Here is a 108,411-nt window from a genome sequence, read left to right as displayed (position 1 = left end):
TTACACCGCCATTCGCCTGTCTCGAGGGCTGATCCCGATGGCTTTTACCCGCCCGCAATCCCCGCCCCGTCAGGGCGGGCCATCCTCTCTCAGTTCACCCTCCCGCCCCAGATAACGCCGCGACAGACGCACCATCTGGTGGCGCACACGCTGCTGGACATGTCTCATCTGCTGGGCAATCTGCTTTCCGTGAGCGGGAATTTTCACTGACGGGGCGCTCCGCTACACCACCGGTCGTTACGCGCCAGGCGTCATGCGGTTGTGGGTGCCTCAACCCACCCAGGGGAACATCGTCAGCACCTGAAGAATGGCTTCGTCGAACGGCGTCCGGCGACCGATGCCCAGCGCTTCGAGCCGGCCGGCGTCCAGATGGCAGTTATGCGGGCGCGGCGTCGCGTCGGTCGGCGTATGTTGGGGCTTGAATTGCGCGTCGAGCCGCAACGCGCCGGCCAGATGGCGCGCGATGTCGTACTTCGTCATCGGCTCATCGCCGGACCACTGGACGATGCCGTTCACTGTCTCGCCATGCATGTGGCATTCCAGCATCTGCCGGATGACAACCGCGACATCGGGCGTGAACGTCGGATAGCGGATTGCCCAGGCATCCATGATCGCGGGCGTTGCACCAGCCGCGCCTCGCACCGACGCGGCGATGGCAGGCACAAGGCTCGTCACCGCCGATTCCTGCCAGTCGACGATTGGCCCGTACAGCAACGGCAGACGCAACACGCAACCGCGCTCCGCCGTCTCGAGCAGCGCCCGCTCACCGTCCAGCTTGCTGCGCCCGTAGGCGTTGAGCGGCGTGGGTGGATCGTCGTGCCGGTAGGGCGGCCGGCTACCGTTGAACACGTAATCGGTGGAGATCGAAAGCACCCAGGTGCGATGCCGGCTGGCAGCCGAGGCGAGCGCGCGCACCGCGTCGACATTCAGCGCGCGGGCGAGCGCAGGATCGTTTTCGCAGATATCCGGCCGCCGCTCAGCGGCCGCGATGACCAGCGCATCGGGTTTTTCGCGCGCGATGAACGCGTCGACGGCCTGCGGATCGCGGGCGTCGAGCACGGTCATGTGCGAGTCCGCGCGCCGGAAGGCCGTCGGAACGACCTGCCAGCTGGCCTGCTGACCGAGTTCTCCGGCAATCGCCCGGCCGAGCAACCCGGATGCGCCGACAACGGCAACCTTGAACATGCGTTGCCTCTCAGGCGCCGCTGACCGGCGCGCCGACGACCGTATAACCGGCTTCGTCGATCGCGGCCCGCAGCACATCCGCCGGCTGCTTCGACTCGACCAATACCTGTCCGGCTGCCAGATCGACCTTGACCTGCGCCGACGCGTCCTGCTCGCGGATTGCCTGGGTGACGGCTGCAACGCAATGCTGGCAGCTCATGCCTTCTACCTTGAATTCCAACATGAATCTGTTTCCTTTTGGCGATGCGGCAATTGAACGATCTGAATTATGCCTGCCGTGTGAGCATGTATTCGATGGTAGAGCTTCCCACGGTAGGAAGGTGTAGCATCGAATCAGATTTTCGGAGGTGCATATGAATATCGGTGAAGCGTCGAAGGCGTCTGGCGTCACGGCGAAGATGATCCGTTATTACGAGAGCGTGGGTTTGCTGAGCGCAAAAGCACGCACGACCGCTGGTTACCGCGTGTACGGCGAGGGGGAAGTGCATTCGCTGCGGTTTATCCGCCAGGCACGGCGGCTGGGATTTCTGGTGGAGGACATCCGCCGGTTACTGGCGCTGTGGCACGACCGCTCGCGCGCGAGCGCCGAAGTGAAGTCGATCGCGCTCGAACACGTCGCGGATCTCGACCGGCGCATCGAAGAGTTGACCGACATGCGCAATACGTTGGCGCATCTGGCCGCGCACTGCCACGGAGACGACCGCCCGGATTGCCCGATCATCGAACGTCTGGCCGACCCCGAGCCGACATCAGCGGCGCATTGTCATGCCGGGCAATAAGGTTGCGACAACCGTTTGACGGTCTGTTGCTATCAACTTTCGAAGTTTGCACAATGTCGGTGCATAAATGGCGGAGATATCTGGCTGCGCGATGGTAATCCTCTCATTATCATCGAAAAAGCGTGCACCATTCCAAAACGGAATGCACAGTATTCGACCATTTCACTAGCAAGGTTGCACCAGAAGGCTATAATGCGGGTTAACCCTTTTAAGGGAAATCCCTGATGTTAACTTTCACCAGGGACTCAATCTGATCCTTGGAGAAACATCATGTTTGCATACATCGTCGAAACGCTAAGCAACTGGTTCGAAACTGCGGAACGCGACCGTCGTGAAGCCTTCCTGGCTTCGTCGTCGGATATCGTTCAGCTCGAGCAACGTATCCGTTCGCTCGAAACCAACGGCTACTCGTTGTAAGCGTCTGGCCTGTTGCAGCCGCTCCGTGCGGCTGATGTAGTACGAAAAAAGCCCTGTATCGTCGGGGCTTTGTCGCATCTGGAGCAGGGCAGGCGTACGCCGTCGTCACGATCGACTAGCCGGAACGATGCGCTCACGGTAAGGTAAGGCGTTTTTCTGCCGCGTGCCGACGGGTCCGTGGGCATCCCGACACTAACTAAAACCAGTCAGAACCGACCATGCTCCTGCGCCAATCGATTCGTTTCGTGTTCCTGGGTGTTGCCGTGTCGCTGGTGACATCGGCGGCCTTCGCCGCTTCGGGCGGTCAACCGCTCGTTCTGGATACTCAACGCGGCATCAGCGACGGCCATAGCGGGACCGTCCTGCAAACCGCGCCACTATCGCACGCGCCGATCGTGCAGGCGCAGCCGATGGCCACACCCGCCGAACTCTCGAGGAATTCATCGATGCCGATCATCGTCGCGCCTTATGTCGATGTGCAGACCGGCGGCGGTTCAGCCCATCCGCATCCACAACCCCGTCCGCAGCCCCGCCCGATGCCACAACCGCATCCGGTGCTGCCACAATAGGGCCGCACGCTTCGCTTCCGGACGGAGCAGGTCTGCTCGTAGTTCGGATACGTGGTGGGGCGCGCTCGCGGCTTCAAGCCTTCGCCTCATGTGCGCCCTGGCCTTGTACCCGGCTAGAGGCTCAATCGCCGCGATATTCGATTGCGAACTGCGCCGCCTTGTCCTGCCCGAGCGCATCGACGAGCCACGGTAGGGCCTGCTTCAACATCGCCGGCAGTGTGTAAGGCGGATTCAGGATGAACATCCCGCTTCCGAAGAGTCCAAAACCATCCACAGGCGGATTGCTGACCGTCAGTGAGACGTGAAGCCAGTTTTTGTCTTGCAGACGCTTCAACTGGTCGGGAAAACGCTGTGATTCCAGACGAGTGACCTGCGGATACCAGACGGCATACGTGCCGGTCGCAAACCGGGTCAGGCTTTCCTCGACGCATTTGAGCGTGCGCGTGTAGTCGCGTTTGTCCTCATAGGACGGATCGATCAGCACGAGCGCGCGGCGCGGCGGCGGAGGCAGCAATGCCTTGATGCCATCGAAACCATCGCCGGCATACAGCATCGCGCGCCGGCCGGCGTCGCGAAAGTTATGACGCAGCACGTCGATCTCGGTGGTGTGCAGTTCGAAGAGGCGCATGCGGTCCTGCTCACGCATCAGCCGCCAGGCGAGATAGGGCGAACCGGGGTAATAGCGCAACTCGCCGTCGGCGTTCAACGCCGAGACTTCGTCGACATAGTCCGCCAGCATCGGGGGCAGGTCGTTGCGCGCCCACAGCTTGCCAATGCCGCTCTCGAATTCCCCCGTTTTGGTCGCGTAGCCTTCCTTTAACGAATAGACCCCCGCGCCGGCATGCGTATCGATATACCAATAGGCTTTGTCCTTCTGGGCAAGATAGCGCAGCAACTGAATAACGATGGCGTGTTTCAGGACATCGGCGTGATTGCCTGCGTGAAAGGCGTGACGGTAACTGAGCATGGCGAAGCCGGACTGGAAAGGGTGCTGGAAAGAATGCGCGAGCCGACGATGACTTGGGCGCAGCCTGCGCGAATGCCCGAATAGCGAACGCGGAATGTGCCGAACTGGATAAGCGGCCCTGACGCGGCGCCGATGCCGCAAATGTCACTGATGGCGCATGCGCGAGCCGCGTATTGTACGCGACGCCGCGCTGCCTCCGGCCTTGCGGCCATCTACATCTTCACACGCGGCGCTTCGACCCGACGCGCGTCAATCATGCATTCACTCAGCGGCGTCGCCGACAATCTCCTCGATCTTCTGTTTCACCTCAGGCGTGATCTTTTCGACAACGTCCCGCGCCTTCATGTTCTCGGCAATCTGCTCGACACGCGATGCGCCGGTGATCACCGTACTCACATTCGGATTAGTGAGAATCCACGCGATAGCAAGCTGGCCGACCGTGCAGCCGAGTTCGTCCGCGACCCCACCAAGCTTGCCGACGATGCCGTTCTTGCCCGCGTCCGTAACCTGCTTGCGCAGCCAGTCATAACCCTGCAATTGTGCCCGGCTGTCCGACGGCACACCGGAACGATACTTGCCGGTCAGAAGGCCCGAAGCAAGCGGACTCCACGTCGTGAGGCCAAGACCGATGTCTTCGTACAGGCGCGCGTATTCCTGCTCGACACGCTTGCGATGAAACAGGTTGTATTGCGGCTGTTCCATGACAGGTTTGTGAAGATGGTGCCGCTCCGCAATTTCCCAGGCCGCGCGAATCTCGTCGGCGCTCCATTCGGAGGTGCCCCAGTACAGTGCCTTGCCGCGCGTGATCATGTCGCTCATCGCCCAGACAGTTTCCTCGACCGGCGTGTTCGGATCCGGACGATGGCAGAACACCAGATCGACATAGTCGAGCTGCAACCGCTGCAGCGATGCGTCGATGGCGTTCAGCAGGTATTTGCGATTGAGCGTGTGGTACTGATTCGGCGCTTCCTGCAGGCCCCAGAAGAACTTCGTCGACACCACGTAGCTCACACGCGGCCACGCCAGTTCTTTCAGCGCCTGCCCCATGATTTCTTCCGACTGGCCGGCCGCATACACCTCGGCGTTGTCGAAAAAATTGACCCCGGCGTCCCGCGCGGCTGCCAGCGATTCCCGCGCGGCCCGGTGATCGACCTGATTGCCGTACGTCACCCACGAGCCGATAGACAGTTCGCTGACCTGCAGCCCGGAACGTCCGAGTCGTCGATAGTTCATGCATTTCTCCTTCGTGAGTGGTTCAACAGAAGCCGGGCCCGCGCTGAAACCGGGCGACGCCAGAATTGCACAGCTTAAACCGATCTGCATTTGTGCGTGAAACCGGGTGCTTCATGCACAATAGCGGAGTTGGCCGCAGTGCAGCATCCGGCCGAACGGTATATGCCTTTCGGCCAGCTTTCCGCCGCCTGCGCGCTATGGTGTCATTGCTCATCTACTGCATGGAGGTTCTGGATGTCGTCATCGAATACGGTTCTGAATGGGAAAGTCGCGGTCATCACGGGCGCGGCGAGCGGCATCGGAAAGCAGATTGCCCTGACGTTGTCGGCCGCTGGCGCGGCAATCGCCATTGCGGACCTGAATCAGACCGGCGCAGACGCGGTTGCCGAAGAAATCAACAAGGCAGGTGGCAAGGCGATCGGTGTGGCCATGGACGTCACGAACGAAGACGCGGTCAATCAGGGTATCGACAGGGTCGCGGCTGAACTGGGCTCGGTCGATATTCTTGTCTCGAACGCCGGCATCCAGATCGTCAATCCGATCGAGAACTATTCGTTCTCCGACTGGAAGAAGATGCAGGCCATTCACGTCGACGGTGCGTTCCTGACCACGAAGGCGGCGCTCAAGCACATGTACAAGGACGACCGCGGCGGCATCGTGATCTACATGGGCTCGGTGCACTCGCACGAAGCTTCGCCGCTGAAGTCGGCGTATGTCGCGGCAAAGCATGCGTTGCTCGGCCTCTCGCGCGTGCTCGCCAAGGAAGGCGCGAAGCACAACGTCCGTTCGCACGTCGTGTGTCCGGGCTTCGTGCGCACGCCGCTCGTCGACCGGCAGATTCCGGAGCAGGCAAAGGAACTCGGCATCAGCGAAGAAGACGTGATCAAGCGCGTGATGCTTGGCGGCACGGTCGATGGCGTGTTCACCACGGTCGAAGATGTCGCGCAAACGGTGCTGTTCCTGTCGTCGTTCCCGACGGCCGCCCTGACAGGCCAGTCGTTCATCGTCAGTCACGGCTGGTACATGCAATAAGGAGCCTCGCATGGCGCAACGCAATGTGAAGCAGGCTCGCGCGGGCGCCGCGGAAGATGTCGGCGGCGGCCAGGCGGGTTCAGCCGCCGACGCCCGCGTCGGCCGGCGCATCTCGCTATCGCAGTACGAAACGGTTGCCTTGATGCTGCAGGGCGGCGGGGCCCTCGGTGCCTATCAGGCTGGCGTGTATCAGGGGCTCGACGAAGCCGGCATTCATCCGAACTGGGTGGCCGGCATTTCGATCGGCGCACTGAACACCGCGATCATCGCCGGCAACGCGCCGGAGAATCGCGTGGCGCGTCTTCTGGAGTTCTGGGAGACGATCTGCCGGCCGGCGTTCGGGCCGTCGCTACCTGCCTTTGTCGAGCACGCGTTCTTCAACTCCACGGATGCGGTGCGCAAGGCGTTCACGGCCATGCAGGCAGTCGGTGCGCTGGTGGAAGGGCAGAAAGGCTTTTTCGTGCCACGCTTTCCGCCGCCCATGCCCACTATCTCAGGCGCGCCGCAGCAGGCGAGCTACTACGACACCACGCCGCTGAAGGCGACGCTCGAGCGGCTCTGCGATTTCGACCGGATCAATGCGCGCGAGATGCGCGTGTCGGTGGGCGCGGTGAACGTTGGTACCGGCAATTTTGCGTACTTCGACAACACGCATACGAAACTGCGTCCCGAGCATTTCATTGCGTCGGGTGCGTTGCCGCCGGGTTTTGCCGCGGTCGAGATCGATGGTGAGTATTACTGGGACGGCGGGTTGATGTCGAACACGCCGCTTCACGAGGTTGTGCAGACCACGCCTCGCCAGGACACGCTCGCGTTTCAGGTCGATTTATGGAGTGCGCGCGGGCCGGTGCCCGACAACATTACCGATGTCCAGGGCCGCATGAAGGACATCCAGTATTCCAGCCGCACGCGTCTCGTCACCGACATGCTTCAGCGTTCGCAGCGGTTTCGTCACGTGTTGCGTGAAGTGCTGGATCGCGTCGCACCCGAGCATCGGGAGGACGCCTGGTGCCAGCTTGCCGAAGAGCTGTCGTGCTCGAAGCGCTACAACGTGGTTCATCTGATCTACCGGCACAAGGAATACGAAGGCCACTACAAGGACTATCAGTTCGGCCTGTCGACGATGCGAGAGCACTGGGAAAGCGGCCTCGCCGATATTCGCCGGTCGCTCGCGCAACCCGGCTGGCTCGCGATGCCCGATAACGATGCGGGGTTCATCACGCACGATATTCATCGCGACGCGCAATGAACTTGCCCGCGGCGCATTGTCGACGGATGGCCTTCGCGCGGCGAAGCACGTAACGGCGACGCCATAAAAAACGGTGCGCCATGAATTCATGGCGCACCGTTTTTTTAAACATCAGCAAGACTGATCAAAGCATCGGAAGCGGTCTGCACATTGCCATACCGCCTGCCAGCATCGGCTGACGCTCTTACTTCAGCACGTGCGCAACCGCGTTCGCGACGACGTCGAGATTGCGCGTGTTCAGCGCGGCGACACAGATGCGGCCGGTGCTCACGGCGTAGATGCCGAATTCTTCGCGCAGACGGTCCACTTGCGGTGCCGTCAGACCCGAATACGAGAACATGCCGCGTTGCGCGTTCACGAAGCTGAAATCGCGTGCGACGCCCACCGCCTGCAGACGCTCCACGAGGCCGTTACGCATCGCGCGAATACGGTCGCGCATTTCGCCGAGTTCAGCTTCCCACGTTGCGCGCAATTCCGGCGAGCCGAGCACGGCCGCGACGACGGAACCGCCGTGCGTCGGCGGGTTCGAGTAGTTCGTGCGGATCACGCGCTTCAGTTGCGACAGCACGCGGGTGGCTTCTTCCTTGCTTGCCGTGATGATCGACAGCGCGCCGACGCGTTCGCCATACAGCGAGAACGACTTCGAGAACGACGACGACACGAACACGTTCATTTCCGACAGCGCGAAGAGACGCACGGCGGCTGCATCGGATTCGATGTCGTCGCCGAAACCCTGATAGGCGATGTCGAGGAACGGCACCAGGTTGCGCGCCTTCACCACTTCGACGATCTGCAGCCACTGCGCGGACGTCAGGTCCACGCCGGTCGGGTTGTGGCAGCACGCGTGCAGCACCACAACCGTGCCGGCAGCATAGCTGTTCAACGCCGACAGCATCCCTTCGAAGTTCACGCCATGTGTTGCCGCGTCGTAGTACGGGTACGAGACCACTTCGAAACCTGCGCCTTCGAACAGCGCGCGATGGTTTTCCCAGCTGGGGTCGCTGATGGCAACCTTCGCGTTCGGATTCACGCGCTTCAGGAAGTCCGCGCCGATCTTCAGTGCGCCCGTGCCGCCCAGTGCCTGCGCGGTCACGACGCGGCCCGCGGCGATCAGCGGCGAGTCGTTGCCGAGCAGCAGCTTTTGCACGGCTGCGTCATAGGCCGCAATGCCCTCGATCGGCAGGTAGCCGCGCGGCAACGCCGCTTCGATACGCGCTTTTTCTGCGTCGCGCACCGCGCGCAGCAGCGGAATCTTGCCTTCTTCGTTCGTGTAGACGCCCACGCCCAGGTTCACCTTGGTAGTACGGGTGTCGGCGTTGAAGGCTTCGTTCAGGCCCAGAATCGGGTCGCGGGGAGCAAGTTCGACAGCAGAAAAAAGAGACATGATGGTTCGGCAGTAGTGAAAGGAGGGGCGGGCTTCCAGCCTGGCCGGTCGGAGAGACATCGCGGACAAAGGCACAGAGGCGGCGGGCGCGCAACTTGCCATTGTAGCGAATCCCAGGCCGCTTTTCGGCCCGTAGTGCGGGTTTTGACTGCATTTTTGCCGTCGGCGGTGCGTTTGCAGACTGCGCCGCGATCACCGGAACACACCGGGAAGACCGCCAGGATGGCCTTTGCAGACCGCTCACGTTGCGATCCTTTTGCGTCCATGCGGCACCGGAAAGGGAGAACCAGAACCCGCGCCGCCGCCCACTCAGCCCGCGGCCGTTCCAAACCCACACCCGGTCCGCGAATCGACAAGAGGCTAAAATAGTCCTTTGCTTCCGGCTGAGGATGCCGCTCCCATGTCCGAACACCATCTGCGCGAAGTCGATAACACCCTCGACGAATCGAAATTCATCACGTTCGAGGGCTCTCCGTTCCAGCTTTACCAGCCATTCCCGCCCGCCGGCGACCAGCCGACCGCGATCGAGACGCTCGTCGAAGGTGTCAACGACGGCCTGTCGTTCCAGACGCTGCTCGGCGTCACCGGCTCGGGCAAGACGTTCACGATGGCGAACATGATCGCGCGTCTTGGTCGCCCAGCCATTGTCTTCGCGCCGAACAAGACGCTCGCGGCGCAGCTCTATTCGGAGTTTCGCGAGTTTTTTCCACGCAACGCGGTCGAGTATTTCGTCTCGTATTACGACTATTACCAGCCGGAAGCGTACGTTCCGCAGCGCGACCTGTTCATCGAGAAAGATTCGTCGATCAACGAGCACATCGAGCAGATGCGTCTGTCGGCAACCAAGAGCCTGATGGAGCGGCGCGACGTGGTGATCGTCGGGACGGTGTCGGCGATCTACGGTATCGGCAATCCGTCCGAATATCACAAGATGATCCTGACGCTGCGCACGGGCGACAAGCTCGGCCAGCGCGACGTCATCGCGCGCCTGATCGCGATGCAGTACACCCGCAACGAAGCCGATTTCCAGCGCGGCTCGTTCCGCGTGCGCGGCGACACGATCGATATCTTCCCGGCCGAGCACGCCGAGATGGCCGTGCGCGTCGAACTCTTCGACGACGAGGTCGACACGCTGCAGCTTTTCGATCCGTTGACAGGCCGGGTGAAGCAGAAAATCCTGCGTTTCACGGTCTATCCGTCGTCGCATTACGTGACGCCGCGTGAAACCGTGATGCGCGCGGTCGAAACGATCAAGACCGAACTGCGCGACCGGCTCGAGTTTTTCTACAAGGACGGCAAGCTCGTCGAGGCGCAGCGGCTCGAACAGCGCACGCGTTTCGACCTGGAAATGCTGCAGGAGCTCGGTTTCTGCAAGGGCATCGAGAACTACTCGCGGCACTTTTCGGGCGCGGCGCCCGGCGAGCCGCCGCCGACACTCGTCGACTACCTGCCGCCCGATGCGCTGATGCTGCTCGACGAATCGCATGTGCTGATCGGCCAGTTGAACGGCATGTACAACGGCGACCGCGCGCGCAAGGAGAATCTCGTCGACTACGGTTTCCGGCTGCCTTCGGCGCTGGACAACCGGCCGCTCAAATTCAACGAGTTCGAACGCAAGATGCGTCAGGTCGTGTTCGTGTCGGCGACGCCGGCCGATTACGAGAACAGGACGGCAGGGCAGGTCGCCGAGCAGCTGGTACGCCCGACGGGCCTCGTCGATCCGGCGATCGAGGTGCGGCCCGCCACCAGCCAGGTCGACGACGTGCTCGGCGAGATCAACGAGCGCGTGAAGGCGGGCGACCGTGTGCTCGTCACGGTGCTGACCAAGCGCATGGCAGAGCAGCTCACCGAATTCCTGGCGGACCACGGCGTGAAGGTGCGCTATCTGCATAGCGATATCGATACGGTCGAGCGCGTCGAAATCATCCGCGATCTGCGGCTGGGCACGTTCGACGTGCTGGTCGGGATCAACCTGCTGCGCGAGGGGCTGGACATTCCGGAAGTGTCGCTCGTGGCGATTCTGGATGCCGACAAGGAAGGCTTCCTGCGCGCCGAGCGCTCGCTGATCCAGACGATCGGCCGGGCCGCGCGTAACGTGAACGGCAAGGCGATCCTGTACGCGGACCGCGTCACCGATTCGATGAAGCGTGCGATCGGCGAAACGGAGCGGCGGCGCGCGAAGCAGATCGCCTTCAACGAGAAGATGGGCATCGTGCCGCGCGGCGTCGTGAAGCGGATCAAGGACATCATCGACGGCGTCTACAACGTCGACGAAGCGCGCGCCGAACTGAAGGAAGAGCAGGCGCGCGCGAAGTTCGAGGACATGTCCGAGAAGCAGCTGTCGAAGGAAATCCGGCGAATCGAGAAGCAGATGATGGAGCACGCGAAGAATCTCGAATTCGAAAAGGCCGCCCAGGCGCGCGACCAGCTCGCGCTCCTGCGTCAGCGTGTGTTCGGCGCGAACGTCGGCGATCATCTGACGGGCACCGACTGAAGTACTGAAGTACGCCGCCGGTGCCTGCCGGGTCCGCCGCGGCTATGGGGCTTCATGCCGCACAGCACGCGAGCCGGACTACCCGGCATGACCATCTATCCCTTCGACGACCGCGGCGCTCGCCGGCGCATCCCCGCGCGTCTCATCCAGGTGTTCTAAAGCCCTGCGCGGATAAGGCTTTTAGGCGCGCTGAAATTTGTCCTTCACATCGAAGGATGATAAACTCCGCATGTATTGAGAATGGTTCGCATTAACGTTCCTGATTGGCATTGCAGGAATGATCGCGGGACAGCACGCGGAACCTCGCCAGCAAGTCTTTTTGCGTCTTTATTCACTTCAGTTCATAAAAACAAAGGAGTTTCAATGCGGATTTCTTCATTCGCGCGCGGCGCCGCCGCGGTCGTGGCGGCGCTGGCCGCCTTGTCGGTGTCGGCTGCCGAGTATCCGATCGGCAAGCAGCACATCGAAGGCGGCATGGAAATTGGCGCGGTCTATCTGCAGCCGATCACGATGGAACCGGAAGGCATGATGCGCAAAGCCTCGGATTCCGACGTTCACCTCGAGGCGGACATCCACGCCGTCAAGAACAACCCGACCGGTTTCGCCGAAGGCGACTGGATGCCGTATCTGCAAGTGAAGTACGAACTGTCGAAAGTGGGTTCGAACCAGTCGGTGAAGGGCGACATGATGCCGATGGTCGCCAGCGACGGCCCGCACTACGGCGACAACGTCAAGATGTTCGGCCCCGGCAAGTATCACCTGAAGCTGATCGTCGAACCGCCGATGCAGATGGGCCATATGTCGTTCGGCCGTCACGTCGACAAGGAAACCGGCGTGGGTCCGTGGTTCAAGCCGTTCTCGATCGAGTACGACTTCACGTTCGCCGGCATCGGCAAGAAGGGCGGCTACTGACCGGCCGCGGATCGCCCGGCGTGACAGACGCGGCCATGAGCCGCATCTGTCATGAAGGCTAACGCAGGCGTCGAAGGCCCTGAAGACACGCAGCCAGGTCTTCCGGCGCCCGGCAAGGTGCGGGACAGCGCAGGGAAGACTTAATGAGAATCAACAGGAAAATCGCGATCCTGGCCATGACAACGTCGCTCGTCGGCGTGGCGCATGCCGTGGATCTGCCGACGTTCAAGCTCGAAATGAACGACGGCAAGCTGAATCCCGCGCGCATCGAAGTGCCTGCGGGTCAGCGTATCAAGATTGAAGTGCGCAACGTGGGCAAGGGCGCGGCGGAATTCGAAAGCGTGCAGTTGCGCAAGGAAAAGGTGCTCGCGCCGGGCGCCGATTCGTTCGTTGTGATTGCGCCGCTGTCGCCGGGCGAATACAAGTTTTTCGACGATTTTCACCAGGAAGCGCAAGGCGTCATCGTCGCGAAGTAAACATGCTTCGATGCGGGGCGGCGGCGGGGCAGTGTAGCGGCCCGTGGCATGCGCAAACGAGCGGGAGAAATTTCGATGGGTCAGGTGTTGTTCATCGTATGGCGGGAAAGTGTCGAGGCGCTGCTGGTCGTCGGCATCCTGTACGCGTGGCTGAAAAACGGTGATGAAAGCGCGCGGCGCGGGCTGCCCTATCTGTGGGCGGGTGTCGCGGCAGGCGTGCTCGCGGCGGTGGCGCTCGGCGCGGCGCTGGTCGGTTTCACGGAAGTGCTGTCGGGTGACGCGCAGGATTATTTCCAGACGGCGATGGTGCTGGTCGCCTGCGTGCTGATCGTGCAGATGGTGCTGTGGATGAAGCAGCATGGCCGCACGCTCAAGCGCGACATGGAAAAGTCGCTGGAAAAAAGCACCCAGGACGCGAACTGGTGGGGTGTGGCGGTGCTGGTCGCGCTGGCGATCGCGCGTGAAGGCAGCGAGACGGTCATTTTCCTTTACGGCCTTGGGTTCGGTCAGTCGGGGCACGTCGATGCGAGCCAGTATCTGGCGGTCGCGATCGGCCTCGCGCTGGCGTTCCTCACGTTTTATCTGCTTCAGCTCGGCGGCAAGATCTTCTCGTGGCGACTCTTTTTTCGCGTAACGGAAATCATGCTGCTGTTTCTCGGTGCGGGTCTGTTCCAGACGGGCGTCGACAAGCTAATCGACAAGGAAATCCTGCCGACGCTCGTCGACCAGGTGTGGAACACGTCCGCGATACTCGACGATTCGAGCACGTTCGGCTCGCTCGTCGCGACGCTTACCGGCTATCGCGCCCATCCGGCGTTGATGAATCTCGTGGCTTATGCGGTTTACTGGGCGGTCGTCTGGCTGCTGGTGCGCCGCGCGAGTCGCGGCCCGGTGCAACGGCAGGCGGGACGCGCGGCATGAGCAGCCTGGTATCCACGGGCCGTTCCGGCCGGCTTGCGCAGGCCGGCCAGTGGATGCAGCGCCACGGCGCTGCGATCCGCGGCGTCCAGTGGGTCGTCGTTGCGGTCTATGCGTTCCTGATTATGGTGCCGGCCGTGATGCCGCTGCCCGATGATACGGCGCATCTGTGGAACAACCTGACGCTTGCCGCGCAGTTCGTGTTCTGGGGTATCTGGTGGCCGTTCGTGCTGCTTTCGATGGTGATGCTCGGTCGTGTGTGGTGCGGCGTGTTGTGCCCCGAAGGCGCGCTCGCCGAATTCGCCAGCAAATACGGACGCGGCCGGGCGATCCCACGCTGGATGCGATGGGGCGGCTGGCCGTTCGTCGCCTTCGGGATCACGACGATCTACGGCCAGATGGTCAGCGTCTACCAGTATCCGAAGGCTGTGCTGCTGGTGCTCGGCGGCTCGACGTTCGCGGCCATGATCATCGGGTTGCTATACGGGCGCGAAAAACGCGTCTGGTGTAAATATCTGTGCCCCGTCAACGGGGTTTTTGCACTTCTGGCGCGGCTCGCGCCGTTTCACTTCAAGGTCGATGAAGAAGCGTGGCGCCGTTCGTACAAGGAAGGCGAGCACGGTCATCGTGTGGTCCCGATCAACTGCGCGCCGCTTCTGCCATTGCGCAACATGAAGGGTGCCGCGGCGTGCCACATGTGCGGCCGTTGCAGCGGACACCGCGACGCGATCGCGCTCACGTGGCGTTCACCCTCGAGCGAGGTGGTCGATCTCGGCGACAAACAGGCGAGCGCGTGGGACACCGCGCTCATCCTGTACGGCCTGCTCGGCATTGCGATCGGCGCGTTCCACTGGACCGGCTCGCCGTGGTTCGTCGATCTGAAAATGTTCTTCGCGACGTGGCTCGTCGATCACGACATCACGTGGCCGCTCGCAACCAACGCGCCGTGGTTCCTCTTCACGCACTACCCGGAACAGAACGACGTGTTCTCGTGGCTCGACGGCTCGATGGTGATCGGCTACATCGTGGCCACGGGCATGGTGTACGGCACCGTGCTGCTGGCGCTCCTGATGGTCGGCACGCGCGTGCTCGGCCGTTTTAGCTGGGTGCGCCTGCATCACTTCGCGCAGGGGCTCATTCCGATCGCCGGCACGGGCGTCTTCCTTGGCCTGTCGGCCACCACGCTGTCATTGCTGCGCGCGGAACACGTACCGCTGTGGTGGGCGTCGGATGTGCGGATCGGGATTCTCGTCATCGCCAACGTCTGGAGTGCGTGGCTCGCGTGGCTCGTCACGCGCCGCTATAGCGCGCGGCTTTTCCAGCGCAGCCTTGCGATGGTATGGTTCATGGCCGCGCTAGCGGTCGTCGACAGTGCGTGGTGGCTGATGTTCTGGGGCTGGACGCGCTGACGGCATTTACAGTCCAGAACCGAGGTCAGATCGTGAGAACCAAACCCGCATTAACCGACGAAGACGTCAGGAAAATGGCCGCCGCCGCCGAAGCACACGCGGCGGCGAATCAGTGGAACGTGACCGTCGCGATTTTCGACGATGGCGGTCATCTGCTCTATCTGCATCGCGGCGACAACACCGCACCCAGCACGGTCGACATGGCGATCGGCAAGGGCCGCACCTCGGTGCTCGGCCGGCGCGAAACGAAAGTCTACGAAGAGATCATCAAGCAGGGCCGCACGGCGTTCCTGAGCGCGCCGCTTGTCTCGATGGTGGAGGGCGGCGTGCCGATCGTGGTCGACGGCGAAGTGGTGGGCTCGATTGGCGTCTCGGGCGTGAAGTCGGAACAGGATGCCGCGATCGCGCGTGCGGGCATCGCGGCGCTCGGACTGACCGGTTGATCTGCCTTTTCATGGCATCCGCCGTGCCGGATCGATAGCCGTAGACAGCGAAACGCACTCGCAGCAGCCAGAAGAAAAAGCCGTGTGGATGATTTCATCCACACGGCTTTTGCGTTGCGTTTCAATCAGTCGCGATGCGCGTGTTGCGTACTTTGCGCCCGCACTGCGGTGAGAACCAAAAAAGCGGCCTGGCTGGCTGCGACGGCTGGCCTGGTGTCTGCACGAAGGGGTCTAGATCTCGCGTGCAAGCCGTCGATGGCTGGCTACTGCCCAACACCTCCCGGAGAGGTGGTCCCCACAATACCCGGTACGTACTGAATCTGGTTTGCTGCTTACTTCGTCAGGATCAGCTTGCCGAGCCGCGTGGCCCGAAGCTGATACGTTTCGCCGTTATGCATGATGCTGACGTGGCTGCGCCCCTGCAATAACGACTCACTCGATACGCTGCGCCCGGCTGACTCCGGCGCGCTCTGGTCCGGACCTTCGCTCCGGCTGCGACTCCGGTCACCGTCGAGGTCGCACCCCGGCATGGCGGGCTTCGGGCGGCTGGTCAGCATGGCGTTCGGCGAGCGGCGCAGGCTGAGCGTGGAAGAGCGCGTGAAGTCTGTCATTCGTGGCATCGGTTGGTTGATTCGATGGATTGATTCTAAATGATAACAATTCCTATTTACAAGGTTGAGTAATTCATCGGATTCCGGTTTTGATAGGGAGAGCCGTAGGCGTCGCGCAAAATAAAGTTGTCATCGGGGAGACCACCCCAAGTGGGCGCGACAAACGGGTTCGCGGGGAGCAGGTCCTTTCATCGGCGAAGGCTCTCATCCAGTTTTCGCCGGAGCCTGCCCATTGCCGTAGAGCGGCAATATTCTGGATTCGAGCATTGCGATCGCCTGGATTGCCAGTTGTGACAGCGTGTGTTTGCTGCTGGTCGCGATCGCAAGACGGCTGAAGAGCGTCGGCTCGGTAATGCGGGTCACCAGGAAGCGGCGCTTGAGTACGTCACTGGTGGTCGCGTTAAGTGACAGCACCGCGTAGCCGATGCCCTCGTTGACGAGGTCGAGAATCGAGGTCACTGCGTCGACCTCCAGTTCGATCCGCAATCGTACGCCTTGCTCCGCGGCAGCCGCCTCGACCATCCGTCTGATCGCATGCATACGGCCGGGGATGACGAGCGGGTAGCGCGCGATCTCCCGCAGCGCGATCGTCGTGATGGGCTCGTGGTCTGCCTCCGTGAATCTGTCGCCACTGTCCGGGCCGATCAGAAACAGTTCTTCAGTGAAAATGGTTCGCTTGTCGATCAACGGCGTATCGAACGTGTCGTACAGAACTGCTACGTCGATACGGCCCATCATCAGCCATTCGACCAGATAGGTCGACAGGCCTTGCGCCACCGAGATGGTCGCGCCGGGAAACGAAGTGCGAAAACCCCGCACCAGATCATGCGTGGCGACCCTCGCAAAACTCGGCGTGATGCCAATGGCGAAATGGCCGCCCGACGCGCCATGCAACTCGTCCAGATCCTGCGAGGCACGCTGCACCTGCTGCAGGATGCCCTTCGCATGCGCGAGCATCCGCTGACCGGCCGGCGTGAGCGTCACGCCGCGGCCGTTGCGTTCGAGCAGCGTGTGCCGCAACTCGACCTCCAGATGTCGTACGAGCCGGCTCAAGGCAGGCTGGTTGGTGTCGAGCGTAATCGCCGCGCGCGTAAAACTGCCGAGCTCGGCGACGTGAACGAAGGCTTCGAGTTGCTTCAGGTCCATTTTGCATTGCCTATGCGAAATTCACATATCAGCTAGTTGGGTATCGAGATTGTAGCGAGCCATCCATGCGGCCACAATGCGTATCACCAGAGAAAGTCGCGCCTTGTCGCACATGAAATCGAGACAACGTTCCATGAAATCCTGCCTGCCACCCGATCCCCATCCCGTTCGACCCGTTCAGCGCCTGCCCGCCGGCGCCTGCGACGCACACTGCCATGTATTTGGCCCTGCCGACGTGTTTCCGTACGCGCCGGACCGCAGCTATACACCGCCCGACGCGCCTTTCGAGCGCCTTGTCGCGCTGCATGATCATCTCGGCGCGAGCCGCGGCGTGATCGTGCAGGCCAGTTGCCACGGCACCGACAACACCGCGATGCTGGATGCGATTGCACGCGGCAACGGACGCTATCGCGGCGTCGCGATCGTCGACGGCGATGTCACCGACGAGCAGCTGGAAGATCTCGATGCACGCGGCGTGCGCGGCGTGCGTTTCAATTTCGTCGCCCATCTGGGCGGTGCGCCCGATCTCGACGTATTCGACCGCGTGCTCGAACGTATCGAGCGGCTCGGGTGGCACGTCGTACTGCATCTCGACGCGCAGGACATCCTGCAATACGCCGGGCGGATCGCGCGCATCAAGGTGCCGTTCGTCATCGACCACATGGGCCGTGTGCGTGCGGAAGCCGGGGTAGAGCAGCAGCCGTTCAGGCAACTGCTCGAACTGATGCGCAATCCGCTCGCATGGGTCAAGGTGTGCGGCGCCGAGCGCGTGTCCGCGGGCCGCCGTCCGTTCGACGATGCGATTCCCTTCGCGCGCGCGCTGATCGAAGCCGCGCCGGATCGCGTGCTGTGGGGCACCGACTGGCCGCATCCGAACATCAGCAAGGACATGCCGAACGACGGCGAACTGGTCGATTTGCTGTTCCGCTTCTGTCCGGACGCGGCGCTGCGCGAACAACTGCTCGTTACGAACCCGGCACGGCTTTACGGATTCTGAGCGAACTGTTCGTTTCGCTCTCTTTTGAACTGCCACATCAAGAATGGCAGACAGGCGAAAATCCAGGGTTGACCGGCTTTTCGCTCCAACATTCATATCAGGAAACCACGATGACCGACATGCATCTCCACGCGGCCCTTGCGGCCATTCCGGCCGATCAGGGAGCGGCGTCATGAACGACAGTGCCGTGATGGCCTCTCCCGCACGCAGCGCGAAGAAGCCCTTCTATCGCTCGCTGTATTTCCACGTACTCGTCGCGATTCTTCTCGGCGTGATGCTCGGCCATTTCATGCCGACACTCGCCGTGCAGATGAAGCCGCTCGGCGACGCGTTCATCAAGCTCGTCAAGATGGTGATCGGCCCGATCATCTTCTGCACGGTGGTCACCGGCATGGCCGGCATGGGTGACATGAAGAAGGTCGGGCGTGTCGGCGGCAAGGCGCTGCTGTATTTCGAAGTGGTGTCGACGCTGTCACTCGTGATCGGCCTCGTGATGGGGCATCTGTTTCATCCCGGCACCGGCTTCAATCTGGATCCCGCCACGATCGATACCAAGGCGCTCGCCGCCTACACGACCGCCGCGCATCATCAGAACACGGTCGAGTTTCTGATGCATATCATTCCCGACACCGTGTTTAGCGCGTTCTCGACCGGTAACGTACTGCAGATCCTGCTGATCTCGGTGCTGTTCGGCGCCGCGCTCGCGGCGATGGGAGAACACGGGCGGCCGCTGGTTCGCATGCTCGATCAATTTGCGCAGACGTTCTTCGGCATCGTCCACATCATCATGAAGGTTGCGGCGATCGGCGCGTTCGGCTCGATTGCGTTCACGATCGGCACCTATGGTATCGGCGCCGTGGTGCCTCTGCTGAAGCTGATCGGCGCGTTTTACGTGACGCTCGTTTTCTTCGTGCTGGTGGTGCTCGGTGTGATTTCGCGCATGCTCGGCTTCAGCATCCTGCGCTTTCTGGGCTATATCCGCGAGGAAATCCTGATCGTGCTCGGCACGAGTTCGTCCGAGGCCGCGCTGCCGCAGATGCTCGAAAAACTCGAACGGCTAGGCTGTTCGAAATCGGTGGTGGGTCTCGTGATTCCGGCCGGCTATTCGTTCAATCTCGACGGCACCAATATCTATCTGACGATGGCCGTGCTGTTTATCGCGCAGGCCTTCAACATCGAACTCAGCCTGACGCAGCAACTGACGCTGGTGGGCGTCGCGATGCTGACGTCGAAAGGCGCGAGCGGCGTGGCTGGGGCAGCCTTCGTGATGCTGACCTCGACGCTGCTGGTGTTCCCGATTATTCCCGTGTCCGGCATGGTGCTGATTCTCGGCATTCATCGCTTCATGGGAACGGGGCTCGCGATCGCCAACACCATCGGTAATGGTGTCGCCACGCTGGTGGTGTCCGCGTGGGAGAACGAACTCGATCGTTCGAAACTGAACGCAGTCATGTCGCACCGACGCACCGACTGAACGGCCGTCAGGCAAAAAAACGGAGTGTTTGCTGGCTGCGTGCGCTTTTCGCGCACGCAGCGGGAGTCGCTCGCGCAAAAAATTACAAACTGGTTTAGAGACAAAACATGACGACAATAAAAAATAGCCGTACCCGTACGCTTCCGAAACTCAACGCGGCACGCTTTTCCGTGGCATTGCTCGCGGTCAGCGGGCTCGTCGCACGCACCGCATACGCCGACGATTCGAAGGCCGTGGCTGGCACAGCGGCGATCCCATCCTCTTCGGTGCAGATGTATGGATTGATCGGCATGTATATCGACAGTTCGAGACTGAGCACGGCGCGGGCAAGCACGGTACAGCTGGCGGGCGGCGGAATGACAACGTCGTTCTGGGGCCTGCGTGGCCGCGAGGACATTGGCGGCGGCAATGCGGTGATCTTCGCGCTCGAAAGTTTTTTCAGGCCGAACACGGGGCAGATGGGCCGCAACACGACGGATGGCCTGTTTTCGCGCAACGCCTATGTCGGATTGACCGGGGCATACGGCACGTTCAAGTTCGGTGAACAGACCAATCCGACCTATATCAATCAGCAGCTCGTCAATCCGTTTGGCTCGTCAGTGGTGTTCTCGCCGTTGATCGTGCAGTCGTACACCGCGAGCTACAACAATACGGAGATCGGCGACACCGTCTGGGACAACGCCGTCGAGTATGTTTCACCCAGCTATGGCGGACTCAAGGCTACGGCGATCTACGGCGTCAGCAGCACGACTGGGCATCAGGGCCGCGACAACATCGGTTTGCACCTGACCTACGCAAAGGGACCGTTGACAGCTGTGTTCTCCGCGCAGCGCGTACGAACAGCAGCGGTCGCGCCGTCGACCGGACAGGACCTTTACCTCGCGGGCGCGGCCTACGACTTTAACTTGATCAAGCTCTATGGGGCCGCGCAGATGACCAGTAACCACAATGTCGAGACCGGCTCGCATACGTATGAACTGGGTGTTTCCATTCCGTTGACGCCGTCGAACAAGATTATCGCCGAGTGGGCGCGGACCAGACATAGCGCGCCGCTGAACGGTAGCAACGTGCGCAATACCGGATCCATCGCGTACGACTACATCTTGTCCAAACGTACGTATGTGTATGTGGTTTATTCGTACGACAAGCTGACGGCCAATCCATCGGGGAGTACATACGGCGTTGGCATGCAGCATACGTTTTAGGGCGAGGCACCTGTGTAGCAGACGAGTCTCGCTAGCGAAGCCGGCGCATCACACTCAAGTAATCGAGCGGTAATTCAATTAATTATCCAGTTATCCGGAGCGACGATGATCATTGATATCCACGGCCACTACACCACCGCGCCAAAAGCGCTGGAGGCGTGGCGTAACCGCCAGATTGCGGGCATCGGCAATCCGTCAGAGATGCCGAAGGCGTCCGGATTGCAGATCGGCGACGACGAACTGCGCGAGTCGATCGAAAGCAACCAGTTGCGGCTCATGCGCGAACGCGGCCTCGATCTGACGATTTTCAGTCCGCGCGCGAGCTTCATGGCGCATCACATCGGCGATTTTCAGGTCTCCAGCACGTGGGCTGCGATCTGCAATGAACTGTGTTACCGCGTAAGCCAGCTGTTTCCCGATCACTTCGTGCCGGCTGCGATGCTGCCGCAAAGCCCCGGCGTGGACGTCGCCACGTGCATTCCCGAACTCGTCAGGTGCGTCGAGGAGTTCGGCAACGTCGCGATCAATCTCAACCCGGACCCGTCGGGCGGTCACTGGACGAGTCCGCCGCTGTCGGATCGCTACTGGTACCCGATCTACGAGAAGATGGTCGAGTACGACATCCCCGCGATGATCCACGTGAGCACGAGCTGCAACGCGTGCTTTCACACCACCGGCGCACACTATCTGAACGCGGACACGACCGCGTTCATGCAGTGCCTGACATCTGACCTGTTCCGCGATTTTCCGACGCTGCGCTTCGTTATCCCGCACGGCGGCGGTGCGGTGCCCTATCACTGGGGGCGCTTTCGCGGATTGGCGCAGGAGCTGAAAAAGCCGTTGTTGAAGGATCATCTGCTAAACAACGTCTTCTTCGATACGTGCGTCTATCACCAGCCCGGTATCGACCTGCTCACGCGCGTCATTCCCGTCGACAACATCCTGTTCGCGAGCGAGATGATCGGCGCGGTGCGTGGCATCGATCCGGAGACGGGCCACTATTTCGACGACACGAAACGCTACATCGAAGCCGCGCATGTCGATGCGGATGAGCGTTACAGGATCTACGAAGGTAACGCGCGTCGCGTGTATCCACGTCTCGACGCGGCACTGAAAAAGAAGGGGATCTGATCATGTATGAACTTGGCGTGGTGTATCGCAACATCAAACGCGCGGACGGCGACGTCGCTACGAAGCTCGGCGCGCTCGGCTCGGCAACAGTCCACGAGGCGATGGGCCGCGTCGGCCTGCTGAAGCCTTATATGCGCCCGATCCATGCTGGCGCGCGCACGGGCGGCACAGCCGTCACGGTTCTGCTGCAACCGGGCGACAACTGGATGCTGCACGTCGCGGCCGAGCAGATCCAGTCGGGCGACATCGTCGTGGCGGCGGTCACCACGGACTGCACCGACGGCTACTTCGGCGATCTGCTCGCGACGAGCTTCAAGGCGCGCGGCGCGCGCGGGCTCATCATCGACGGTGGCGTGCGCGACATCAGCGAGCTGGCCTCGATGCAGTTCCCGGTGTGGAGCAAGGCGGTGTCCGCGAAGGGCACCGTCAAGGCGACGCTCGGGTCGGTGAATATTCCGGTGGTGTGCGCTGGAGCGCTGGTGAACCCGGGCGACGTCGTCGTCGCGGACGACGATGGCGTGGTCGTGGTGCCGGCAGCGGTGGCGCAGAAGGTGTTCGAGAAAGCGATCGCACGCGAGGCCAACGAAGGCGAGAAGCGCGCGAAGCTGGCCTCGGGCGTGCTTGGTCTGGACATGTACAGCATGCGTGAACCGTTGCGGCAGGCGGGCCTGCGTTACATCGATTGATGAGGGCGGCAAACATGGTCAAGGGTCCCACCACGGGCGAAGCGATCACCGGCATTTCCTCGATGGCCACGCGTCAGATACTCGCCGGGCTGGTCCCGGAATACGAGCGGCTGTCGGGGCAGCGGGTGACGATCGAGTCGATCGGAGGCGTTGCCGCCGCCCGGCGCGTTCAGGAAGGCGAGCCGTTCGACGTCGTCGTGCTGGCGGCCGACGCACTCGACAGGCTGGTCGAAGCCGGCCGGATTGATCCGGCCAGTCGGGTTGACGTGGCCCGTTCAGGCGTCGCGGTCGCGGTGGCGGCCGGTGCGCCGCGGCCCGACATCGGCAGTGAAGCGGCCGTTCGCGACGCGATTCTGGCCGCGCGTAGCATCGGCTATTCGACGGGGCCCAGCGGTGTGCATCTGAGCCGGCTGTTCGAGCGCTGGGGTATCGCGCAGGCCATCGCGCCGCGCATCGTGCAGGCGCCGCCAGGCGTTCCGGTGGGCATGCTCGTCGCGCGCGGGGAGGTCGAACTCGGTTTCCAGCAGTCGAGCGAGTTGATGCACGTGTCGGGCATCGATGTTCTCGGACCGCTGCCGCCTGAAATCCAGATCGTCACCGTTTTCTCGGCGGCCATCTGCATGCTATCCAGACAAAAAGATGCGTCGTGGGCACTGCTCTCATTTCTGGGCTCTCCCGCGGCGGGCCCCGTCAAGCTTCGTCACGGCATGGAGCCGGCATGACAGATGACGTTGCTTGACCCTGCCGTGGACGTGACCGCGGCGTCCCTCGCCGGGCAGGCGTCGCGGCTACATCCGTGTGGGAAGCGTCATCGTGAGAGCGTAGCCGCGAGTGAATCGCCTCGTCGAACGGACACCCGCCCGGTGTATCGCAGGCCATCTGTGCATCGCGTCGGCCTCGCGCGACATATCGAATGTATTTGTTTGCCGTCCCGTCCCGGTAATCCGGCCGGGACGTATCGAGCGGGCTTGCTTAAACACTGTTGCCCCTATCGCGACAGCTCATGGAACAAGGGTTGCATGAAACTCGCCACCAAACTCTGGATTTCAACCGCGCTGCTGCTGATGCTGATTTTCGGCATCGTTGGCTTGTCGATGTGGCGGTTCGCGAGCATGGAGGTGCAACGGGAAACCTCGCTGAAAATGCTGTCGGCGAAAGTGACTGCTGCTTACGCGTGGTCGAAGCTCGCGGACACTGCGGCAGTGCGCACGCAGGCAATGATTATCAGCGCCGATCCCGCGCTATCGGATGTCTTCAGCAAGGACAACGCCGCGACGATTTCCCGGATCGCCGCAGTGCAGAAGACGATAGCCACCCTCGCACACACCGCCGCGGACCGGAAGCAGTTAGACACGATCGCCGGATTGCGCAGGCAGGTGCTGGCAACCCGGGACAAAGTCGTGGCCATGCAATCCAGCGAGGCCGGAAAGCCGGCAGCGCTTGCCATGTTGCACGAGCAATACATGCCGGTTCAGACTGCTTACGGCAACGCGATAAGGACATTTGTCGAACTGCAGGAGCAGCAACTGGCGACGGCCCAGGCAGATTTCGCACGTCAGCGATACATCATCTTTGCGACAACGGCGATATTGATTGCAGTTCTCGCACTGAGCGTACTGACCGGTGCTGCTGCACTGATCCGGTCAATCCGCACGCCTTTGCTCGAAGTCAGTCAACTGGCGGCGAGAATTGCACAAGGCGATCTGAGCGCGAAACTGACGGTGACCCGAGTCGACGAATTCGGCGAACTGATGGAATCCATCCTCGCGATGAGCCGCTCCCTGGAGGGCATCGTTCAGCGCATTCGTGCCGTGGCCGGGAGTATCGGTACGGCGTCGAGCCAGATTGCATCGGGCAATCTCGACCTGTCGCAGCGCACGGAGCAACAGGCGGCCTCGCTCGAAGAGACGGCGGCCAGCATGGAAGAGTTGACCGGCACGGTGCGGCAGAATACCGACAATGCGCGGCACGCCGGTACGCTTGCGTCGAGCGCCGTCGGCACGGCCGAACGGGGCAACGCGGTCGTGAGCCGGGTTGTCGCCACGATGGCCGAAATCAGTCAGAGTTCAACAAAGATCGGCGACATCATCGCGATCATCGAAGGCATTGCATTCCAGACCAACATCCTCGCGCTCAATGCGGCGGTCGAAGCTGCCCGGGCCGGAGAACAAGGCCGCGGCTTCGCTGTGGTCGCGGCAGAAGTGCGCACACTTGCGCAACGCTCGTCGTCTGCCGCAAAGGAAATCAAGGCGCTGATCGAAACGTCCGCTGAACGTGTGCGTGCCGGAAGTTTGCTGGTCGCGGAGGCCGGCCAGCGGATGAATGAGATCGATACGAGCGTGCGGCGCGTGACAGATATCATGGGTGAGATATCCGCTGCTTCGACCGACCAGCAAACCGGTATCGAGCAGGTTGCACTGGCAGTCACGCAGATGGACGAAGTGACCCAGCAGAACGCCGCGCTCGTCGAAGAAGCGGCGGCCGCCGCGCAGTCGCTCGAAGAACAGGGGCGCGACCTGAAGGCGACCGTCGAGGTATTCAGATTGTCGGACTACAAGCTTGCCGCGGGCAATGCGTGAGGCGTGTCTCGCGGTAGCCAGGGTCCGATCAAGCAAGCGGCGCATCGCGACGGCCGCAGCGGGCCGTCGCACAGGCAGGCGCCATGAAATCAGTGCAACTGGCCCGGCGCCTGGCCACCGCCCTGCACGTACTGACGGATGAGGCGGACCGTGTCGATGTCCGACTCGCGATAGGCCGATTTCACGATCTCGCTGGTGGTGCGTTCGTCTTCGGTATCGGCGGCCGGCAGCGTGGTTTCGTACTTGAAGCGCAGGAAGAGCTGCAGGCCGTCGGGCTGCTCGATCGACATCGTGAGCGATCCGCCGACATAGGATTGCGTCGCGAGAATGTCGTAACGCACGCTTTCGTCCGCCGTGAGCGTGACGCGGTCGCGCACGGTCGCCTCGCCGTAATGCAGTTCGCGCTCGAGCGTGCTGTCCGTACGCGAGAGGATCGTGCAACTGTCGAGACCCAGCACGAAGAGCTGCGGCTGTTCGGCGCGTAGCACAAGCCCTTCCCATAACTGCTCGCGGGTCATGATTTCGACGAGCGGGTTCATCGGGTCGTTGATCTGGATCAGATGTTCGAAATTCAAAACGACTGCTTCCTCTTAAGACGCTGCGCAACCGGTATCAACAATCGGCGCCGGTTATGCATGGGTATCAGGCCGCGGTGAGTCCGGTGCGCACCGAGATCGGACGTGTCAGGATCTTGTGCACCGGACATGCATTGGCTATTTGCAGGAGCCGTTCCCGCTGCTCGCCGGAGAGGTCGCCTTCGAGCGTGACCTTGCGATCGATTGTCGTGCCTTCCTCGCCGGTCTCGATCGACAGCGTCACGCGCACGTCGGCGAGCGGCCAGCCCTTGCGCTGTGCGTACATCTTCAGCGTAATCGATGTGCACGCGCCGAGGCTCGACAGCAGCATCGAAACGGGCCCCGGACCGCGATCGCCGCCGCCGAGTGATTCAGGCTCGTCGGCGATCCATGTGTGGGCGCCGTCGTCCAGCAGGACCTGGAAATTCGTCGAACCAATGTGGGCGGTGACTGCGGGCTCTACCATGCGATCTCCTGCGGGAAAACGGTTGGGTGCCGTGCGGAGCACGTCAGGCGCGGCATGAGCCGTTATTGTGAACGAATTTGTGAAGCTTCGGGCCGCGCCCCTTTGCAGGGTGCCGGGGCGCCGTCGCGCCTGCCGGCGGCAGACGGGCAGGACAACACCTGCGAGGTGTGCGGCGTGCGCCGCGATCAATGCGTGATCTGTCCCATCCGGCCGGCCTGGTAGTCGATGACCGCCTGACGGATTTCTTCTTCGGTATTCATCACGAACGGGCCGTAACGCACTACGGGTTCGTTGAGCGGCACGCCGCCCAGCAGCAGGACGTCGAGCGGTTCTTCGCCGGCGGCGAGCGTCACGGTGTCGCCGTCGTCGCCGAATACGACCATCGTGCGTGCATCGACGTCGCGACGCGCTTCGCCGTACAGGCCCTTGCCGGACAGCCCGTAGGCGAACACGCGGAAATCGCGCGGCACCGGATGCACGATGCTCGCACCCGGTTGCAGCGTGAAATGCTGATACAGGATCGGCGTGCGCGTTTCGATCGGCGCCTTCACGCCGAGCGCCTCGCCGGCGATCACCTTCACACGCACGGTGCCGTCCGCCGAAGTCGCGACCGGAATGCCCGCCGACGGCATTTCCTGATAACGCGGCGCGATCATCTTGTCGCGCCGCGGCAGGTTCACCCACACCTGCAGGCCATGCACGCGGCCGCCCGTGGCGACGAACGATGGATCGGGCATCTCGCTATGCACGACGCCGGCGCCCGCCGTCATCCATTGCACGTCGCCCTGGCGCAGCGTGCCCGAGTGGCCGGCGGAATCCTTGTGGCCGAATTCGCCTTCAAGCACATAGGTGACCGTCTCGAAGCCGCGATGCGGATGATCCGGCGCGCCTTTCGCTTCGCCGGGTGCGTAGTCGACGGGACCCATCTCGTCAAGCAGCAGGAACGGATCGAAATCCATCAGCATGCGCGTCGGAAACGGGCGATGGACGATGAAGCCACCACCCTCGGTCGTGCGAAGCGCGGGATACGTGCGTTCGATCGTGCGTGTCGTGCTCATCAAAGTCACCTCGAAAAATGGGGAATAGCATCATTTTTGAAACATAGCGCTATTATAGGGACGCATTTTCGCGGTGCCAGCCGCCGTCTCGCAATGGATTGTTCTATGAGTGGAACGATGAAATGAAGATCGATTCGCATAACCTGAACGACCTGATGTACTTCTCGCAGGTCGTCGAGCACGGGGGATTCTCGGCGGCGGAGCGGGTGCTCGGCATTTCGAAGTCGCGCCTGTCACGCCGTCTGACCGAACTCGAAGCGTCGCTCGGCGTGCGGCTGTTGCAGCGTTCCACGCGCAAGCTCGCGCTCACGGAAGCCGGTCAGCTGTTCTACCAGCATTGCCAGGCGATGCTCACGGAAGCGCAGGCGGCCGTCAACGTGGTCCAGCAGTTGCGTTCGTCGCCGCGCGGCACGGTTCGCGTGAGCGTGCCGGTTACGGTCTCGCAGACGATCCTCTCGGAAATCATGCCCGAGTTCATGCATCGCTATCCCGAAGTGCGTGTCGTGATGCGGGTGACGAATCGCGTCGTCGATCTGTACGAGGATTCGATCGACATCGCGTTGCGCGTGCGCTCGGAGCCGCCGCAAAGCGCCAACATCGTGGTGCGGCCGCTGTGGCGCACACAGCAGATGCTGGTCGGCGCGCCGAGCCTCCTGAACCAGAATGCGCCGCCGCTGGAACCGGCCGACCTCGCGCGCTTCGAAACGCTCGATACGCCGACCACCGACGGGCGTCACGTGTTCACGCTGATCGCGCCCGATGGCACGCGTCACCTGCACGAACACGAGCCGCGTCTCGTGAGCGCCGACCTGATGATGGTGCTCGAAGCGGTGCTGGCGGGCGTGGGTATCGCCGCGTTGCCGGAGATGATGTACGGCGCGGCGTTACGCTCGGGCAAACTTTCGCCGGTGATGCCGGGCTGGACACTGCCGACGCCGCAGCTCTACGCTGTGTTCGTCTCGCGGCAGGGGATGGTGCCGGCCGTGCGCGCGTTCGTCGACTATCTGGTCGAGATGCTCGATGAGCGGAGCGGTGCGTACATGATGAGGGAGTGCCCGGATAGCCGGCCCGAGCCGCGTGCGCTGAAAGCAGCAGACGCGCCGAGAGCGGCAGATATCGCTTTTGGCATTTAAGCGCGGGCAGTGATCGGTACTTTCAATGGCCGTTTGCTTGAATGCGCGCGCTGACGGGCCTATAGTGAAATCCCTTCGCTAAGGAGTCTCTTATGCGAAAACTCATGGCCGCTATCATAGCGAGCCTGATAGGGCTGAGCGCGCTGTCCGTGTCGACCACGGCTGTCGCATGCGGTGACTCCGGCTATTCTCATGGCAAGTGATCCCGCCGCCCGAAGGCGCCGAGTGCGCACAAAAAAAGGCCTTCATCTGACGATGAAGGCCTTTTACTTTATCCGTCGCGTTTAGCCCCTGGTTTTAGCCCTTGAATACAGGGGTTTTCTGCTCCCGGACGCTGCAACGAAGCAGCATATTACTTCTTCGGCTCGGTGACGAAACCGATCTTCGTCAGACCGCCCGCCTGCGCCGCGGACATCACTTCGGCGACCTTTTCATACGCGACCTTGCGATCCGCGTTCAGATGCAGTTCCGGCTGCGGCGTGACCTGCGCGGCGGCTGCGATCTTCGCGCGCAATGCGTCGTCGGTGACGGGCGTGTTGTCCCACAGAACGGTGCCGTCGGCCTCCACGTTGACGGTGACCTGCGCGGGCTTCGTCTCTTCTTTCTGGCTGCTCGCGTGCGGCAGGTCGATCTTCACCGCGTGGCGGATCACCGGAATCGTGACCATGAAAACGATCAGGAGAACCAGCATGACGTCGACGAGCGGTGTCATGTTGATTTCATTCATCAGACCATCTTCATCGTCGCCGGCAAAGGGGCTCATTGCCATGGAAATGCCTCGCTCAGTGGGTGCGCGCGGCAAGACGCAGGCCGTCGCCGCGCTTGCTCGACGACAGGCGCGCGCCCGTCACGAAGAATGCGTGCAGACCATGCGCGAAACGGCTCAGCTTGCTCACGACGGCCTTGTTCGCGCGCGTCAGTGCGTTGTAGCCGAGCACCGCTGGAATCGCGACGAAAAGACCGAACGCCGTCATGATCAGCGCTTCGCCGACCGGCCCCGCGACCTGGTCGATCGATGACTGACCCGACGCGCCGATCGCCAGCAGCGCGTGATAGATGCCCCACACCGTGCCGAAGAGTCCCACGAACGGCGCCGTGCTGCCGATCGATGCCAGCACGGCGAGACCGCTCTGCATGCGCGCGATGCTTTCGTCCATCGTGTCTTTCAGGCAGCGCGTGACCCAGTCGGACACGTCCATGCGGTCGTGCAGATGAGGCTGCGTCTGATGATGGTGATCGGCGGCTTCCTGGCCCGCCAGCGCGAGTGCGAGGAACGGATTGTCCTGCGGCGTCGAGGCGTGCGCGCCGAGCTTCTTCACGCCGTCAGCGAGATCGTCCGAATGCCAGAACGCCTGTTCGGCGTTCTTCGTCAGGCGATTCAGACGCATGACGTTCCAGCTCTTGATGACGATAACCGTCCACGACAACACCGACATGATCACGAGCGTGAGCGCGATCCCACGCGTCACGAAATCCCCTTGCGCCCATACGTGGGCGATACCGTAGTTTTGCATTGCAATTCCTTTGTGAAAATCTGGATCAGTCGGTCAGGCTGAATGAGAAAGGCTGGGTATAGGCCGCGCGGATCGCCTCGCCGTTTTCGACGTACGGCTTGCACGAACTGCTGTGCATCGCGGCGAGCGCGGCGTCGTCGAGGCGGCCGAAACCACTGCTTTTCTTCAACTCGATGTTTTCGATCTTGCCGGTCAGCCCGACGACGAACCTGACCATCGCCGTGCCGGTTTCGTTGCGGCGTTTCGACAGCACCGGGTAATCGGGCTGCGCGATGCTGCAATCGAGATGGGCGACGTTCTTCGGTGCGGAAAGCGCCATCGTCGGTTTGCCGGTTGCGGGCGCGGCTGCTTCGGCCGGCGCCGGTGCCGGTGTGGCAGGCGCGGCGGGTGCCGGCGGCGCGGGTTGTGGCGTGGAGATCTCGTGCTGCGATGGTGCGGCGGCTTCCGGCAGCGGCGTTGGTGTCGGTCTGGACACCGGGCGCGGCTGGACCTTCGGTTTCAGATGCGGCACGGGTGGCGTGGGTTTGGGCGGCGTCGGCGTCGACTGGATCGCGGCCGGCGCGGCGACGGGCGTCGGGCTCAGCAGTTCGGCGGTGATCGTGCGCGACTCGAGCGCGCGTGGCACCGGCTCGTCGCGGGCGATCAGGACGGCCACCAGCAGTGCGGCGTGCAGCGCGACGACAATAGCGGTCGCCGTGACGATGCGGGGACTGAAGCGGGCGGGCTGGGCCGGCGAAAGCCCGGCAGGGAGGTTGTACGAAGCCTGCATGTTAGCGGGGCCAGACGGCATCGGACGTGCCGCCGATGCAATACTGCGGGCGAAACGACGTCATTTTCGGAAGATCAGCAATGAGATGCACAGGGTAGTCAGAAAACCGATCAGCAATTCCATCTCGAACTCCTGTTACAGGGTGAGCGGTAGCTGGCTGTTGTCGTGACTGGCTTGCTGACGGCGGGGTGGATCGGAACAACGGACGACGGCGCGACACGCAAGGCACGCCCGCGATATCAGGCAGCTTTGCGTTCGTAAAACATCAGCGGCACCGGTTGCGCATGATGCTCGACGGCGCAGCGGCTCGCGCAAACGCCGCTTTGCGCCATGACGTCGCGCACGGATTCCTCGCATTTGCCGCAACAGCTCGCGACGCCCAGTTCGAACTGGAGCTCATCGAACGAATCGATGCCTTCCGCGATGGAGGCGCGGATCTTCCGGTCGGAAACAGACTTGCATACGCAGACGATCATGGTGTGGTGCGATAGCTAACGTTAATGCGAATTATTATCATTATGTTTGAGGCGTTTGGCAAGCGTCATATCCGGATTTTTGTAACAAAACCAGTCTGTTAGGAGGGTTTTCCACAGACGCCGGAAGGGGGCGGAGGCGGGGAAAAGCGCGCTGAACCAGCCAGGCGGACGCCTGGCGGAGGCTCAGACGGCTTGCGGGTCAGGCGCGGCGGTGCGGCGCGACGGGATGTGCACGCGGTCGACCGGCGCGGCGAGATGGAGGAGCGTTTCGGCGAGCTGCTGCAGATGAGTGCCGTCGCTGGTCGAGAAGAAACGGGGTGCGACCGCGGGTTCGCCGCCGCTGGCGACACGCAGCCCGTGCTGGTCGAGCACGCGCTCGAGCTGGCGCGCGATGGCGACACTGGTATCGATCAACGTCAACCGGTCGCCGACGATGTCGCGGATCGCGGCGTCGAGGAACGGGTAGTGCGTGCAGCCGAGCACCAGCGTGTCGGCGCCCGCATCGAGCATCGGTTGCAGATAGTTTTGCAGTAGCGCGCGCAGTTCGGCCGAACCGACATCGCAGCGTTCGACCGCCTGCACGAGGCCGTGACCCGGCTGGCACAGAAAGCGGCAGTCGGCGGCGTAGCGTTGCAGCAGAGCCTGGAAACGGGCGCTGCGCAGCGTTACCTGCGTGGCGAGCACGCCCGCGACGCGCGTCTTCGATTGCAGCGCGGCGGGCTTCACGCCGGGTTCGACGCCGATCAGCGGAATCGGGAGCCGCTCGCGGACGAGTGCGATCGATTGCGCAGTAGCCGTGTTGCACGCGACGACCAGCACCTTCGCGCCCTGTTTGACGAGCCATTGTCCGATGGCGAGCGTGCGGTCGGCGATGAAATCGTCGTCGCGTTCACCGTATGGCGCGTACAGCGAATCGGCCACATAGATGAGCGATTCGCCCGGCAACTGCGCGCGCACCGCACGCAGCACGGAAAGGCCGCCGAGCCCAGAATCGAAGATGCCAATGGGCGCGTGCGCTGAAGACAACGGCGTCGGCGTTAAAGGGTCAGCGGAAGCGGAAGCAGTATGTGAACCGGATGCCGTGCCGTCGAATGCCGCAGCGGCGGTCGTGCGCGAAGAAACGTCCTGCGGTGCGGTCATATGCGAACGGGGGAGGCGGGCGGGAAAACGGACGCTAAAGCGAACGAACCGGCAAAAAACGGAGGCCGTTGCCGTTCGCGCCAGCGTCGATGCGTGCCGTGCGAACGGAATTGCGTCACTGTATCAGGATCAGGACTCGAGCGATCCGATGCCGGATTGCTGATAGTTCTGGATACCGACCTTGTCAATGAGATCGATTTGCGTTTCCAGCCAGTCGATGTGTTCTTCGGTGTCGTCGAGAATCGTCGTGAAGATTTCACGCGAGATGAAATCGCGAACGGATTCGCAATACACAATAGCTTCCTTGCATGTGGCTTGCGAGATCTGTTCGAGCTTCAGATCGCATTCGAGAATCTCTTTCGTTTCCTCGCCGATCAGCAGCTTGTGCAGATCCTGCAGATTCGGCAGACCGTCGAGCATGAAGATCCGTTCGATCAGCAGATCGGCGTGCTTCATTTCGCCGATCGACTCGTCGTATTCATGCTTGCCGAGCTTGTCGAGGCCCCAGTGCTTGTACATCCGCGCATGCAGAAAGTACTGGTTGATCGCAGTCAGCTCGTTTTTCAGTTGCGAGTTCAGATATTCGATGACCTTCTTGTCGCCTTGCATGATTTTTTCCTTATGGGGCTCGGGATTCTGATTCTTTCAACAATAAACGCCATGACCGAAAAAGCCAAGGCCGCACCTGTTCGTGCGGGTCTTTCAAGGCGCTATCAGTGCTGGGGTAAATGAAAAAGCCAGGGCGCAGGACCCTGGCCTTTATCAACGCATCATGACGCTTAAACCGTGGCGACCGGGATCTTGCCGATCTTCGCCTGCCATTCCTTCGGGCCCGTCTGGTGCACCGACGTACCCGACGAATCGACCGCAACGGTCACCGGCATGTCTTTTACGTCGAACTCGTAGATGGCTTCCATGCCGAGGTCTTCGAATGCCAGCACCTTCGCGCTGCGAATGGCCTTCGACACCAGATACGCCGCGCCGCCAACCGCCATCAGATAGGCCGCCTTGTGCTTCCGGATCGCCTCGATGGCAACCGGGCCGCGTTCTGCTTTACCGATCATCGAAATGAGGCCTGTTTGCGACAACATGGTCTCGGTGAATTTGTCCATTCGTGTGGACGTCGTCGGGCCTGCCGGACCGACTGCCTCATCGCGCACCGGATCGACCGGGCCGACGTAATAGATCACGCGGTTCGTGAAATCGACCGGCAGCTTTTCGCCCTTCGCGAGCATGTCGGCGATGCGCTTGTGGGCCGCGTCGCGGCCCGTCAACATCTTGCCCGACAAGAGCAACGTCTGGCCCGGTTTCCACGATGCGACTTCTGCCGGCGTCAGCGTGTTCAGGTCGACGCGCTGGCTCTTTTCCGTGTCCGGTTCCCACTGCACTTTCGGCCATGCGTCGAGCGAAGGCGCTTCGAGCTTCGCCACGCCCGAGCCGTCGAGCGTGAAGTGCGCATGACGCGTCGCCGCGCAGTTCGGAATGATCGCGACCGGCTTCGACGCGGCGTGCGTCGGTGCGGCCATGATCTTCACGTCGAGCACGGTGGCGAGACCGCCGAGACCCTGCGCGCCGATGCCGAGCGCGTTGACCTTCTCGTGCAGTTCGATACGCAGTTCCTCGATCCAGTCCTTCGGGCCGCGCGCGATGATGTCCTGGATGTCGACCGGATCCATCAGCGATTCCTTCGCCATCACCATCGCTTTCTCAGCGGTGCCGCCGATGCCGATGCCGAGCATGCCCGGCGGGCACCAGCCTGCGCCCATCGTCGGCACGGTCTTGAGAATCCAGTCGACGATCGAGTCCGACGGGTTCAGCATCGCGAACTTCGACTTGTTTTCCGAGCCGCCGCCTTTCGCCGCGACCTGCACGTCGACCTTGTCGCCCGGCACGATCTCGTAGTGGATCACGGCCGGCGTGTTGTCCTTCGTGTTCTTGCGCGCGCCTTCGGGCGGGCTCACGATCGACGCGCGCAGCACGTTGTCCGGGTTCAGATAACCGCGGCGCACGCCTTCGTTGATCATGTCGGTGACGCCCATCGTCGCGCTGCCGTTTTCACTCGCCCAGCGCACGTCCATGCCGACCTTCACGAACACCGTCACGATGCCGGTGTCCTGGCAGATCGGACGCTTGCCTTCGGCGCACATGCGGCTGTTGGTCAGGATCTGCGCGATCGCGTCCTTCGCGGCCGGGCTCTCTTCGAGTTCATACGCGCGGCCAAGGGCCTGGATGTAATCGAGTGGGTGGTAGTAGCTGATGTACTGAAGCGAATCAGCAATGCTCTGGATCAGGTCTTCCTGTTTGATGACGGTCATGGCTAGCTCAGTGGGGACAAGGGGCGCTTTTTATCGTCGCGGTTCGCACGGACTGGTGCGGATCGCGATCACTCCTGCTGCGCCTGTAAGGGGGAAACCGGTTGTTGGGCATGCGGCTCGTGAAAGTGCCGCGGATGCGTGTGCTTCGAGTTCTGGTGAAAATGACTGCCGGAAGTGGCCGCATGTGGCGGTTGGGCGATATCGTGGCGCGGTGCGGACATGGGCGATGGCAGTGGCCAGGCAGAGGGTTGTATCGGACAGCGGGGACACGGACCGGGCGGCGTGCGGTAACGCGTACGTTACGTGTGCAACAACGTCTACGTATGCGGTCGCTTGCGGTTCCGCGCGACCGTGTCAGGCGCGCTATTGTACAGCGTCCTCCCGGTTTACCCGAACGGCGCGGGCAGTCACGACGCGACGGGCTGCACGCGCTTCATCTTCAGGCTGGCGGGCGCGATGCCCGCTACGACGCATGCCGCGTCGCCTGTAGACGTCGGCACACCAGGTTCAACCCTGGTGTGCCGGCATGCCCAATTGTCTGACTCATTCAGCAAACCCATGCCAACATTGGGCCGCTTCAGTTAGCATTGAAATCCCTGCGCGGATGCAGGTGCGTCTGCCGCGCCGGTCTTCGCGTCAACTCGCGTCAACGTAAGTGCCCGGTAAGTTGCGGCCTTTATGGTGAGAGGCAAATCAGGCAAGTGGCCGGTGATGAATCACGGCACAACAGCATCACGCGGTGCGCCACAGGTGAAGAACATGGCGCACAGGCAGGAGACAATGCGGCACGCGGCAGGGCACGCACGTGTACTTCAGGCGCGTTCGCACGGATTTTCAGATTTCATCTTCACGAAGGGGTAGTCGATGTCTGCGATTGAATCGGTTCTTCAGGAACACCGCGTCTTCCCGCCATCCGCCGATATGTCGGCGCAGGCTTCCATACCCGGCATGGACGCGTACCGTGCGCTCGCCGCCGAAGCGGAGCGCGATTATGAAGGCTTCTGGGCGCGTCTCGCACGTGAAACACTGAGCTGGAAGAAGCCCTTCACGAAGGTGCTCGATGAATCGAACGCGCCGTTCTACACATGGTTCGAGGACGGTGAACTGAACGCGTCGTACAACAGCATCGACCGTCACGTCGAAGCCGGCAACGGTGGGCGTGTCGCGATGATCTTCGAGGCCGACGACGGCACCGTCACCAACGTCACGTATCAGGACCTGCTGCAACGCGTATCGCGCTTTGCCAACGCGCTGAAAAAGCGCGGCGTGAAGAAGGGTGACCGCGTCGTGATCTACATGCCGATGTCGGTCGAGGGCGTCGTCGCGATGCAGGCCTGCGCGCGCATCGGCGCCACCCATTCCGTCGTGTTCGGCGGGTTCTCGTCGAAGTCGCTGAACGAGCGGCTCGTCGACGTGGGCGCGGTAGCGCTCATCACGTCCGACGAACAGATGCGCGGCGGCAAGGCGTTGCCGCTCAAGAACATCGCCGACGAAGCGCTCACGATGGGCGGCTGCGAAGCGGTGAAGAGCGTGATCGTCTACCGGCGTACCGGCGGCAAGGTTGCGTGGACCGAAGGGCGCGACCTGTGGATGCACGAAATCACGCAGGCCGAGTCGGACCAGTGCGCGCCGGAATGGGTGGGCGCGGAACATCCGCTCTTCATTCTCTATACATCGGGTTCGACCGGCAAACCGAAGGGCGTGCAGCACAGCACCGGCGGCTATCTGCTGTGGGTTGCGCAGACCATGAAGTGGACGTTCGACTGGAAGCCCACCGACGTGTTCTGGTGTACTGCCGACATCGGCTGGGTCACGGGTCACAGCTACATCACGTACGGGCCGCTGGCACTCGGCGGCACGCAGGTCGTGTTCGAAGGTGTGCCCACGTATCCGAACGCCGGCCGCTTCTGGGACATGATCGGCAAGCATAAGGTCAGCGTTTTCTATACGGCGCCCACGGCCATCCGTTCGCTGATCAAGGTTTCCGAAGCCGATGCGAAAGTGCATCCGAAGAGCTATGACCTGTCGTCGCTGCGCATCATCGGCACGGTCGGCGAGCCGATCAATCCGGAAGCATGGATGTGGTATCACGAGAACGTCGGCGGCAAGCGCTGCCCGATTGTCGATACGTGGTGGCAGACCGAAACCGGCGGCCACATGATCACACCGCTGCCGGGCGCGACGCCGCTCGTGCCGGGTTCGTGCACGTTGCCGTTGCCGGGCATCATGGCGGCCGTCGTCGACGAAACCGGGCAGGACGTGCCGAACGGGCAGGGCGGCATTCTTGTCGTGAAGCGTCCGTGGCCCGCGATGCTGCGCAACGTGTGGGGCGATCCGGAGCGCTACAGGAAGAGCTATTTCCCCGAGGAACTCGGCGGCAAGCTTTATCTCGCGGGAGACGGCGCGGTGCGCGACAAGGACACCGGCTACTTCACGATCATGGGCCGTATCGACGACGTGCTCAACGTGTCCGGTCACCGCCTCGGCACGATGGAGATCGAGTCGGCGCTGGTCGCGAATCCGCTCGTCGCGGAAGCGGCCGTGGTGGGCCGCCCTGACGATACGACGGGCGAGGCCGTGTGCGCGTTTGTCGTGCTGAAGCGCACGCGTCCAGAAGGCGAGGAAGCCGTGAAGATCGCGAATGAACTGCGTGCGTGGGTCGGCAAGGAAATCGGCCCGATCGCGAAGCCGAAGGACATCCGCTTCGGCGAGAACCTGCCGAAGACGCGCTCCGGCAAGATCATGCGCCGCCTGCTGCGCTCGCTCGCGAAGGGCGAAGCGATCACCCAGGACGTGTCGACGCTGGAGAATCCGGCGATCCTCGACCAGCTCGGCGAATCCCTTTAAGCGTTACGTGTTCGCGGCCGGCGGCGCGGTTTGCCGCTGGTCCGCGCTACAACCTGCATTGAACGAAGCCACTGCGATGACAATCCTTATTGCCTGGGCAGTGGCTTTTTGATACACAGGCGCATGGCCGCGCCAAACCACACCGCCCGTCAAAATATCAATCCACCGCCCGAACCGCCACCGGTCTCGGAAGCGATGGCGCGCGCGCATCAGCGCTACTGGCGTTTCAATCTCTGGCTGATCGCGACGCTCATGGCGATCGGTTTCGTCGTTTCGTTCGTCGTGCCGCTGGCCGCGGGCCCGTTAGCCAGTGTGCGTTTCGCCGGTTTCAGCCTGCCGTTCTATATGGGCGCGCAGGGTGCGATTCTGGTCTACCTCGTGCTGATCGCCGTGTATATCGTGCTGATGCAGCGCGCCGATCGCGTGTTGCAAGCGGCACGCGAAGCCGATATCGCGAGCCGGAAACCCTGAGCCGATGAAGCTGACCCATCGACTCATCCGTTCATACGCGTTCTATACGCTGGGCTTTCTCTTTTTCATCTACGTGCTGTGGTGCATCGAACGCGCGACCGGCGCGGGCACGTGGATCGGCTACGTGTTCCTGTTCATACCGATTGCCGTTTATGCCGTAATCGGACTGCTTTCGCGCACTTCCGATCTCGTCGAATACTACGTCGCGGGGCGGCGCGTGCCGTCTGCGTTCAACGGCATGGCGACGGCCGCGGACTGGCTGTCGGCGGCTTCGTTCATTGGCCTTGCGGGCTCGCTTTACGCAACCGGTTACGACGGCCTCGCCTACATGATGGGGTGGACGGGCGGCTACTGCCTCGTCGCGTTCCTGCTCGCGCCGTATGTGCGCAAGCTCGCGCGCTACACGATTCCCGATTTTCTCGGCACGCGCTTTTCGAGCAACGCCGTGCGCGGCCTCGCCGTGTTCTCCGCGATCCTGTGTTCGTTCGTCTATCTCGTTGCGCAGATTCAGGGCGTCGGGTTGATCGCGACGCGCTTTATCGGCGTCGATTTTTCCATCGGGATTTTCTGCGGGCTGGCGGGCATTCTCGTGTGTTCGTTTCTCGGCGGCATGCGTGCGGTCACCTGGACGCAGGTCGCGCAGTACATCATCCTGATCGTTGCGATCCTGATTCCGGTGTCGATGATCGCGCACAAGGATGGACTCGGCTGGGTGCCGCAATTCAACTACGGCCGGTTGATGGAGCGGGTCGAGACGCTCGAGCGGCAGGTGCGCGACGCGCCACCCGAGCAGAGGGTCCGCGACAACTTCCGGCAGCGCGCGGCTACCATGCAGGCGCGGCTCGACGCACTGCCTCAATCTTTCGTCGACGAGAAGAGCCGGCTGACACAGGAAATCGCCGATCTGCGCCGGCACAACGGACCGCTGCGCGACATCAACGAGCGCGAGCGCACGCTGGCGGCGTTTCCGCGCGACGCCGTGGCCGCGCACAGCATATGGACGCAGCAGCGCGACGAGATGCTGCTGCGCGCGTCGGCACCTGTGCCGATGTCCGAGGCGTTTCCTGCCGTGAGCGGAGAAGACAGCAACCTTCACCGACGCAATTTTCTCTCTCTGCTGCTGTGTCTTTCGCTGGGGACGGCGAGTCTGCCGCATATTCTGACGCGCTATAACACGACGACATCGGTGGCGTCGGCGCGCAGGTCGGTGGGGTGGACGCTGTTTTTCGTCGCGCTGTTCTATCTGACGGTGCCGGTGCTTGCGGTGCTGATCAAGTACGAGATCCTGTCGAGTCTCGTCGGGCATCGATTTGCCGATCTGCCGCAATGGGTGATGCAGTGGCGGCGGATCGAGCCGTATCTGATCGGTATTTCGGACATGAACGGCGACGGCATTGTGCGCTGGAGCGAGATCCAGATGCAGCCCGACATGGTCGTGCTCGCGGCGCCGGAAATCGCGAGGCTGCCGTACGTGATGTCGGGGCTGATCGCAGCGGGCGCGCTGGCCGCTGCGCTTTCCACCGCCGATGGTCTGCTGCTGACGATCGCGAACGCGTTATCGCACGATGTCTACTATCACATGGTCGATCCATCGGCATCGAGCCAGCGGCGGGTGACCATCTCGAAGATCCTGCTGCTTGGGGTTGCGCTGTTTGCTTCGTACGTGGCTTCGCTGAATACAGGGAATATCCTGTTTCTGGTGGGCGCCGCTTTTTCGATCGCGGCTTCGAGTCTGTTTCCGGTGCTGGTGCTGGGCGTGTTCTGGAAGCGCACGACGCGTCGTGGTGCGGTGGCGGGAATGGTGGCGGGGCTCGTGGTGTGCATCTACTACATCGTGTCGACGTATCCGTTTTTCACGCAGCTGACGGGTTTCACGGGCGCGCGCTGGTTCGGCATCGAGCCGATCAGTTCGGGCGTGTTCGGCGTGCCGGCGGGGTTTCTCGTGGCGATCGGCGTGAGTCTCGTGGACCGCAAACCGGACGCATGGACGCGGGCGCTCGTGGACTATATCCGGCATCCCTGAGTACGTTGCCTCGCGATGCTTTTTGCGGGTGTTTCACGCGCCGCGCAAGAGGGTGTGGCGCGGGCCCCAGAGTTTGCTATAATCTGCCTCCCGCCGGAGAGATGGATGAGCGGTTTAAGTCGCACGCCTGGAAAGCGTGTATAGGTTAATACCTATCCGGGGTTCGAATCCCCGTCTCTCCGCCAGATATGAATGATAAGCCGTTGAATCTAAAAGGATTCAACGGCTTTTTGTTTTTTCAACTCACGATTTGACTATCAAATGATAAGGGCGCCGCAACATTTGAGGTCACGTCGAAAAGGTCGCGAAGAAGCGGACGTCCGATGAGTGCGCAGGCGCCGAACTTCCGGATGCGGCCGATACAGTTGAAAAATCCGGTCGTGATGTTCGATGGGTCCAAGCTCCCGTATCAAACTTGATCGACCTGACCGGCGATCGCTCGCCAGGCGGCAAAACTGGAGTCTCCACGTACTCTGGGTCGTCCAGTGACATCCGTCTTCGGTGGCCGTCCGACGTATCAAAGCGGATCGTTCAATCGCGTGAGACACCATAGTAGTAGTGGCGCAATTAAAGCGGGCACCCCCGCAACCACCTTGGGCTGGCACAGTTCATGGCGATAGAGGGGCTACGTCACAATTCTGACCCGGCCGGCCAGCAACACAAAACGCATTACGCACAAGAGGTCACTGCGCAGACCGGATTCGGGCGCGTTCCCGTTGACCAGGTGCGAAGTGTTCAATAAGTGTGCGGCGCAGCAACCCGGTGCGCGAGAGCGAATGCAGACAAAAAAACCTCACTCATGAGATACCGCCTGATGTGCCCGTGTCGATATCCAGGGTGGCTTCCTGATTCAATGCGTCCGCTCCCTGCATTCGCGGGGTCCGTCGGCTTTCTTGTCTCCGGCAAGCCCGCTGTTCCAATGTTCCAGGGCATATCAACATCACAGTCATTTCAAATTTCAATTAATAGCCTTGACGAATGGAAGACCGGCGACAACAATCAGTGATACCAAACATCAAAATCGCGTAACCCGAGACATACCCCAATGCCATGACCGACGCTAAAGAAGGCCTTCGCAAAACCGAGGAACTTCGCAGCTTCCTGTTTCTCACGGCCGTCATGGTGCCCGTATTGACCGTGATGTTTATTGCCGCATATGGGTTTGTTGTCTGGTTCTATCAGATTCTGGTTGGCGGTCCACCGCATTGACAGCCGTTCCTGCAAAGTCTCCGTGCAGTCTTATTCGCCTGTTTATTAAAACGCTGTGCCGGGAGTCGTCAGATGGCTTCACACGCGCAAAAGCTGGTGATAAACGTTGTCGACGTTCCGCAAGCCCATATTGCCGGCATCGTCGTTCATGCGGATAACAGGCAGATAGAGGCCATCCGGCACGCCGTTTCGATACTTCCCGGCGCGGAGATTCACGCAGTCAGCCCCGCCGGAAAACTGGTGGTCACGCTGGAAGCGCAGGAGTCGGAAGACATCATCGCGCAACTGAATGCGATTCACGCCTTGCCGGGCGTCTATTCCGCGTCGCTCATATACCAGCACCACGAAGATGTCGAATCGCTCGATGAGGAGACAGGCGATGAAACTGACGCGCCGGGCGTTTATTAAGCAAACCGCCGCGGCCACGGCCGCCTCCGCCGCCGGTATCACGCTGCCAGGCCTGGAAGCGCAGGCGGCGGGCGCGGGCGGCAACGACCTGACCTGGTCGAAAGCGCCATGCCGCTTTTGCGGCACCGGCTGCGGGGTCATTGTTGGCGTGAAGGCCGGCAAGGTTGTCGCGACGCAGGGCGATCCGCAGGCGGAGGTCAATCGCGGGCTGAACTGCGTCAAGGGCTACTTCCTCTCGAAGATCATGTACGGGGGAGACCGTCTGAATGCGCCGCTCCTGCGCATGAAGGACGGCAAATACGACAAGAACGGCGAATTCACACCGGTGTCGTGGGATAAGGCGTTCGACGTGATGGAGCAGCAGTTCAGGCAGGTGTTGAAGGCAAAGGGTCCGACGGCAATCGGCATGTTCGGCTCCGGCCAGTGGACTGTGTTCGAAGGGTATGCGGCGGTCAAGCTGATGAAGGCGGGCTTTCGCAGCAATAACATCGATCCGAATGCGCGGCACTGCATGGCCTCGGCGGTGACCGGTTTCATGCGCTCGTTTGGCATGGACGAGCCGATGGGCTGCTACGACGATATCGAGCAGACCGATGCCTTCGTGCTGTGGGGGTCGAACATGGCGGAGATGCACCCGGTGCTATGGACGCGGGTGACGGATCGCAAGCTGAGCGTACCGAAGACCAGAGTGGCCGTGCTGTCGGTGTTCGAACATCGCTCTTTCGATCTTGCGGATATGCAGATGGTCTTCGCGCCGCAATCCGACCTTGCGATCATGAACTACATCGCGAACTACATCATCAAGACGAATCGCGTGAACCGTGACTTCGTGACGAAGCACACCGTGTTCAAGGAAGGCAATACAGATATCGGCTACGGACTGCGGCCGGACAATCCGTTGCAGAAAGCCGCGAAGAACGCCGGCGATGCGAACGGTTCGAAGCCGATGGACTTCGACGCCTTCGCGAAGTTCGTGTCGAAATACGATGCGGCCTATGTGACGAAGCTCTCGGGCATCTCGAAGGTCAAGCTGGACCAGCTTGCCGAGCTGTACGCCGATCCCAACATCAAGGTGGTTTCGTTCTGGACAATGGGCTTCAACCAGCACACGCGCGGCACGTGGGCCAACAACATGGTCTACAACCTGCACCTGCTGACGGGCAAGATCTCCACGCCGGGCAACAGTCCGTTTTCGCTGACGGGTCAACCGTCCGCCTGCGGCACGGCGCGCGAAGTGGGCACCTTCTCGCACCGCCTGCCGGCCGACATGCTCGTGGCCAACCCCGAGCACCGCAAGCATGCCGAGGAAATCTGGAAGATTCCGCCAGGTACGATTCCCGACAAGCCGGGCTATCACGCCGTGCTCCAGAATCGCATGCTGAAGGACAGCAAGCTCAACGCGTACTGGGTGATGGTCAACAACAACATGCAGGCCGCGGCCAACATGATGCAGGAAACCCTGCCCGGCTATCGCAACCCCGATAACTTCATCGTCGTCTCCGATGTCTATCCGACTGTCACCGCGGTCGCTGCCGATCTCATCCTGCCTTCGGCGATGTGGGTCGAGAAGGAGGGCGCGTATGGCAACGCGGAGCGTCGCACGCAGTTCTGGCATCAGCTTGTGCCGCCGCCCGAGGGCGCGCGCTCGGACCTGTGGCAGATCGTCGAGTTTTCGAAGCGCTTCACCGTCGATGAGGTGTGGCCGGCGGAACTGATCGCGAAGAAGCCGGAACTGAAGGGCAAGACACTTTATGACGTGCTGTTTCGCAACGGTCAGGTGAATAAATTTCCTGCATCGCAAGTCGACGTGGCCTTTCGCAACGACGAAGCCAAAGCGTTCGGCTTCTACATCCAGAAGGGCCTGTTCGAGGAATACGCTTCGTTTGGCCGTGGCCACGGCCACGACCTTGCCCCGTTCGACGATTATCACAAGGCGCGCGGACTGCGCTGGCCGGTCGTCAATGGCAAGGAAACGCTCTGGCGCTACAAGGAAGGCTCCGATCCCTACGTGAAGGCGGGCACCGGCTGGGAGTTCTACGGCAACAAGGACGGCCGCGCCGTGATCTGGGCGCTGCCTTACGAGCCGCCGCCCGAAATGCCGGACAAGGAATACCCGTTCTGGCTGTCGACCGGGCGCGTGCTCGAACACTGGCACTCGGGGTCGATGACGCGACGCGTGCCGGAGTTGTATCGCGCGTTTCCGAACGCCGTCTGCTTCATGCATCCGGACGACGCGAAGGCGCTCGGACTCAGCCGCGGCGTCGAAGTGAAGGTCATGTCGCGGCGCGGCTACATCCGCACGCGGGTGGAGACGCGCGGACGCGACAAGCCGCCACGCGGGCTGGTGTTCGTGCCGTGGTTCGACTCGAGCCAGTTGATCAACAAGGTGACGCTCGACGCGACCGATCCGATCTCGTTCCAGACAGACTACAAGAAGTGCGCGGTAAAGATCGTCAGGGTCTAGGGGAGATGTCATGCGCCAGTGGATCGTACTTGCCGCCCTCTGTGGATTTTTGAGCCCGTTCGGCGCTTCCGCGCAGCCGGCGGTGCCCGACGTGCCGTTCCATGACAGCCTGCGCGGCACGACGCCGCTCGATGAGGAAACAAAGCCGCCCCTGATTTACCCGACCGAGAACAAGGATGTGATCCGTGGCCGTGCCTATGCGCAGCAGCCGCCGACGATCCCCCACAAGATCGACGGCTATCAGGTCGACAAGAACGCGAACCGCTGTCTCGCCTGTCACGCCCGCAGCCGCGCGGCGGAGAGCGGCGCGGTACCTGTCGGCGTCTCGCATTACACGGATCGCGCGGGCGTGACGCTCGGCAGCCTCGCCCCGCGCCGCTATTTCTGCACGCAGTGTCATGTTCCGCAAGCCGATACGAAACCGCTTGTGAGCAACACCTTCACGGACCTCGAGGATATCCGGCTGGCACCCGGCTCGAAGCCGGCTTCGAGCCACAAGAACTAGGGGCGCGCGATGCTCGACCTGGTGAAGCGCTACTGGCGCACGATCAACCGGCCAAGCGCGTATTTCAGCCTCGGCTTTCTCACGCTGGGCGGCTTCGTCGCGGGCGTGGTGTTCTGGGGCGCGTTCAACACGGCGCTCGAATTCACCAGCACGGAAGCGTTCTGCACGGGCTGCCACGAGATGCGCGACAACACGTTTGCCGAGTTGAAGACCACCATCCACTACACCAACCGTAGCGGGGTGCGCGCGAAATGCTCGGATTGTCACGTGCCCCACAACTGGACCGACAAGATCGCCAGAAAGATGCAGGCTTCGAAGGAGGTGTGGGCCAAGGTTTTCGGCACGGTCGATACGCGCGAGAAATTCCTCGACAAACGGCTCGAACTCGCCGAGCACGAATGGACGCGCATGAAGGCAAACGACTCGCTGGAGTGCCGCAACTGCCACTCGTTCGAGTCGATGGACTTTACGCGTCAGAGCGTAAGAGCCCAGAACGCGCATCAGACCTACCTCGTCACCGGAGAGAAAACCTGCATCGATTGCCACAAGGGCATCGCGCATCACTTGCCGGACATGACACAGGCGATGCGCGACGAACAGGCGCGACAGGCGAAGGGAAATTGAGGCGGGCGGCCATGCGTGCAACGAGCAGACCTGAAGGCGAAGCGGCGCCCGCGCTGTTGTCGGTCGCGTCGCTCGCGTTTTGCCGTGGCGGGGAAACGATCTTCAGTGACGTCAGTTTCGAAGCCGATGCGGGAGAGGTGCTGCAGATTCACGGCGCGAACGGCAGCGGTAAAACCACGCTTCTGCGGCTGCTGGCGGGGCTCCTGCGCCCGGCCGCGGGCACGATACGCTGGCGCGGCCTCGATACGCGCAGACAGTCCGAAACATGGCGCCGCACGCTCGCGTACGTCGGCCACGCAAATGCGGTGAGCCGTGACCTGACGGTGATCGAGAACGTGCGCTTCGCGGCGCGCCTCGGCGCGGCGAGCGCGCATGACGCAACCGCGGCCTGCCCCGAACGGGAGGTGCTCGGGCGGCTCGGGCTCGCAGGCTGTGAAAACCGCCTCGCGGGCACGCTCTCGCAGGGACAGCAAAGGCGTATCGCGATGGCCCGCCTGCTGATGGAATGCAAGCCGCTGTGGCTGCTCGATGAGCCTGCCGCCGCACTCGATGCGGAATCGACGCGGCTCATCGGCGCATGCATCGCAGAGCATGTCGAGCGTGGCGGCATCGCGGTCATGACGACGCACCTGCCAATCGATACGGCGCCGGATGCGACGCGCTACCTCTGTTTCGAGCGGGCCGCGTCATGCTCGATCTGATGGCGTGCGTGATGCGTCGGGAACTCGCGCTCACATGGCGGCGCCGCACCGACGCGCTCGGCTGCCTGCTGTTCTTCGTCATCGCGACGAGCCTGTTCCCGATCGCGGTCGGCTCCGACCCCAGGCTCCTGCATGCCATGGCGCCGGGTGTGCTGTGGGTCACGGCGCTCTTCGCGACGATGCTCTCGCTCACGCGGCTCTTCTCGCAGGACTTCGACGACGGGTCGCTCGACCAGATGCTGCTCACGCCGCAGTCGCTCTTCGCCGTGGTGTACGCGAAGATCGCCGCGCACTGGTTGACGGGTGGCTTTGCGCTTGTACTGCTCACGCCTGTGGTTGCGCTGCAATACGACCTCGCGGCGGACGCCGTCCTGCTTCTCACCGCATCACTTCTGATCGGCACGCCGGTGCTGAGCCTGATCGGATCGATCGGCGCGGCGCTGACAATCGGCGTGCGTGGCGGCGGGGTGCTGCTTGCGGTGCTCGTCCTGCCGCTCGAACTTCCGGTGCTGATCTTCGGCGTCGGCGCGGCAGATCCGTTGCGCGCGGGCGCGTGGAGCGAGGCCAACTTCTCGCTGCTGGGCGCAGGACTGATCGCCGCGCTGCTGCTCTGTCCGGCCGCGACCGCCGCGGCATTGCGGATCTCGGCGGAATGAACGCGAAAGAAGGGAGGCACATGAGCAGGCACGGCACACGCGTCAACTGGTTTCGCTATGCGTCGCCGAAAACGTTCCATGCGCTGGCGGGCCGGCTGATCGCGGGCTTCGCACTGTCGGCGCTGGTGCTGGCCGCACTCGGGCTTTACATCGGCCTCGTGGTCGCGCCCACCGATGCCGTGCAGGGCGACGTCTACCGCATCATGTTCGTTCACGTGCCGGCGGCGTGGATGTCGATGCTGATCTACGTCGTCATGGCGGGCTACGCCGCGCTGGGGCTGATCTTCAACGCACGCCTCCCGGCGATGATGGCGCGCGCGCTCGCGCCCACGGGTGCGCTCTTCACGTTCATTGCGCTCTGGACCGGCGCGCTCTGGGGCCGACCGACATGGGGCGCATGGTGGGTCTGGGATGCGCGGCTTACGTCGGAACTGATTCTGCTCTTTCTGTATCTCGGCTTCATCACGCTCAACGCCGCCATCGACGATCCGCTGCGCGCCGATCGCGCCTCCGCGGTGCTGGCACTCGTGGGTGTCGTGAACATTCCGGTCATCTATTTTTCCGTGCAATGGTGGTACACGCTGCATCAGGGGGCGTCGCTCAGCTTTGGCAGCGGCGTCTCCATGGCGCCGTCGATGGTGTGGGGGATCGTCGTGATGACGCTGGCCTTCTGGTGCTACGCCATCGGGATCGTGCTCGCGCGTGTGCGCGTGATCATTCGGGCACGCGCGGGCGGACCCGTGTCGAATCATGCGGGAGGCTTCGCACAATGAACGGATCGGCAGGTCTCGCTCATGCGCCCTTCATATGGGCCGCGTTTGGCGTCGCATTCGTTTTGCTCGCGTTCGAAGTGGCGCTCGTGTGGCTCGCGAGCCGCAGGGTGGCGCGTGAGCCCGGGCGCCCACGCGTGCAGGAACCCGCGTCGCTGCGCCTGGTATCGCGCAGCACGCTCGCGGACCGGGATTCATGAAGCCGCGCGCGCGCCGCCTTCTGTGGGTCACGGGCGGACTGGCCGCGCTCGGCGCGGTGTCGGCGCTGACACTCAATGCGTTCCGCTCGAACGTCATGTTCTTCGTGACCCCGACGCAGGTGATCGAAGGCCGGGTCGCGAGCGGCACGCGGCTGCGTGTCGGCGGACTGGTCGAGAAGGGCTCGCTCACGCGTGATGCGCAAGGTCTGAACGTGCGCTTTCTCGTCACCGATACGGCCCGCGATATCCCTGTCACCTACCATGGCGTGCTGCCCGATCTCTTTCGTGAGGGCAAGGGCGTCGTCGCGCAAGGCACGCTAATGCCGGACGGTACTTTCGTCGCGGATCAGGTGCTCGCCAAACATGACGAGAACTACATGCCGCCCGATGCCGCCGACGCGGTCAACAAGGCGCGCGCGACCATGCGGGTCGCTGACCATCCACCGAAGGAGACGGGGCGATGATTCCCGAAGTCGGCCAGTTCGCGCTGATCGTCGCGTTCCTCCTCGCCGCCGTGAACGGCGTGCTGCCGGTCGTCGGCGCGGCGCGCGGCATCGACGGATGGATGCGCGTTGCGTGGCCCGTGGCGCGCGCGCAGTTCGTGCTGGTCGCCATCGCGTTCGGCTGCCTTGCGGCGTCGTTCATCAACAACGATTTCTCGGTCGTCTACGTCGCGAGCAACTCGAACTCCATGCTGCCGCTGATCTACCGGTTCACCGCGGTCTGGGGCGGGCATGAAGGGTCGCTGCTGCTCTGGATCTTGCTCCTGACGCTCTGGATGGCCGCTGTTTCGATCTTCAGCAGGCAGTTGCCGATGGCGATGGTCGCGCGCGTGCTGGGCGTGATGAGCTGGATCGCCGCGGGCTTCCTGCTCTTCCTGCTGTTCACGTCGAATCCATTCCTGCGGCTCCTTCCGCCCGCGATGGACGGACGCGACCTGAACGCGCTGTTGCAGGACCCCGGCATGGTGTCGCATCCGCCGATCCTCTACATGGGCTACGTCGGCTTTGCCGTCGCCTTCGCGTTTGCCATTGCGGCGCTGCTCTCGGGCGAGCTGAACGCCGCGTGGGCGCGCTGGTCGCGTCCGTGGACGACGGCCGCGTGGATCTTTCTCACGCTCGGCATCATGCTCGGCAGCGGCTGGGCGTATTACGAGCTCGGCTGGGGCGGCTGGTGGTTCTGGGATCCGGTGGAAAACGCATCGTTCATGCCGTGGCTCGCGGGCACGGCGCTGATCCATTCGCTCGCCGTCACGGAAAAGCGCGGGTGCTTCCGCAGCTGGACCGTGCTGCTCGCGATCTGCACGTTTTCGCTGAGTCTTCTGGGCACTTTTCTTGTGCGCTCGGGTGTGATCACGTCTGTTCATTCGTTCGCCTCCGATCCCGCACGGGGCGTTTTCATCCTCGTGTTTCTTTCGATCGTGACGGGCGGCGCGCTGCTGCTGTTCGCCTGGCGTGCGCCGAAGGTCGGGCTCGGTGCGGGCTTCGAGGCGGTGTCGCGCGAGACGCTCCTGCTGTCGAACAACGTCCTGCTCATGGTGGCCGCGGCCTCGGTGCTGATCGGCACGCTCTATCCGCTATGCCTCGACGTGCTTGGGCTCGGCAAGATATCGGTGGGTGCCCCGTATTTCGACACGGTCTTCGTGCCGCTAATGACGCCCGCCGTGTTCCTGATGGGCGTCGGACCGATCGCGCGATGGAAGGCGGCGCGCCTGCCCGAACTGGCGGTGCGACTGCGCTGGGCTGCGGCGGCGAGCGTCGTGACGGCGCTCGGTCTGCCGTGGCTCGTCGGTGGATTCAGACCGCTCGTCGGTCTCGGCGTTCTGCTTGCCGCCTGGAGCGTGAGCGCGTCGGCCGTTGCGTTGTGGGAGCGCATCGAGAAACAGCAGGGCCCGTTCGGGGCGCGCTTTGTGCGTTTGCCGCGCGCTTTTTACGGCATGCTGGTCGCGCACGCAGGAATCGGCGTGTTCATCATCGGCGTGACGTTCGTGAAGGGATACGAGACCGAGCGCGACGTTCGCCTGGAACCTGGGCAGTCGGTGACCGAGGGCGGCTATACGTTTCGTTTTGACGGCACGCGCGAGCTCGACGGGCCGAACTATCACGCAGCACGCGCGAGTATCGCGGTAAGCCGCGGCGAGCGCCCGATCGCAATGATGTATCCGGAGAAGCGGTTTTTCATCGTCCAGCAGACGCCGATGACTGAAGCCGCGATCGACCGCGGCATGTTTCGCGATCTGTACGTTGCGCTCGGCGAGCAGGTAGGCGGGCGCGGAAGCGCCGGCCCGAACCGCGACGCATGGACGATGCGCATCCACATCAAACCGTTCGTGAGCTGGATCTGGGCGGGCTGTCTATTGATGGCGCTGGGTGGGGCGCTCGCCGCGAGCGACCGGCGCTACCGGCTGGCGCCGCGCTGGCGTCGCGCGACAGAGCCTTCGCATGGCGTGGCGCATGATGCGGATCGTCTCGCGCCCGGCATCGTCGTGCGCGAGACCACCGTCGCACAACAGGCGGGAGAGGTGGACAGATGAAACGCTTTCTCGCGCCTCTGATCGTGTTCGCCGTGCTGAGCGTTTTTCTCGCGGCGGCCCTGTCGCACGACCCGCGCCGGTTGCCTTCGGCATTGATCGGCAAGCCTGCTCCAGCGTTCGACCTGCCGCAACTGCAAACGTCGGGTGCGCGTCTTTCACCGGCAGCGCTGCGCGGACAGGTATGGATCCTCAACGTGTGGGCGTCGTGGTGCGAGTCTTGCCGCGATGAGCACGCGCTGCTTGTCGAATTCGCGCGCCGCAAGGTCGTGCCGATCTACGGCCTCAACTACAAGGACGAACGCGGGGCGGCTCTCGAGTGGATTTCGCGCGCGGGCAATCCTTATGTCGCGTCGTTCGTCGACAGGACAGGGCAGGTGGGTATCGACTACGGCGTGTACGGCGTGCCCGAGACCTTCGTGATCGACAGGCACGGCGTGATTCGCTACCGGCATGCGGGGCCGCTCAGCGAGGTGTCGCTCGATTCGACGATCCTGCCGCTCGTACGGCAACTGCAAGGCGAGCGTGCCGATGAATAGGATCGATCACTCGCGCGGATGGCTCGTTGTCGCGGTGCTGTGCGTCGCCCTGGCGGGCCGGGCTGCACCGGCGGCCCCAGTTCCAGTCGATGCAGGCGCCGGTGTGCATGACAACGCCGCTCGTATTCGCGAACTGGAAGAGGGCTTTCGCTGCGTCGTGTGCCAGAACCAGACTCTGGCCGACTCCAACGCCGAGCTTGCCGGCGATCTGCGCGGCAAGATCGTCGAGCAGGTCGAGCGCGGCGCAACCGATGCGCAGGTGCGCGACTACATGGTCCAGCGTTACGGCGACTTCGTGTTGTACAAGCCGCCGGTCAAGCCGCTTACGTGGCTTCTCTGGTTCGGGCCGTTCGCGCTCCTCGGGCTTGGCGCTTTCGCGCTTGTGCGCATCGTCGCACGCCGTCGGGCCATGCGCGCCCGTCCGCTGACCGGCGATGAGCGACGCCGTGTCGACGCGCTGCTTTCCCATCCTTCGGAGGACATCGCGCCATGACCGGGTTCTGGCTGACTGCCGGCTCGATGCTCGCGTTCGCCGTGCTGTGCGTGGCCTGGCCTCTGACGCGCCGTGCCGGCACGCGCGGCGCACGGGACAGCCGCCCGCTTCTCGTCGCGCTGTATCACGACGAACTGGCGCGTGTCGACGCCGAGTTCCGTGCGGGCACGCTTTCGAAGGCGCTGCATGAGGCAACACGAAACGAGATCGAAACACGCCTGCTCGACGACGTGGCATCTGCCGAATCGGCCAGCGCGCCGCAGACCGCCGCGGCGCGCGGTGTCGCAACGCGGGCTGGCACAGCCGCGCTTTTCGTCGCGCTCATTCCTGCCGTCGCGTTTGCGATGTATCTGCATCTCGGCGAGCCCGCCGCGCTGACGCTCGATCGCGCATACGCCGGGCAGCACGGGATCGATTCGGGTCCGCTGGAACTGATGGTGTCGCGTCTCGCGATACGCCTGCGAGAGCAGCCCGGCGACGCCGATGGCTGGGCTATGCTCGCCCGCTCGTATTTCGAGCTCGGTCGCGTGGAGGATGCGACGGCGGCTTACGCAAAAGCGGTTGTGCTCATGCCGGGCGACGCCCAGTTGCGAGCCGACTATGCCGATGCCATTGCGAGCGCGCGCAACGGCAGTCTTGACGGGGAGGCGTCGGCGCAGATCCAGACAGCGCTTGCCATCGATCCGGCCAATCCGAAGGCGCTTGCGCTGGCCGGATCGGCCGCGCAGGATCGCCACGATTACGCAGCCGCGATCGAATATTGGCAAAGGCTCGAAGTGGCGCTCGCGCCGGATTCGCCGGCGGCGCAGCAGGCGCGCATGAATATCGCAGAGATGCAGGCGCTGATCGGGCGTCAGGCGCAAGTGAAGTGACGCGATCACTGGCCGCCGCTTCAGGACGCCTCCGCGCCCCGGTCAGTACTTGATGTCCCGCTTTTCCTGGCGGCCACACTGCTTCGTAAGCTTTTCGATGCCATGGGTTTCAACGGCCGGCCGCGGGTGCCCGAAAAGCAAAAGCAGTCGCTTGAAGCATTCATCGCGATTTTGCGCGAATTCTTTTACATTAATACGCCTGGATGTCACCGTGAATTCCCTGGCCGACTGGATGAGGGCAATATTTGCGCGGGCAACGCTGGCTTGATGCTCATCGAAGTATCCGTACGCGCTGGACGTCTCGCGACCCCCCCCCACGTTGATGTAACCGGGTTTGTCGCCTCTCTGTGATGGAGGCGAGGCGCAATCAAAGAGGAAACACTTCATGACGAATACCAGCCTCGTGACGCTCTACGGCGCGGCCTGGAGCGTATACGTCCGGATCGCGCGTCTTGCCCTGGAGGAAAAAGAGGCCCCTTACGAGCAGGTCGAAGTCGACGTATTCTCTGACACTGGCGAAGCGGGCAACCTGCCCGCCAGGCGCCTCCCGTTTCCCGCCAGCGCCGGTGCCGCGGGTTTCAACACTTCGCCGGTGACGATTTTTCCCCGGCGTGTGCATGCAGCTTCGGCGGTGTCGCGTTGCCGCCGTGTTCTTCCAGGAATCTGCACGCGCCGATGATGTCGCGGCTCAGCATCATCGCGACGTTATGGTTGATGTGCGGACGCACGACCACGCGCAGACTCATGACTTCCTGTGCATCCGGCGGCATCGAATAGGCCGACAACACCCAGCCCTTTTCCCGCACCTTGTTCGAAACATCGAATTCGTTGAACTTCTTGATCTTCGGATCGAGCGTGACGGCCACCACCGGAATGCGCTGCGTCTCGTTCATGATCGTGAAGTAGCCGCTTTTCACGAGTTCATCGCGCAGTGCAACCGCGTTCTTCAGCGTGTGGGTCATGACGCGCTTGTAGCCGTCGAACCCGAGTCGCAGGAACTGGTAGTACTGCACCGCGATGGGCGCCGCGTTGCGGCTGAAATTCAGCGTCGCGGTCGGCATTTCGCCGCCCAGGTAATTCACGTAGAAGATCAGGTCTTCGTTGAACACCTTGCGTTCGCGGAAGACGACCCAGCCAAGGCCCGGCGGCGTCAAGCCGAACTTGTGTCCTGAAGCGTTGATCGACTGCACGCGCGGCAAACGGAAGTCCCATTTGTAATCCGGATAGAGGAACGGATTCACGAAGCCACCCGACGCGCCGTCGATATGCATCGGAATCGAAATACCCGTCTTCTTTTCGTAGGCGTCGAGCCAGTCGTGGATTTCCTGGATGTCGTCGTCTTCGCCGGTGAACGTCTGGCCCGCAATCGCAACGACGGCGATCGTGTTCTCGTCGACATACTTGTCCAGATGCTCCGCCGTCAGCCGGTAATTGCCGGGTTTGAGCGGCACGATGCGCGGTTCCACGTCGAAATAGCGCAGAAACTTCTTCCACACGATCTGCACGTTGCCGCCCGTCACCATGTTCGGACGGGTCGCGTCCTTGCCGGCCTTTTCGCGCGCCTGGCGCCAGTTCCACTTGTGCGCGAGACCTGCCAGCATGCACGCTTCCGATGAACCGACTGTAGCTGTTCCATACGGTTCTACGCCCTTCGGGCCGTTCCACAACTGATGCAGCCATCGCACCATGCGCGTTTCCATCGCGAAGGTTTGCGGATACATGTCGTGGTCGATGTAGTTCTTGTACATGTTGCGGCCGGCTGTCGCGACGGCTTCGGGCTCCGCATACGTCGTCACGAACGACGACATGTTCAGCATCGGATTGGTGTCGGTCCATTCGTCGCTCGACACGAGCGCTTCGGCGGCGCGCGCCGAGATGCCGGACTTCGGAAATTCGTCTTCAGGTATGTCGTAGTTGAATTCATCGTACGGCGTGACTTTTTCGGCGGGTGTGGCCATGGCTCATCTCTCCAGTGCACGAATCGATTGATGCGGCGCTCAGGTCAGCAGCATGACGATGACCATCCCCCAGATCGTCAACAACGTATTGCCGACCGCGTAGGTGACCGTGTAGCCGAGGCCTGGCACCTGGCTTTTCGCGGCATCGCAGATCATGCCGAGCGCGGCGGTGGTCGTTCTCGAACCCGCGCAGATGCCGAGCAGGAGTGCCGGATGAAACTTGAAGATGTACTTCGCGATGAACATGCCGATGATCAGCGGCACGGCGGTCGCGAAGATGCCCCACAGAAACAGGCTGATGCCCAGTTGCTGGAGACCTTTCACGAACCCGGGACCGGCGGTAATGCCGACCACCGCGATGAACACGTTCAAGCCGACGGAGTTCATGAACCAGATCGTCGGATCCGGAATGCGTCCGAAGGTCGGGTGGATCGCGCGGTACCAGCCGAAGACGATGCCGGCAATCAGCACGCCGCCTGCCGTCGACAGCGTGACCGGCACGGCGCCGAACTTGATGACGATTGCGCCGATCAGCGCGCCGGCCGTGATCGCGAGGCCCGTGAACGCGATGTCCGCGGAGTTCGTCGGGCGGTCCAGCACGCCGAGCGCTTTCGCGGCCGCCGTGGTGTCCTGCGTGCGCCCGACGAGCGTCACCGTGTCGCCGCGATGCAGTTTCGTGCCGGGAAGCACGGGAATCTGCGTTTCCGTCGCGCCACGCCTGATCTTGCGCAGAAAGACCCCGCGGGCGGCAGGGAGGCGCCCAAGTTCCGCCAGCGTTTTGCCTTCCACGTCCTTTGACGTGACGTACACGTCGACGCCTTCCGCCGGCACCGCCAGCAGCTCGGGGTCGTCCACTTCGGCGCCACGTGGCCCGAGCACCTGCACGAGCTGCTCCCGGCGTCCGACGATCGCGACCACGTCGCCGGCCTGCAACACGTCGTCGATCTTCGCGTCCTGCACGACGCCGCCGTGCCGGATACGGTCGATGTAAAGCCGCGTGCCTTCGGGCGAATGCGCTTCCGCCTGGCCGACCGTCATGCCGACGGCCGTGCCGCCCTCCGCGATACGGTACGCGCGCAACTCGTACTGGTGCCACGCCTGACCCGTGCCGCCCATCTCCTTCTCGCCGCCGAACTGCGCCTCGTATTCCTTGCACGCGGCTTCGAGATCGATGCCGAGGAGCTTCGGACCGAGCATCGCGAGTATCAGTGCCGAGCCGATCGTGCCGAATATGTAGGTGACCGCATATGCAGTTGGCATTGCGTCCAGCAGTTCCTTCGTCTGGTCGGGAGGCAGGCCGAGGCGGTTGATCGCGTCGGTGGCAAGACCCATCGATGCCGAGATGGTCTGCGAGCCGGCGAGGAGCCCCGCGGCCGAGCCGACCGTATAGCCCGCGAGCTTTGCGGCGACATAGGGCACCGCCAGACACAGCACGCATTGAACGACCGAGAAGATGGCCTGCGGCAGCCCGTCCCTGGCGATACCGCGAACGAACTGCGGCCCGACGCCGTAACCGACGGCGAACAGGAACATCAGGAAGAACACCGATTTGACGTTAGGCGAGACCGTAATGCCCAGCTGTCCAATCGCGATGGCGGCGAGCAGTGTCGCCGTGACAGCGCCGAGGCTAAACCCGCGATAACTCTTGCCCCCGACCCAATATCCGATGCCCAGTGAAAGAAAAATGGCGATTTCCGGATAACTGCGCAATGTTGCGGTGAACCAGGACATACGCACTCCTTATCTGCACTGAGCGATTTAAGGGGAATATTAAAAGCGCGTTACGGTTCTGGCGAAAGCATCCAGTCACTGCCGGCGCGACGGCCGGCCGAGACAAAATCGCTGCAAACGGAATAAGCGATTTTCGCTATCAGTCTAGGATATACAACGCAAAAAGCCATTGCTTTTGGAATGTCCGTTACATAATGTGGTGTAGTGCGCGAATTTTCGGGCGGCGATCTCTTTTAATTACCATTTCCTTATAGGCGCCGTCGATTGCGCAGCCGGTATCCTTCCGGATTCATTTGACGGGTTGATTCATCAAGCAGGAATCGCATCGATTGATGCGCCATGCGTCACGTTTTCGCATATTCTGGAAAAGACATGGTCCGGCAGCCGCAGTCGCGGACGCAGCCCGAATCACGCTGCATCGCGCCATGCGAGGGCGTCTAACAGGCTGACGGTATGACGGGCGGGTGGTGCGCCACGGGCAATCCAGGTTGTTGCCTTTGCAGTTCCGGTAGGGGCGGCGCATGTCGGCCGCTCAACGATGGGCGTCGACCCATCTCCAGACCCTGCGCTTTCTTTCGCTTGTATTCGGCGGCCTGCCGTGGCGGCTCGTGTGGCTGTGGGCGTTCACCCGGCCGCCTGGTTGCCGGGTGGCGTACGGGACTGGCAAGCACAACGATCTCTTCATCGAAGCGGGAGAAAAGGCGAGGTGGGGAGCGCTGCCGGCGACGGGCGCGGAATCTGGCGCGCCTGTGCCGAAACAGCAAGCGTGAGCGGTGCTTTCCCTGGGAGCAGAACACGATGGCTGAACACAGGAAAAAGACCGGTAAAGAGACCGCCAGTCCAGCTGCGCAGGATCGTCTTTCGAACAAGACGTATGAAAAGGAACTGGCGCGTCTTCATGTCGAACTGGTGAAGCTTCAGGAATCGGTCGTACGCTCCGGCAGCAAGGTATGCGTTCTCTTCGAAGGACGGGATGGCGCGGGCAAAGGTGGCACCATCAAGGCGATTACGGAGCGTGTGAGTCCTCGCGTGTTTCGTGTCGTCGCGCTGCCGACGCCCACGGACCGCGAGAAAACCCAGATGTACGTACAGCGCTATCTGCCGCATCTGCCGGCAGCCGGCGAAGTCGTGCTGTTCGACCGTAGCTGGTACAACCGGGCGGGCGTCGAACGGGTCATGAGCTTTTGCACCGAAGAGCAGGTGCACGCATTTCTCAAGGCGGTGCCGCTGGTGGAGCGGGCGATCATCGAATCCGGCATCATCCTGCTGAAGTACTGGCTCGAAGTCAGCGAGGAAGAGCAGACGCGCAGGCTCGAAGCGCGCATTCACGACGCACGCAAAACCTGGAAGCTGTCGCGGATGGATCTCGATTCGTACAGCCGCTGGTACGACTATTCACGCGCCCGTGACGACATGTTCAAGGCAACCGACACGGATCTCGCACCCTGGTTCGTCGCACGCTCGAACAACAAGAAGCGTGTGCGGCTGAACATCATCAGTCATCTGCTCAGCCAGATTCCGTACGAGACGCTGCCGCGCGAGAGAGTCATGTTGCCGAAGCGGCAGAAAGCAGCGGGTTACGTCGAACCGGATTACCCGTACCGGTTCGTTCCCGAGGCGTTCTGAACGTCGACCGCCGGGGTGGATCCGTCGATCTGGATTCGTGACCGGGGCTCATGGCAGCGCGGGACATCTTCATCGCTTGCGACTCGAAACCATGTCTGACGACACATCACATCCCGTTGCGGGTGCCGGGCGCGGTCCGGTTCCCGAATGGATTCGTCATTACCGGAAATCGTGGATCAGGCCCGACGCCGTCGCGGGACTGACCGCGGCGGCGGTCGTCATTCCGAAAGCGCTTGCGTATGCCACGGTAGCCGGCTTGCCGGTGCAGGTCGGTCTCTACACGGCGTTCCTGCCGATGGTGATTTACGCGTTTACCGGCACATCGCGTCCGCTTGGCGTCAGCACGACCACGACACTTGCCATTCTGGTAGCGGCCGCGCTCGGGCGCGCCGCGCCGGACGGCAGTCCCGCGGAACTGATGATCGCCACCGCGACGCTGACGTTGATGGTGGGCGTGATCCTGGTGCTCGCATCCGTGTTGCGACTGGGCTTTCTCGCGAATTTCATTTCCGGGCCGGTGCTGACCGGATTCAAGGCCGGGATCGCGATCGTCATCGTGGTCGACCAGATTCCAAAGCTGCTCGGCATTCACTTTCCCAAGGGCCCATTCGTTCACAACGTGCTGGAAATCGTCCAGGGTCTGCCGCATGCGTCGATCGTGACGATCGTCACAGGTGTCGTGACGTTGTGCGCGCTGCTGCGATTCGAACGTGTTCCGTCCCGCTTCCGCGGATCACGCGGACGACGAATCGTTTCCGCGCATGTTGCTGTTGCGGCCGGAAGGGCGCATCTTCTTTGCCAACGCAGACAACGTCGCGCAGAAGATTCGGGAGAAGATCGCCGCGACAAAGCCTCAGATCGTCGTGCTCGATCTGGGCGGTGTATTCGACATCGAATACACCGCGCTCAAGATGCTGAACGATGCCGGGAAGAAAATGCGCGACGCGGGCATTGCACTCTGGGTGGCGGGTCTCAACCCCGGCGTGCTCGCCATGATGCAGCGCTCGCCGCTCGGCGCGGCGTCAGGCCGCGAGCGCATGTTCTACAACCTCGAACAGGTGGTGGTGCGATACCGCGAAACCATCCGGCACGACTCCGTCCGGTAACCGTCGCGCTGGACGTAGCACGGTTTGCGTGGCGCGCACGGTCCTTGCAATGTATCGACGGCGTTCGATCATCGCAGTGTCGATGAAACGTGGTCTGGCAACTGGAGAAGATGATGGCTGACCTCCTGATAGGCAACATCGAAGATGGCACGACCGATGACGAGATCAGTGAATTTCTGAGCCGCTATGGTTTTCCACCGTTCGACAAGATCGAGCATGTGCCCGGCGCGGGACCGCGCCCTGCGGTGTTGCTGACGTTCAACGATCTCGACACGGAGGCGCTGCGCATATTGCAGCCGCGCATACAGAACGTATTCTGGAAGGACCGCACGATCAACGCGATGATCATGAGAGAGCACGGGTACTGACCACCTCGCGCGACCGGGCGATGGGGAAACCGGGTCTTACCCGCCCAGCGCGAACGCCGTCTGCGTGAAGAAGATAAATGGGCCGACGACGGGAAACGTCGCAAGCACCACCAGCACGAGCACACCCAATGCAGCGTAAAGATCGCGCGAGTCGAGACGTGCGGAGGGACGCGCGCGATACGCGGACACCGGTACATTGCCTCTGGCGCAACAGGTTCTGTGTTTTCAGCGATGAGCGACGGGAGCGCGCCGGCGATCAACCGGTGCGCTTCGCGGTGAATGTGAGCGCCATGAGCACGCCGGATACGATTTCCGACACGCGGTCTACCGGGTCGAGCACACGATCCTGCGTGGATGGCTGGTCTGCCAGCATGTCGGGTATCGCTCAGACAGCGCGACGAACCCAGGCGCCTTTGAAGAAAATCTGCCGTGAAAACAGTACCCATCGGCCTGCGCACTCAGGGCAGATGCCGGCCCTCACGTTGATAAACACCACAAAACCGCGTACTCTTAACTCCGATACGATATGTCGGAGTGGAGTATGTCTCACATCAGCACGGGCGTCGAATACGGCCTGCATTGCCTGATTTATCTAACGGAGCCGGCGCCTGGCGTTCCTGAAGCGAGCGTTCGCGATCTGGCCGAACTGCAGGGCGTGCCGGCCGATTACGTCGCGAAACTTTTCACGAAGCTGCACAAGGCGGGTCTCGTGGTCGCGACTGAAGGCGCGAAGGGCGGCTTCGCGCTTGCACGTCCGGCGGGGAAGATTTCGGTGCTCGACGTCGTCATTGCAATCGATGGTGACAAGCCGCTGTTTGACTGCCGCGAAATACGCGGCCGTTGTGCGGTATTCGAAGACGCGCCGCCGGCATGGGCCACCAATGGCGTGTGTTCGATTCACGCGGTGATGCAAAGTGCAGAGCGGCATATGCGCGAAACGCTCGCGAGCCATACGCTCAAGGATCTCGCGATGCGTACGGCGGCGAAAGCGCCACGCAGCTATGGCACCCACGTCGTGCGATGGCTCGATGACCGGGTGGCGAACCGTCGGCGCGATCGCGGCACCGCGGAGTAGGCGAAACGGGCGCGTGACATACGCGCCCATGGCGTGAACGAGGCGGGTTCACTCGACATCATGAAAAGCCGGCATCAGGTGCGTATGCAAGCGCGTGGCGGCGCGATCTTCACGCCAGCGCGCCCGCCTGTTCGTCTGCGGATTCGTGTTCTGCGTCGGGCGAACAGGCCGGTATGGCCGCGGCGAGAATCATGCGGTCGCGATTTGCCGGACAGTGAATGTCGCACGAGCGAGGCCGGAACACCGCGTCGCCGTACCGGATCGGGCGCCCCGTCAGCACGCAGAACGAAGCGTGTCGCGCGAGACCGATGCGCCAGATCTGGTCGCCGTAATAGCCGGATGTGGGGTCGCTCCAGCAGACACTCAACGTTTTCGACGAAGGCTGGTCGAGGATCGTCACATGCGCGCGCAGCGCCTCGGGCGGCAATCCTTCGTCAGGCTGATTCCTGTTGCCGGACAGGAGGCGCTTTGTCAGTCGAAACTTCTTTTTCCTCGCTGCCCGCACCTTCGCGGTACGTTCGCTTTCCTCATGCGCCGGTGCCGAAAGCCACGCGAGTGTCCACTCAAAAAAATCGGGTTCGAGAATACGCGTCATGTTTCACCTTCGTTGGATAACTGGCGAAGCTGGACCGATGTCGTGTCAGGAGCCGCATCTTTCCGTGCTTTCATTTTTGTTGCTGCGAGGGCCTGAAACAAGTTAAGCGTTGTTAACGCTCGCCGTTAAGCCGGATTTCGCCCCGTTGAATGCGGGATATATCAGGGGCCGCTGTCGTCGCGCAGGCGCTAGCCCCTGTTTGCACGCAGCGTCAAGCGCCTAATGCTTGTCCCATGTGACGAGATTCCTGTCACTGTCGTCGGCGACGAAGATGGCGAGCAGCTTCGCGGGCTCTGTCGAGCTCGCGTTCTCGCTGATCGTGTGATGCACGCCCGGCACTTCGGTCCAGCTCTCACCCGCGTGATACACGCGCGTTTCACCGTCGTTCAACTGGCTGCGGATCGCGCCCGACAACACGTAGCCGACGACGAACGCCTGACCGTGGCGATGCGGCGGCGATTTCTGCCCGGGTTTGTAATCGACGACGATGGCGGTCATCGTCTTGCCCGGCACGTTCGCGATCGCGGTCCGGAAGGCCGGGGTGATGTTGTCGCGTACATCGTCGGTGCCGTGCGCGTGAACGAGCGGAGGCATCGCCGAGGTGGCAAGCGCGACAACGGTGGAAGCGAGGATCATCTTCAAGGTGCTCATGCTGTTTCTCCAGTCAGAAAAAAGGTGCAACGGTCGAGGCGAAATCGGGTCGATGTCCACCGCTGCGTGTTGGTCAAATGCAAATGCAAACGAATCTGGATCGGCTGGCCGGCATGAACCACGCACAGGTCCGCGGTTTCGCGTGATGCGCGCAGGTCACGGGTTAGAGGCCTATCGCTCAGGCCGCTACGGCTTCGTGAATCGCCCACTGCACGGCAATGTTCGAGAGTTCGGATCTCGCGCGAGCCAGCGCGGCCGTACGGGCTTCCTGGTCGGAGAACTGCAGCGGTTGCGCGTCGACGAAGGTAGGCCCGGCCACGCCGATAAAACCGAAGGCGGCCTTGAGCGCGGGTGTCAACGCATCCATTGAGGAGAACATGCCGCCCGGACGCAGATCCGCGCCGCGCGTGGTGATGAAAAGCGTCTTCTGGCGATTGAACTGACCGGCGATGCGGCCATCCGGTTGCGCGAGATAGGTGAGGCCAGGGCGCGTCACGCTGTCGACGAACGCCTTGAAGACCGACGGCATCGACCAGTTGTACATCGGCATCGCGAACACAAACGCGTCGGCTTCGAAGAGGCGCTTGCACAGCGCGTCGGAAGCGGCGAGCGTGGCCTTCATTTCATCCGTGCGCTCTTCGGCGGGGCGGTACGTGGCGATCGCGAACGCTTCGTCGACGTGACGCGGCGTATCGACCGTCAGATCCAGATAGTCCACTTCGACATCGACGCCCTGCGCACGTAGTTCATCGATGAAATGTCGGGCGAGCGCCCGTGAGTTCGACCATCGCGTTTCGCGCTCGAATCGACATGCATCACCTTCATTTCTGCTCTCCATATCAAATGTGTGGCTCCGCAGATCGAACGAGGTCATCCGGTGAGCCTGAAGCGGCGGGATCGATACACGTACCTCCTGCCGACGCAGTCAGGAACACGTGTCTGAAGAATCGTTTTAACTACGACTCAATGTATCGTAGTTGAAGAATAAACACTTTCGTGCGGCGTTGCAAGGGAGGGGTCGTCGCGGGTCGGGTCCGCGGGAAGCGTTCAGAAAGAGGGCAACGAAACATCGGAAAACGCGCAATGCCTTATACGACGGGCGATGCGTGTCGCCGATGGACACGCTGGACATGCGTGCATCGCATCACTTGCATGTTTTCGTGAACACAGTGTTGGCGCACACAATCATTGACATCAATGTCAACGACTACTACGATGCAAACATTGTCATTCATGTCAAAAATGACGGCGAAGCGACATTCCGTCCTTTAGGCACGCCTGCACGTCGTGCAGTTCTTTTGCGGAGCACCCGATTCATGTCGAGTCCAGCACTTCTCGAAACGCCATCGGCGGCGAGTAACGCCGCGGTCTGGCGGCATATTTTTGCTGGCCTGAGCGCCAGTCTCATCAGCATCGGCCTTGCGCGGTTCGCTTACACGCCGCTGATCCCTTCGCTGATCCAGGCGCACTGGTTTTCAGCATCCGATGTCGTCTACCTTGGCGCGGCGAACCTGGCCGGCTATCTGATCGGCGCGCTCATCGGTCGTCCATTGGGGAGCCGCGTGTCGAACGTCCATACGTTGCGCGGCATGAAGGTGCTGGTCACGCTGGCCTTTCTGGCCTGCGCGTTTCCGGTTTCGGTCGGCTGGTTCTTTGCATGGCGTCTGCTGTCCGGGGTCGCGGGTGGGGCGATCATGGTGCTGGTCGCGGCGACTGTGTTGCCGCACGTGCCGGGCGATCGCAAGGGCCTCGCGAGTGGTGCGGTGTTTCTCGGGCTTGGGCTTGGCATCGCGGCGTCGGGCACGATCGTGCCGTTGCTGCTGAAATTCGGTCTGCGCGAAGCGTGGATCGGTCTCGCGGTGCTGTCCGCCGTGCTGACCGCCGCAAGCTGGACCGGCTGGCCGACGCAGGACGCGCCCGCAGCAAAGCCAGCCGGAATCGACGCGTCGGGCGCGGCGCCTGTCACGTCCGGTGTGGAGATCAACGCGCTGTACGTCGAATACGCATTGATGGCGATTGGGCTCGTGCCGACGATGGTGTTTCTCGTCGACTTCATTGCACGCGGACTCGGCGCGGGCGCGCACCTCGGGTCGCTGTTCTGGATACTGTACGGCGTCGGCGCGATTTTCGGGCCGCCGGTGTACGGCGTTTTCGCGGACCGTTTCGGTTCACGTTTCGCGCTGCGTGTGCTCGTGCTGGTGCAGGCGATCGCGGTGGCATGGCTCGCGGTTTCGAGCAATCACGTTGTGATTGGTCTGTTGACAGTGGTGATCGGCACGTTTCCGCCCGGCATCGTTCCGCTCATGCTGGCCCGTGTGCATGAAGCCGCGCCGGGCAACGCCGCGAAGCAGAACGTGATCTGGAGCCGCGTCACGACCGCGTTCGCCGCGTTTCAGGCGCTGGCGGGCTACAGCTATTCGGCGATCTTCAACGGTAGCGGTGGAAACCATCGCCTGCTGTTCGTCATCGGCGCGGCTGCGCTTGTGATCACGCTGGGTGTCGATTTCATCGCGCCGCTCGTTTCGCGCCAGTCGCGCGATCAGGGCGCACAGGCGGGCGCGCGGTAATAGCGGACGGTGACGCAGCGGAGTATTGGCAGTGCCGTCGCCGCCCGCACAGGGCACCCGCTCGCGGCTGTGAAGGAGTCACGAACAGACCGTGTTGCAAGCTGCGTCTTTCAGGCCCCTGCGTTGAAAGCATTCGGGGCCGGTGCTAACCTGCGGTTCCCCTGATGAACGCATCGGTCCGGCAGGCAGGTCTTCGACGTTTTCGCCTGATATGTCGCGCCGTCAAAGGAAACCCGCCATGAGCATCCGAACCTCCGTTCGTATCGCAGCATTGCTGTCCCTGGCGACGCTCGCGGCAGTTCCCGCTGCGTTCGCCGCAGATGAAGCACCGCACGAAACCATCACCCCCGCGTTCGCGTATGCATTGCCGAACGTGCCTGGCAAGACGATCACCGCGCTCGTCGTCGATTACGCGCCCGGCGGCAAATCGGTGCCGCACCGTCACGGCCAGGCATTCGTGGTCGGCTATGTGCTGGCGGGCGCCATTCGCAGCCAGGTGAACAACGGCGAATCCAGGGTGTATCACGCGGGCGAGACGTGGACCGAAGCCCCGGGCGTGCATCACACGATCAGCGAAAACGCGAGCGATACCGAGCCTGCAAAGCTGCTCGCCATTTTCATCGCCGACACGAAAGAGAAAAACCTCGTCAATTTCGACAAAAAATGAAACATCGATAACGAAGGGCACACCGGGCATCTACAACGTGGCGGAAACCGACGGTACCGTCACGAGCGAAAAAGCCGCGACAGCGCTAGGATGGGACCCTGCCTGGCGCGTCGCGCGCCAGATCCGGACTTAGTTTGCGCATGGCACCGTGCGGGCGCGCCGGCATTTTTCTGGAGGAATCGTTTCGATGGATCTGCATCTCAAGGACAAACTCGCGCTCGTTACCGGCTCGACCAAAGGTATCGGGTTTGCAATCGCCACCGGTCTCGCACGCGAAGGCGCGCGCGTGATCGTCAATGGACGTTCGCGGGAATCGGTGGACGAAGCGCTGGCAAAGCTGCGCGCGCAGGTTCCCGACGCGCGTGTCGAAGGCTTCGCCGGCAATCTCGCCGACCCGAAGCAGATTGCCGCGCTCGTCGAAAAGCATCCGGCCGTCGATGTGCTGGTGAACAACCTGGGCATCTTCGATCCGAAGCCGTTCGAGGAAATTCCTGACGAAGACTGGCAGCATTTTTTCGACACCAACGTGATGTCGGGCGTACGGCTCTCGCGGGCGTATCTGTCGAAGATGAAGCAGAAGAACTGGGGGCGCATTGTCTTTATCAGCAGCGAGAGCGGCATCCAGATTCCGGTCGAGATGATTCACTACGGCGTGACGAAGACCGCCCAGCTCGGGCTGTCGCGCGGCATTGCGGAGAGCTGCGCGGGCACCGGCGTCACGGTCAATGCGGTGCTGCCGGGACCGACGAAGTCCGATGGCGTCGCTGAATTTGCAACGAAGCTCGCTGCGGGTAAATCGTTCGAGGAGTTCGAGAAGGGCTTCTTCGAAACCGGGCGCCCGAGTTCGCTGCTCAAGCGCTTCTCTACGCCGGAAGAAGTCGCGAACATGGTGGTGTATGTGTGCTCGGAAGCGTCCGCTGCGACGAATGGGGCGGCGTTGCGCGTGGATGGCGGTGTCGTGAGATCGGCGTTCTAGGCGGTTTGTTTCGACAGTTGTTCGCGCCAGGCGCGGTCACGAGGCGGGCGTTCGAAGGAGCGCCCGTTTTTTTATCAGGCTGAAGCGGACAACGCGGGGCTCCCTCAAGAAACGGATTTTTTTACTTTCCACGCCATCTGCAAAGCCTGGACATATGAACTGCCCGCTTCAGGCTTTCGCCACCACCTCACATCGGACCAACATCTAGCGCGGGACATCACCGGATGCGCCGTCAAAGCGGACGCGCGCGGCATGGATGTCGGAATAACGACGATCGGCCCAATCGATAAGGGCCGCCATCGGGTCCAGCAGGGATTGGCCTAGCGGGGCCAGACGATATTCGACGGTCGGCGGCCTGGTGGGAAAAACATGGCGGGTGATGAGTCCGTCGCGCTCCAGATCGCGGAGTGTCTGGGTAAGCATGCGCCTGGAAATGTCCGGGATCGCTCGGTGAAGCTCGCTGAAGCGCTGCGATCGCGTCGCGAGCTCCATGATCATGAGCATGCTCCATTTGTCGCCGATGCGGTCGAGCACGTCACGAACCGCGCAATGTGCGGGCTGGGCGTCGCCTGATTGACGTTGATATCGGCTGAATCTCTCGATCGCATTCTGTGCGGTGCTCATTCAGGTTCCCTTTAACTCTTCTGGTAACAAAAAACTGCCTCCTTCCGGAGCGAGGCATAGGTCTCTATGATAGACCTGCCCTCAAACATAGACTATTCCTCAAGGAGCTCAGATGTCAGGCCCTGTTCCCGTCCGCCTTCCATACCCAGGCTCCGGCGGACATCCGGGCCGCCGTGTGGTGGAGTTGCGAATGGAAGCCGGAGATTCCGATATCACCGCATCCAGCCGCAGCCCGCCGCAACCCGCGGAAATTGAGCCGCTTCGCCGCGAAGCTCAAAGCAGATTTCAACGATCCAGCCCCGCTCGCCGTGGCCTTTGCCGGAGTCGAGCGCCTGCTGATCATCTCCATCGATGGGTTGGGCGACACATTCTTTCCAGCAACAGCGTATCAGGATGAATCTCCAGATCGCGAGTTGGCGTTTAAAGGCAATACAGATTTCAGGAGAAACACATGTTTTTGGTCATGGGAATTACAGGACGCGCAGGCGGCGCAACGGCCCGACATCTGCTGGCGCAAGGCAAAAATGTACGCGCGCTGGTCCGCAATCGCGAGAAGGCGACAAATTGGGCGGATCAAGGTGTGGAACTGGTCGATGGCGACTGGAATGATGCGGCGGCCGTCGAGCGGGCGCTCGAAGGGGTCGAAGGTGCATTTGTCATGCTGCCGGCTGTCTGGGCACCCTCGCCTGATTTCAGGGAAGCAAAGAGCGTGATCGCGAACTTTGTCGAGGCGCTGACCAGGGCAGCGCCGCCGCGGGTGGTTGTGCTTTCGTCGATGGGTGCGAACAGAACCAGCGGGCTGGGGATGATCACGGCGCTGTCGCTTCTGGAGCAAGGATTTCGCCACCTCACATTGCCGGTCGCCTGTGTGCGAGCCGGCGGGTTTTTCGAAAACTTCCTTTACGGCCTGCACGTCGCCCAGGGCGGCACGCTACCCGTCTACTACAACCCGACGAGCCGGAAATCGACCATGGTCGCGACCGACGATATCGGCGCCGAGGTGGCGACACTGCTGACCGGGCCGGCGTGGTCCGGGCATCGCGTTGTCGAGCTTGGCTCGATGGTCAGCGCGGATGAAGTCGCGGCCCAACTGGGCGAAGTCATGCAACGCGACGTCAAGGCCTTTGCCATCCCGCGGGCCGGCTGGCCGGCAGCGTTCGAACAGCTCGGCATCCCGAAGGGCCAGACTGGACCGGCCGAAGCGATGTTCGATGCCGTCAACGCGGGCTGGATGGACCTCGGCGTCGAGGGTACGGAGCATGTCGCGGGCACGACGTCCCCTCGCGATGTCTTTGCGGCGGCCCACAAGGCCGCTACGGCATGAACCGCGGCATTCACACCAGGAAAGATCGAGGTCTAACATGAAAGGTTTTGTTTTGGGTGCATCAGACAAGGAAGGAAGAATGTCCCGGATTTCCTGGCGCCAGGTATTACCGTTGGCTCTTGCCGCTTTTTTCGTCGTGGGATCGCTCAGCAACATCGTCGCCCCGCGATCCATCATTGAGGAATATCTGAAGTGGGGATATCCGCACTGGTTCCATTTCGTGACCGGTTCGCTGGAACTCATGACCGCCGTTCTGCTGGCGCGGGCAAGGACGCGGCTGTGGGGTTCGGCGCTCGGCTGCACCGTGATGCTGGCTGCGCTCGCGACCGTCACACTTCACGGCGAATACGGACATGGGGTGGCGCCACTTGTCGTGGCGACACTATCGATTGTTGTCGGCTGGATCACCTGGCGCCAACGGCTCGCTGCCGGGTCCCTGGCACAGGCCTGACTTTAAGCGGCCCTCAAGAATTTGAAAGCCTGCCGGAAATGCTATGACCAATCAGTTGCCGGTTTCAAATCCCGGTTGCAACAGGGTTGAGTTATTGAATTGAGCCTGGCGGTCGATGGGTCAATGCGAGTATTCGAGCAAAGACTTCGGGAGGGGAATGGAACGCGTGAGTGGCGCGTGGCCGGGCGTCGAGGTTGTCGGCAAGGGCATCGAGATCGTCCTGGGTGAAGGTGCTCAGGTCGGTGCCCTTGGGCAGGTACCTGCGCAGCAGGCGGTTGGTGTTCTCGCAGGTGCCGCGCTGCCAGGGACTGCGGGAGTCACGGAAGTAGACCGCCACGCCGGTTCTGACGGTGAAATCCTTGTGACGGGTCAACTCCTTGCCCTGATCGCAGGTCAGGCTGTGACGCAGCGGTGCGGCGATCGAAATGAGCTGGCCGGGAAGCCCGCCAGCGCCGGGGCGGCCGTGGCGTAGCCTTGGCGTACGAAAACTCCCTTTCTTGAGCGCACTTCAACACGTACGGTGACATCCGCGCGTGAACCGCGCGCGCTCGTATAGAATCTTGCCCTTTGCCGGGCGCATCCACATGTGGTTCAAGAATCTTCAGCTTCACCGTCTTTCGTCGCCGTGGTCCATCACTGCTGAGCAACTCGAGGACGCCCTCGCGGCGCACGCGTTCCAGCCCGGCAGCAGTGTCGAGATGCAGCGCCACGGCTGGGCGCCGTCGCGTAGCAGCGACAATGGCGAGAGCGGCGCGCTCGTCTACTCGAATCATCGTCAGATGCTGCTCACGTTCCGCTCGGAAAAGAAGCTGCTGCCGGCGTCGGTGGTGAACCAGGTCACGAAGGCGCGCGCGCTCGAGATCGAGGAACAGCAGGGCTACAAGCCTGGCCGCAAGCAGATGAAGGAGATCAAGGAGCAGGTCACCGACGAGTTGCTGCCGCGCGCGTTCAGCATCCGTCGCGACACGCGCGTGTGGATCGATACGGCCAGCGGCTGGCTCGTCATCGACGCCGCCGCGCAGGCACTCGCCGACGATGTGCGCAGCCTGCTCGTCAAATCCATCGACGGGTTGCCGCTCGCAAGCGTGCGTGTCGCGCTGTCGCCGGTTGCGGCGATGACCGACTGGCTGCTTTCAGGCGATGCGCCCGGCGGCTTTACCGTCGACCAGGATGCCGAACTGCGCTCGGCAGGCGAGGGCAACGCGACCGTGCGCTACGTTGGCCACGCGCTCGAAGCCGACGACATGCGTCGCCACATCGAGGCAGGCAAGCAGTGCATGCGTCTCGCGATGACCTGGAACGACCGCATTTCGTTCGTGATGACGCCTTCGCTCGTGATCAAGCGCGTCACGCCGCTCGACGTCGTGAAGGAAGCGTCGGATCCGACCGCGCAGAACGACGACGAACGTTTCGACTCGGACTTCGCGCTGATGACGGGCGAACTCGCGCAGATGTTCGCGGACCTCACCGACGCGCTGGGCGGCGAACACGGCGAACACAGCGAAGCCGCGATGCCGCAGGCGGCCGCGGCCTGAGCGGCAGCGACCGGGAAGCGGAGCCGGATAAGCGGAGATAACCCGGACGTGGCCGCAGCACGCGAACCCGCTTCAGGAATCGACACCTTCATCCCGGCAAACGAGGCCGCCTTCAGCCGTCGACGGACGGATCGTACGGCACGATCTGCTCGGTTTCGTCCGCGAGCGTGCGCGCGACGATCGCTCTCGCGGGCGTCGTCTCGCTCAGATTGAACGGCTGATGCGGCACGCCCGGTGGAATAAACAGAAAATCGCCGGCCCCGGTGATCACCGATTCGCGCAGCCCGGCGCCGTAGCGCGTCTCCACACTACCTTCCAGCACATAGATTCCCGTCTCGTAGCCGCGATGCGAATGCGGTTCCGCATGGCCGCCGGGCGGCACGACGATGAGATACATCGACAGTTCGCGCGTGCCGGCCGACTGTGCCGACAACCCCACGAAGTACGGAAGCCGCTGCTGCGTGGCAATTTCCCGGTCGGGCCTGATCTTGACGACGGACTGTGACGTAGCCGTGCGCTGAATGGCGTCGCTCATGTGCGCTCCTGCTGGAATTGGCGTGCGCGGCGCGTTTCAGGGCTGTCTCACGCCCGACGGCCGGCCAGAGCGTACCAGACCCGATCCGGGAAAAGCCCGGCGGATGCACGTTCCGGCCAGAAATTCTACGCCCGCGGCACGTCTGGCCTGATCAATAGCAAATACAAATCACACAGATACAAACAATCAACTTTAACTATGTATCTGCTCCAGGCACAATGGCATCACTTTCTCCACCACGCAAACAAAGGACGCAACGATGCCGATCATCAACAGCCAGGTTAAACCGTTCAAGGCAACCGCCTATCACAAGGGCGAATTCGTTCCGGTCACGGAGGAATCGTTCAAGGGCAAGTGGTCCGTCGTGGTGTTCTACCCGGCCGACTTCACGTTTGTATGCCCGACCGAACTGGGCGATCTGGCCGATCGTTACGCCGAATTCCAGAAGCTCGGCGTCGAGATCTACAGCGTGTCGACCGATACGCACTTCACGCACAAGGCATGGCACGACACGTCGGACACGATCGAAAAGATCAACTATCCGATGATCGCCGATCCGACGCTCGCGATCTCGCGCAACTTCGACGTGCTGATCGAAGAAGAAGGTCTGGCCCTGCGCGGCACGTTCGTGATCAACCCGGAAGGCGAGATCAAGCTGTGCGAAATCCATGACAACGGTATTGGCCGCGACGCCGGCGAACTGCTGCGCAAGGTGCAGGCTGCGCAATACATCGCGGCGCATCCGGGTGAAGTCTGCCCCGCGAAGTGGACGCCGGGTGCGGAAACGCTGACGCCTTCGCTCGACCTGATCGGCAAGATCTAAAACCCACGTCACACCGCAGCGCGCCATATGCGATATGGCGTGTATCTGTGCGGGCCGTTGCGTGTCGATGCACGCAGCGGCCCGGCCATCTTCGCCTCGCTGTCCGCAGCGCCCGCCGCCCGCCATCTTCGTCACGGAATCCGCCAGACCATGCTCGACGCCAATCTCAAGACCCAGTTGAAAACCTACCTCGAAAAGGTCAGCCGGCCGATCGAGATCATCGCTTCGCTCGACGACAGCGCCAGATCGCAGGAACTGATCGCGCTCCTGAACGACATCGCATCGCTGTCGGACCGCGTGTCGGTGACCGAACGTCGCGGCGATACAGAGCGCAAGCCGTCGTTTTCGATCGGTGAGCCGGGCAAGGACACCGGTATCCGTTTCGCGGGCATTCCGATGGGCCATGAGTTCACATCGCTGGTGCTGGCGTTGCTGCAGGTCGGCGGCCATCCGGTGAAGCTCGACGAGCCCGTGATCGAGCAGATCCGGAACCTCGAAGGCAACTATCAGTTTGAAACGTATTTCTCGCTGTCATGCCAGAACTGCCCGGAAGTCGTGCAGGCGCTGAACGTGATGGCGCTGATCAACCCGCGCATCCGTCACGTTGCGATCGACGGCGCGCTGTTCCAGAACGAAGTCGAGGCACGCCAGATCATGGCGGTGCCGACGATGTTCATGAACGGCGAAGTGTTCGGCCAGGGCCGCAGCGGCGTGAAGGAAATCCTCGCGAAGCTCGACAGCGGCGCGGGCGCACGCGCCGCGAAGGAACTGGAGAAGAAGCCGGTATTCGACACCCTGATCGTCGGCGGCGGCCCGGCGGGCGCGGCGGCGGCGATCTACTCGGCGCGTAAAGGCATCATGACGGGCGTCGTCGCGGAACGCTTCGGCGGCCAGGTGCTCGATACGCTCGCGATCGAGAATTTCGTCTCGGTGAAGGAAACGGAAGGACCGCAATTCGCCACCGCGCTCGAGCAGCACGTGAAGAGTTACGAAGTCGACATCATGGACGTACAGCGCGCCGAAGCACTGGTTCCGGGCCGTATTCACGCGGTGCGTCTTGCGAACGGCGCGGTGTTGAAAGCGAGGACGATCGTGCTCGCGACCGGCGCCCGGTGGCGCGAAATCAACGTGCCGGGCGAGCGCGAGTATCGCAATCACGGCGTGGCCTACTGTCCGCATTGTGACGGCCCGCTCTTCAAGGGCAAGCGCGTCGCGGTGATCGGCGGTGGCAATTCGGGCGTCGAAGCGGCGATCGATCTGGCCGGCATCGTGCGCGAAGTCACGCTGATCGAATTCGGCACGCAGCTGCGTGCCGACGAAGTGCTGCAACGCAAGCTGCGCAGCCTCGCGAACGTGACGATCGTGACGCACGCACAAACGACGGAAATCACGGGCGACGGCAAGAAGGTCAATGGCCTCGTCTACAACGACCTGCGCTCGGGCGAACCGAAGCGCGTCGAACTCGAAGGCGTGTTCGTGCAGATCGGCCTCGTGCCGAATACCGAATGGCTGAAGGGCACGGTCGAGCTGTCGAAGCACGGCGAGATCGTGGTGGACGCGAAGGGCGCGACGTCGGTGCCGGGCGTATTCGCCGCCGGCGACGTGACGACCGTGCCGTTCAAGCAGATCGTGATCGCGGTCGGCGAGGGGGCGAAAGCGTCGCTCGGCGCGTTCGACTATCTGATCCGGAATTCGGTCGGAGAGGATGCAACGGTGGACGACGAGGAGGCCGCGCTCGCCGGATGATGCTTGCGTAGCACGCATGTTGAGCGCGGCGGCGGCCCACGTCGTCGCGTTCTGGCGGGTATTCATGCAGACTCAAGAACGCAACTAACGGCCTGATCTGTCCACTCACCGCCTTATGGCGAATCCGGGCAGGGCGGTGGTTTATCGGATCAGGTCGCGCTGCCCAGCCAAAACCCGCCTGCCAGAGCCCTGGGTCACAGATCCAGTAGAAGACGAGCCGGTGCCTGCGTGCCGGGTTTAACCGCTGCGGGCACGGCGCAGCAGATCAATGCTTCGCCAGCGGCTACTTCAGTTGACGGCGCGACCGGATACGCCACCGCGCCTTCGAAAATCCGCGTGCGGCACGTGCCACAACTGCCGCCGCGGCAGCTGAATTCCGGCGCGAGGCCGCGCGCTTCCGCGAGTTCGAGCAGACTCCCGGATTCGGGCGTCCAGCGCGCTTCCTTGCCCGACTTCATGAACACGACCGGCACGGCAGCCCGCGCGGGCCGCGCCGCCGGTTTGACTGCATCCGCCCCCGCCGCATCCGCCGTAGCCGCATCCACCTTGCGCACCAGCGACGCGGGCCCAAACGCCTCCGCATGAACGCGTGCATCGGCGATATTCAGGTCGCGCAGACCGTCATAGATGCTCTGCATGAACGGCGCCGGTCCGCAAAGATAGAAGTCGTAGTCGTTGAACTGAAGCGTGCGGCTCAGCATCGCCATATCGATGCGGCCGGCTTCGTCGTAATCCTGCGATTCGAGTGCGCCGTCGGTCTGGCTCAGCACGCGGATCACGCGCACCGCACCGCCGGCCGCCTGTTCGAGCGCCGCGATCTCGCGGTCGAACGCACGTTCCGCCTTCGAATGCGTCGCATAAAACAGGTACGTCGTGCGGATGCGGCGCTTGCGAAAGCCTTCATAGACGATATGCCGCAACATCGCGAGCATCGGTGTAATGCCAACGCCCGCGGCAAGCAGCACGGCCGGACGGCGTTCGGCCGCATCGATGGTGAAGCGGCCAGCCGGGCTGCGCGCCTCGATCACGTCGCCGGTGGAGAGCGCATCGTGCAGATACGACGACACGCGTCCTTCGCGCTTCACGCTGATCCGGTAGAGCCCGTCGGAAGGCGCAACCGACAGCGTGTAGGTGCGCAGCACCGGCCTGGTTTCGCCGGGCAGCGTCACGCGGACCGGCAGATGCTGACCCGCGGCATGCGGCACGAGCCCGGCACCGTCGGCTGGTTCCAGATGAAACGAACGGATCGTCGAGCTTTCGTCGACGATGCGCGCGATCTTCATTGGCCGCCACGTACTGGCGAGCGACGCGGCCTTCAGACGGCTGGCGGCTGCGTCCCAGTCGCCCGTGAGCGCCGCGCTCGGCGAGGCGCCGTCGCGGCGCTTCGTCCAGCGCAGCGGCAACGCGCCGCCGCGAAACACCGCGCGCCGCGTCGTGAAGCGCCAGAGCCGTTCGGCACCCTGAAACGCCGCGATTTCCGGCGAATCGAGAATGACTTCCGCGTCGCCCGTGAGCTGCAGCAGATCGCCGGTTTCGAAATCGGCGAACACGAGCCCGGCCTTCGGATTGACGAGAAAATTGCCTAGCGTGTTGAAGAACAGGTTGCCGGCGAAATCGGGAACCGTCAGCACGCCGTCGTCGCCGATGCGCACGAAGCCGGGCTTGCCGCCGCGATGCGAGACGTCGACCTGGCGTTGCGTCACGCCGTCTTCGTCGCGATCCACGTACGAGGCGACGAAAAACGCATCGGCGCCGCGAATCAGTGCACGGGCGCGTTCGTCGAGATGGTCGGCATACTGCGGTGCGACGCTGGCGGGAATCGCCGCGTCGCGAACGAACGCGTACTCGCGCAGCGTGATGTACTGCGGACAATTGCCGAAGCTCGTGCCGACGAGCAGATCGAATCCGCTCGCGTTCTCGCGATGCACTGTGCCGTTCAAGCGGTTGCGCCGGCGCGTCGCGAGATCGATGCCGAGCAGCGCGATCGCGTTGCCGTCTTCCATGCCGCTGTCGGCGGGGTCCATCGCGTCGCGGACATTGCCGATGTGCAGCGTGAGCGCATCGGGCGCGTGCATGAAACCCGGCTGGCCCGCGCGCACGGTTGCCCATACATCGCCCGCCGGATCGACCGCGCCGAGCATGACGTACGGCAGGAGCGGGTAGAACGCGCGATGCTGCTCCGGCAGAAAATCGCGCAGCACACGGCGGCCGACTTCATCCATCCGTCTGTCGACGCCGGCCTTGCGCTGGATGGCGAGCTCGCCTGCGTGCCACGGCGAGCGTGCAAGCGTCTCAGGTGCTTCGATCATCATGGCGGCTCCCGGCAAGGCAGACGTTGCGTGGACGCATACGCCCACGCAGGAAGGCTCGAACGATCAGGCGGCTTTCCCGGCGAGCCCGGCCGGCGACTGCGCGAACGGCACGAATCCCGGCAATGCTTCGACGCGGGCGAGCCATGCCATCACGTTCGGATACGCGCTGAGATCGACGTTGCCTTCCGGCGCGCGGGCGACGTAGCTGTAGAGCGCCACGTCGGCAATCGACGGATGCGCGAGCGCGATCCATTCGCGTCCCGCCAGCTGGGTTTCGATGCGCGCGAGCAGCGTGTGCGCGCGGGCGATCACTTCATCGGCGTGGAGCTTCGCGCCGAACAGCGTGACGAGACGCGCGGCGGCGGGGCCGAAGGCGAGGTCGCCAGCGGCGACCGACAGCCAGCGCTGCACGGCGGCGGCTTGCCGCGGCTCGACGGGCAACCAGTCGGTCTTGCCGAAACGGCTCGCGAGATAGACCAGGATCGAGTTCGAATCGGGGATCACCGTGTCGCCATCCACCAGCACCGGTATCTGGCCGAACGCATTGAGCTTCAGGAATTCGGGCGATTTCTGTTCGCGCTTCGTCAGGTCGACTTCGACCAGTTCGTGTTCGATGCCGAGCAGCGAAAGAAAGAGACGCGCGCGATGCGCATGACCGGACAGCGGATGGTAGTAAAGCTTCATTCGTTTCTCCTCGGACGGATTCGGGTGGGACGTATCGGACAGCCATTGCAGTCTAGGCGTCGTCGTCACGGGTTTGAATCCGTCGCGCGGAGAATTGACCGTTCGCGAAACGAGAAGAGTGGGGGAATGCCCGCCACATGGGTGTTTCAGCCCGGGTGGCGGCCTGGCCGCTATGGATTGAGCGAGCTGTTCGAGCGCAGCGTTTCGATCGCGAGATCGACGAACGTGCGGACCTTGCGCGTGACGTGCCGTCCTTCGCGGTGCATCACGTGGATCGGCAGCGGCGGCGGTTCGAACGCCTCCAGTACGATCTGCAGCGTGCCGTCGCGCAACTGCTGCGCGATCTGGTACGACAGCAGTTGCGTCAGCCCCAGGCCCGCCGCGACCGCGCTGATCGCCGAATCGTTGGTCGTCGTGGTCATCCGCGGTTTGACGCGCACCGCGTGCCGGCGCTCGTCGCTGCCAAAACGCCATTCGGATAGCGTCGACACACCGCTTGCCGAGACGATCGCGCGCCCGGCCAGGTCCTCGGGATTGCGGGGAACACCGTGCCGCGCCAGATAATCCGGCGAAGCGCATACCACGCGGCGAACCTGTCCGACGCGCACCGCCTGCATCGACGAATCCGGCAGGTCGCCGAGACGGATCGCGATGTCGATCCCTTCATCGACGATGTTCACGATGCGATCGAGAAACCAGCAGCTGACGTCGACTTCCGGATACCGGCCGAGATAGTCGATGACGATCGGCGTCACGTAGTACTTGCCGAACAGCATCGACGACGTGATCGACAGCAGGCCGCGCGTCGTGCCGTGCATGCTGGTGGCCGACTGCTCGGCTTCCTCGATGTCGGCGAGAATGCGCCGGCACCGGTCGGCATAATCGGCGCCGGTGTCGGTCATGCGCACCATGCGCGTCGTGCGGGTGAGGAGCCGTACGCCCATCGCGTCCTCGAGTTCGCCCACCATGCGCGTCACCACGGAAGGCGACACCTTCAGCTTGCGGGCCGCCGACGCGAACCCGCCGGTATCCACCACGGTCAGAAAGGCAGTCATGGCTTGCAGGCGGTCCATGGGGTTCCTGTAACGGTGCGTTGAGTGATGGGCGAGGGTAGGGCCGGTGCGGCCCCACAAAGGATATCCCAGGCCGGGGGTGCTGCGCGCCCTGGCCTGGCACGCAGCACGTTGCGCGCCGGGCGCCGATGAACGACACTGCCAGCCTGACCTTATCGGCGAACGATCATGAATCAGGAGACCGCCGCGTGCTTCGAACGTGATTTCGTGCCGCGCATCACCGCCACACTCGTACGTATTTTCAGCCAGCGCGTACACATCGACGTGATTCCGTATGGCGGCGCGCTGCATCCCACGCGGGTACGCATCACCGGGGACATCCTTCCGGCCGGCCACGGTTACGCGCATCCGCTCAACGTTGCGCTAACGTGGGACAGCGACGCGATTCACGGCTTGCTGGAGCCGGGCGGCGAGGCGCGCTTCGCGCGCTATCTCGCCGCGCTGCCGCGCAAGCTCGACAACTGGCAGGGCGGGCGGGCGATCGATTTCGGCTCGCGCTCGCAGGCGGAACCGTCGATATTGCTCGGCGGGCTCGATTTCGAGGCGTGATTTTCGACGCGTGATGCAGGGCGGCGGCGCCGCGTCCTGTGCGGTGCGGCCGTCATGCTACGATCTGACGGTCAGGACGATGGAGGTGGCCATGGCTACGTACGCTGTTGACGCTGTACGCATCAACCCTGCTAACGACCGCGTCACGCACGTGCGCTGGGCGCTCATCAATCCGAAGACCCACGAGTGGCTGTCGCAGCATGAAATCGTCGAAGTGGACGAAGTCGTCAAGGTGATCCGTGCGGGCAACCTGGTGTGGTCGCTCTACACGCTCGGCGGCATGCGGCTCCTCGGGCCGAAGATCAAGACCGTCTCGCACACGGACGGCCACGACGGCATCGATACGGATATTCCCGGCGGCCACGTCGAAAAATCGATCGACGATTTACCGCGCGTCTGAGTTTTTCGCGTTCTTCCGCGCTTGCATACAGCAATTTACCGGCCGCGGGCGTTGTGCGCCCGCGACCCGTAGGTTGCCCGGTTAACCGCTCGCCGCGACGATCAAAGCTCGCGGATATCGGCGGTCGGTTCCTGCCCGAACACATCGCTCAACACGTAGTCGACCAGCTTCGCCGCCGATGCTTCCGGCGAAGCCAGCTGCCCGTTGCGCTTGAGGTCTTCGAACTTGCCGCGTGACGGAAACTTCTCCGTGCTCACGCCGCGGATTTCCGCCTGCATCCCCGTATCGACCACGCCCGGCGCCAGACTGCAGATGCGCAGCGCGCGGGTTTCGTCGAGCGCAACGGCGCGCGCGTGATGATCGAGCGCTGCCTTCGTCGCGCAATAGATGCTCCAGCCCGCATACGCATTGCGCGCCGCGCCGCTCGAAACATGCACGATGCGCCGGTCGGGTGCGTCCGTACTTGCCGTGGCGAACGCGCTTGCCATCATCAGCGGCGCGGCCACGTTCAGACTGACGGCGCCCGCGATCGCGGCAACGTCCTGCGTGTCGAGCGGGCCGACCGGCTGCACCATGCCCGCGTTGTTGATCAGCACGACGCGCGCCGCGCCCGCCAGAAAGCCGCGCAACGCATCGCTGCCGAGCCACTGCGCGAGCTGTGCGGTATCGGCCAGATCGAGTTCGACTTCGGTGAGCGCCTGCGGATAGCGTTGCGCGAGCGAAGCGTTCAGCGAGCGCGCGACGCCCAGCACCGCAATGCCGCGTTCGAGGAGCGCCGCGGCGAGCGCGTCGCCGATGCCCCGCGTGTGGCCGGTGACGACCGCGCGGGTCGCCGCCTTCGTGTGTGGCGTCGTCATGCGCGGGCCTCCTTCAGTTCGAGACGGAACTTGTGCAGCAGCGGCTCGGTGTAGCCCGATGGTTGCTCGCGCCCTTCGAAGACGAGCGCGCACGCGGCCTTGAACGCAAGCGATGCGTCGAAGTCGGGCGCCATCGGGTGATAGTGCGGGTCGCCGGCGTTCTGCTTGTCGACGACCTTCGCCATCCGCTGCATGGTTTGCATCACGAGCTCAGGCGTCACCACGCCGTGACGCAGCCAGTTCGCGATGTGCTGGCTGGAAATGCGCAGCGTCGCGCGGTCTTCCATCAGGCCGACGTCGTGAATGTCCGGCACCTTCGAACAACCGACGCCCTGATCGATCCAGCGCACCACATAACCCAGAATGCCCTGCGCGTTGTTCTCGACTTCGCTGCGGATCTCGTCGTCCGACCATTGCGCCTTGTCGACGACCGGGATGGTGAGCAACCCCTTGAGCAACACGTCGCGCTCGCTTGCGTAAGCGATGCGTTCCATCTCTTCCTGCACGGCCTGCACGTCGATCTTGTGATAGTGCAGCGCGTGCAGCGTGGCCGCGGTCGGCGACGGCACCCACGCGGTGTTCGCGCCCGCCTTCGGATGCGCGATCTTCTGTTCGAGCATCGCGTGCATCAGGTCGGGCATCGCCCACATGCCCTTGCCGATCTGCGCGCGGCCACGCAGTCCGGCGTCGAGGCCGGCGAGCACGTTATTGCGCTCGTACGACGCAATCCAGCTCGACGACTTCATGTCGCCCTTGCGGATCATCGCGCCGGCTTCCATCGCCGAATGCATCTCGTCGCCAGTGCGGTCGAGAAAGCCCGTGTTGATGAACGCGACGCGTTCGGAAGCGGCGGCGATACAGGCTTGCAGATTCACGCTCGTGCGGCGCTCCTCGTCCATGATGCCCATCTTGATCGTGTTGTGCGGCAGGCCGAGCAGCTTCTCGACGCGCGCGAACAGTTCGGAGGCAAACGCGACTTCGGCGGGCCCGTGCATCTTCGGCTTCACGATGTAGATCGAGCCGGTGCGCGAATTCATCTTGTTCTTTAGATCGTGGATCGCGCAGAGCGTCGTGACGACCGCATCGAGAATGCCCTCGGGAATCTCGTTGCCGTCGCGGTCGGTGATGGCCGGGTTCGTCATCAGATGCCCGACGTTGCGCACGAAAAGCAGCGACCGGCCATGCAGCCTGAACATCGAGCCGTCGGTGCGGCGGTATTCGCGATCGGCGTTCAGGCGGCGTATGAACGTCTTGCCGTTCTTCGTGACTTCCTCGGTGAGCGTGCCTTTCATCAGGCCGATCCAGTTGCGGTAAAGCTGAACCTTGTCGTCGGCATCGACGGCGGCCACCGAATCCTCGCAATCGATGATCGTGCTCACCGCGGCTTCCATCAGCACGTCCTTCACATGCGCGGCGTCGGTCTTGCCGATCGGGTCGTCGGCGTTGATCTGGATTTCGAAATGCAGGCCGTTGTGCTTCAGCAGGATCGCCGACGGGGCATTCGTCACGCCCTGGAAGCCGGCGAACTGCGCCGGTGTTTTCAGCGCGGTTGCGCCGTTCTTCAACACGACGACGAGTTCGTTGCCTTCGATGCTGTAACGCGTGGCGTCCGCGTGCGAGCCGCTCGCGAGCGGCGCGGCTTCGTCGAGAAACGCGCGCGCAAAGGCGATCACGCGTGCGCCGCGCACTGGATTGAATGCCTTCTGCTTTTCGGCCCCACCGGTTTCGGGAATCGCGTCGGTGCCGTAGAGCGCGTCGTACAGGCTGCCCCAGCGCGCGTTCGCGGCGTTGAGCGCATAGCGCTGGTTCGACAGCGGCACGACGAGTTGCGGGCCGGCCTGGGTGGAGATTTCGCTGTCGACGTTGGCGGTCGTCGCCTTGAACGCCGCCGGCGCGGGCACGATATAACCGATGCCTTCGAGGAACGTGCGATACGCGGCGAGATCGCGCACCGGGCCCGGATTCGCGCGATGCCACGCGTCGAGTTCCGTTTGCAGCCGGTCGCGTTCGGCGAGCAGTGCGCGGTTTTTGGGTGCGAGCTCGTGCACGAGGGCATCGAAACCTGCCCAGAACTGGGTGGCATCGACACCGGTGCCCGGCAAGGCTTCGCTGTCGATAAACTGTTTGAGTCCGGCTGCAATGCGCAGCCCGCCTTGGTCGGTCATCTGGGTCATGAACTGCTCCGTCTGTCTGTATGGGCCTGTTGCCCGTTCACGCGTTGATATTGTGAGCGTCGGCACGCCGCCTTCGAGGGTACCGGAAAGCGGTGTGCCGAGGAAAGCCGTGCATGCGGCGGGCGCTGCAGATCTTTTAAGAATCGCCCATAATTCCGACCGCGGCGGGACTGGAAGACGCTCCGTCGCGCAGGAACCTTCATACCCATTTCCTGGCGACACGGTGCCACAAGCAGCGTGCAGCGGCGTCTCGTTTCGCCGTGCCCGGAAGTTCCTTTCAGTTGCATAACATAACTATCATGAGCTCATCCGACCAATCAAGTCGATCCTGGACCAGGGTTCTCCTGGTGATCCCCTATATCGCGCTGCTCTGGCTGCCGTTCTATAACGACGTGCGACCGTCGCTGCTCGGTTTTCCGTTCTTCTACTGGTATCAACTGCTGTGGGTGCCGGTGACGTCGCTCCTGCTGTACGTCGTCTACAGGAGCTTCAAATGAGCGAACTGAAACCAGTTGATGGCGTGGCGATGGGCGTATTCATTGCGTTCTTCGCACTGGTCACGGTGCTCGGCTTCGTCGCCGCGCGCTGGAAACGGGGCGACCTGACGCAGTTGCACGAGTGGGGTCTGGGTGGCCGCCAGTTCGGGACCGTGATTTCGTGGTTCCTCGTCGGCGGCGACTTCTATACGGCGTACACCGTGATCGCGGTGCCGGCGCTGGTGTATTCGGTGGGCGCATATGGCTTTTTCGCGCTGCCGTATACGATCATCGTCTATCCGTTCGTGTTCGCCGTGATGCCGAAGCTCTGGCAGATCGCGCACGCGAAGAACCACATCACCGCGGCCGATTACGTGCATGGCGAATACGGCGGCAAGCTGCTACCGGCGGCCGTCGCGCTGACAGGCATCGTGGCGACGATGCCGTATATCGCGCTGCAGCTGGTCGGCATGCAGGTCGTGATCAAGGGTCTCGGCGTGGAAGGCGAACTGCCGCTCATCGCCGCATTCGTGATTCTCGCGGTGTACACGTATTCAAGCGGCCTGCGCGCGCCGGCGATGATCGCGTTCGTCAAGGACATCATGATCTATATCGTCGTGATCGCGGCGGTGTGGCTGATTCCCGCGAAGCTCGGCGGCTACGGCGCGGTGTTCGATTCGGCCGACAAGTTCTTTCAGGCGAAGGGCGGCGCGACCGGCATCATCCTGAAGCCGACGCAGTTCACCGCATACGCTTCGCTTGCGCTCGGTTCGGCGCTGGCCGCGTTCATGTATCCGCACACGATGACGGCGGTGCTGTCCTCGTCGTCGGCGAAGACGGTGCGCAAGAACGCGATTTTCCTGCCGGCGTACACACTGCTGCTGGGTCTCATCGCGTTGCTCGGCTATATGGCGATTGCCGCTGGCGTTCACGTGAAGTCGGCATCGGACGTCGTGCCGGCGCTCTTCGGCACGATCTTCCCGTCGTGGTTCGTGGGCTTCGCGGCGGCGGCGATCGCGATCAGCGCGCTGGTGCCGGCGGCCATCATGTCGATCGGCGCGGCGAACCTGTTCACGCGCAACCTGTGGCGTCCGCTGGTGAATCCGGACATCACGCCGGCGAAGGAAGCGGCGACCGCGAAGCTGGCATCACTCGTCGTGAAGTTCGGCGCGCTGCTCTTCATCGTGTTCCTGCCGACACAGTACGCGATCGATCTTCAGTTGCTGGGCGGCGTGTGGATTCTGCAGATCTTCCCGGCGATCGTGTTCACGCTCTACACGCGACGCATGTCGACGGTGGGGCTGCTCGCCGGCTGGCTGGTCGGCATCGTGATCGGGACGGGGCTTGCGATCGTGCAGGGGCTCAAACCGGTGTACCCGCTGCATCTCGGCGGTAGGACGTGGCCGCTGTACATCGGCCTGATCGCGCTCGTCGCGAATATCGTCGTCACGTTTATCGTGTCGGCGATCTCGCCGAAGCGTGCGCCGATGGATGCGGTCGCACGCGGCTGATGCCAGCGTCGATGCGTTGATGCGCTGGGGCGGGCCTCGATGTCCGCCCCGCGTTTTACGGAAAAGCCGGCCCTGTGCCGGCTTTTCCGCTTTTACGTCCAGCGTCTGGCGTTCAGCTTTTCGCCGCGACCAGATTCGCGTCCCGCGCGAGCAGCCAGCGTCCGCTCGCATCCTTGCGCAGGATCGTCAGTGTATGGCCGGCGTGATGGACCGGCGCGGCCTCGCCCGGCGTTCTGATCGTGATGTCCAGATGGTTGCGCACGAAGGCCCAGTCGCCGGCGACCTGGAGCTCCTCGATCTCAGCCGTGCCTTCCATCCGGACGTTCTGCATCGCCGTGGACATGGCCGCAAACGTCTCTTTCCCGAAGGGCGGATGGCCCGGCGTCATGAAGACCACGTCATCGGTCATGAGGCCCAGCACGGTCGCTGTGTCGCCGCTTCGGCTCGCGGTCATCCACGTGTCGATCAGGGTGCGGATTGCCTGTTCGTCATCGCTCATGTCAGGGCTCCTCAAGTCGGGTACCACGGAAAGTGACAACTGCGTCAGGCAAGTGAAAAACTAAAGCCACAGTTCATGCAAAAACCCGGGCGCCCCAGGCTTCTTGCGGGAGGCCACCGTCCGCGACGGTCGCGGAAGGACTCGAATCAGTCCCGCGTAACAGTGCTGGCATCAGGCCGCGTCGCCCGAAGGCGGTCGCAATGTCCTTGTCATGCATATAGCACTCGCCGGACAAATGCTCGCGAACTGAAGGCTACGCCTGATCAGTTCTGGTGCCGTAGCCCGATCGGCGATTTCATATCCAGCTTGCAGGAAGAAAGCGCTTGCAGTTGTGGTCAGGAGCCAAAGTCGCTCGATTCCTTCTGTCGCAGCCAGTCTTTGTACCGCGTCGACCAGCGTCTTTCCTGCGCCATACGCTCGCAGGTTCGACTGCACCGCCAGTGAGCGTACCAGGCCGTCGCGACCATGTACCTCCAGGCCGATGCAGCCACCAAACTGGGCGCCGGGGTACTCGACAATGAGGAACCGGATCGGGGCATTTTCCGGGAGGTCTTCAACTGGAAGCTCACTCGCGATCAGGAGGGCCTGTATAAGGCTGTAGTCTTCAGCCCTTGCTGTACGTGTTTTCATCGCCGCTCATCACTCTTCCTGAACGTTACTCCCGCATCACGCCGTCCGCGACACGGTGGTCGATGGTCCGCTGACGAGGGGCGAATCGCATCGCCACTAAACGATGGCAAACGACACGGTGCATCCGGTCCACCGACATCCAGATTTTTCATGTCGTCGGAAACCCGGGCCGCACTCAACCGCCGCGCGATGAAGGCTTGCATCGAGTTGCAGTGCAGACCGCCCGAACCAGACAACAGCGAACGGGGATTGCTGTCAGCATTTGCCATGACGTATCCCGGTTATGCCTCGTGTTCGCAAGCCGCTGGATCAGAGCGCCCTGGCTTCATACCAGCGTTGCGAGCGATTGACGACGCCGACCACCAGCAACATGACCGGCACTTCGATGAGCACCCCGACCACTGTGGCCAGCGCCGCGCCCGAGTGGAATCCGAAGAGACTGATCGCGGTGGCCACGGCCAGTTCGAAGAAATTGCTTGCACCAATCAGGCTCGACGGTCCGGCTACGCAGTGGGCAACACCTAGCCTGCGATTGAGCAGGTACGCCAGGCCCGAGTTAAAGAAGACCTGAATCAGGACAGGTACCGCGAGCATGGCGATGATCAGCGGCTCGTGAACGATGGCCTCTCCCTGAAAAGCGAACAGGAGCACGAGTGTCGCGAGCAACGCCGAAATCGAATACGGACCGAGCTTTCCCACGAGCCGCTGAAAATGCGCGTCGCCTTTCGCGAGCAACGAGCGCCGGATTATCTGCGCGAAAATGACCGGCACGATGATGTAAAGGCCGACCGAGGCAATGAGCGTATCCCACGGCACAGTAATGGCCGATAGCCCCAGCAGAAGCGCTACGAGCGGTGCAAAAGCCACGATCATGATGGAGTCGTTCAACGCCACTTGCGACAGTGTGAAATACGGATCGCCCTTGCACAGTTGCGACCAGACAAACACCATCGCCGTACATGGCGCGGCAGCCAGCAGGATCAGGCCGGCGATGTAGCTGTCGAGCTGGTTCGCCGGCAACCATGGTGCGAACACGTGGCGGATGAAAATCCAGCCGAGCAGGGCCATGGAGAACGGCTTGACGAACCAGTTGACGAATAACGTCACCCCAATGCCGCGCCATTGGCGCTTCACCTGAGTCATGGCCGCGAAGTCGATTTTCACGAGCATGGGGATAATCATGATCCAGATCAGCACCGCCAGCGGCAGGTTGACGTGGGCAACCTCCATGCGGCCAATGGCTTGAAACGCGCCCGGTAGCAGTTGGCCGAGCACAATGCCGCCGATGATGCACAACGCCACCCACACCGTCAGGTACCGCTCGAAAAAGCCAATGACGGGCTTCAATGCCGAACTCGCGTGTTCAATGCTGCTCATTCGGTCCCCCGGCTGCCCGTTCACCGATCGCGCGTAACTCGCGCTGAATGGCATTGCTGTCCAGTACGTGCAGCGGCAAGTTCACGAACTGACTCACCCGGCCGAGTATCTGCCGGTAGACCTTGCTGAACACCTGGCGCTTTTCGTCATCCGTGCCCTCGAACGCGGCGGGGTCCTCAAAACCCCAATGCGCCGTCATCGGTTTGCCTGGCCAGACAGGGCAGACTTCGCCGGCGGCCTGGTCACACACGGTGATGACGAAATCCATATGCGGAGCATCAGGCGTTGCAAATTCGTCCCAACTCTTGCTGCGTAGTTGTGAAACGTCGTAGCCGAGTGACTTGCAGCGCTCGACAGCGAAAGGGTTGACCCTTCCACCAGGGTGACTTCCCGCGCTGTACGCCCGGAAGCAACCGTTGCCCAGCACGTTGAAAAGCGCTTCGGCCATGATGCTGCGCGCACTGTTTCCCGTGCAAAGGATGAGGATTGACCAGGGTCGATCGGTCACGTGCGACTCCGGAATTGCAGGGTGGATGCGGTCGGGGTGCAGCAGGCATCCGACGAATGCTCCGGTTCATTTCCTGACTCCCCGTAGGTCGGCGCGGTCGCGAGCGTCCTGAAGGTTTCCCATGCCACGCCTTGTGGATCGACGGTCCAGGCCTTGTTTGACTTCGCGTAGCAGCAGGTCGTGCCGATCTGCTCACGCACGGGCAGGTCCGCAGCGGCAAAGCGGGCGTTCATCTCTGCCAGTTCGTCGTCGGTCTCGACCTGGATCCCGACATGGTCGATACCAGGTTTTGCGCCACGCTGGGAAATGGCGAAGTTGACCGCGGGATCTTTCAGCTCCCACTTGCAGTAATCGTGCGTCAGCACAGTCGGTTCGACGTTTCCGAACATCGCGCTATAGAAGCGGATGCTTTCGGTCAGGCTTTGGACAGATACGTGGACGTGCATTCGCTTCATGATTCATCTCCGCAGCAGGCTGGAGGGCTGCTCGCCGCGCATGTCGCGCCAGCGCAGCAGTTCTCGGTGAGAAAACCGACAAGGCCATTCATCGCGTCGAAATTGGCCGAATAGTAGATAAAGCGTCCTTCCTGCCGCGCTTTCACGAGGTCCGCGTGCGACAGATCCTTCAGGTGAAAAGACAGTCTGGATGGCGCGAGATCTAGCTGTTGTCCAATTTCGCCGGCCGGCATCCCATCGGGCCCGGCGACGACGAGCGTTCGGAAAATCGCGAGCCGCGATTCATGTGCAAGGGCGCTCAAGGCGCGTACGACGAGGTTCGAGTCCATGTCCGCAGCATAGACTCATCATTTACATATTTCAAGTATTGTAGAAATGTTGTACCGACTGAACCGTGCCACCTGCCCACCTGTGTCAACAAGGCCTGGTGGTCGTTACTCCGCGAGCGCCGGTTTTTTTCATTTGACCCGACAAAGCAGAACGGATATTTCACTTCCCGGGGCACGGGTTGATTCGCCGGTGGCACTTTTGCCGAAAACCTCTTGAATTCAAAGGTTGGCTTTTCATGAATCGTGGCAACCGGCAATCATGCAGAACGCACAGGAGAGGGCGCGCGTGCCGTCTGCCGCGCCGTTCCGGGAAGTCCCCGGAAGCAGGCGGTAATTCTTGCAAGTCGACAGGCAATTCCTGCAACCCGTGACCATGGCGAAGCGGCATGCGGCCGACTTTACCGCTCTGGAACCAGAATGGCGGGGCGTTCAATCCTCACACAGGAAGCACGAAAAACGGATCGCGCGACACTGTATGGACAGTGTCGCGCGATCCGTTTCCAGGGGGCGCCATGGATGGGCGAACCGGGAGACCTCGAACGCGTCCCTATCGCCTGATGATGCCCATCAACAGGGTGACGAGGAAGATCACGAGGAAGATGAAGAACAGCACCTTCGCGATTTCAGCCGCGCCAGCGGCGATCCCACCGAAACCGAAGACGGCGGCGATGATGGCGATGATGAAAAATATTGCAGCGTAACGAAGCATGAAGGCCTCCCACCGTTGAATTGCCGGATTGATTGACGTCGTTGGGTGGCGTCGTGCCGCAGGCCGGCGAAACCGGCGCCGCATGGGGAACAGCAACACCTGTGCCCGGCGACGATATTGTCCAATCCGCACCATCGTTCAGGCGGGCCCCAGTTGATGTCATTCAATATGACGAGCCACCGTGCGATTGCGCGCTTTTTTATCCGCGAAATGGCGGCACAGGTCACGCCGATATCCAGATTCGACCCCAGTTCATTTTTCAACAGACGGAGCAGGGTCATGGCAGTGTGAAAGCAGGTGCTAATTCCGTTGCATCCATTGCCAAAAAACTAATTTCCGGAAATGAATTTCCCTTATGGGATGCGGGTCCGGTGTATCAAGGCGTGCGCTGTACCGGCCCTGCGACGCAAAAGAGTGAGAGGGCATGCAGAATGACATCCACCATCAGGGAAAAATAAAGCGCCTTCCTGTGATTTCTGGATTAACCCATAACCGGTGAATTCAGCACGTTCGTTCGTTATATGGACCAGGGATAATTCGTACAGGGTATACGCCGAAAGCAATTGAATAATGATCGGTGAATGCCGGGCGGTGAATGTTCAGATAGTCGCCATGCCTTTCTGGACGGGCCTCGACGGGATAATCCGGCGGTCCGGAAGTGCGGATTTTCTTCATCCCCAGGCGAATTTCGCCCGGAAGTATTCCTGTGAATCACCGTGGCAAGTCAGTTACCAGTGCCGTTCGCCCAGTTTCCGGTGTGTTTCGTCATGCGCTAACGTTTGCGTGAATCGATTATTCGGACATGAGGCAAACAGGCTGGCATATTCGATTTTTACAATCGTATTCTTCATAGGGTTTTTTCTTCTAAACCTTGATGCGTTTACGCGAAGGAACAGTTAGAATGCGCCTCGATTCGCCTGTTCGGGGTTTCGTTACTTTGGGTGAATCCAGTCACCGTATGGCCTTGATGTTCCGGGGCGCCGGTGATCGGGTAGTTCGACTGACGCGGGATCACTATCTTCGGACCAGCGGGGCGAAGATGCCTGCGTTTAATTAGAAATTCATCTGAAAGAACGAATAAAGAATCATGTCTGTTTCACTTTCTTTTATTTCCGGCACGCCGCCGGAAATCCTCCCTGTCAAAACCTCCCTCGATGCGTTGAAGCGTCGCGCCGTATGCGCGCGCCCCGTGACGTGACGGCGGCGTCGGCGGCATAAGAGCGGCTCAGGTTTCGTCTTCGGACGAAGGCGAACCTTGCCGCCGGGTTGATACACGACCGGTCGGTGCGACCGGCAACACCGTGATCGACGCGCCTCTGGCGCGTCCCGCAACCACAGAACGGGAACAGGATGTCAGGAATCACGACGCCATCGGGCGGCGTTGCAGGATTGAATTCGTTCAAGACCACACGCAGGACCGGCTGGAATAACTGGGCACGCAAGCTGGCTACGCTCGCGATTGGCGCGATGCCGTGGATGGCCGCGCCCGCTGCTACCGCCAGTGTCGCCGTCAACGCCGCAACCGTAGCGCCGCCTGCCGCCGGTGTACCCGGCGCGACGCGCGTCGCCGCATCGCGCAATCTCGCGTTCTTCTACGGCCCGAATGTGCCTGTCGACCTGTTGCAGGCGTTCGACGCCGTGGTGCTCGACCCGACGCAAGGCTTCGATCCGGCCGCTCATCCGCTCGCGCATACCGTGTGGCTCGCCCGCACGGAAGGTGCTGCAACGGGCCCGGTCGCGGACTTCGTCGCGCAACAGATCGAGCCGTTGTGGACGCGCGGCTATCGCGGCTTCCTGCTGGAGACGCCGGCTGCGATCGCCGCGATCGATGCCATTCGCGCCGCGCATCCGGACGCGCGCCTCGTCGTCGGCGGGCAGAATGCGCTGCAGGCTGCCCAGCCGCACGCAAAGGCACTGTACGCGGTCGTGGGCGATCCGCTCGTGCGCGGTTTCGACGAAACCCGCATGCAGATGGTCGACGTGCCCGACGCGCAGCGCGAAAGCCGCATCGCGGCTGCCCGCGCGTTCACGCAGCAGACCGGCGTGCCGGTCGTCTCGCTCGAATACTGTGCGGGCAACGATCGCGATTGCGCGCGCGCGACCGCGGCGAAAGTGGTTGCGGCCGGCATGGTGCCGTATGTGACGGACGCCGCCCGCGACGTCGTCGGCATCGGTGCGATCGAAGTGCTGCCGCGCAGGATTCTCGTGCTGCAGGATCGCGACACCAAAGAGCCGCTCGATGGCACCGCCGGCGTGCGCGATCTCGCGACGCCGCTCAACTATCTCGGCTACGACGTCGAGTACGCGGACTTCGATTCCGCGCTGCCTTCCGGCATCACGCCGGACCGTTATGCGGGCATCGTCGCGTGGTTTCAGCGTGACGCGGTGCCCGATGCGGAGCAGTTGCGCCGCTGGGTCGCGGGTCGCATCGCCGATCACGTGCCGATCGTGTTTCTCGGCCAGTTCGGTTTCGACGCCGCGGAAGACGGCGGCGCAGCCCTCGATCTCGAAGCCGTGCCGGGTACGCCGGCCGCGCCGGTGAGCATCGTCTCGCAGGATCCGATGATCGGCTTCGAAACGAATCCGAAGCCGGATGCGCGCGATCTGCTCGGCGTGCGCGTCGGGTCGAAGAGCCGCTCGCTGCTGCGCGTGTCGGCTAACGGCGAACTGCTCGATCAGGTCGCGATCACGCCGTGGGGCGGCTATGCGTTGAACCCGTACACGGTGGCATCGCTCCTCGGCGTCGATCAGGAGCGCTGGGCGATCGAGCCGATCAAATTTCTCACGGCCGCGCTGCGTCTGCAGACGATGCCGTCGCCGAGCGTGACGACCGAAAACGGCCGGCGCCTCTTCATGACCCACGTGGACGGTGACGGCTTCGCGTCGCGTGCCGAATTTCCCGGTGCCGACTTTTCGGGCGAGGCGCTCTACCAGCAGATCTTCACGCGCTACAAGGTGCCGATGACGCTCTCCGTGATCGAGGGCGAGGTCGGCATGAAGGGCCTGCATCCGGATATCTCGCCGCGTCTCGAGGAAATCGCACGCAAGATGTTCGCGCTGCCGTATGTCGAGATCGGCACGCACACGTATTCGCATCCGTTCGAATGGGACAACGTCGACGACAAGGGCGAGCGGCGCGCCGACCGTGGCGGTGGTGACGCGGCGTTCTCGCTGAACATTCCTGGCTACACGTTCAACATCGACCGCGAAATCACCGGTTCGATCGACTACATCAACGAGCGCCTCGCTCCGCCGGGCAAGAAGACGGTGGTGCTGCAATGGTCGGGCGACTGCCAGCCGCCGGGCATCGTGGTGCGCAAGGTATATCAGGCGGGCGTCTACAACTTCAACGGCGGCGACACCGTCATCACGAAGACGGACAACAGCTGGACCAACATCGCGCCGATTGGCGTCGACAAGGGGCCGGGCGCCTATCAGGTCTACGCGCCGAACCAGGATGAGAACGTCTACACGAACGAATGGCTCGGACCCTTCTACGGTTTCACGCGCGTGCTCGAAACGTTCGACATGACCGATAAACCACGCCGCTTCAAGCCGATCGATGTCTACTACCACATGTACAGCGGCACCAAGGTCGCTTCGCTGCACGCACTGGACCAGATCTTCTCGACGGCGCTGAAGCAACCGGTGTTGCCAGTGCATGTTACCGACTACATCCGCAAGGTGCTCGACTGGCGCTCGTTCGCCGTGGCGCGCGGCGTGGGACGCGACGGCGCCGACTGGGTCGTGCGCGGCAACGGCGAGGTGCGTGAACTGCACTGGCCGAAGACGCAGCCGCCGGTGCTCGATGCCTCTCCTGGCGTGACGGGCTTCGCACCCGGCCCGGACGGCACGTATATCCATATCGACAACGGCAACGCGCAGGTTTCGTTCGCTGCCGCAGCGGCAAACACAACCAGCGCGACACTGCCGTACATCGCCGAGGCAAACGGCTTCGTGCGCCGCTTCGAGCGCACGCCGGACGGCATGCGTTTCGACTTTGGCGGCTACTACCAGCCGTTCGTGAAGCTGGCGAATGCGCAGACGTGTCGCGTGAGCGTCGACGGTCGCGCGGTTGCGGCGCATCGCGACGGCAACGCGCTGCGTTTCGACACGCAGGGCGTTGCCGGAGCGGCGGTGGCCTACCAGTCAGTCGAGGTTGCCTGTGGCCGCTAACATGAACCAGCGTCCCCGTATCGCCTCGCCGTGGCTCGTGACACTGCTCGCCGCCGTCGTGCTGCTGATCTTCTACGCGGCGTGGCCGCGCGGCGGCGTGCGCGAACGCATGATGTTCAGCGCCGCGCCGAGCGAGCTGAGCGTCGCGTATCTCGAAGCCTGGCTGCGTGCGAAACCCACGAGTCCGGAATTTCTTGCGCTGCTGGGCGAGCAGTATGCACGCCTCGGCCGTCTCGACGACGCACTGCATATCGCGCAGCGCATGGACGCGCTGAACAGCGAGCCGATGCGTCGCAAGGCGCTCCTGTTGCGGCTGTCGGTCGCCGAACAGCAGACGTTCGCGATTCCGGCGAGCGATCCGCTTCGCGCCGCGGCTTCGGCGAAGCTGCGCGCGCAGTTCGCGGCCGTCGCGAGCCTTGCGTGGCCGACGCCCGACCTGCAGATGCTCGCGCAGCGCGCGGCGGCGGCCGATGCGCCGCAACTGGCGATGCAGCTATATGACCGTCTCGCCGCGCAGGACCCGGCGCGTCACACGCAATGGAACACGCAGGCGTCGCGCTACGCGCTCTTTACCGGCGACTATCCGCACGCCGCCGCCGCGTGGTTCCGCGAGCAGGATGCGGCGACGACGCTCGACGCGCAGCGCCGCGATTTTCTCGCCGGCATTCGCGCGCTGCAGTCGGGCAACATGCTGAACGAGGCGCTCGCCGCCGCCGATCAGCACGCCGGCGTGCTGGCCGAAGACAAGGAAACGCTGATCGTCCTGCTGAACCTCGCGCGGGCCGCGAACCGGCCGGATCTCGAGCGCCGCTACGCGACCGCACTGGCACGTTTTGCAGCGGTGCAGCCGGAAGCACGCGCGATGCTCCGTTACGCGTCGTTCAGGCCGGCACGTCGCGCGACGGCCGCCGGGCCGCAAACGCCGTACGCGTATATGGACGGCCCACAGGCGAATGGCTACACGCACCGGCGCTTCGCTGCCGGCACGCGAGGGTGGGGCACGGTGCATGTGCAACGCGTGGCGGCGACGACGCCGGTCGCGAATGTGCCAGCCGCTTCAGGTGCGAAAACGGGCAACCCCGCGGGCACAAAATCGGCTCCCGCGGCGAACAGCGCGGCTAACGGCGACGTAGCCGGTCTCGTGTTCCAGTCGTTTGTCGAAGCCGGCGACCTTGCCAGCGCGCAGAAGATCGCGTCGGAACAGGTCGCGAAAGACCCGCATTCCGCCGTCTGGCTCAAGCGCCTCGCGCAGATCGCCGAGTGGAACAATGCATCGCCGCTTGCGCTGAAGTCATGGCTTGCCTACGCGGAGATGTCGAACGATCCGGCGGCGTGGGCCAACGTGCTGCGCATCGCGCCGATGCTGGACGACGATCACGCCTGGCTCGCCGCGCTCACGCACGCATCGCGGGCGAATCCGGACAACCTGAAGCTCGTCGACGACGTGGTCGCGACTTACGAGCGCCTCGGTCTGCCCGACGAAGCACTCGCGTTCCTCGCCGCGCTGCCTCGCGGGACGCAGGGCGAGGCGATCGACGACCGCATGGGCACGTTGAGCGAGCGGGCCGGCAAGGACGATGCGGCGCTCGCGATCTATCACAGGATGCAGATACGCAGCCCGGGCAACGCGACGTACGCGCTGCGCACGGCGAGCCTGCTGTATCGCCACGGCGACTACAAGGGCGCTTTCGATGCATTGCAGAAGGCACGCAATGGCGCGAAAAACGACGACGAGGCGTTCTGGCGCAACTACGCGCAACTCGCGCGTCTGCTGCAACAGGACACGGCGGCCAACGATGGCTACGCGCATCTGCTTGCGGCAGGTGTCGCCACCCCCGAAGATCTCGGCGACATGACGTACTTCTACGACCCGTGGCCGATCGACGCCGCGCGTACGTCGGAATTGCAGTACCGCCATGACGGCACGCCGCGCGCGTTGCAGAACGCGCTCTACTACTACACGGAAGCGCAGGCGCCCGAGCGTGTCCGCGCACTGCTCGCGAGCCTGACGCCGACGCAACTGGCGGCGGCCGAAGCGGACCCGGGTTTCCTCGGCGCACGCGCCGAATACTATCGCCTGACCGACCGGCCGTTCGACGCGTTGCACGACCTGCAACACGCGATGAAGCTGCCGGGTGCGCCCAATGACCTGCGCACCGCGCTCCTGTGGATGCTTGTCGACTACGGCACCGACAGCGAACTGCGCGCGGCGCTCGCGACGTGGCGCGACTCCGCGCAACGTACGTCGTCGCTGTGGGAGCCGTATGCGGCTGCCGAACTGCGTCTGGACCGGCCGGTTGCCGCGCTCGGCTATCTGCGGCTGGAAGCGGCCACGATGTCGCGCGATCCGCTCTGGCTGCTCGCTTATGCCGACGCGCAGGAAGCGGCCGGCCACCCGGATCTCGCGTGGTCGATCCGCCGCAAGGTGTGGGTGCAGATGCAGAACGAGGAGCAGGCGGTCGCCACGCGTGGTCGCGGCGCGAGTGCGGCGCTGAAGCGTCGCGCCGGCCGTGACGCGGACACCCGCGAACAGCTCGCCGGCCAGACTGTGACGCTTGCGACGATCTTCGAGAACGGCGACGTGTCGAAGGCATTGCTCGACAGCCTGTTCGCGAAAGACCCGAGCCGTCAGAAAACGCCGCTTGAACGCCGCTCGCTGCTCGGCGATGTGCACGGCCTGCCGCCTGTGGCATCGAAGGATGCCGTCGCACGCGACGATGGCCGCCTGAAATCGGCAGTGGCGAAGGACGTCGCGGTGGCGTGGGCGCTGTCGACCGAATCGTTGCCGCTCGCGAAGCGCTGGCTGGCGCGGCAGTACGCGAGCCGGCTGTTGCAGCCGGGCGATGCACAACTCGCGATCGCGCTCGCCGACGGCGATACGACGACGATGAATCAGGTGCTCGACCGCGAAGGCGGCCGGCTGCCGATCGACAACCGCATCGATGCGCTGAGCGCGGTCGACCGGCCCGATGCGGCGCAACGGCTCGCGTTCAGAGGGCTCGAAGGCGCGCCGGACAACACCGACCTGCATACGCGTGTCGTCGAGACGGCGCTGGACTGGCCGCAGTCGATCGACGCGAGCGTGACGAGTTATGTCGAGCATCCGCTCGACTACATCGAGCAGACGCTGTCGGGGAGCCGCAAGATCGCCGAGCGTTACATGGTCGGCGTGACGGGCATCCAGCGCTTCCAGCATTCGACGGACGAGACGCAGCTCATCAACGTGCCGTCGGTGGACCGCTCGTTCGAGTTCTTCGCCCGGCGCCAGACGCTCGATTCCGCGTTGATGGTGACGGCGGGCCGCCGCGAGGCGCTCGACAGTTTCTACACGCTCGCGCTCGACGGCGAAACCGGCCGCAATTCGCCGCTGACGCTGAGCGCGCACGCGGGCCGCAACGAAACGGCGACGGAGACGCAAACCTTGCAGGTCGGCGGCATGAAGGACAACCTGATCGCCGGGCTCACGTATCGCGTGACCGAACGCATCCAGATATCGGGCACCGTCGAGGCGGACCGTTTCTATAGCCAGGCACGCGCGTATCTGGGCAGCGGCATCCTGTCGAACGGCGAAATCGCGTACCGCTTTCACACCGTATATCCGGACTTCACGCTGCGGCTCGTCGGCACGCGCGGCAGCTATGGCGCAAGCGGCCAGCCGGACGCGCTGATCTCGGGCCTCGTGCCGGCAGGGGCGGGGCTCGCCGGTGCGTTCATTCCGGATACGTACGCGCAGTACGGCCTTTACTTCGGCTTCGGCAACGATCTGCGCGAGCAGTACACGCACCGCTGGCGTCCGTTCATGGACGTCGGCATCCTGCACGACTCGATTCAGGGCTGGGGTCCGCAGCTGAGTGTCGGCGTGGCGGGCACCGTGTTCGGCGGCGATCATCTCTCGATGTTCCTGGAGCATGACCGCGTGACGAGGGTCGGTACGCCAGTGACGGAAATAGGCGCGCGTTACAGCTGGTTCTATTGAAGAAGTTCGTACCATCGGGGCGAGCCAGGCGGCAGACAGCCGCAGGCACGCGCCCGGCTAGCAGACAATTTCGACGTTATTTGAGGAGCTGTTCCATGATCGGTATCAAGGGGTTTGCCCGTCTGGGTACGTGGTGCGCGACAGCGGCCGCATCTGTTCTGCTCGTGACCGCCTGCGGCACGGTGAGACAGACGGCGGCGCCGGCGCTGTCTGCAGCGGATACGGTGGCCGTGGCGTCGATCGCCAACTACACTGAAACACCCGACGCCGGCCGCAGCGCCGGTTCGATCGCCGCCAACACACTGCGCGCCAGCGGCCTGACGGACGTGCGCGTGGCGCCGGCCGACGCGAGCCCGAACGCGATGTTCGACGCGGCGCAGGCCGACAGCATCGGCAAGAAACTCGACTGGGCGCGCGCGCAGCACGTGAAATATGTGCTGACGGGCGCGGTCGAGGAATGGCGCTACAAGGCCGGCGTGGATGGCGAGCCGGCGGTCGGCGTCACCTTCGAACTGCTCGACGTATCGACCGGCCGCGTGGTGTGGAGCGCAACCGGCACGCGTACGGGCTGGAGCCGTTCCGGCCTGTCGGATGTCGCGACCGTTCTGATCGGCAAGGTGCTCTCGCCGCTGGGCGCGAGCCGCTGAGTTCGACATTTTCAGCCATGGCCAGCAGCAAGCCGCCCATGAGCAACGCGACACGTCATAAGGAACAGGCCGTGAATACCGCCGCCGTGCAATCCGCCTCTGGCGCATCGAAACCGCGTAACGCCAATCCGTTTGGCAACCTCGGACGCGTGCGCCGTTTTCTGGCCCCTGCTGTGGCGCGGCCGTTCGCGATCGTCGAGTCGATCGTCTTCATGGCCGTCGTGTGCGGTGTCGCGTGGCTGGTCGATCCGCATGATCCGCTGCTGCTGGGCGCGGGCTTTCCGTGGCTGTGGCTCGCCGCGCTCGTCGTCGCGCTGCGCTACGGCACGCTGCTCGGGCTGCTCGCGGGCGCACTGCTGCTTGCCGACTGGGCGCTGTTCTATTCGCACGGCGGCGCGTTCCCCGTCATGTTCTTCTCGGGCGGCCTCATCGAAACGATCGTCACCGGCCACTTCGGCGATACGTGGGGCAGCCGCACCGCGCGCGCGTCCGCGCTCAACGATTACCTGAACGACCGCCTCGTCGCGCTGACGAACAGCCACTATCTGCTGCGCCTGTCGCACGAACGGCTCGAAAAGGATCTGCTGTCGAAGCCCACCACGCTGCGCGATTCGATTACCGAATTGCGCCGTCTTTCGGTGACGCGTGATGCACAGGCTCCGGCATCCGCCGGTGCGCGCGATGAGGCGCTGCCGGGCGTGCACGGTCTGCTCGAATTCGTCGCGCAGGCCTGCCAGGTCGAAGTCGCGGCGCTCTATCCGGTGCATGGCGGACGTCTGTCGACTGAAGCGGCCGCGCGCATCGGCGACGCCTTCGACTTCGATCCAAAGGACGAACTCGTCACGCATGCGATCAATACGCTCGCCATCGCGCATCTGAAGAGCGAAGAGACACCGGTGACGAATACGCATTACGTCGTCTGCGCGCCGCTCGTGTCCGCCGATGGCGAACTGATCGCGCTGCTGGTCGTGAAGCGCATGCCGTTCCTGTCGCTGAACTTCGACAACCTGCAACTGCTGCTCGTGCTGCTCGGCTATTACGCGGACGGCGTCGAACACTCGGCGTTCGTGCAGCGGATTCTCGATACGGTGCCGTACTGCCCGTACGATTTCGCGCTCGACCTCGGGCGCCTGACACGCCTGCAGCGCGAGGCGGGCGTCGCGTCCTCGCTCGTGGCGCTCGCGTTCCCGCGCGACGAAGCCGGCGATTCGCTGTTCGAGCACGTGATGCGCCGTCGCCGTTCGCTCGACGTGATGTGGCCGGTGCGTACCGCGGAACAGTCGGTACTGGTGAACCTGATGCCCGCTACCGATACGACCGGTATCGACGGCTATCTCGCGCGGACCGAAGGCAGCCTGGCGGCGCAGTTCAATACCGATCTCGAAGCGGCGCGGGTGGGCGTGCATACGCTGCATCTCGACGGCACCGAGCCGGGCACGGCACTGCTGCGTCTTCTCCAGCGAAGCGGCGTCAATGTCTAACGCCAACGTCCGCACTCGTCTCATAACGGCGCTTGCCGTCGTGGTCGCCGTGATCGCGCAGGTCGTCGCGCTCCGGCAGCTGCTGCATCCGGCGGCGAGCGTCGATCCGCTCCTGCTGTTTCTGGTGCTCCAGGCCGTCGCCGGGTTCGCCGAAGCCGTGGCGCTGAGCGGTTTTCTGCCCGTGCGCTACCGCGAGCCGCGCGTCGCGTCGCTCCTTCTGCTGTGGCTGCTGTGTACCTTCGTGCCGCTGTGCGGCGGGCTCGTCGTGCTGACGAGCTGCATCTGGGCCGCATGTTTCCCTGGTTCGCGGGAAAGCGGGTTGCTGGCCAGTGTGCCGCGCCCGCAGTTCGTCACGTGGCTCGTGTCGCGCGTCTCGCATGGCGGCGGCGCGCGGCTGCAGGCGCGCCTCGCGAATACGCAGGTTCCCGCCACCGACCGGCTGTCGGCGCTCGTTGCGATCCAGGGCATGCCCACGCGCACGACCGGCACGCTGCTGCGCGAACTGCTCGCCGATTCGCTGGAAGACGTGCGCCTGATCGCATACGGTACGCTCGATCACGCTGAGAACGAGATCATGCAGAAGATCTTCCAGACCGGCAAAGCGCTGGAAGCCGCGAACGACGACCGCGAACGTCATGCGCTCAACCGGCGGCTGGCGGAACTGCATTTCGAACTCGTGTACCAGAACCTCGTGCAGGGTGTCGTGTACCGGCACACGCTCAAACAGGCGGACCGCCACGCGCGCGCCGCGCTCGAAACCGACGACAGCGACGCCGCGCTGTGGCTGATCCGCGGCCGTCTCGCGCTCGCCGACGGCAAACCGGAAGACGCCGAAGCGTGCATGTCGCGCGCGCAGGCGCTCGGCTTCCCGCGCGAACGGCTGGTGCCGTGGCTCGCCGAGGTCGCGTATCTGCGCGGCGATTACCGTCAGGTGTCCACGCTGCTCGCATCGCTCGGCAACGCCGCGGTGTTCCCTACACTCAAACCGGTTGTGAGCTACTGGTCATGACGAAATCGTCCCTGATGCGTCGCGCCGCCGATGCCGATGTCTGCCTGTTGCTCGAAGGCACGTTTCCGTATGTGCGCGGCGGTGTGTCGAGCTGGGTCAATGAGATGGTAGGGGCTTACCCGTCCACGCGTTTTTCGATCGTCTTTATCGGCAGCCGCCAGGAAGACTACGCGGGTGCGGCCTACGCACTGCCCGACAACGTCGTGCATTTCGAGGCGCATTACCTGTACGAACATACCGACGCGGACGTGCGTCAGCCGCATGCGATGGAAGGGGACCGCGCCGCGTTCGCGCGCTCGGCCGAACTGCACGCGGCGCTGCGCGATCCGCAGGGCGCGCTGGACGCAGGCGGCCTGATGGCCGGCATGATACCGATGCTCGGCGAACATGGCGCGTTGAGCGAAGCGCAGTTCCTCACCAGCCGCGCGGCATGGGAAACCATCGTCGATCAATACCAGCAGTACTGTACGGACCCGTCGTTCACCGACTACTTCTGGACCGTGCGCATCATGCACAAGCCGTTGTGGCAACTGGTGCGCATAGCCGAAGAACTGCCGCCGGCGCGCGTGTATCACACGGTGTCGACGGGGTACGCGGGCTTTCTCGGCGCGATCCTGCATCACCGCACGCGTCGTCCGCTGCTGGTGTCCGAGCATGGCATCTACACGAAGGAACGCAAGATCGATCTGCTGCAAAGCCGCTGGATCCGCGATAACCGTGGCGTGTTCGAGCGCGACATCTCGAAGGTCAGCTATTTCCGTGAACTGTGGGTGCGCTTCTTCGAGGCGATCGGCAAGATGGCCTACGATGCGGCCGACGATATCGTCGCGCTGTACGAAGCGAACCGCCAGCGGCAGATCGCCGACGGCGCCGACGCGAGCCGCACGCAGAACATTCCGAACGGCATCGACGTGGACGGCCTCGCGCCGCTCGTCGCGAAGCGCGGGGCGGGTCCACATCGGGTGGTGGGGTTGATCGGGCGGGTGGTGCCGATCAAGGACATCAAGACGTTTATCCGCGCGCTCTTTATCGCGTCGCGCACGATGCCCGATATCGAAGGCTGGATTATCGGACCGGAAGAGGAAGATCCGGCCTATGCGCTCGAATGCCGGGCGCTGGTCGAAAGCCTGGGTCTCGCGAAGAACGTGAAGTTCCTCGGCTTCCAGCGCATCGATGACGTGCTGCCGAAAATCGACGTGATCGCGCTGACGTCGATCAGCGAGGCGCTGCCGCTCGTCGTGCTGGAGGGCTTCGCGGCCGGCGTGCCCGCGATCACCACCGACGTCGGATCGTGCCGCGAGCTGATCGAAGGCGAAACCGCGGAGGATCGTGCACTCGGTTCGGCGGGTCTCGTCGTGCAGCTCGCGAATCCGGCGGCGTTCGCTGCGGCGGTGCTGTCGCTGCTCGGTGACGACGTGCGCTGGCAGGCCGCGCAACAGGCGGGTCTTGCGCGCGTGCGCCGCTATTACACGCGCGCGCAGATGATCGACCGCTACCGCATCCTCTACGAAAAACTCGCGGCCGCGCCCGATTCCCAGGGCGCGGATCAGGCCGGGGCGCGCTGCCCGGTGCCGCACGCCGCGCGCGCCACGCAAACCGGTATGCAAACCGGCACGCAAACGCAGGAGACACGCTGATGGCGGGTATCGGCTTCGAACTACGTAAAATCCTGCGGCGCGAAACGCTGACCGGCGTGGCGCGCGCATACGCGTACGCCGGCCTGATCAGTTCGGGCCCGCTCATCCTGTCGATCTTCGGCATTCTGATCATCGGCGTGCTGAGTCTTGCGTTCGTGATTCCGAAGTACGCAATCGTGCAGTTCCAGGTGTCGGTGACCTACATCATCGCGCTCAGCCTGATACTGACAGGGCCGTTGCAGCTATCGTTCACGCGTTTCATCTCCGACCGCCTGTTCGAAAAGCGCGACGACCTGGTGCTGTCGAACTACAACGGCGTGGTGCTCGTCTCGACGATCGCGTCGGGCGTATGCGGATTCGTCGCGATGGCGTTCCTGTTCCGTGCCGAACCGCTGCTGTACCGGTTGCTGATGGTCGCGGGCTTCGTCGTGGTGAGCAACATCTGGATCGCGGTGATCTTTCTGTCGAGCGTCAAGCAGTACCGGCAGATCCTGCTGGTGTTCCTCGTCGGCTATACATGCACGGTGGGGTTCGCGCTGCTGCTCAACCGCAACGGTCTCGTGGGCCTGCTCGGCGGGTTTGTCGCGGGGCATCTGGTCTTGCTGGCCGGCTTGTCGGGTCTTATTTATCGTGACTACCGAAGCACGCGTTTCATCTCGTTCGAGGTGTTCCAGCGGCGCTTTGCCTATCCCAGCCTCGCGATCGTGGGCCTGCTGTTCAATCTGGGCGTGTGGCTCGACAAGTTCATGTTCTGGTATGCGCCGGGTACGGGCACGCAGGTGATCGGACCGCTGCATGCATCGGTGATCTACGACATTCCGGTTTTCGTCGCGTACCTGTGCGTGATGCCGGGCATGGCGACGTTTCTGGTGCGTATCGAAGCGGATTTCGTCGAATACTACGACGCGTTCTACGACGCGGTGCGCAGCGGCGCGACGCTGCGCCATATCAACGACATGCGCGACATGATGGTTGGCAGCGTGCGCACCGGCCTGTACGAAATCATCAAGGTGCAGGCGGTCGTGCTGTTGCTGATCGTCACATTCGGCGCGCGGATTCTCGAATCGCTGCATATTTCGGCGCTCTATATGCCGCTGCTGGTCATCGATGTGATTTCGGCGAGCCTGCAGGTGTTGCTGCTCGGTCTGCTGAACGTGTTCTTTTATCTCGACGGCCGTCGCATCGTGCTGAAGCTGACGGCGGCGTTCGTCGTGCTCAATGGGCTCTTTACCGGTTTCACGCTGTGGCTCGGCCCCGATTCATATGGCTATGGTTTTGCGCTGGCGCTGCTCGCCGTGGTGATCGCGGCCGTCACGGTGCTCGACCGGAAATTCGCTTCGCTCGAGTACGAAACATATATGCTGCGGAATTGACGTATCGGACATGCTGCGCCCTCCATCGCATCGACAGGAACAGGTGCCGTGAAGTTTGAACATCCTGACCGCTATTCATTGCGCGCGATGCTCCGCTTCGCGTCGCGCATCGCGCGCGTTGTGATCGTTGGCGCGCTGTCTTCTGCCGTGCATGCGCAGGCATCGTCGGGTGCGCCAGCGAAGCCGTCGATTGCGCTTTTCTATGGCGAGCACCCGCCGGTCGCGCAGCTGGAAGCGTTCGACATCGCGGTCATCGAGCCGGACAGCGGTTTCGATCCGCTTGCGCACAGGAACGCGCATACCGCGTGGTTTGCCTACGTCAGCGTGGGTGAAGTGTCGCGTGAGCGGCCGTACTACGCGGCGATACCGAAGGCGTGGCTCGTGGGCAGCAACGACACCTGGGCATCGACAGTGGTGGATCAGGATGCGGCGGGCTGGCCCGCGTTCTATGTCGAGCACGTGATCGCGCCGCTGTGGAAGCTCGGTTATCGCGGCTTCTTTCTCGACACACTCGATTCGTACCAGCTGGTCGCGAAAACCGCTGAAGCGCGCGCGCGCCAGGAAGCCGGGCTGGTGAGCGTGATCCGCGCGATCAAGGCGCGCTATCCCGGCGCGAAGCTGATCCTCAACCGTGGCTTCGAAATCCTGCCGCAGGTGCATGCGCTTGCGTACGTCGTCGCGTTCGAGTCGCTGTATCGCGGCTGGGATCAGGCAAAACAGCGCTATGTCGAGGTGTCGCGGGACGATCGCGACTGGCTGCTTGCGCAGGCGAAGACGATTCGCGAGCAATACCGTTTGCCGGTCCTGTCGATCGATTACTGCGCGCCTGACGATCACGCATGCGCGCGCGATACCGCCGCGCTGATCAGCGCGGTGGGCATCATGCCGTATGTGACCGATGGCGGGTTGCAGACTGTCGGGACGGGGCCGGCGAGCGCCGACCGGTGAAGAAGGCTGTCCGGGCGTTACGGATTCTGGCGCTGGCCGCACGGCATCCGCTGCGCCCGCGTCTGATTCGTCTCCTGATACGAATTCCTGCCGCGAAGGCCGTTGCTGTTTAGGGGAACAACTTACCGCAACTGCGTCACCGCGATCAGCAAGACCATGCCCCCAATCGCGCCGTCGAGTACGCGCCACGCGGCGGCTCGCCGGAAGAGCGGCGCGAGCGCGCGGGCACCATAACCCAGCAGCACGAACCACACCGCGCTCACCGCCATCGCTCCGAGCGCGAACGCCATGCGCCCGCTCTGTGCTTCACGCGCCCCGGCGGTGCCGATCAGCAGGAACGTGTCCAGATAGACGTGTGGATTCAGCCAGGTCAATGCGAGCGTCATCAGCAGAACTGGCAGCGCGCGCTGCCGCACGGGCGCGGCGTCCCCGCCGGCGGCATCCAGCACCGCGTGCCCGGGTTTGACCGCGCGCCGCAGCGCGCCGATACCGAACCACACGAGATACGCGAGACCCACATACAGCATCGCGTGCACGAACGCCGGATAGCGCTCGACGAGCGCCGATGCGCCGCCCACGCCAAGCGCGATCAGGATGAAGTCCGACAGCGTGCACAGCACGACGATCTTCCCGACGTGCGAGCGCATGATGCCCTGACGTAGAACGAACGCGTTCTGCGCCCCGATGGTGACGATCAGCGAAGCGCACAACGCCGCGCCATGCGAAAAAGCGAGCCAGTCCATAGCCTGATCCAGTAGACGGTTGAAACGAATGACGCTAGTCTGCGATTTCGAAGTCCATAAGAGAAGCTAATTCACTTAATGCGGATTAAGGAGCGCTAATGCTCGACTATGCCTTGCTGGACGCACTCGCGGCCGTCGTGCGCCACGGTTCGTTCGATCGCGCCGCGAATGAACTCAACGTAACGCCGTCCGCGGTGTCGCAGCGCGTGAAGCTGCTGGAAGAGCGCGTCGGCAGCGTGCTGGTGAAGCGCGGGCAGCCGTGCGTCGCGACAACCTCCGGCGCGCTGCTGTGCCGCCACACCGAACGCGTGCAGCTGCTCGAAGCCGAACTGGGCGGGCGCCTGCCGACGCTGCCGGGCGCGCTCGTCGAATCGTGGCCCACGTTGCGTGTCGCGGTGAACGACGACAGCGTCGGCACCTGGTTCATCGACGCCGTCGCGGATTTTTGCGTCGAGCGCGAAATGCTGCTCGATCTCGTGATCGACGACCAGGATCACACCGCGCAGCGCATTCGCGACGGCAGCGTGCAGGGCGCCGTGACGACGCAGGCGGACCCCGTGCAGGGCTGCCGCTCGACGCGCCTCGGCCGCATGCGCTATCTGGCGGTCTGCGCGCCGCGCTATTTCGAGCGGCATTTCGCCGAAGGTGTCACGCGCGACGCCTTGCGCAACGCGCCGTGTGTCGACTTCAATCCGAAGGACCAGTTGCAGAAACGCTTCATGCGCCGCGTGACGCGCGCGGAGCTCGATCCGCCGCTGCACTGGATTCCGCACGTTGCGGGATTTCTGCGCGCGTGCGTGACGGGGATGGGGTGGGGCATGTGCCCGGAGCGGATGGTCGCGCCGCATCTGGCGAGCGGCGAACTTGTCGAGATGACACCGGGCAGGCATCTCGACATCGATCTCTACTGGCAGAGCTGGCGCCTTTCGATCGGCTGGCTCGACGATTTCAGCGCCGTGCTGAGAAAGCGCGCCACCGGGTTTCTCGATCAGACCGGGCGCGGCGAAACGACGGTTTCGCCGCCGCGCCGGCCCTAATGCACCTCCGGCACCCCGGCTGTTTCACCGTTCGCGGCGCTGTCGCGGGTTTCCGGCATGGCGACCCACACGAGCAGCACGGCGAGCGCACCCGCCGCGGCCAGCCCGAAGAAGCTGAACGCATTGCCGAAGTGATCGGCGACGAATCCCGCCACCGTCGTGCTCAACGTCGCGCCAATCCCGGCCGAGAGCCCGAAGAGCCCGATACACAGGTTGTAGCGCCCCTTGCCACCCGCGACGTCGGCGGCGATCAGCGGCAGCATCACGCCGAACACCGCGGCGCTCAGGCCGTCGAGCATCTGCACGGGCACGAGCAGATACGGGCTGCTCACGCCGGCGAACAGCAGCGCGCGTAACGGCAGCGCCGAGAAACCGAGCAGCAGGACTGGCCGGCGTCCCCAGCGTTCGGCCGAGCGGCCGACCCACGGCGAGAGCATCGCGACGATCGCCTGCGGCACGATGATGCAGGCCGCGATCACGAGCTGCACGTAGTCGCCCATGCCCGCGGTCACTTCGCCTGCGGCGAGGTTGAGCATCGCCGCATTCGACAGATGGAACAGCACCACGCATGCCGCGAAAATCAGCATCCGTTTGTCGCGCAGCAGTTCACGCAACGTCTCGCGTTCTTCCTTTTCCGGCTTGGGTTTGGGCTTGTGCTTCACCGCGACCGGCGTCGGGTGCGGATTCGTGTGAATCATGGCGAGCGCGAAGAGCGCGGGCACCGCGAGCGCGCCGGTGAGCCAGAAGACCGCTCGCGGTGAATAGTATTCGCCGAAGAGTCCCATCAGGCCCGCCGCGACCGCGCTGCCAATCGACGCCCAGCGCGCGTTCTGGCCGAGCCGGTCGCCGAGATCGTGTCGGCCCACCAGTGTGATCGAGATAGCCGCCATCGCCGGCACGAGCATGCAGCTCGCGAAGCCGTGGAAGACCTCCGCGATCATCACTGGCAGCACGGTCGGGCTGCTGGCGAGCAGCAGCGCGCTCGCGATGATCGCGATGATCGCCCACGCGGCCGCACCCTTCTTGTTGCGCAGGGCGTCGACGACGGCGCCGCCCGGCACCTGGCTCACCATCGCGCTGATCGTGCCGACCGAGAGTGCGAGACCGATTTCGCCCTGTGTCCACTTGTGCGACGCGAGGTACGAAGCGATGAACGGACCAAATCCCGTCTGCACATTGGCGACGAAAAAATTCAGCCAGTTGAGGGCATGCAGACTGCGCGCGTCCGCCTTGTGTCGGTCGGTCATCGGGCAGGCTTCACAGAAGAGGCCGCAGCCGTGGACGACGATGCGCTCGCAGTCGCCCTGGCAGGCGCGGGTGCGGGTGCGAGTGCGGGCGCGGGGGCAGGAGATGGGGCAGGTGGCGCCGCGGGGGCTGGAGGTGCCGGCGAAACCGCGCGGATCGGTCCGTCCGTCGTGTACGAAGGCGAGGCCTTGATCTGCGCCTCGCTCAGATCGATGAGCGGCGTCAGTTCCTTGTTCTTCGTGACGAAGTGCAGCGCCGACCAGTTGGCCGCGATCGTGCGCCGGTCGGGGTTGATGATGCCGCTCACGTCGAGCACGACCGCCTGCGGCTGCGCGGCGCCGTCGATCAGCACATCGATGATGCGTCCCACCTTGTCGCCGTTCGCGCGTTCGACGTTCGTGTCGAGCAGCGGCAGCTGTCCGGGGCTGACGGGCGGTGGCGAAGTGCCGGCGAGCGGCCCGGCGAGTTTCGGCCGGATCGAGAACGGCAGCTTGCCCTGCGGCATGTTGATCGTGATCGGCGCGCCCTTCGCGGCGGGCGCGAAGCGAAACGCGTTCCACGGGAAATTCGCCTTGCGGTCGCCGATGCCGAGAAAGCCCAGCAGATTCACGACCATTTCGCGCGGTGTGCCGCTGGCATCCGTGATGAGATCGACTGCGCGGCCGACGACCTTGCCGTCGGGCCGCTGCACTTCGCTGTCGAGCAGGCCGTGCGCGGTGTTGCGCTCGATGGTGCGGGTCGTGATGATCGGCGGGGGCGGCGCGGGCGGCGCCGACGCGGGCACGGGCGGCGGCGGTTCCTCGACCTTGTGCGGCTTCACGACCGGATGCTTCGGCTTTTTCGGCACCGGGTGGTCGGAGGTGTCGGTCTGCTCGGGCTCGTTGTCCTCGATGACGAGCGGCGGCGCTTCGGGTTCGGCCGGAATCGCTTCGGCGTCGCGGATCGGCGCGGGCGATTGCAGCTCCAGCAGGCTGCAGCCCGACAGGAACCACGCCGCAAGGACGATCAGGATCGCGAGACGGAAAGCTGGACGTGGGAAACCGCCACTCATCTAGAAGGACTCCATGGGCACAGACGGGCACGTAATCGTGACCGCCATCGATACAGTTGGTCGCGTGTCAGGCCGAGAGTTTAACCCGCGCGGTGTGTCCCGCCCGCGTTGGGGCCGGATTGCAGTCCCGAAACGCGCCTGCCGCATCCGCCGCATCCGCGCGCCCGACCCTGGCGGGAAGCGGCCGGGCACGTGTTTGAGGCGCTGGAAACCGTAGGTGTAAACACGCGGCCCGCCGTGCCACCCGACCGTCCTGCAACGACATAAGGACCGCGACATATTCTTCATGCCGCACATGCGATGGGAGATATGTTTGTGTTCCCCTACATTTCGTGACAGCACAAGAAGAACAGAGCGTCGCGCGCAATGGCGGGTTGCAGGCAGATCGTCAGCAAGAGTCTGGCCGCGCGACGGGCCCGCACAACGGATACGCGTTCAACCCCTGCACAAAGCGGCCCCTGGTACGCCGGCGGGCACACATAACACGTAACGAGACAAACCTGATGACGGCCGGCTCATTGACCGTTTCAGCATGCTGATAAAGGAGTCGCTTACCATGATGGAACCCCAGGCCCAGCCGATTAGCGAAGTCGGCGTCCAGTCCTTCGATTCGAAGGGCATGCTCGACCGGTACTTTGAAATCACCTCGCGCGGCAGCACGCAGCGGCAGGAAATCGTCGCGGGCATCACAACGTTTCTCGCGATGGTCTATTCCGTGTTCGTCGTGCCGGGCATGTTCGGCAAGGCGGGCTTCGACACCAGCGCGGTGTTCGTCGCCGTATGTCTGACCACGGCGTTCGGCTCGCTCCTGATGGGCGTCTGGGCGAAGCTGCCGATCGCCATCGGCTGCGCGATCTCGCTCACCGCATACACCGCATTCGGCCTCGTGCTCGGTAAAGGCCTGCAGCCGACGGTCGCGCTCGGCGCGGTCTTCCTGATGGGCCTCGTGTTCACCGGCATCTCGGTGACGGGCGTGCGCTCGTGGATCCTGCGCAATCTGCCGTCGGGCATCGCGCACGGCACGGGCATCGGCATTGGCCTCTTCCTGCTGCTGATCGCGGCAAACGACGTCGGTCTCGTCGTGAAGAATCCGGGGCCGGGACTGCCGGTGCAACTCGGACACATCACGTCGTTGCCGGTGATCATGTCGGTGGCCGGGCTCGCGGCGATCTTCGGTCTGGTGCGCCGTCGCGTGCCGGGTTCGATCCTGCTCGTGATCGTCGCGATTTCCGCGATCGCGCTGATCATCGATCCGGCGGTTGCATTCCATGGTTTCTTTGCGGTGCCGTCGCTGTCGGCGCCGGGACACGCATCGCTCATCGGCTCGATGGACATCAAGGGCGCACTGTCACTGACCGTGATCCCCAGCGTGCTCGCTCTCGTGATGACGGCTGTGTTCGACGCCACCGGCACGATTCGCGCCGTCGCGGGGCAGGCCGGCCAGCTGGATGCGAATGGCCGCATCATCAACGGCGGCCGCGCGCTGACGGCCGATTCGATCAGCTCGATCTTCTCCGGTTTCCTGGGCGGCGCGCCGGCCGCGGCGTATATCGAATCGACCGTGGGTGTCGCCGCGGGTGCGAAGACGGGCCTTGCCGCCGCCGTGGTCGGACTCGCGTTTCTCGTCGTGATGTTCTTCTCGCCGCTCGCAAGCCTCGTGCCTTCCTATGCAACCGCACCGGCGCTGATGTATGTCGGTCTCCTGATGCTGAGCAGCGTCAGCAAGCTCGACATGAAGGACACGATCGACTCGATGTCCGGCCTCGTGTGCGCCGTGTTCATCGTGCTCACGGCGAACATCGTCACCGGCATCATGCTCGGCTTCTGCACGCTCGTGATCGGTCGCGTGGTAAGCGGCGAGTTCCGCAAGCTCAACGTCGGCACGGTGGCGATCGCACTGGTGCTCGCCGTGTTCTACCTCGGCGGCTGGGCGATCTGATGCACGCATGATGCGCAGGGCGTGGCTCTGAATCAGAATTCGCGTCACGTCGCGTTTTGAGGCGATACGTCAGGCGCTTCATGGCAATTCGCCATGAAGCGCCTTTTGCTTGTGCGCCCAGCATGGGCGCACTCTTGTGGGTGCAAGTCCCACCGTAAGTTGATCACAGCGAGCGAAGCGAAGCGCAACTGCGA

106 protein-coding genes, 1 tRNA gene and 4 pseudogenes are annotated in these 108,411 nt (G+C 63.0%); 68 read left to right on the top strand and 43 right to left on the bottom strand.

Annotated elements, in window-relative coordinates:
* A pseudogene (locus LPA37_RS15660) lies at positions 1-210 on the top strand (hypothetical protein); the annotation flags it as partial.
* 60 nt (positions 211-270) lie between these two features.
* Here the strand turns inward: LPA37_RS15660 and LPA37_RS15655 are convergent.
* The gene (locus LPA37_RS15655; protein ID WP_228979248.1) at positions 271-1,185 is read right to left on the bottom strand and encodes a dTDP-4-dehydrorhamnose reductase family protein; all 915 of its coding nucleotides are present in this window, start codon (positions 1,183-1,185) and stop codon (positions 271-273) included.
* A gap of 10 nt (positions 1,186-1,195) precedes the next feature.
* Positions 1,196-1,408, bottom strand: coding sequence for a heavy-metal-associated domain-containing protein (locus LPA37_RS15650; RefSeq protein ID WP_228979246.1), 213 nt, complete (start codon positions 1,406-1,408; stop codon positions 1,196-1,198).
* A 130-nt stretch (positions 1,409-1,538) separates the two neighbouring features.
* On the opposite strand from LPA37_RS15650, the gene cueR reads away from it, so the two are divergent.
* The 3 genes from cueR to LPA37_RS15635 all read left to right on the top strand — a co-directional run bounded on the left by cueR (position 1,539) and on the right by LPA37_RS15635 (position 2,950).
* Positions 1,539-1,964: a Cu(I)-responsive transcriptional regulator gene (cueR, locus tag LPA37_RS15645; protein ID WP_228979244.1), complete on the top strand. Its 426-nt coding sequence runs from the start codon at positions 1,539-1,541 to the stop codon at positions 1,962-1,964.
* Positions 1,965-2,234: 270 nt separating this feature from the next.
* Positions 2,235-2,381 carry a DUF3563 family protein gene (locus LPA37_RS15640; protein ID WP_090538338.1) on the top strand — a complete coding sequence of 49 codons (147 nt, stop codon included), beginning with the start codon at positions 2,235-2,237 and terminating at the stop codon, positions 2,379-2,381.
* Between the two features lie 218 nt (positions 2,382-2,599).
* Positions 2,600-2,950 carry a hypothetical protein gene (locus tag LPA37_RS15635; RefSeq protein WP_229013026.1) on the top strand — a complete coding sequence of 117 codons (351 nt, stop codon included), beginning with the start codon at positions 2,600-2,602 and terminating at the stop codon, positions 2,948-2,950.
* 121 nt (positions 2,951-3,071) lie between these two features.
* Here LPA37_RS15635 and LPA37_RS15630 read toward each other — a convergent pair whose 3' ends face one another.
* Together LPA37_RS15630 and LPA37_RS15625 are read right to left on the bottom strand one after the other, a co-directional pair.
* The gene (locus LPA37_RS15630; RefSeq protein WP_229013025.1) at positions 3,072-3,917 is read right to left on the bottom strand and encodes a 23S rRNA (adenine(2030)-N(6))-methyltransferase RlmJ; all 846 of its coding nucleotides are present in this window, start codon (positions 3,915-3,917) and stop codon (positions 3,072-3,074) included.
* A gap of 261 nt (positions 3,918-4,178) precedes the next feature.
* Positions 4,179-5,150 carry a potassium channel beta subunit family protein gene (locus tag LPA37_RS15625; RefSeq protein WP_228979238.1) on the bottom strand — a complete coding sequence of 324 codons (972 nt, stop codon included), beginning with the start codon at positions 5,148-5,150 and terminating at the stop codon, positions 4,179-4,181.
* Positions 5,151-5,384: 234 nt separating this feature from the next.
* On the opposite strand from LPA37_RS15625, the gene LPA37_RS15620 reads away from it, so the two are divergent.
* Positions 5,385-6,182 (top strand): 3-hydroxybutyrate dehydrogenase, encoded by a 798-nt coding sequence (locus tag LPA37_RS15620; RefSeq protein ID WP_228979237.1) that lies wholly within the window; start codon positions 5,385-5,387, stop codon positions 6,180-6,182.
* A 10-nt stretch (positions 6,183-6,192) separates the two neighbouring features.
* The gene (locus LPA37_RS15615; RefSeq protein WP_228979235.1) at positions 6,193-7,431 is read left to right on the top strand and encodes a DUF3734 domain-containing protein; all 1,239 of its coding nucleotides are present in this window, start codon (positions 6,193-6,195) and stop codon (positions 7,429-7,431) included.
* A 184-nt stretch (positions 7,432-7,615) separates the two neighbouring features.
* Here the strand turns inward: LPA37_RS15615 and LPA37_RS15610 are convergent, their stop codons facing one another.
* Positions 7,616-8,815 (bottom strand): amino acid aminotransferase, encoded by a 1,200-nt coding sequence (locus LPA37_RS15610; RefSeq protein WP_228979233.1) that lies wholly within the window; start codon positions 8,813-8,815, stop codon positions 7,616-7,618.
* Positions 8,816-9,215: 400 nt separating this feature from the next.
* Between LPA37_RS15610 and uvrB the strand changes: the two genes are divergently transcribed.
* The 6 genes from uvrB to LPA37_RS15580 all read left to right on the top strand — a co-directional run bounded on the left by uvrB (position 9,216) and on the right by LPA37_RS15580 (position 15,467).
* Positions 9,216-11,309 (top strand): excinuclease ABC subunit UvrB, encoded by a 2,094-nt coding sequence (gene uvrB / locus LPA37_RS15605; RefSeq protein ID WP_228979230.1) that lies wholly within the window; start codon positions 9,216-9,218, stop codon positions 11,307-11,309.
* A gap of 363 nt (positions 11,310-11,672) precedes the next feature.
* Entirely contained in the window at positions 11,673-12,221 is a 549-nt protein-coding gene (locus LPA37_RS15600; RefSeq protein WP_228979228.1) for an iron transporter, read from the top strand.
* A 143-nt stretch (positions 12,222-12,364) separates the two neighbouring features.
* Complete coding sequence (locus LPA37_RS15595) at positions 12,365-12,697, top strand: cupredoxin domain-containing protein (protein ID WP_228979227.1); 333 nt, start codon at positions 12,365-12,367, stop codon at positions 12,695-12,697.
* A gap of 75 nt (positions 12,698-12,772) precedes the next feature.
* Entirely contained in the window at positions 12,773-13,618 is an 846-nt protein-coding gene (locus LPA37_RS15590) for an FTR1 family iron permease (RefSeq protein WP_228979225.1), read from the top strand.
* On the top strand, positions 13,615-15,024 hold the full coding sequence (locus LPA37_RS15585) for a 4Fe-4S binding protein (RefSeq protein ID WP_228979222.1): 1,410 nt from the start codon (positions 13,615-13,617) through the stop codon (positions 15,022-15,024). Before LPA37_RS15590 ends, LPA37_RS15585 begins: the two co-directional genes overlap by 4 nt.
* Before the next feature lie 32 nt (positions 15,025-15,056).
* Positions 15,057-15,467: a GlcG/HbpS family heme-binding protein gene (locus LPA37_RS15580; RefSeq protein WP_228979220.1), complete on the top strand. Its 411-nt coding sequence runs from the start codon at positions 15,057-15,059 to the stop codon at positions 15,465-15,467.
* A gap of 332 nt (positions 15,468-15,799) precedes the next feature.
* Here the strand turns inward: LPA37_RS15580 and hemP are convergent, their stop codons facing one another.
* On the bottom strand, positions 15,800-16,078 hold the full coding sequence (hemP, locus tag LPA37_RS15575) for a hemin uptake protein HemP (protein ID WP_229013024.1): 279 nt from the start codon (positions 16,076-16,078) through the stop codon (positions 15,800-15,802).
* Between the two features lie 204 nt (positions 16,079-16,282).
* On the bottom strand, positions 16,283-17,224 hold the full coding sequence (locus LPA37_RS15570; RefSeq protein ID WP_229013023.1) for a LysR family transcriptional regulator: 942 nt from the start codon (positions 17,222-17,224) through the stop codon (positions 16,283-16,285).
* Positions 17,225-17,357: 133 nt separating this feature from the next.
* Between LPA37_RS15570 and LPA37_RS15565 the strand changes: the two genes are divergently transcribed.
* The 7 genes from LPA37_RS15565 (at position 17,358) to LPA37_RS27830 (ending at position 25,296) form a co-directional block, all read left to right on the top strand.
* On the top strand, positions 17,358-18,221 hold the full coding sequence (locus LPA37_RS15565; protein WP_228979214.1) for an amidohydrolase family protein: 864 nt from the start codon (positions 17,358-17,360) through the stop codon (positions 18,219-18,221).
* A gap of 172 nt (positions 18,222-18,393) precedes the next feature.
* Positions 18,394-19,695 (top strand): dicarboxylate/amino acid:cation symporter, encoded by a 1,302-nt coding sequence (locus tag LPA37_RS15560; RefSeq protein ID WP_228979212.1) that lies wholly within the window; start codon positions 18,394-18,396, stop codon positions 19,693-19,695.
* Between the two features lie 107 nt (positions 19,696-19,802).
* The gene (locus LPA37_RS15555; protein ID WP_228979210.1) at positions 19,803-20,900 is read left to right on the top strand and encodes a porin; all 1,098 of its coding nucleotides are present in this window, start codon (positions 19,803-19,805) and stop codon (positions 20,898-20,900) included.
* A gap of 105 nt (positions 20,901-21,005) precedes the next feature.
* Positions 21,006-22,031 (top strand): amidohydrolase family protein, encoded by a 1,026-nt coding sequence (locus LPA37_RS15550; RefSeq protein WP_229013022.1) that lies wholly within the window; start codon positions 21,006-21,008, stop codon positions 22,029-22,031.
* Between the two features lie 2 nt (positions 22,032-22,033).
* Positions 22,034-22,717: a 4-carboxy-4-hydroxy-2-oxoadipate aldolase/oxaloacetate decarboxylase gene (ligK, locus tag LPA37_RS15545; protein ID WP_228979206.1), complete on the top strand. Its 684-nt coding sequence runs from the start codon at positions 22,034-22,036 to the stop codon at positions 22,715-22,717.
* A 14-nt stretch (positions 22,718-22,731) separates the two neighbouring features.
* A complete protein-coding gene (locus tag LPA37_RS15540) occupies positions 22,732-23,439 on the top strand; it encodes a substrate-binding domain-containing protein (protein WP_228979204.1) in 708 nt (235 codons plus the stop codon).
* 297 nt (positions 23,440-23,736) lie between these two features.
* A complete protein-coding gene (locus tag LPA37_RS27830; protein WP_324251886.1) occupies positions 23,737-25,296 on the top strand; it encodes a methyl-accepting chemotaxis protein in 1,560 nt (519 codons plus the stop codon).
* 89 nt (positions 25,297-25,385) lie between these two features.
* Here LPA37_RS27830 and LPA37_RS15525 read toward each other — a convergent pair whose 3' ends face one another.
* The 3 genes from LPA37_RS15525 to LPA37_RS15515 form a co-directional block, all read right to left on the bottom strand.
* Positions 25,386-25,871, bottom strand: a complete 486-nt coding sequence (locus LPA37_RS15525) for an SRPBCC family protein (RefSeq protein ID WP_228979202.1) — start codon at positions 25,869-25,871, stop codon at positions 25,386-25,388.
* 67 nt (positions 25,872-25,938) lie between these two features.
* Positions 25,939-26,337, bottom strand: coding sequence for an OsmC family protein (locus tag LPA37_RS15520; RefSeq protein WP_228979200.1), 399 nt, complete (start codon positions 26,335-26,337; stop codon positions 25,939-25,941).
* A gap of 185 nt (positions 26,338-26,522) precedes the next feature.
* Positions 26,523-27,395, bottom strand: coding sequence for a pirin family protein (locus LPA37_RS15515; RefSeq protein WP_228979199.1), 873 nt, complete (start codon positions 27,393-27,395; stop codon positions 26,523-26,525).
* Positions 27,396-27,517: 122 nt separating this feature from the next.
* Between LPA37_RS15515 and LPA37_RS15510 the strand changes: the two genes are divergently transcribed.
* Complete coding sequence (locus LPA37_RS15510; RefSeq protein ID WP_228979197.1) at positions 27,518-28,528, top strand: LysR family transcriptional regulator; 1,011 nt, start codon at positions 27,518-27,520, stop codon at positions 28,526-28,528.
* A gap of 352 nt (positions 28,529-28,880) precedes the next feature.
* Here LPA37_RS15510 and LPA37_RS15505 read toward each other — a convergent pair whose 3' ends face one another.
* The 7 genes from LPA37_RS15505 to LPA37_RS15475 all read right to left on the bottom strand — a co-directional run bounded on the left by LPA37_RS15505 (position 28,881) and on the right by LPA37_RS15475 (position 34,742).
* The gene (locus LPA37_RS15505) at positions 28,881-29,297 is read right to left on the bottom strand and encodes an ExbD/TolR family protein (protein ID WP_228979196.1); all 417 of its coding nucleotides are present in this window, start codon (positions 29,295-29,297) and stop codon (positions 28,881-28,883) included.
* Positions 29,298-29,310: 13 nt separating this feature from the next.
* Complete coding sequence (locus tag LPA37_RS15500; protein ID WP_228979194.1) at positions 29,311-30,042, bottom strand: MotA/TolQ/ExbB proton channel family protein; 732 nt, start codon at positions 30,040-30,042, stop codon at positions 29,311-29,313.
* Between the two features lie 25 nt (positions 30,043-30,067).
* Positions 30,068-30,811 carry an energy transducer TonB gene (locus LPA37_RS15495; RefSeq protein ID WP_228979267.1) on the bottom strand — a complete coding sequence of 248 codons (744 nt, stop codon included), beginning with the start codon at positions 30,809-30,811 and terminating at the stop codon, positions 30,068-30,070.
* Between the two features lie 239 nt (positions 30,812-31,050).
* Complete coding sequence (locus LPA37_RS15490; protein WP_228979192.1) at positions 31,051-31,287, bottom strand: (2Fe-2S)-binding protein; 237 nt, start codon at positions 31,285-31,287, stop codon at positions 31,051-31,053.
* Between the two features lie 183 nt (positions 31,288-31,470).
* The gene (gene murI / locus LPA37_RS15485; RefSeq protein ID WP_228979190.1) at positions 31,471-32,313 is read right to left on the bottom strand and encodes a glutamate racemase; all 843 of its coding nucleotides are present in this window, start codon (positions 32,311-32,313) and stop codon (positions 31,471-31,473) included.
* A gap of 243 nt (positions 32,314-32,556) precedes the next feature.
* Entirely contained in the window at positions 32,557-33,036 is a 480-nt protein-coding gene (gene bfr, locus LPA37_RS15480; RefSeq protein WP_228979184.1) for a bacterioferritin, read from the bottom strand.
* 170 nt (positions 33,037-33,206) lie between these two features.
* Positions 33,207-34,742 carry a fumarate hydratase gene (locus LPA37_RS15475; RefSeq protein WP_229013021.1) on the bottom strand — a complete coding sequence of 512 codons (1,536 nt, stop codon included), beginning with the start codon at positions 34,740-34,742 and terminating at the stop codon, positions 33,207-33,209.
* Positions 34,743-35,606: 864 nt separating this feature from the next.
* On the opposite strand from LPA37_RS15475, the gene acs reads away from it, so the two are divergent.
* The 18 genes from acs (at position 35,607) to ccmI (ending at position 52,054) form a co-directional block, all read left to right on the top strand.
* On the top strand, positions 35,607-37,589 hold the full coding sequence (gene acs, locus LPA37_RS15470; RefSeq protein ID WP_228979181.1) for an acetate--CoA ligase: 1,983 nt from the start codon (positions 35,607-35,609) through the stop codon (positions 37,587-37,589).
* A gap of 123 nt (positions 37,590-37,712) precedes the next feature.
* The gene (locus LPA37_RS15465; protein ID WP_228979179.1) at positions 37,713-38,060 is read left to right on the top strand and encodes a DUF4212 domain-containing protein; all 348 of its coding nucleotides are present in this window, start codon (positions 37,713-37,715) and stop codon (positions 38,058-38,060) included.
* Positions 38,061-38,064: 4 nt separating this feature from the next.
* The gene (locus tag LPA37_RS15460) at positions 38,065-40,083 is read left to right on the top strand and encodes a sodium:solute symporter family protein (protein WP_228979177.1); all 2,019 of its coding nucleotides are present in this window, start codon (positions 38,065-38,067) and stop codon (positions 40,081-40,083) included.
* A gap of 95 nt (positions 40,084-40,178) precedes the next feature.
* Positions 40,179-40,268 (top strand) — tRNA-Ser (locus LPA37_RS15455).
* A gap of 865 nt (positions 40,269-41,133) precedes the next feature.
* Positions 41,134-41,292 (top strand): periplasmic nitrate reductase, NapE protein, encoded by a 159-nt coding sequence (gene napE, locus LPA37_RS15450; RefSeq protein WP_228979176.1) that lies wholly within the window; start codon positions 41,134-41,136, stop codon positions 41,290-41,292.
* A 72-nt stretch (positions 41,293-41,364) separates the two neighbouring features.
* Positions 41,365-41,700 (top strand): chaperone NapD, encoded by a 336-nt coding sequence (locus tag LPA37_RS15445; RefSeq protein ID WP_228979175.1) that lies wholly within the window; start codon positions 41,365-41,367, stop codon positions 41,698-41,700.
* Entirely contained in the window at positions 41,672-44,164 is a 2,493-nt protein-coding gene (gene napA / locus LPA37_RS15440; protein ID WP_228979173.1) for a periplasmic nitrate reductase subunit alpha, read from the top strand. Before LPA37_RS15445 ends, napA begins: the two co-directional genes overlap by 29 nt.
* Before the next feature lie 10 nt (positions 44,165-44,174).
* Positions 44,175-44,669 carry a nitrate reductase cytochrome c-type subunit gene (locus tag LPA37_RS15435; protein WP_228979171.1) on the top strand — a complete coding sequence of 165 codons (495 nt, stop codon included), beginning with the start codon at positions 44,175-44,177 and terminating at the stop codon, positions 44,667-44,669.
* A 9-nt stretch (positions 44,670-44,678) separates the two neighbouring features.
* Complete coding sequence (locus LPA37_RS15430; protein WP_228979170.1) at positions 44,679-45,293, top strand: NapC/NirT family cytochrome c; 615 nt, start codon at positions 44,679-44,681, stop codon at positions 45,291-45,293.
* 11 nt (positions 45,294-45,304) lie between these two features.
* The gene (gene ccmA, locus LPA37_RS15425; RefSeq protein WP_228979168.1) at positions 45,305-45,994 is read left to right on the top strand and encodes a cytochrome c biogenesis heme-transporting ATPase CcmA; all 690 of its coding nucleotides are present in this window, start codon (positions 45,305-45,307) and stop codon (positions 45,992-45,994) included.
* The gene (gene ccmB / locus LPA37_RS15420; protein WP_228979166.1) at positions 45,982-46,650 is read left to right on the top strand and encodes a heme exporter protein CcmB; all 669 of its coding nucleotides are present in this window, start codon (positions 45,982-45,984) and stop codon (positions 46,648-46,650) included. Before ccmA ends, ccmB begins: the two co-directional genes overlap by 13 nt.
* Before the next feature lie 20 nt (positions 46,651-46,670).
* On the top strand, positions 46,671-47,423 hold the full coding sequence (gene ccmC / locus LPA37_RS15415) for a heme ABC transporter permease CcmC (RefSeq protein WP_228979164.1): 753 nt from the start codon (positions 46,671-46,673) through the stop codon (positions 47,421-47,423).
* Positions 47,420-47,620, top strand: a complete 201-nt coding sequence (ccmD, locus tag LPA37_RS15410) for a heme exporter protein CcmD (RefSeq protein ID WP_228979162.1) — start codon at positions 47,420-47,422, stop codon at positions 47,618-47,620. Before ccmC ends, ccmD begins: the two co-directional genes overlap by 4 nt.
* On the top strand, positions 47,617-48,084 hold the full coding sequence (ccmE, locus tag LPA37_RS15405; protein WP_228979161.1) for a cytochrome c maturation protein CcmE: 468 nt from the start codon (positions 47,617-47,619) through the stop codon (positions 48,082-48,084). The genes ccmD and ccmE overlap by 4 nt, the downstream gene beginning before the upstream one ends.
* Positions 48,081-50,153, top strand: coding sequence for a heme lyase CcmF/NrfE family subunit (locus tag LPA37_RS15400; protein WP_229013020.1), 2,073 nt, complete (start codon positions 48,081-48,083; stop codon positions 50,151-50,153). The genes ccmE and LPA37_RS15400 overlap by 4 nt, the downstream gene beginning before the upstream one ends.
* The gene (locus LPA37_RS15395) at positions 50,150-50,689 is read left to right on the top strand and encodes a DsbE family thiol:disulfide interchange protein (RefSeq protein ID WP_229013019.1); all 540 of its coding nucleotides are present in this window, start codon (positions 50,150-50,152) and stop codon (positions 50,687-50,689) included. Before LPA37_RS15400 ends, LPA37_RS15395 begins: the two co-directional genes overlap by 4 nt.
* The gene (locus LPA37_RS15390; protein WP_229013018.1) at positions 50,682-51,182 is read left to right on the top strand and encodes a cytochrome c-type biogenesis protein; all 501 of its coding nucleotides are present in this window, start codon (positions 50,682-50,684) and stop codon (positions 51,180-51,182) included. The genes LPA37_RS15395 and LPA37_RS15390 overlap by 8 nt, the downstream gene beginning before the upstream one ends.
* Positions 51,179-52,054 (top strand): c-type cytochrome biogenesis protein CcmI, encoded by an 876-nt coding sequence (ccmI, locus tag LPA37_RS15385; RefSeq protein ID WP_229013017.1) that lies wholly within the window; start codon positions 51,179-51,181, stop codon positions 52,052-52,054. The genes LPA37_RS15390 and ccmI overlap by 4 nt, the downstream gene beginning before the upstream one ends.
* A gap of 42 nt (positions 52,055-52,096) precedes the next feature.
* Here ccmI and LPA37_RS15380 read toward each other — a convergent pair whose 3' ends face one another.
* A complete protein-coding gene (locus LPA37_RS15380; RefSeq protein ID WP_229013016.1) occupies positions 52,097-52,441 on the bottom strand; it encodes a hypothetical protein in 345 nt (114 codons plus the stop codon).
* On the opposite strand from LPA37_RS15380, the gene LPA37_RS27825 reads away from it, so the two are divergent.
* Positions 52,440-52,733 carry a glutathione S-transferase N-terminal domain-containing protein gene (locus tag LPA37_RS27825; RefSeq protein ID WP_324251742.1) on the top strand — a complete coding sequence of 98 codons (294 nt, stop codon included), beginning with the start codon at positions 52,440-52,442 and terminating at the stop codon, positions 52,731-52,733. The two genes, LPA37_RS15380 and LPA37_RS27825, sit on opposite strands and share 2 nt — an antisense overlap.
* On the opposite strand, the gene LPA37_RS15375 is transcribed toward LPA37_RS27825, so the two are convergent.
* Together LPA37_RS15375 and aspT are read right to left on the bottom strand one after the other, a co-directional pair.
* Entirely contained in the window at positions 52,633-54,012 is a 1,380-nt protein-coding gene (locus LPA37_RS15375) for a glutamate decarboxylase (RefSeq protein ID WP_229013015.1), read from the bottom strand. The genes LPA37_RS27825 and LPA37_RS15375 overlap by 101 nt on opposite strands.
* Before the next feature lie 39 nt (positions 54,013-54,051).
* On the bottom strand, positions 54,052-55,743 hold the full coding sequence (gene aspT, locus LPA37_RS15370) for an aspartate-alanine antiporter (protein ID WP_228979145.1): 1,692 nt from the start codon (positions 55,741-55,743) through the stop codon (positions 54,052-54,054).
* Between the two features lie 521 nt (positions 55,744-56,264).
* Here aspT and LPA37_RS15365 point away from each other — a divergent pair.
* The 5 genes and pseudogenes from LPA37_RS15365 to LPA37_RS15350 all read left to right on the top strand — a co-directional run bounded on the left by LPA37_RS15365 (position 56,265) and on the right by LPA37_RS15350 (position 58,843).
* Positions 56,265-56,513: a hypothetical protein gene (locus LPA37_RS15365; protein ID WP_229013014.1), complete on the top strand. Its 249-nt coding sequence runs from the start codon at positions 56,265-56,267 to the stop codon at positions 56,511-56,513.
* Positions 56,514-56,541: 28 nt separating this feature from the next.
* Positions 56,542-57,369: a polyphosphate kinase 2 gene (gene ppk2, locus LPA37_RS15360; protein ID WP_229013013.1), complete on the top strand. Its 828-nt coding sequence runs from the start codon at positions 56,542-56,544 to the stop codon at positions 57,367-57,369.
* Between the two features lie 91 nt (positions 57,370-57,460).
* A pseudogene (locus LPA37_RS27920) lies at positions 57,461-58,081 on the top strand (SulP family inorganic anion transporter); the annotation flags it as partial.
* A 49-nt stretch (positions 58,082-58,130) separates the two neighbouring features.
* Entirely contained in the window at positions 58,131-58,475 is a 345-nt protein-coding gene (locus LPA37_RS27815) for a sodium-independent anion transporter (RefSeq protein ID WP_407672535.1), read from the top strand.
* Between the two features lie 89 nt (positions 58,476-58,564).
* The gene (locus LPA37_RS15350; RefSeq protein ID WP_407672532.1) at positions 58,565-58,843 is read left to right on the top strand and encodes an RNA recognition motif domain-containing protein; all 279 of its coding nucleotides are present in this window, start codon (positions 58,565-58,567) and stop codon (positions 58,841-58,843) included.
* 36 nt (positions 58,844-58,879) lie between these two features.
* On the opposite strand, the gene LPA37_RS15345 is transcribed toward LPA37_RS15350, so the two are convergent.
* Positions 58,880-59,032, bottom strand: coding sequence for a hypothetical protein (locus LPA37_RS15345; RefSeq protein ID WP_228979139.1), 153 nt, complete (start codon positions 59,030-59,032; stop codon positions 58,880-58,882).
* A gap of 352 nt (positions 59,033-59,384) precedes the next feature.
* Between LPA37_RS15345 and LPA37_RS15340 the strand changes: the two genes are divergently transcribed.
* Entirely contained in the window at positions 59,385-59,918 is a 534-nt protein-coding gene (locus LPA37_RS15340; protein ID WP_228979132.1) for an RrF2 family transcriptional regulator, read from the top strand.
* Between the two features lie 109 nt (positions 59,919-60,027).
* Here the strand turns inward: LPA37_RS15340 and LPA37_RS15335 are convergent, their stop codons facing one another.
* The 3 genes and pseudogenes from LPA37_RS15335 to LPA37_RS15325 form a co-directional block, all read right to left on the bottom strand.
* Positions 60,028-60,513 (bottom strand): DUF3331 domain-containing protein, encoded by a 486-nt coding sequence (locus tag LPA37_RS15335; protein ID WP_228979131.1) that lies wholly within the window; start codon positions 60,511-60,513, stop codon positions 60,028-60,030.
* 219 nt (positions 60,514-60,732) lie between these two features.
* Positions 60,733-61,107, bottom strand: coding sequence for a cupin domain-containing protein (locus LPA37_RS15330; RefSeq protein WP_407672534.1), 375 nt, complete (start codon positions 61,105-61,107; stop codon positions 60,733-60,735).
* Between the two features lie 235 nt (positions 61,108-61,342).
* Positions 61,343-61,989 (bottom strand): annotated as a pseudogene (locus LPA37_RS15325) (FMN-dependent NADH-azoreductase).
* Between the two features lie 491 nt (positions 61,990-62,480).
* On the opposite strand from LPA37_RS15325, the gene LPA37_RS15320 reads away from it, so the two are divergent.
* From LPA37_RS15320 to LPA37_RS15310, 3 genes are all read left to right on the top strand, one after another.
* Positions 62,481-63,731 carry a YbfB/YjiJ family MFS transporter gene (locus LPA37_RS15320; RefSeq protein WP_228979126.1) on the top strand — a complete coding sequence of 417 codons (1,251 nt, stop codon included), beginning with the start codon at positions 62,481-62,483 and terminating at the stop codon, positions 63,729-63,731.
* Between the two features lie 238 nt (positions 63,732-63,969).
* Complete coding sequence (locus tag LPA37_RS15315) at positions 63,970-64,398, top strand: cupin domain-containing protein (RefSeq protein WP_228979123.1); 429 nt, start codon at positions 63,970-63,972, stop codon at positions 64,396-64,398.
* A gap of 187 nt (positions 64,399-64,585) precedes the next feature.
* On the top strand, positions 64,586-65,374 hold the full coding sequence (locus LPA37_RS15310; protein WP_228979121.1) for an SDR family NAD(P)-dependent oxidoreductase: 789 nt from the start codon (positions 64,586-64,588) through the stop codon (positions 65,372-65,374).
* Positions 65,375-65,578: 204 nt separating this feature from the next.
* Here the strand turns inward: LPA37_RS15310 and LPA37_RS15305 are convergent, their stop codons facing one another.
* Positions 65,579-65,998, bottom strand: coding sequence for a winged helix-turn-helix transcriptional regulator (locus LPA37_RS15305; protein ID WP_228979120.1), 420 nt, complete (start codon positions 65,996-65,998; stop codon positions 65,579-65,581).
* Between the two features lie 451 nt (positions 65,999-66,449).
* Between LPA37_RS15305 and LPA37_RS15300 the strand changes: the two genes are divergently transcribed.
* Together LPA37_RS15300 and LPA37_RS15295 are read left to right on the top strand one after the other, a co-directional pair.
* Positions 66,450-67,322, top strand: a complete 873-nt coding sequence (locus LPA37_RS15300; protein ID WP_228979119.1) for an NmrA family NAD(P)-binding protein — start codon at positions 66,450-66,452, stop codon at positions 67,320-67,322.
* 37 nt (positions 67,323-67,359) lie between these two features.
* Entirely contained in the window at positions 67,360-67,773 is a 414-nt protein-coding gene (locus tag LPA37_RS15295) for a DoxX family protein (protein ID WP_229013011.1), read from the top strand.
* Positions 67,774-67,864: 91 nt separating this feature from the next.
* Here the strand turns inward: LPA37_RS15295 and LPA37_RS27980 are convergent.
* Positions 67,865-68,313 (bottom strand): annotated as a pseudogene (locus tag LPA37_RS27980) (IS30 family transposase); the annotation flags it as partial.
* Positions 68,314-68,357: 44 nt separating this feature from the next.
* Here LPA37_RS27980 and LPA37_RS15285 point away from each other — a divergent pair.
* The gene (locus LPA37_RS15285; protein WP_229013009.1) at positions 68,358-69,308 is read left to right on the top strand and encodes a recombination-associated protein RdgC; all 951 of its coding nucleotides are present in this window, start codon (positions 68,358-68,360) and stop codon (positions 69,306-69,308) included.
* A 112-nt stretch (positions 69,309-69,420) separates the two neighbouring features.
* Here the strand turns inward: LPA37_RS15285 and LPA37_RS15280 are convergent, their stop codons facing one another.
* Positions 69,421-69,843, bottom strand: a complete 423-nt coding sequence (locus LPA37_RS15280) for a cupin domain-containing protein (protein WP_228979116.1) — start codon at positions 69,841-69,843, stop codon at positions 69,421-69,423.
* Between the two features lie 259 nt (positions 69,844-70,102).
* Between LPA37_RS15280 and ahpC the strand changes: the two genes are divergently transcribed.
* Complete coding sequence (ahpC, locus tag LPA37_RS15275) at positions 70,103-70,666, top strand: alkyl hydroperoxide reductase subunit C (RefSeq protein WP_090533782.1); 564 nt, start codon at positions 70,103-70,105, stop codon at positions 70,664-70,666.
* A 150-nt stretch (positions 70,667-70,816) separates the two neighbouring features.
* The gene (gene ahpF / locus LPA37_RS15270) at positions 70,817-72,412 is read left to right on the top strand and encodes an alkyl hydroperoxide reductase subunit F (RefSeq protein WP_229013029.1); all 1,596 of its coding nucleotides are present in this window, start codon (positions 70,817-70,819) and stop codon (positions 72,410-72,412) included.
* Positions 72,413-72,606: 194 nt separating this feature from the next.
* Here ahpF and LPA37_RS15265 read toward each other — a convergent pair whose 3' ends face one another.
* The 3 genes from LPA37_RS15265 to LPA37_RS15255 form a co-directional block, all read right to left on the bottom strand.
* Positions 72,607-74,724, bottom strand: coding sequence for a 2Fe-2S iron-sulfur cluster-binding protein (locus LPA37_RS15265; protein ID WP_229013008.1), 2,118 nt, complete (start codon positions 74,722-74,724; stop codon positions 72,607-72,609).
* Between the two features lie 63 nt (positions 74,725-74,787).
* On the bottom strand, positions 74,788-75,408 hold the full coding sequence (locus LPA37_RS15260; RefSeq protein ID WP_229013007.1) for a glutathione S-transferase family protein: 621 nt from the start codon (positions 75,406-75,408) through the stop codon (positions 74,788-74,790).
* 170 nt (positions 75,409-75,578) lie between these two features.
* Entirely contained in the window at positions 75,579-76,481 is a 903-nt protein-coding gene (locus LPA37_RS15255) for a LysR family transcriptional regulator (protein ID WP_228979110.1), read from the bottom strand.
* Positions 76,482-76,649: 168 nt separating this feature from the next.
* Between LPA37_RS15255 and LPA37_RS15250 the strand changes: the two genes are divergently transcribed.
* Both LPA37_RS15250 and LPA37_RS15245 read left to right on the top strand, forming a co-directional pair.
* Positions 76,650-77,030 (top strand): DUF5594 family protein, encoded by a 381-nt coding sequence (locus LPA37_RS15250; RefSeq protein WP_229013006.1) that lies wholly within the window; start codon positions 76,650-76,652, stop codon positions 77,028-77,030.
* 91 nt (positions 77,031-77,121) lie between these two features.
* A complete protein-coding gene (locus LPA37_RS15245) occupies positions 77,122-77,430 on the top strand; it encodes a hypothetical protein (protein ID WP_228979107.1) in 309 nt (102 codons plus the stop codon).
* A 101-nt stretch (positions 77,431-77,531) separates the two neighbouring features.
* On the opposite strand, the gene LPA37_RS15240 is transcribed toward LPA37_RS15245, so the two are convergent.
* Positions 77,532-78,287, bottom strand: a complete 756-nt coding sequence (locus tag LPA37_RS15240) for an SDR family oxidoreductase (RefSeq protein WP_229013005.1) — start codon at positions 78,285-78,287, stop codon at positions 77,532-77,534.
* Positions 78,284-80,461: a malate synthase G gene (locus tag LPA37_RS15235; RefSeq protein WP_229013004.1), complete on the bottom strand. Its 2,178-nt coding sequence runs from the start codon at positions 80,459-80,461 to the stop codon at positions 78,284-78,286. Before LPA37_RS15235 ends, LPA37_RS15240 begins: the two co-directional genes overlap by 4 nt.
* Positions 80,462-80,760: 299 nt before the next feature.
* Here LPA37_RS15235 and LPA37_RS15230 point away from each other — a divergent pair, with 299 nt between their 5' ends.
* Positions 80,761-80,958: a DUF3311 domain-containing protein gene (locus LPA37_RS15230; RefSeq protein WP_324251738.1), complete on the top strand. Its 198-nt coding sequence runs from the start codon at positions 80,761-80,763 to the stop codon at positions 80,956-80,958.
* Positions 80,955-82,448 carry a monocarboxylate uptake permease MctP gene (mctP, locus tag LPA37_RS15225; RefSeq protein WP_229013003.1) on the top strand — a complete coding sequence of 498 codons (1,494 nt, stop codon included), beginning with the start codon at positions 80,955-80,957 and terminating at the stop codon, positions 82,446-82,448. Before LPA37_RS15230 ends, mctP begins: the two co-directional genes overlap by 4 nt.
* Positions 82,449-82,560: 112 nt before the next feature.
* On the opposite strand, the gene LPA37_RS15220 is transcribed toward mctP, so the two are convergent.
* The 7 genes from LPA37_RS15220 to LPA37_RS15190 form a co-directional block, all read right to left on the bottom strand.
* A complete protein-coding gene (locus tag LPA37_RS15220) occupies positions 82,561-82,947 on the bottom strand; it encodes an SgcJ/EcaC family oxidoreductase (RefSeq protein WP_229013002.1) in 387 nt (128 codons plus the stop codon).
* A gap of 171 nt (positions 82,948-83,118) precedes the next feature.
* Positions 83,119-83,577 (bottom strand): arsenic resistance N-acetyltransferase ArsN2, encoded by a 459-nt coding sequence (gene arsN2, locus LPA37_RS15215; RefSeq protein ID WP_229013001.1) that lies wholly within the window; start codon positions 83,575-83,577, stop codon positions 83,119-83,121.
* 309 nt (positions 83,578-83,886) lie between these two features.
* The gene (gene arsB / locus LPA37_RS15210; protein ID WP_229013028.1) at positions 83,887-84,954 is read right to left on the bottom strand and encodes an ACR3 family arsenite efflux transporter; all 1,068 of its coding nucleotides are present in this window, start codon (positions 84,952-84,954) and stop codon (positions 83,887-83,889) included.
* Complete coding sequence (locus tag LPA37_RS15205) at positions 84,941-85,462, bottom strand: arsenate reductase ArsC (RefSeq protein WP_229013000.1); 522 nt, start codon at positions 85,460-85,462, stop codon at positions 84,941-84,943. Before LPA37_RS15205 ends, arsB begins: the two co-directional genes overlap by 14 nt.
* Entirely contained in the window at positions 85,459-85,917 is a 459-nt protein-coding gene (locus LPA37_RS15200; protein ID WP_229012999.1) for an ArsI/CadI family heavy metal resistance metalloenzyme, read from the bottom strand. Before LPA37_RS15200 ends, LPA37_RS15205 begins: the two co-directional genes overlap by 4 nt.
* Positions 85,914-86,246, bottom strand: a complete 333-nt coding sequence (locus tag LPA37_RS15195) for an ArsR/SmtB family transcription factor (RefSeq protein WP_228979097.1) — start codon at positions 86,244-86,246, stop codon at positions 85,914-85,916. Before LPA37_RS15195 ends, LPA37_RS15200 begins: the two co-directional genes overlap by 4 nt.
* 547 nt (positions 86,247-86,793) lie before the next feature.
* Positions 86,794-86,955 carry a DUF1328 family protein gene (locus LPA37_RS15190; RefSeq protein WP_228979096.1) on the bottom strand — a complete coding sequence of 54 codons (162 nt, stop codon included), beginning with the start codon at positions 86,953-86,955 and terminating at the stop codon, positions 86,794-86,796.
* A 41-nt stretch (positions 86,956-86,996) separates the two neighbouring features.
* Here LPA37_RS15190 and LPA37_RS15185 point away from each other — a divergent pair, with 41 nt between their 5' ends.
* A complete protein-coding gene (locus tag LPA37_RS15185) occupies positions 86,997-87,413 on the top strand; it encodes a hypothetical protein (RefSeq protein ID WP_229012998.1) in 417 nt (138 codons plus the stop codon).
* Positions 87,414-88,008: 595 nt separating this feature from the next.
* Here LPA37_RS15185 and LPA37_RS15180 read toward each other — a convergent pair.
* Entirely contained in the window at positions 88,009-88,230 is a 222-nt protein-coding gene (locus tag LPA37_RS15180; RefSeq protein WP_229012997.1) for a hypothetical protein, read from the bottom strand.
* Between the two features lie 192 nt (positions 88,231-88,422).
* Here LPA37_RS15180 and LPA37_RS15175 point away from each other — a divergent pair, with 192 nt between their 5' ends.
* The 8 genes from LPA37_RS15175 to LPA37_RS15140 all read left to right on the top strand — a co-directional run bounded on the left by LPA37_RS15175 (position 88,423) and on the right by LPA37_RS15140 (position 102,202).
* Complete coding sequence (locus LPA37_RS15175) at positions 88,423-91,131, top strand: sugar ABC transporter (RefSeq protein WP_407672533.1); 2,709 nt, start codon at positions 88,423-88,425, stop codon at positions 91,129-91,131.
* Position 91,132: 1 nt separating this feature from the next.
* A complete protein-coding gene (locus tag LPA37_RS15170; protein ID WP_229012995.1) occupies positions 91,133-95,107 on the top strand; it encodes a tetratricopeptide repeat protein in 3,975 nt (1,324 codons plus the stop codon).
* A 95-nt stretch (positions 95,108-95,202) separates the two neighbouring features.
* The gene (locus LPA37_RS15165; RefSeq protein ID WP_228979089.1) at positions 95,203-95,754 is read left to right on the top strand and encodes a penicillin-binding protein activator LpoB; all 552 of its coding nucleotides are present in this window, start codon (positions 95,203-95,205) and stop codon (positions 95,752-95,754) included.
* Positions 95,755-95,825: 71 nt separating this feature from the next.
* Positions 95,826-97,235, top strand: coding sequence for a PelD GGDEF domain-containing protein (locus LPA37_RS15160; protein WP_229013027.1), 1,410 nt, complete (start codon positions 95,826-95,828; stop codon positions 97,233-97,235).
* Positions 97,228-98,244 carry a tetratricopeptide repeat protein gene (locus LPA37_RS15155; protein WP_229012994.1) on the top strand — a complete coding sequence of 339 codons (1,017 nt, stop codon included), beginning with the start codon at positions 97,228-97,230 and terminating at the stop codon, positions 98,242-98,244. The genes LPA37_RS15160 and LPA37_RS15155 overlap by 8 nt, the downstream gene beginning before the upstream one ends.
* Positions 98,241-99,881 (top strand): GT4 family glycosyltransferase PelF, encoded by a 1,641-nt coding sequence (gene pelF / locus LPA37_RS15150; RefSeq protein WP_228979086.1) that lies wholly within the window; start codon positions 98,241-98,243, stop codon positions 99,879-99,881. The genes LPA37_RS15155 and pelF overlap by 4 nt, the downstream gene beginning before the upstream one ends.
* Entirely contained in the window at positions 99,881-101,254 is a 1,374-nt protein-coding gene (gene pelG, locus LPA37_RS15145) for an exopolysaccharide Pel transporter PelG (protein WP_229012993.1), read from the top strand. The genes pelF and pelG overlap by 1 nt, the downstream gene beginning before the upstream one ends.
* Before the next feature lie 48 nt (positions 101,255-101,302).
* Positions 101,303-102,202, top strand: a complete 900-nt coding sequence (locus LPA37_RS15140; protein WP_228979084.1) for an endo alpha-1,4 polygalactosaminidase — start codon at positions 101,303-101,305, stop codon at positions 102,200-102,202.
* Between the two features lie 122 nt (positions 102,203-102,324).
* Here the strand turns inward: LPA37_RS15140 and LPA37_RS15135 are convergent, their stop codons facing one another.
* Entirely contained in the window at positions 102,325-102,945 is a 621-nt protein-coding gene (locus tag LPA37_RS15135) for a LysE/ArgO family amino acid transporter (protein WP_229012992.1), read from the bottom strand.
* 98 nt (positions 102,946-103,043) lie between these two features.
* Between LPA37_RS15135 and LPA37_RS15130 the strand changes: the two genes are divergently transcribed.
* Positions 103,044-103,982, top strand: a complete 939-nt coding sequence (locus tag LPA37_RS15130; protein WP_229012991.1) for a LysR family transcriptional regulator ArgP — start codon at positions 103,044-103,046, stop codon at positions 103,980-103,982.
* Here LPA37_RS15130 and LPA37_RS15125 read toward each other — a convergent pair.
* Positions 103,979-105,229, bottom strand: a complete 1,251-nt coding sequence (locus tag LPA37_RS15125; RefSeq protein ID WP_228979079.1) for an MFS transporter — start codon at positions 105,227-105,229, stop codon at positions 103,979-103,981. The genes LPA37_RS15130 and LPA37_RS15125 overlap by 4 nt on opposite strands.
* Positions 105,226-106,278: a PRC-barrel domain containing protein gene (locus tag LPA37_RS15120; protein WP_229012990.1), complete on the bottom strand. Its 1,053-nt coding sequence runs from the start codon at positions 106,276-106,278 to the stop codon at positions 105,226-105,228. The genes LPA37_RS15125 and LPA37_RS15120 overlap by 4 nt, the downstream gene beginning before the upstream one ends.
* A 556-nt stretch (positions 106,279-106,834) precedes the next feature.
* Between LPA37_RS15120 and LPA37_RS15115 the strand changes: the two genes are divergently transcribed.
* On the top strand, positions 106,835-108,217 hold the full coding sequence (locus tag LPA37_RS15115; RefSeq protein ID WP_229012989.1) for an NCS2 family permease: 1,383 nt from the start codon (positions 106,835-106,837) through the stop codon (positions 108,215-108,217).
* The last annotated feature ends 194 nt before the right edge of the window (positions 108,218-108,411 follow it).

Origin of the sequence: Paraburkholderia gardini (genome assembly GCF_907164545.1) — a bacterium.
Lineage (GTDB): Bacteria > Pseudomonadota > Gammaproteobacteria > Burkholderiales > Burkholderiaceae > Paraburkholderia > Paraburkholderia gardini.
Note: the sequence above shows the minus strand (reverse complement) of the source record. Positions and strands in the feature narration are given on the sequence as shown.

Bases quoted from the DNA above. Each gene is read 5' to 3' on its own strand.
- LPA37_RS15620 (WP_228979237.1), top strand. From the start codon at position 5,385: ATGTCGTCATCGAATACGGTTCTGAATGGGAAAGTCGCGGTCATCACG.
- ccmE (WP_228979161.1), top strand. From the start codon at position 47,617: ATGAAGCCGCGCGCGCGCCGCCTTCTGTGGGTCACGGGCGGACTGGCC.
- ccmB (WP_228979166.1), top strand. From the start codon at position 45,982: ATGCTCGATCTGATGGCGTGCGTGATGCGTCGGGAACTCGCGCTCACA.
- LPA37_RS15610 (WP_228979233.1), bottom strand. From the start codon at position 8,815: ATGTCTCTTTTTTCTGCTGTCGAACTTGCTCCCCGCGACCCGATTCTG.
- LPA37_RS15615 (WP_228979235.1), top strand. From the start codon at position 6,193: ATGGCGCAACGCAATGTGAAGCAGGCTCGCGCGGGCGCCGCGGAAGAT.
- LPA37_RS15125 (WP_228979079.1), bottom strand. From the start codon at position 105,229: ATGACCGACCGACACAAGGCGGACGCGCGCAGTCTGCATGCCCTCAAC.
- uvrB (WP_228979230.1), top strand. From the start codon at position 9,216: ATGTCCGAACACCATCTGCGCGAAGTCGATAACACCCTCGACGAATCG.
- ccmD (WP_228979162.1), top strand. From the start codon at position 47,420: ATGAACGGATCGGCAGGTCTCGCTCATGCGCCCTTCATATGGGCCGCG.
- pelF (WP_228979086.1), top strand. From the start codon at position 98,241: ATGACGAAATCGTCCCTGATGCGTCGCGCCGCCGATGCCGATGTCTGC.
- LPA37_RS15630 (WP_229013025.1), bottom strand. From the start codon at position 3,917: ATGCTCAGTTACCGTCACGCCTTTCACGCAGGCAATCACGCCGATGTC.
- LPA37_RS15565 (WP_228979214.1), top strand. From the start codon at position 17,358: ATGAAATCCTGCCTGCCACCCGATCCCCATCCCGTTCGACCCGTTCAG.
- LPA37_RS15465 (WP_228979179.1), top strand. From the start codon at position 37,713: ATGGCCGCGCCAAACCACACCGCCCGTCAAAATATCAATCCACCGCCC.
- cueR (WP_228979244.1), top strand. From the start codon at position 1,539: ATGAATATCGGTGAAGCGTCGAAGGCGTCTGGCGTCACGGCGAAGATG.
- ppk2 (WP_229013013.1), top strand. From the start codon at position 56,542: ATGGCTGAACACAGGAAAAAGACCGGTAAAGAGACCGCCAGTCCAGCT.
- ahpF (WP_229013029.1), top strand. From the start codon at position 70,817: ATGCTCGACGCCAATCTCAAGACCCAGTTGAAAACCTACCTCGAAAAG.
- LPA37_RS15600 (WP_228979228.1), top strand. From the start codon at position 11,673: ATGCGGATTTCTTCATTCGCGCGCGGCGCCGCCGCGGTCGTGGCGGCG.
- LPA37_RS15280 (WP_228979116.1), bottom strand. From the start codon at position 69,843: ATGAGCGACGCCATTCAGCGCACGGCTACGTCACAGTCCGTCGTCAAG.
- LPA37_RS15430 (WP_228979170.1), top strand. From the start codon at position 44,679: ATGCTCGACCTGGTGAAGCGCTACTGGCGCACGATCAACCGGCCAAGC.
- LPA37_RS15625 (WP_228979238.1), bottom strand. From the start codon at position 5,150: ATGAACTATCGACGACTCGGACGTTCCGGGCTGCAGGTCAGCGAACTG.
- LPA37_RS15550 (WP_229013022.1), top strand. From the start codon at position 21,006: ATGATCATTGATATCCACGGCCACTACACCACCGCGCCAAAAGCGCTG.
- LPA37_RS15330 (WP_407672534.1), bottom strand. From the start codon at position 61,107: ATGCCTCCGCTCGTTCACGCGCACGGCACCGACGATGTACGCGACAAC.
- LPA37_RS15255 (WP_228979110.1), bottom strand. From the start codon at position 76,481: ATGGACCGCCTGCAAGCCATGACTGCCTTTCTGACCGTGGTGGATACC.
- mctP (WP_229013003.1), top strand. From the start codon at position 80,955: ATGAGCGAACTGAAACCAGTTGATGGCGTGGCGATGGGCGTATTCATT.
- LPA37_RS15155 (WP_229012994.1), top strand. From the start codon at position 97,228: ATGTCTAACGCCAACGTCCGCACTCGTCTCATAACGGCGCTTGCCGTC.
- ccmA (WP_228979168.1), top strand. From the start codon at position 45,305: ATGCGTGCAACGAGCAGACCTGAAGGCGAAGCGGCGCCCGCGCTGTTG.
- LPA37_RS15445 (WP_228979175.1), top strand. From the start codon at position 41,365: ATGGCTTCACACGCGCAAAAGCTGGTGATAAACGTTGTCGACGTTCCG.
- LPA37_RS15635 (WP_229013026.1), top strand. From the start codon at position 2,600: ATGCTCCTGCGCCAATCGATTCGTTTCGTGTTCCTGGGTGTTGCCGTG.
- LPA37_RS15260 (WP_229013007.1), bottom strand. From the start codon at position 75,408: ATGAAGCTTTACTACCATCCGCTGTCCGGTCATGCGCATCGCGCGCGT.
- LPA37_RS15245 (WP_228979107.1), top strand. From the start codon at position 77,122: ATGGCTACGTACGCTGTTGACGCTGTACGCATCAACCCTGCTAACGAC.
- LPA37_RS15585 (WP_228979222.1), top strand. From the start codon at position 13,615: ATGAGCAGCCTGGTATCCACGGGCCGTTCCGGCCGGCTTGCGCAGGCC.
- LPA37_RS15335 (WP_228979131.1), bottom strand. From the start codon at position 60,513: ATGACGCGTATTCTCGAACCCGATTTTTTTGAGTGGACACTCGCGTGG.
- bfr (WP_228979184.1), bottom strand. From the start codon at position 33,036: ATGCAAGGCGACAAGAAGGTCATCGAATATCTGAACTCGCAACTGAAA.
- LPA37_RS15340 (WP_228979132.1), top strand. From the start codon at position 59,385: ATGTCTCACATCAGCACGGGCGTCGAATACGGCCTGCATTGCCTGATT.
- LPA37_RS15595 (WP_228979227.1), top strand. From the start codon at position 12,365: ATGAGAATCAACAGGAAAATCGCGATCCTGGCCATGACAACGTCGCTC.
- LPA37_RS15520 (WP_228979200.1), bottom strand. From the start codon at position 26,337: ATGGTAGAGCCCGCAGTCACCGCCCACATTGGTTCGACGAATTTCCAG.
- LPA37_RS15120 (WP_229012990.1), bottom strand. From the start codon at position 106,278: ATGAGTGGCGGTTTCCCACGTCCAGCTTTCCGTCTCGCGATCCTGATC.
- LPA37_RS15175 (WP_407672533.1), top strand. From the start codon at position 88,423: ATGCCGTGGATGGCCGCGCCCGCTGCTACCGCCAGTGTCGCCGTCAAC.
- pelG (WP_229012993.1), top strand. From the start codon at position 99,881: ATGGCGGGTATCGGCTTCGAACTACGTAAAATCCTGCGGCGCGAAACG.
- LPA37_RS15320 (WP_228979126.1), top strand. From the start codon at position 62,481: ATGTCGAGTCCAGCACTTCTCGAAACGCCATCGGCGGCGAGTAACGCC.
- LPA37_RS15400 (WP_229013020.1), top strand. From the start codon at position 48,081: ATGATTCCCGAAGTCGGCCAGTTCGCGCTGATCGTCGCGTTCCTCCTC.
- LPA37_RS15500 (WP_228979194.1), bottom strand. From the start codon at position 30,042: ATGCAAAACTACGGTATCGCCCACGTATGGGCGCAAGGGGATTTCGTG.
- LPA37_RS15190 (WP_228979096.1), bottom strand. From the start codon at position 86,955: ATGCTTCGTTACGCTGCAATATTTTTCATCATCGCCATCATCGCCGCC.
- hemP (WP_229013024.1), bottom strand. From the start codon at position 16,078: ATGACAGACTTCACGCGCTCTTCCACGCTCAGCCTGCGCCGCTCGCCG.
- LPA37_RS15240 (WP_229013005.1), bottom strand. From the start codon at position 78,287: ATGACGACGCCACACACGAAGGCGGCGACCCGCGCGGTCGTCACCGGC.
- napE (WP_228979176.1), top strand. From the start codon at position 41,134: ATGACCGACGCTAAAGAAGGCCTTCGCAAAACCGAGGAACTTCGCAGC.
- LPA37_RS15285 (WP_229013009.1), top strand. From the start codon at position 68,358: ATGTGGTTCAAGAATCTTCAGCTTCACCGTCTTTCGTCGCCGTGGTCC.
- LPA37_RS15515 (WP_228979199.1), bottom strand. From the start codon at position 27,395: ATGAGCACGACACGCACGATCGAACGCACGTATCCCGCGCTTCGCACG.
- LPA37_RS15505 (WP_228979196.1), bottom strand. From the start codon at position 29,297: ATGGCAATGAGCCCCTTTGCCGGCGACGATGAAGATGGTCTGATGAAT.
- LPA37_RS15510 (WP_228979197.1), top strand. From the start codon at position 27,518: ATGAAGATCGATTCGCATAACCTGAACGACCTGATGTACTTCTCGCAG.
- LPA37_RS15300 (WP_228979119.1), top strand. From the start codon at position 66,450: ATGTTTTTGGTCATGGGAATTACAGGACGCGCAGGCGGCGCAACGGCC.
- LPA37_RS15295 (WP_229013011.1), top strand. From the start codon at position 67,360: ATGAAAGGTTTTGTTTTGGGTGCATCAGACAAGGAAGGAAGAATGTCC.
- napA (WP_228979173.1), top strand. From the start codon at position 41,672: ATGAAACTGACGCGCCGGGCGTTTATTAAGCAAACCGCCGCGGCCACG.
- LPA37_RS15390 (WP_229013018.1), top strand. From the start codon at position 50,682: ATGAATAGGATCGATCACTCGCGCGGATGGCTCGTTGTCGCGGTGCTG.
- LPA37_RS15250 (WP_229013006.1), top strand. From the start codon at position 76,650: ATGAATCAGGAGACCGCCGCGTGCTTCGAACGTGATTTCGTGCCGCGC.
- ligK (WP_228979206.1), top strand. From the start codon at position 22,034: ATGTATGAACTTGGCGTGGTGTATCGCAACATCAAACGCGCGGACGGC.
- LPA37_RS27825 (WP_324251742.1), top strand. From the start codon at position 52,440: ATGACGAATACCAGCCTCGTGACGCTCTACGGCGCGGCCTGGAGCGTA.
- LPA37_RS15230 (WP_324251738.1), top strand. From the start codon at position 80,761: ATGAGCTCATCCGACCAATCAAGTCGATCCTGGACCAGGGTTCTCCTG.
- LPA37_RS15115 (WP_229012989.1), top strand. From the start codon at position 106,835: ATGATGGAACCCCAGGCCCAGCCGATTAGCGAAGTCGGCGTCCAGTCC.
- LPA37_RS15265 (WP_229013008.1), bottom strand. From the start codon at position 74,724: ATGATGATCGAAGCACCTGAGACGCTTGCACGCTCGCCGTGGCACGCA.
- LPA37_RS15170 (WP_229012995.1), top strand. From the start codon at position 91,133: ATGAACCAGCGTCCCCGTATCGCCTCGCCGTGGCTCGTGACACTGCTC.
- LPA37_RS15135 (WP_229012992.1), bottom strand. From the start codon at position 102,945: ATGGACTGGCTCGCTTTTTCGCATGGCGCGGCGTTGTGCGCTTCGCTG.
- LPA37_RS15380 (WP_229013016.1), bottom strand. From the start codon at position 52,441: ATGAAGTGTTTCCTCTTTGATTGCGCCTCGCCTCCATCACAGAGAGGC.
- LPA37_RS15655 (WP_228979248.1), bottom strand. From the start codon at position 1,185: ATGTTCAAGGTTGCCGTTGTCGGCGCATCCGGGTTGCTCGGCCGGGCG.
- LPA37_RS15310 (WP_228979121.1), top strand. From the start codon at position 64,586: ATGGATCTGCATCTCAAGGACAAACTCGCGCTCGTTACCGGCTCGACC.
- acs (WP_228979181.1), top strand. From the start codon at position 35,607: ATGTCTGCGATTGAATCGGTTCTTCAGGAACACCGCGTCTTCCCGCCA.
- LPA37_RS15555 (WP_228979210.1), top strand. From the start codon at position 19,803: ATGACGACAATAAAAAATAGCCGTACCCGTACGCTTCCGAAACTCAAC.
- LPA37_RS15495 (WP_228979267.1), bottom strand. From the start codon at position 30,811: ATGCAGGCTTCGTACAACCTCCCTGCCGGGCTTTCGCCGGCCCAGCCC.
- LPA37_RS15460 (WP_228979177.1), top strand. From the start codon at position 38,065: ATGAAGCTGACCCATCGACTCATCCGTTCATACGCGTTCTATACGCTG.
- ccmC (WP_228979164.1), top strand. From the start codon at position 46,671: ATGAGCAGGCACGGCACACGCGTCAACTGGTTTCGCTATGCGTCGCCG.
- LPA37_RS15475 (WP_229013021.1), bottom strand. From the start codon at position 34,742: ATGACCGTCATCAAACAGGAAGACCTGATCCAGAGCATTGCTGATTCG.
- LPA37_RS15570 (WP_229013023.1), bottom strand. From the start codon at position 17,224: ATGGACCTGAAGCAACTCGAAGCCTTCGTTCACGTCGCCGAGCTCGGC.
- LPA37_RS15375 (WP_229013015.1), bottom strand. From the start codon at position 54,012: ATGGCCACACCCGCCGAAAAAGTCACGCCGTACGATGAATTCAACTAC.
- ccmI (WP_229013017.1), top strand. From the start codon at position 51,179: ATGACCGGGTTCTGGCTGACTGCCGGCTCGATGCTCGCGTTCGCCGTG.
- LPA37_RS15560 (WP_228979212.1), top strand. From the start codon at position 18,394: ATGAACGACAGTGCCGTGATGGCCTCTCCCGCACGCAGCGCGAAGAAG.
- LPA37_RS15200 (WP_229012999.1), bottom strand. From the start codon at position 85,917: ATGAAGCGAATGCACGTCCACGTATCTGTCCAAAGCCTGACCGAAAGC.
- LPA37_RS15305 (WP_228979120.1), bottom strand. From the start codon at position 65,998: ATGAGCACCGCACAGAATGCGATCGAGAGATTCAGCCGATATCAACGT.
- LPA37_RS15220 (WP_229013002.1), bottom strand. From the start codon at position 82,947: ATGAGCGATGACGAACAGGCAATCCGCACCCTGATCGACACGTGGATG.
- LPA37_RS15650 (WP_228979246.1), bottom strand. From the start codon at position 1,408: ATGTTGGAATTCAAGGTAGAAGGCATGAGCTGCCAGCATTGCGTTGCA.
- arsN2 (WP_229013001.1), bottom strand. From the start codon at position 83,577: ATGAAAACACGTACAGCAAGGGCTGAAGACTACAGCCTTATACAGGCC.
- LPA37_RS15395 (WP_229013019.1), top strand. From the start codon at position 50,150: ATGAAACGCTTTCTCGCGCCTCTGATCGTGTTCGCCGTGCTGAGCGTT.
- LPA37_RS15590 (WP_228979225.1), top strand. From the start codon at position 12,773: ATGGGTCAGGTGTTGTTCATCGTATGGCGGGAAAGTGTCGAGGCGCTG.
- LPA37_RS15490 (WP_228979192.1), bottom strand. From the start codon at position 31,287: ATGATCGTCTGCGTATGCAAGTCTGTTTCCGACCGGAAGATCCGCGCC.
- LPA37_RS15540 (WP_228979204.1), top strand. From the start codon at position 22,732: ATGGTCAAGGGTCCCACCACGGGCGAAGCGATCACCGGCATTTCCTCG.
- LPA37_RS27830 (WP_324251886.1), top strand. From the start codon at position 23,737: ATGAAACTCGCCACCAAACTCTGGATTTCAACCGCGCTGCTGCTGATG.
- arsB (WP_229013028.1), bottom strand. From the start codon at position 84,954: ATGAGCAGCATTGAACACGCGAGTTCGGCATTGAAGCCCGTCATTGGC.
- LPA37_RS15640 (WP_090538338.1), top strand. From the start codon at position 2,235: ATGTTTGCATACATCGTCGAAACGCTAAGCAACTGGTTCGAAACTGCG.
- LPA37_RS15235 (WP_229013004.1), bottom strand. From the start codon at position 80,461: ATGACCCAGATGACCGACCAAGGCGGGCTGCGCATTGCAGCCGGACTC.
- LPA37_RS15195 (WP_228979097.1), bottom strand. From the start codon at position 86,246: ATGGACTCGAACCTCGTCGTACGCGCCTTGAGCGCCCTTGCACATGAA.
- ahpC (WP_090533782.1), top strand. From the start codon at position 70,103: ATGCCGATCATCAACAGCCAGGTTAAACCGTTCAAGGCAACCGCCTAT.
- LPA37_RS27815 (WP_407672535.1), top strand. From the start codon at position 58,131: ATGTTGCTGTTGCGGCCGGAAGGGCGCATCTTCTTTGCCAACGCAGAC.
- LPA37_RS15130 (WP_229012991.1), top strand. From the start codon at position 103,044: ATGCTCGACTATGCCTTGCTGGACGCACTCGCGGCCGTCGTGCGCCAC.
- aspT (WP_228979145.1), bottom strand. From the start codon at position 55,743: ATGTCCTGGTTCACCGCAACATTGCGCAGTTATCCGGAAATCGCCATT.
- LPA37_RS15315 (WP_228979123.1), top strand. From the start codon at position 63,970: ATGAGCATCCGAACCTCCGTTCGTATCGCAGCATTGCTGTCCCTGGCG.
- LPA37_RS15165 (WP_228979089.1), top strand. From the start codon at position 95,203: ATGATCGGTATCAAGGGGTTTGCCCGTCTGGGTACGTGGTGCGCGACA.
- LPA37_RS15365 (WP_229013014.1), top strand. From the start codon at position 56,265: ATGTCGGCCGCTCAACGATGGGCGTCGACCCATCTCCAGACCCTGCGC.
- LPA37_RS15435 (WP_228979171.1), top strand. From the start codon at position 44,175: ATGCGCCAGTGGATCGTACTTGCCGCCCTCTGTGGATTTTTGAGCCCG.